The organism is Streptomyces sp. NPDC046909 (assembly GCF_040644695.1).
In the GTDB taxonomy this organism is placed as follows: Bacteria; Actinomycetota; Actinomycetes; order Streptomycetales; family Streptomycetaceae; genus Streptomyces.
In genome coordinates this window covers 377638-491642 of the sequence record NZ_JBEYXC010000007.1, presented here as the reverse complement: position 1 = coordinate 491642, position 114005 = coordinate 377638, and the positions used below count along the sequence as shown (strand labels likewise).

Genomic DNA, 114005 nt, shown 5'->3' with positions numbered 1-114005 from the left:
AAGATCACGATGGATGTGTACGGACACCTCTACCCCGAGTCCGAGCAGCGGACGCGCAACGTGATCGACCGCGCTTTCGACGGTGGCGAGTCCACCATTGGGTACGCGGATGAAGTCATGGACGCTGTTGCCGCATAAGCTCGTGCCCGGGCAACCCCGAGCTGTTGCCTCGTTGTTGCCTGGCAGACTGAGAGAGAAGAGGGACAGCGGTGTTTTGGCAGGTCAGCGGGATGACCAGGACTGCGGGGTCGAGCTAGGTGCACATCGTCGTCATGGGAACCTCGTTGCGGTGCCGGGGCATGGGCTCCCAGACCACGTAGGCGGTATAGGCGAAATCGGAGTGCTCGGCAGACGCGTCGATGGTTTCGACGGGGGCGCTCGCGGCGTCGCAGAGCGCGATGGTGCGTTCCGAGCCGGTGCGCCAGTGGATCAGACGGACTCGGAAGAGATGAGACTCCCCGTCGTGCTCGAAGCTCAGTTCCTCGGACTGTTCCTCGTCCTCGATCTGGGTGAGCGGGTCGATGAGCTGGCCGTCGTAGGTGACGCGGACGTCGGTCCAGGTGAGGAGATAGGGCGCAAGGGCCGCCGTGATCTGGGTCGCGGCCTTGGGCTCCAGCAGCCGATCGAGATGACGGGACTGCTTCCCCCACGACTCGACCGACGTGCCGGCACCGGCCGTTTCGGCTTCTGGCCGCGAGTCGATGCGCCACGTCGTACGGCGGCGGACCTCGGACTCGATCGTCGTGCGCATCAGCCTGCCGTCGGCTGCGCGGGCAGTGCTCGCCCAGAGCGTGTGGTCGCCGAGAGCGAAGGCCCGCAATCGCCCGCGACCGGCCTTCCCGTGGAGAGGCCGCCCCAACCGTGGAGTCGTGCCGCCTTCCCGCTTGTCGGAGTTGCCGACCTGCCTGAACGCGGTTCGGGCCTTCTCCGGGGTAATGCCGTCGCCGTTGTCGCTGACAACGACCTTCTCCACTGCCCCCATGACGGACCGTTCGATGGACACGTCGACCTTGGTCGCGTCAGCATCCAGGGCGTTCCACACGAGCTCAAGTACCGCTTTGACGGTCTCACGCTCGTGGGAGAGCTGCCGCACCAGGTCGTCGCCCGCTTCGAGAAGCACGTGATCCGCCATGACAGGGCATCCTTCAACAAGACAGGACAGATTGTCCATGACTCATCAGCAGGGAGTAGCACGATGCGGCCGACAGGCCCGCCGTCCGCGAGCTGCCCCAAGGACCCGCAGGCGAACAACTGCAGTAACACAAACTTCGCCGTCATGGGCTGTGCCGCCGATCGACGACAACGCCGTAGGGTGCAGCAACCGCACCTCACGGATCTCGCCACGACGGCGGCCCTCAAGAGCCACTGCGGCTGCCGTTCACGTCCACCCGATCCACAGGGCGCGGGATCCGGCTCTCCCGACGCCAGCGGGCCAGCACCGCCCGACCGTAGTTGTTCGTCCCTGCCACCCGGTCCAACTCCGCACCATTGGGCGTCCGTCCGGCGGAACTGCCGCTGGAAGTGCTCCCACATCACCTCCTCCGCCGTCGCCCCAGTCGACCGAGACCGGCCACCCGGCGGCTGCGCCCGCTCCTCTCGCCCACCATCCTCTGCCGACTCCCGGCCCCTCCCCCTCACCGGTCGCCGGCCGGACGCAGTCTCGCCTCGGGCCCCGGAGTCTTCCTCTCGCCCGGCACCTCCGGTTTCGTCTCGGTCCGGCTGCGAGCCACGGGCTCGTTCCCTTTGCCCAGATGGCGACGACCGACCGCGAACGCCCTCGTCCGATCCTCGGCGGCCGAGACGGTGTGCGAGCAGTTCCACGGCCAGCAGCAGAGCGACCGGTGGCCAGCCCGCCACCAACATCGGCTTCCACGCCACCACAGGCGCTGCAGCAATGTTCGCGGCGAGGGAGACGGCGATGCGCCCGACGCCCCACCCCACGACTCGTGTTGAGCAGCCCGACCGTCGCCAGCAACAAGAGCCCATCGACGGACAACGGCCACAGTGTCGCGCTCACCGCATCGGCCCCGCCCTGCAGGGCGAAATCCCGCTGATGCACATACGAGGCGTACGCAGCCACCGACGCCACCACCAACGCACAACCCCGCCGCACCCACCCCTCAAAGCCGACGCCCGTATCAGCGCCGCCCGGAGGAGCGTCATGGACACCCGGAGACTTACCGTGCGGTGTTTCGCTCGGGGCGGTCACCGGGAACCACCCCTACAAGGGCGCCGACGAGCCCGCGGCACCGTCACCGTGCCGGAAAGCACCAGCTCACGGCGGCTCTGGGCCCGTACAGATGCTGTCGCTGCCCCGCCCGGGGCTCCAACTTGCGGCCAAGCGACATCCGCCACTTCAACTGGACAGGTTGGCAGCGACCGAATGGCGAGCACCACGACCGCCGACCTCGACGGCCGTTCGCTCGCCATAGCCGGAACGCACCACGGCCACCAGCATCCTGGCCCTCGCCGCTCCTACCCGAAGACGCTTCCGCAGAGTCTCGGCAGAGATCGGTCGCCGGAACTCCTCCCAATGACGAGCGTCTTCCTGTCGGGCACGTTCGAGCAATTCATACTCGCGAGACTGCCTCCAGTTCCACTGCTCACCATTGGGCGAAGTGGCTGCTGACTCGCTGTCGAATGGACTGCGCCGAGCATCTGTTGAACCCAACGCGGGACGGCGGCACTCATCATCGCTTCCTCGGTCTTCCAAGGCGCCTGATGGTCCATCCGGCAGACTGCTGATGGCCTGCAGCAGGCCGGGGCCCACCTCAGCCCACCCGATCAGCAGCAACGGCCCCACCGCATCGAAGGCCGCCTTACCCAACTGTCCAGCGAGCAGCGGGTCAGTCACGTTCAAAGCCAAGGTCATGAGACTGGAGAACACCAGAAGCCGGCGAGCGGGACGCAGCTGCTCACGGCTCGCTCCCCGGAGCGCGAGGTACCGGGTGCCCAGCAACAGCCCCACCACCGACAGATCCACCGCCGGAGCCACCAGCGGTGCCACCCACGGCGGCACGCCCAAGCGCAGAGCCAAGGTCCACACATTCCCGAAGCCGAACAAGAACGTCAGCCCCACCACCGCAGCCATGATCGCCGTCACCAGACGCAGGGTGATCTTGCGCTCGAAGGAATCGGTCGCACAACTACCCGAAGACGTCGACTCGTTGGCAGCCATCAGACCACCCCGTCCTTCGCCGCAGGCACGTGCCTCGGAGGAATCCCCTCATCTCGAGCCACCATTGCCGCGGTTTCAGCTTCAGGATCAGCGGGTCCAATACTCAAACGATCGCCGACCGGCAGGGTGCGGGAACGCGAGGCCGCAGGCTCGACCCAGACCGCGAGCCCGTACTCACGAAGGAGCGCGCCACGCTCCTCATCGCTCTTTTCAGCCCACGCATCCGCCAACGTCCGGCCCGTCGGAGTCTGCTCCCAGTGCGGTGCAACATCCGGAACACCTGCGAGCGCTTTCCGGCGCTCTAGAAGCCTCCCCATACGCTCCCGGAAGTCGTCCTCGTCGTCCTCGAAGAGCCCAGCGTCACGGTCATCCCGAAGCCTCTTGATGGCCGCGCGGGCATCGCTCAACTCGCGCTGCGCATCGTTGCCGGAGACCCAGCGCCGGTCGACTTCATGGAGGTGTCCGAACTCCTGCGGAAAGACCTCCCGGACCCAGTCGGCCAACCCGTCGCGGCGGACGTACAGCGTGTGCTTTCCCTCGGTGCGTTCCGACCGCTCGCCGGCACAGGCGAACTTGGCCGTTCCCGTGGTCGGCGTGTGTTGCTTCATGGTCCGCGCGCATACAGAACAGCGCACCACTCCCGACAGCCAGTGGGACGCCCGGGGTTCGCGGCGTCGCGGCCCCGACCGCTGGGACTCCAGCATGCTGACGATCGCGTCCCACTCGTCCCGGGTCACGACCGGGTCCCAGACGACCACCGGCAAGCCTTCTTCATTGCACTGAACACCGCCGCCCGGCAGCGGACGGTAGCCCAGCATCAGGGGAGAGGCGACGACTTCGACGACCGCTTTGGCGCGCCACCGAGCCTCTCGCGCCCGCTCGGCCCCCTTGAGGACCGCGCCCCGCTGGCGGCTCGTCAGCTCCCCTCGGTCGTTCAGGCGCCGGGCCACCTGCGTGGGGTTGAGCTCCTCCACGATGATCCACGCAGCCATCTCGCGGAGCACGTCCATCCCGTGCTGATCCCGCACCAAGACGCGCCCCTTGCCCGAGGGATGATCAGCAACGGTCAGCCCGTACGGGACCCGGCCCCCGTGAAAGCGGTTCTCATCCCTCGCCCTGCGCATCGAGTCCGCGACTCGCGCTTTGATCATCTCGCGTTCGAGCTCGGCGAAAACTGCGATCATCTGCGCCATCGCACGGCCGGTCGGTCCACTCATGTCCACCGGCTCCGTAGCGGAGATCAGCGCCACGCCATGCGCATCCAACGCCGTGACGATCTCCGCGAACCCCAGAAACGACCGAGCGATCCGGTCGATCTTCCAGACCATCACGGCATCCATGCCCGACAAATGGTCGAGGAGTTCCTTCATCCCTGGACGCTCCAGGGGCGGTTTGGCCCCGGAGACCCCTTCGTCCGTCCAGACACCGGCGACCCTGCCGCCGCGCCTGCGGACCTCCGCCCGGCACGTCTCGTCCTGCCGCTCGATCGACGTGCTCGCCTCAGTGACCCGTGACAGCCGTTCGTAAATGCCGTACCTGTCCACCGGTACGTCCTTCCCCAACTAGTGGCCTTCAGGCCCCTACGTCAGGTCGTACGCGGGCTGGATGTCGTTGAGGAAACGCACGTGCTGCACATCCCAGTCGATCAGAGGTGGCCCCCGGACAGGTCAGCCAGGGGGAAGAGCACGTACTTCATTGTCCCATGTCCACCGGAATGCGATGCCCGGGCGGATCGTCCAGGCAGGTCAGAGGCCCGCCTGGACGATCCTACGAATCATGCCCGGGCCCGTCCGATCTCCCGCTTGAGGATCTTCCCGGTGGCGGTCAGCGGCAGCGCCTCGGCGAACTCGACGATGCGCGGGTACTTGTACGCCGCCAGCCGTTCCCTGGCCCAGGCGATCAGCTCGTCCTCGCCGGTCGGGTCACCGGCCTCCTTGACGACGACGGCCTTGATCTCCTCGCCGTGCGACGGGTGCGGGACGCCGATGACGGCCACGAGGGACACCGCCGGATGCTCCATGAGGAGCTCCTCGATCTCGCGCGGGTAGACGTTGAACCCACCGCGAATGATCATGTCCTTCGAGCGGTCGACGATGTAGTAGTACCCGTCGGCGTCCTTGCGGGCCAGGTCACCGGTGCGGAACCAGCCGTCCCGGAGCACCTCGGCCGTGGCCTCGGGCCGGTCGTGGTACCCCTTCATGACGTTGTGGCCCCGGATCGCGATCTCCCCGACGGCTTCGGCGTCGCCCTTCGTCCCGGACCAGTCGGCGTCGATCAGCTTCATCTCGACGCCCGGGATCGGCACCCCGATCGAGCCGACGCGCGGCTCCTGCCCGAACACCGAGAAGGAGGCGACCGGCGAGGTCTCCGACAGCCCGTAGCCCTCCAGGATCGTCACCCCGAACCGCTCCCGGAAGGCGCGATGCACCTCGCGGGGCAGCGCCGAACCGCCCGAGGCGGCGACCCGGAGATGCGCGGCGAGGGCGCCGACGTCGACGGAGTCGTCGAGGGCGCCGAGCAGGCCCCAGTACATCGTCGGGACCCCCGCGAAGAACGTCACCCGCTCCTTCAGCATCAGCCGAAGCGTGGCGGCGGCGTCGAAGCGCGGCAGCAGCACGAGCGTGCCACCGAACGCGAAGGCGCCGTTCTGCACGACGCTCTGCCCGAAGGAGTGGAACAGCGGCAGCACACACAGATAGGTGTCCGGACGGTCCTCCGACGCGTCGAACAGCGTCTCCCCGGCCAGCGCGTTGTCGCGCATGTTCCGGTGCCGCAGCTCGGCCCCCTTGGGCTGTCCCGTGGTCCCGGACGTGTAGAGGATGACCGCGGTGTCGTCCTCGTCCGTGCCCACGGTCTCGAACTCCGCCGCCTGTCCCGCCCAGGGCAACCCCGCCGCCGGGTCGACGACGAACAGCTCCGGCCCGCCCGCCTGTTCCGCGCCCGCGCGCGCCGCGTCACCGATCGGCAGCTCGGCCGTCCCCTCGAAGGCGAAGTAGACCTTCGCGCCGGAGTCCTGGAGGTGATACGCCACCTCCCGCCCCTTCAGCAGCACGTTCAGCGGCACCACGGCCGCGCCCGCCTTGAGGATGCCGAAGTAGACGATCGTGAAGTAGGGCAGGTTCGGCATCGACAGCGCGACCTTGTCGCCCGGCCCGATCCCCCGCGACACCAGCAGGTTCGCCACCTGGTTGGCCGCCGCGTCCACCTGCGCGTAGGTGAGGCGGGTGTCGCCCAGCACGACCGCGGTCCGCTCGGGATACCGGGCGGCCGAACGCTCCAGCAGCTGGGCGAGGTTGTAAGTGGTCACAGCTCGTTTCCTTTACCTACGTTCAGCGGGCGGACCCACCGAGGGCGAGCACCACGGACAGCGCCGGCGTCCGGTCCACCGCCTCCCCGAACACCTCCACGGCGGTCTCCCACTCCCCTGGCCGCCCCTTCGCGTACGGCCGCCAGTTCCGTACGACGACCAGCAGTCCCGTCTCCACGGCGCCCTCGGGCCAGACGGTGTGGTCGGAGAGGGAGTCGGTGAGGGCGTCCCAGTTGCGTCCGAACCAGTCGGGCAGCCGAAGCGCGTCGGCGCAGCGGTCCATCAGGCCCGCCTTGTCGGTGACGCCGTCGAGGTCGAGGTCGACCACGAGCTGTGTCATCTCAGCACCGCCCTGAAGGAGTTGTAGTGATCACCGGTGTAGTAGATCTCGCCGCCCTGCCCCGTGACAATGCGCCGGGCCCCGCGGTCGCGCGAGCCCGGCGTGGGGACGGTGTATTCGTGGTAGTAGCCACGCTTTTGCTGCGGCAGCAGTCCCTCGAAGTTCCCGAAGACGGCGCCGTCCTTGGCATACGGGTAGGGGCCGCCCTCGTCGATGAGGGCGAGGGTCTCCCGGGCCTCGGCGGGGAGCCGGTCCTCCTGGACGGTGGCCATGTCGCCGGCCCACGCGGGCGTGGAGGCACCGGCTCGCGCGTCGGCGTCGGTGGAGGAGCAGCCCGTCAGCAGGACGACGAGACAGACGAGGGCGCCCGCGAGTACGCGGGGGACGAACCGCAGCAGCATGCCCTCCACGCTGCCACGGCCGCCCTCTCACGACCTTCGGTCAGGGTCCGTCCGGGTCGGCCCTGTTCAGCGCGGGCTTCGGCGTCGGACCGGCGGCCATCAGCACATCGGCCGCGGAGGTGTCCGTCACCAGGCTGGTGACCAGCCCGGAGCGCAGCACCGCGTCGATCGCCATCGCCTTGCGCGCGCCGCCCGCGATCGCGACGACCTCGGGGATACGGCGGAGCTGGTCGGCCTTGACGGTGATGCACCGCTCGCCCAGGTCCCGGCCCACCCGGCGCCCCTCGGCGTCGAAGAGGTGCGCCGAGGTCTCGGCGGCGACACCGAGCGTCGAGTAGTGCGCCCGCTCCTCCTCGCTGAGCATGTCGTACACCGTGGAGACACCCGGTCCCCAGGAGCCGATGGAGACACAGGCGACCGTGACCTTGTCGAAGTACTCGAAGGCCCGCGCGATCCCGGTCTGGTTGCGCAGCGCCGCCGCGGTGGCCGCGTCCGGCAGCAGCATCGGCGCGTAGATGGGGTGGGCATCCCCGCCCGAGACCTGCGCGGCCCGCCGTACCGCCTCCACCGAGCCGCGCTCGGCGGTCCCGGCGTCGTACACGCCGGTCAGCTGCACGACCGTGCACGGCGGCAGCCGGTCGAGGGCGGCCGCCATGTGGATGGTGGACCGGCCCCAGGCCAGACCCAGCACATCGCCCTCGTTGACGAGCTCGCCGAGCAGGTCGGCGGCCGTCTCCCCGAGGTTCTCGGGGTCGGGCGAGTCCTCCGCCTCGGCCGGCGACTCCACCACGACGGCGTGCCTGAGGCCGTACCGGGCGCGCAGCGCGTCCGAGCGCTCGGCGTCCAGCTCGGCCGGCACCCGGATCTCGATCCGTACGAGATCCCGTTCGAGAGCCGTCTCCAGAACCCGGGCCACCTTGAAGCGGCTCACGCCGAACTCCTCGGCGATCTGGATCTTCGACTTGCCCTCGAGATAGAAGCGGCGGGCCATCGCCGCCGCCTGCACCAGCTCAGCGGGTCCCATCCGCATGGCTGACCGGCCCGCCGACATACCCGACACGGCCATCTCCTCACTGCTGTTCACACTCTGGATTCGCCGTTCATCCTTGCAGATCCGGCGGACTTGATCAGCCCTGATGGGAGCCGTTCACGTTCCTGTGGCTCAGTGGCCGCATGCCCAGCTCGCCTTGGCGGTCGCCTCCTCGGCTCGGTTGCGCAGTGCACGTACCGCCTCGGCCGGGTCCGACGCGTTGTACACGGCCGAGCCGGCGACGAAGACATCGGCGCCCGCGTCCGCGCACTGCTCGATGGTGGACGCCGAGACTCCGCCGTCGACCTGGAGCCACAGCTCAAGTCCGTGCTTGCTGATCAACTCGCGGGTGCGGCGAATCTTCGGGAGCATGATGTCGAGGAACGCCTGCCCGCCGAAGCCCGGCTCCACGGTCATGATCAGCAGCATGTCGAGCTCGGGGAGCAGATCCTCGTACGGCTCGATCGGCGTCGCGGGCTTCAGCGCCATGGAGGCTCGGGCGCCCTTGGCCCGGATCTCCCGGGCGAGCCGGACCGGGGCGGCGGCCGCCTCGACGTGGAAGGTGACGGAACCGGCCCCCGCCTCTACGTACTGGGGCGCCCACCGATCGGGGGCCTCGATCATCAGATGGCAGTCCAGCGGGGTGTCCGTCGCACGGGCCAGCGACTCTACGACCGGCACGCCGAGCGTGAGGTTCGGGACGAAATGGTTGTCCATCACGTCGACGTGGAGCCAGTCGGCTCCCTCCACCGCCTTCGCCTCGTCCGCGAGGCGGGCGAAGTCTGCGGACAGGATGCTGGGGTTGATCTGCGCGGCCATGCCCCAAGCCTGCCATGCCCTCCGGGGGTTGGCCGCATGGGTGCCGGGTGGGTACGGTCATTTGTCCGGTGCGGGCCGTATATGGCTGGTGACGCCCGCGCGGCGGAGCCGCAGGTGTCACGGTCCCGCGCCCCTTACGGGGCGTGGTTGCGGGGGTGGGTATGAACGGCAAGCGTGGGATCGGGCACCTCGTCTGCGGGCGGCGAGCGAAGTGGGTCGTAGTGGCCCTCTGGCTCGTGGGACTGGTCCTGCTGGCGCCCCTGGCCCAGAAGCTCACCGACGCGCAGGACAACGACGCCGCCTCGTGGCTTCCGGGCTCGGCGGAGTCCACTCAGGTCCTGGAGATCTCCAAGGACTTCAGGCCGGAGCAGATCCCCGCGGTCGTCGTCTACGCCCGTGATGGGGGCTTGACCGCCCAGGACCGGGCGCGGATCGACGAGGACGCTCAGCAGCTGAAGGCGCTGCGCGAGCACGGCATCCGGGGCGCCGAGACGACAGGCCCCGTCTACGACCGCAAGACGGACCCCCGCGCGGCCCAGATCTTCGTGCCGATCACCATGGACGAGAAGGGCTGGGAGGAGATCGCCCCCGCGGTCGACGCCATCCGTGACGACGTCGGCGAGGGCGGCAACGGACTCGCCGTGCACATCACCGGCCCGGGCGGCACGTCGGCGGACTTCTCCAAGGCCTTCGAGGGCATCGACTCGACACTCCTGCTCTCGGCGATGGGCGTGGTGATCGTGATGCTCCTGATCACCTATCGCAGCCCCTCCCTCCTCCTGGTCCCCCTCCTGTCGGTGGTCGCCGCCCTGTTCACCGCCCAGGCCCTGATCTACCTGCTGGCGGAACACGCGGGCCTGACGGTCAACGGCCAGAGCGCGGGCATCCTCACGGTCCTGGTGTTCGGCGCGGGAACGGACTACGCCCTGCTGCTGGTGGCCCGCTACCGAGAGGAACTGCACCACCACGAGGACCGCCATGAGGCGATGGCCCTCGCCCTGCACCGCGCGGGCCCGGCGGTGATCGCCTCGGGCGCCACGGTCGTCCTGAGCATGCTCGTCCTGCTGGCCGCGGAGATGAACTCGACCCGCGGTCTTGGCCCGGTAGCGGCGATCGGCGTGGCGGTGGCCCTCCTGGCGATGACGACCCTGTTCCCCGCCCTGCTGGTGATCTTCGGCCGCTGGATCTTCTGGCCGGTGATCCCGCACTTCGGCGACCCCGACCGCATCGAGACGGGCGTCTGGGCCCGCATGGGCCGCCGTATCGCCCGCCGCCCCCGCATGGTCTGGGGCGCCACCGCCCTCATCCTCGCGATCTGCTCCCTCGGCCTCATCCAGCTCCGCGCCGAGGGCATCAGCAACGCGGACGCTTTCACCGGCAAGCCGGACTCGATCGTCGGCCAGGAGGTCTCGGCGCGCTACTTCCCGGCGGGCGCCGGCGACCCCTTGGTCATCATCAGCAACCAGGCCCAGGCACAGCAGGTGGGCGAGACAGTGGCCGCCACGCGCGGGGTCGTCCCCACCTCACTGGGCCTCCCACCGGGCACCAAACAGTCGTACGAAGGCAAGGTCCTCTTCGAGGCCACGATGACCGACCCGGCCGACAGCGAGGCCGCGAAGCAGACCGTCGAACGGGTCCGGGACGCCGTCCACGCCATACCGGACGCCGACGCCCGGATCGGCGGCGGCACGGCCGCCCTGCTGGACATGGACAAGGCGACCACGCACGACAACATCCTGATCATCCCGCTGGTCCTGGCGGTGGTCCTGCTGATCCTGTGCGCCCTGCTCCGCGCCCTGATCGCCCCCCTGCTCCTGATCGGAACGGTGATCCTGTCCTTCGCGGCGGCCCTGGGCATCAGCGCGCTGGCGTTCCGCTACCTGTTCGACTACGCAGGGGAGACAACGGACTTCCCCCTCTTCGTCTTCGTCTTCCTGGTGGCCCTGGGCATCGACTACAACATCTTCCTGACCACCCGCATCCGCGAGGAGGCCACCCGCCAGGGCACCCGCCCGGGCGTGGTCACGGGCCTGGCGGCAACAGGCGCGGTCATCACCTCAGCGGGCCTGGTCCTTGCGGGCACCTTCGCCGCCCTCGGCACCCTCCCCATGGTGGCCTTCGCCGAAATCGGCTTCACGGTGGCCCTGGGCGTCCTCCTGGACACCTTCATCGTCCGCTCGATCCTGGTGACATCCCTGTTCCTGGACGTGGGCCCGAAGGTGTGGTGGCCCAACAAACTGGCGCAAGAGGACGGTACAAGGACTGAGGTCCCTGAGAAATCAGCGGTTGGGCAACGCCCTTAGGGGCGCGGGGAACTGCGCGACAAGCCACGACGGACCCGCACACGCACGACGATCCGCACCCCTACGGCGCGACGGCGAACCCTCACCCCGTCCGACGAATCAACGCCAGATACATCGCATCCGTCCCATGCACATGCGGCCACAACTGCACATCAGGCCCTTCCCCCAGCCCAGGCACCCCCGGCAGCAGAGCCCGCGCATCGATCAACTCAGCGTCGGGCCACTGCTTGAGCACGTCCTCGACAACCGCCCGGGTCTCAGCAAGATGCGGCGAACAGGTCGCATACCCCACAACCCCGCCCACCCGCACGGAGTCCAACGCGGTCTTCAAAAGGCTCCGCTGCAACGGCCCGAACCCCTCAAGGTCCTCCACCCGCCGCCGCCACCGCGCCTCAGGCCGCCGCCGAAGCGCCCCCAGTCCGGTACACGGCACATCCATCAGCACCCGGTCGAAACTCCCGCTCCGCCACGGCGGCTTGGTCCCGTCCGCGGCGATGACCTGATAAGGCCCCGGATTACCGTCGAGCGCCTTGGCGACCAGGCCGGCCCGATGAGGCTGCTTCTCGGAGGCGAGCAGGACAGCCCCCCGCTCAGCAGCCAGCGCGGCGAGCAGCGCAGCCTTCCCACCGGGCCCCGCACACCCGTCGAGCCACCGCTCGTCACGCCCCTCAAGCGGCGCGTCGGCCAGCGCGAGAGCGACCAGCTGACTGCCTTCGTCCTGCACCCCCGCACGCCCGTCCCGTACGGCCTCGATGGCCCCCGGCTCTCCGCCCTCGGCCAGCCGCACGGCATACGGCGACCAGCGCCCGGCGACGGCGGCCTCCTCCCGCAGCAGCTCCTCGGTCGTGGCCCGCCCGGGCCGCGCGACGAGGGTCACCTCGGGCCGCTCGTTGTCGGCGGCCAGCAGCTCCTCGATCCCGGCCCGGGGCCCGCCGAGCGAGTCCCAGAGCGCGGAGACGACCCAGCGGGGGTGGGAGTGCACGACGGCGAGATGGTCCTCGGGGTCGTCGTCGTACGGCGGCGCGACACGAGCGATCCACCCGTCCAGATCGTCCTGCGCGACCTTCCGCAGCACGGCGTTCACGAACTTGGCCCGCCCGTCACCGAGCACCACCCGCGCCAGCTCGACGGACGCGGACACGGCGGCATGCGTGGGGATCCGCGTCCCGAGCAGCTGATGCACCCCGAGGCTCAGCACATCGAGTACGGGCGGGTCGACCTCCCGCAGCGGCCGGTCGATGCACGCGGCGATGACCGCGTCGTACGTCCCCTGCCGCCGCAGCGTCCCGTACACGAGCTCGGTGGCCAGCGCGGCGTCCCGCCCGTCGAACTTGTCGGGTCCCTCCTTCTCCCGCGCCTTGCGCAGCAGCGGCGGCAGCACGAGGTTGGCGTACGCGTCCCGCTCGTCCACGGCCCGCAGGGCCTCGAAGGCGAGGACGCGGACGGGGTCCTTCTTGGGCCGACGGTAGGGCTTGCCGGACGGGCGGGGCCCACGGGACTGCTCGCTCACGAAAAAGGTGCTCCGGATGTGTCGATGGGATACGCCTCAAGCGTACGTCCCACCTGTACGCGCGTTACCCGCCGAGGGTCTCGCCGTCGCCGATCCGCACCCCGCGCGCCCAGTCGGCGGCCTTCATCGGCTTCTTCCCCTGGGCCTGCACCCACAGCAGCTCGACGCCGTAGGAGCCGGTGCCGACGTGGACGTTGTTCTTGCCGACGGCCAGCTGCCCGGGGGCGAGGTCCGTGCGGTCGGGCACCGGCTGGACCTGGATGAGCTTGAGCCGCTCTCCGCGGAAGACGGTCCAGGCGCCGGGGGCGGGGGTGCATCCGCGCACGACCCGGTCGACCCGCAGCGCGGGCGTAGCCCAGTCGACCTGGGCGTCCTCGACGGTGATCTTCGGGGCGAGGGTGATGCCGTCGGCAGGCTGCGGTACGGCCTTCAGGGTGCCGTCCTCGATGCCGTCCATGGTCGCCGCGAGCAGCCCGGAGCCGGCGAAGGCGAGCCGGGTGAGCAGGTCACCGCTGGTGTCGGTCGGCCGGATCTCCTCGGTCACCGTCCCGTACACGGGCCCGGAGTCGAGGCCCTCCTCGATGAGGAAGGTGGAGGCCCCGGTGATCTCGTCCCCCGCCATGATGGAGTGCTGCACGGGCGCGGCCCCGCGCCAGGCGGGCAGCAGCGAGAAGTGCAGGTTGACCCAGCCGTGGGCGGGCACGTCGAGGGCGACCCGGGGAAGCAGTGCCCCGTAGGCGACGACGGGACAGCAGTCCGGCGCGATCTCCCGCAGCCGCTCCAGGAACTCCGGGTCCCGCGGCTTGAGCGGCTTCAGCACCTCGATGCCCGCCTCCTCGGCCCGCTCGGCCACCGGACTCGCGACGAGCCTGCGCCCCCGCCCGGCCGGCGCGTCGGGCCGGGTGACGACGGCGGCCACCTCGTGCCGCCCGGAGGCGATCAGAGCGTCCAGAGCGGGAACGGCGACCTCGGGGGTACCGGCGAAGACGAGCTTCATGGGTGGGTTCGGGCCTCTCGGGCGGGGGTCGGTGCGGGCAACGCACAAGTCTATGACCACGGACGGAGATACGGCCGACGAGGAGAGACCGGGCGGGGCAGGACGAGCACCGCGCCGGAACCTGGGCGCGAACCCCCCTGCCGGGGCGCACGCATATGCCGCTACGCCCCCTCTGCGTGACCAGCGGAGCGCCCACGCGTTGGTCAAGAAAGAGTTGACCACAACGGGCCGCTTTGGCGGCCCGATCCTTTTCACGCCGGTTCGAGAGGCTTGTTCATGGCCGACCACGCAACCCACGACGCCCAGGCTCGGGCCAGCCTGCACTTGCTGGTGCGGGACATCGAGCGGGTCCGCCGGCAGGTGGACGCACTGCGCACGCTCACCGCCCAGTTGGGGAACGTCTACCGCCCGCGCCGCTCCGGCCCCTCCACGGGCTTCGTCGTCTACGGACGCGCTCCCGCCCCCACGGTCCGCCTCGCGCAGGAGCTGCGGGACAGCGTGGAGACGCTGGTGACGGCCGCGGTCGACTTCGACCGCTCGCTCGGCTTCTCGTGGGACGCGGTGGGCTCCGCGCTCGGCGTCACCAAGCAGGCGGTCCACCGCCGTTACGGCGCCCGCCGCGCCGCGACCCAGGCGGCCGCCGAGGCCGAACGCACCACGGACACGTCGGCCACCCGCACGGTCAACGTGAACACCGGCATGCCGACCATGCCGACGGTCCCCGCGGCCCGCTCCATGCCGACCCAGCCGACGGCGGGCAGCCCGTCCCTACGCGAGGACGTAAGACCCACAGCCTTCCCGGGCCCCCGCAACGGCTGACACACCCGCTCCCCTGCCCTCCTGGAACTCCCGGGAGGGCAGCCGCATGTCAGCGCTCGGGAGTTGCCTCGGACGGCTGGACGGACGGCCGCCGACGGCGCTGGGCCCCCACAGGGGCCACCCGCACCCGACAACGAAAGTGGTACGGCGGTGCGGGTGGGAACCCACATCCGGCCGAAGGCCGGATACCCACAACGCACCCGCACCCACCAAACCCAACGTCACCCAATATCAGGCGGATCGATCCGCACCCGCACCACCGCCTCCCCGCCCCCCCGAGCCATCCGAGCCGCCTGCGCCCCCTTCAACGCCGCGGCCAACGCCGCCCCCTTCCCAGGCGGCACCCGAATCAAGGCCCGCTCCCACCGCTCCCCCGGCGGAGCCGCCCCCACCCGCCGAGGCCCCCCGACCCCCGTGACCGCCATGGGCACCGGCCCCAACACCTCCGCCTCCCCCGGCAGTTCCACAGTCCCCAGAAACCCCGCGACCGCCTCCGCCTCCCCCGAGACGGCCGCCATCCGGGACACCGGCGGAAACCCCAACTCGGCCCGCTCGGAAAGCTCCCGCACCGCATGCCCGACGGGATCCCACCGCACAAGAGCCTGCACAGGCCGCAACGTAGGTTCAGCGACGACAACCACGGTCCCCCCACTCCCCTGCGGCCGCACCAACGCCGCGGCCGCGATCCACCGCCGCAACGCATCCTCCCCGGCCCGCAGATCGGGCCGCCCGAGCATCGCCCACCCGTCCAGCAGCAGAGCCGCCGCATACCCGCCCTCGGCCACCGGCTCGGCCCCCGGCGTACTCACGACGAGCGCGGGCGCCCCCGGCACCGTGTCCAGCACATGCTCCCGCCCGGACGTCCGCACCGGCACCGCCGGGAACGCCCGCCCCAACTCCTCCGCGGTCCGCCGGGCCCCCACCACCTGGGCACGCAGCCGGAACCCCCCGCACTCGGCACAGTGCCAGGCACCTTCCTCCCGCCCGCACCAACCACACGCCAAGGAGTCCACACCCTCCCGAGCCTCCAACGGCCCCGAACAGTGCCGACACCGCGCAGGCGCCCGACAGTCGGCACAGGCCATCCGCGGCACATACCCCCGCCGCGGAACCTGCACGAGCACCGGCCCCTGCTTCAGCCCCTCCCTGACGGCCTGCCAGGCAAGCGTGGGCAACCGTGCGGCCCGAGCGGCCTCGTCCCGGGCCAGATCCCCGTCCCCCACGGTCCGTACGAGCGGCGCGGCCCCCCGCACCTGCTCGCGCACGGCGACGAGCGGCCGAGCCCACCCGCTCTCGACCAGCTGCGCGGCCTCGACGGTGCAGCTCCAACTCCCCAACAGGAACGCGCACTTGTCGAGAGCGGCCCGCAGCAGCAGCACCTCACGCGCATGAGGCTGCGGAGCATGCGGCTCGCTATGACTGTCGTCCCCGTCATCCCAAATAGCCACGAGCCCAAGGTCCCGCACCGGCGCGAACATGGCGGCCCGAGTCCCCACCACCGCCCGCACGCTGCCCCGCCGCACGGCCAGCCACTCCCGATACCGCTTCTCGGGCCCGGCATCGGCGGTGAGCACGGCATGCCGCCCCTCCCCCAGCAAGGAGGTCAGCGCGGCATCGACACGCGCTACGGCCCGCCCGTCAGGCACGACGACAAGAGCCCCCCGCCCCGACGCAAGGGTGGCCGCGACAGCACGAGCCAGCTCCTCACTCCACTCGGGCCCGGGCAACGCGTTCCACACGGCACGCGGCGCCCCACCGGACGCCAACGCCTCAAGAAACCCGGCCCCCCGCTCGTACCGCCCCCAGGACCCCACCTCAGGCGCCCCGGGAGCCGGCAGCGCGGCAGCGGAAGCCCGCTGCTCGGCCCGAGCGCTACGCGGCGGCACGGCCAGTTGCAGCACATCGGCGAGACTCCCCGCGTACCGATCGGCCACGGCCCGGGCGAGCCCCAGCAACTCCGGCCCGAGCACCGGCTCAGGCGACACGACCTGAGCCAGCGCGGCGAGCGGCCCGGAGTAGTCCGACTCGGCCACCCGCTCGACAAGAAACCCGTCGATCAGCCCCCCACCCTCACGCCGCCCGTCCCGCACCCGCCCCCGCCCGGCCCCGAACCGCACCCGAACCCGCACCCCGGGCTGCGCCTCGGCATCAAGCTCCTCAGGCACGGCATAGTCAAAGTAGCGATCAAGGTGCAGCACACCCTTGTCCACGAGCACCCGCGCCACCGGCAGCTCCTTGGCCAGCGCGGCCCCCCGCCAGGTCCGCGGCTTCGCCCGCGGCACCTTCGCCTTCTTCACACTCTCCCGAATAAACGCAAGCTGCTCAGGCGCCGCCCCCTCGCCCCCACCACCAACCCGCTCATCCTCGCTGCTCACCCTTGCATTCTTACCAAACCCCACTGACAACCGACGCCGCCCGAACGCGCCGAGGCCCGGCACCCCCCAAGGGACACCGGGCCTCGCAGAGAAACCGTGGAACCGAGCCCTACAGCCCGGCCGCCTTGCGCAGCGCGTCCACGCGGTCCGTCTTCTCCCACGTGAAGTCGGGCAGCTCGCGGCCGAAGTGGCCGTACGCCGCGGTCTGGGCGTAGATCGGGCGGAGGAGGTCCAGGTCGCGGATGATCGCGGCCGGGCGGAGGTCGAAGACCTCGTCGATGGCCTTCTCGATCTTCTCGGCGTCGACCTTGGCGGTGCCGAAGGTCTCGACGAAGAGACCGACCGGCTCGGCCTTGCCGATCGCGTAAGCGACCTGCACCTCGCAGCGGGAGGCGAGGCCCGCGGCGACGACGTTCTTGGCGACCCAGCGCATCGCGTACGCGGCGGAACGGTCGACCTTGGACGGGTCCTTGCCGGAGAACGCGCCGCCACCGTGGCGGGCCATGCCGCCGTACGTGTCGATGATGATCTTGCGGCCGGTGAGGCCCGCATCGCCCATCGGGCCGCCGATCTCGAAGCGGCCGGTCGGGTTGACGAGGAGGCGGTAGCCCTCGGTCTCCAGCTTGATGCCCTCGTCCAGCAGCGCCTTCAGCTCCGGCTCGACCACGAACTCGCGGATGTCGGGGGCGAGCAGCGACTCCAGGTCGATGTCCGACGCGTGCTGCGAGGAGACCACGACCGTGTCGAGGCGGACGGCCTTGTCGCCGTCGTACTCGATGGTGACCTGCGTCTTGCCGTCGGGCCGCAGGTAGGGGATCGTGCCGTTCTTGCGGACCTCGGACAGACGGTTCGCCAGACGGTGCGCCAGGAAGATCGGGAGCGGCATCAGCGTGGGCGTCTCGTCCGACGCGTAGCCGAACATCAGGCCCTGGTCGCCGGCGCCCTGCTTGTCCAGCTCGTCCTCGTCGCCCTCGACCCGGGACTCGTACGCCGTGTCGACACCCTGGGCGATGTCCGGCGACTGCGCGCCGATGGACACCGAGACGCCGCAGGAGGCGCCGTCGAAGCCCTTCTTCGAGGAGTCGTAGCCGATCTCGAGGATCTTGTCCCGCACCAGCTGGGGGATCGGCGCGTACGCCTTGGTGGTGACCTCTCCGGCCACATGCACCAGGCCGGTCGTGATCAGGGTCTCGACCGCGACCCGGGAGGTCGGGTCCTCGCGCAGGAGCGCGTCGAGAATGGTGTCGCTGATCTGGTCAGCGATCTTGTCAGGGTGACCCTCGGTCACGGACTCCGAGGTGAACAGACGACGGGACACAACGCTCCCTGGGGTTGCAGCGGCTGCTGGCTGATCATGGGCGGACGGGCTCGGGGGCTGCGCCCGGCATCGTCCGAGAACAGTTTATCGGTCGCGCTCGGCCACGGACTCACCTGTCTCGCCAGTCGGGAGTCCCGTGACCTGCGGCACGGGCATTCTGCCCAATCCCGAGCGGGCTTGGCCAGGCCCGCCACGCCTCTATTACCGAGGTGTCAGAGCGCAGTGAAGCGAATGAAACATTCACTTCATGCGCCGGGCCACCAGGTCCCACACAATTTCGGCCAATGCTTCCTTCGGGCCGTGCGGGACCGGCGTCTCGGTGCCGTCGGCGCCCAGTACCACCGCCTCGTTCTCTTCCGCCCCGAAAGTCTTGCGCTCCCCCACCTCGTTGACGACGAGGAGGTCGCAGCCCTTGCGGGCGAGCTTCGTACGGCCGTTGGCCAGCACGTCGTCGGTCTCGGCGGCGAACCCGACGACCACCTGTCCGGGGCGGGCGCGGTCGGCCGAGATCTCCGCCAGGATGTCCGGATTCCGCACCAGGACGATGGGCTCCGGCTCCTGGCCGTCCTTCTTCTTGATCTTCCCGGCCGCATAGGTCTGCGGTCGGAAGTCCGCGACCGCGGCGGCCATGACGACCGCGTCGGCGTCCTCCGCCGCCTTCAGCACCGCTTCCCGCAGCTGTACGGCGGTACCGACCGGGACGACGTCCACGCCCGCCGGATCCGCCAGCCCGGTGTTCGCGGCGACGAGCGTGACCCGGGCCCCGCGCGCGGCGGCGGTCCGGGCGAGGGCGTACCCCTGCTTGCCGGAGGAGCGGTTGCCGAGGAAGCGGACGGGGTCGAGCGGCTCACGCGTGCCGCCGGCGCTGACGACGACATGGCGGCCGACGAGATCGGGCTCCCGCACGCCCCGCGCGAGGACGCGGCGGCACACCTCGAAGATCTCCGCCGGGTCGGGCAGCCGGCCCTTGCCGGTGTCGACGCCGGTCAGCCGCCCGACGGCCGGTTCGATGACGACGGCGCCCCGGCGGCGCAGGGTCGCCACGTTCTCCTGGGTGGCCGGGTGCTCCCACATCTCGGTGTGCATGGCGGGCGCGAAGACGACCGGACAGCGGGCGGTCAGGAGCGTGTTGGTGAGCAGGTCGTCCGCGAGCCCGTGGGCCGCCTTGGCGAGCATGTCGGCGGTGGCCGGCGCGACGACCACCAGGTCGGCGTGCTGCCCGATACGGACGTGCGGCACCTCGTGGACGTCGTCCCACACCTCGGTGGAGACGGGGTTGCCGGAGAGGGCGGACCAGGTCGCCGCGCCCACGAAGTGCAGCGCGGAGGCGGTGGGGACGACGCGCACGTCATGGCCCGACTCCGTCAGCCTCCGCAGCAGCTCACAGGCCTTGTACGCGGCGATGCCACCACTGACCCCCAGCACGACCCTCGGCTTGTCCACCAGGTCTCCCATCCCTAGAACCTCGGACTCCATGACACACCACAGGCCCGACAGTCGCGCTGCCGGGCCTGTGGAAAAGCCAGCTCAAAGCCGGAAATACTACTTACTGCGCCGGGCCCTCGACGGCCTCGGACGTCAGCAGACCCGCGTTGATCTCGCGGAGCGCGATCGAGAGCGGCTTCTCGTGCACGTGGGTGTCGACGAGCGGACCGACGTACTCGAGGAGACCCTCGCCGAGCTGCGAGTAGTACGCGTTGATCTGGCGCGCACGCTTGGCCGCGTAGATCACGAGGCTGTACTTCGAGTCGGTGGCCTCGAGGAGCTCGTCGATCGGAGGGTTGATGATGCCCTCGGGCGCGGTGATGGAAGAGGACACGCTCTGCCTTCCGATGGGTGGGAAAGAATCAGTCTGAGTGATCAACGCCGATCGAACAGCATCGATCACACAACGTCCATCAAGGCTAGCAGCTCGCGCGCCACGTCCTCGACGGAGGTGTTGACCAAGGTCTCGTCGAACTCCGGCTCGGCCGCCAGTTCGACCTTCGCCGCCTCCAGGCGACGTTCGATCACCTCGGGCGGCTCGGTGCCACGTCCCGTGAGCCTGCGCACGAGCTCCTCCCAGGAGGGCGGAGCCAGGAACACCAGCTGGGCCTCGGGCATGGACTCGCGGACCTGCCGGGCGCCCTGGAGGTCGATCTCCAGGAGGACCGGCTCACCCGCCTCCAGCCGCTGCAGCACCGCGTCGCGCGGGGTGCCGTAACGGTTGCCGGCAAACTCGGCCCACTCCAGCAGCTCACCGTTGGCGATCAGCTTGTCCATCTCCTCGTCGGTGACGAAGAAGTAGTGGACACCGTGCTTCTCGCCGGGGCGGGGCTTGCGGGTCGTCGCCGACACCGAGAGCCAGACCTCGGGGTGTTCCTTGCGCATATGGGCGACGACCGTGCTCTTGCCGACCCCTGAGGGGCCGGAGAGCACGGTCAGCCGCGGACGTTCACTCATGCAGCGATTATTCCAGCAATCCCGGAGTGCCCGGGACTCCCGGTCCGGAGCGGGCCGGACTCAGGAACCGGTGCTGCCGAACTCACGCTCCAGGGAAGCGATCTGGTTCGAGCCGAGACCACGCACACGGCGGCTCTCGGAGATGCCCAGACGCTCCATGATCTGCTTGGCGCGGACCTTGCCCACGCCCGGCAGGGACTCGAGCAGGGCGGAGACCTTCATCTTGCCGATGACGTCGTTCTCCTGGCCCTGCTTGATGACCTCGTGAAGAGAGGCGCCGGAGTGCTTGAGTCGATTCTTGACCTCGGCCCGCTCCCGGCGAGCCGCGGCGGCCTTTTCGAGCGCGGCTGCGCGCTGTTCAGGGGTAAGGGGCGGAAGAGCCACGCCTACGTCACCTCGGATGTTGAACTGTCGGATACGGACCGGTGAGGAACCTAGTCGCCCCACACCTGGCGAGCCACGAGCAACACGCTTGCCCGTTGACTCTGCTCGGAGACTAGCGGCCAAGTCCGCCAGAGTCAGCGAGAACAGCGGAAAAGTCCTGGTCAGCCTCCGTCAGGCCGGACATTTCAGACAAACTGCCCCGGATTTGAGGATGTATTCAGCCTCAAGTCGCCCTGGAAGCACTCATCGGAGGTCTCCCGAGCGCGTCTCGAACGCCCTGGACGACCGTCAGACGACTGTCATACGAGCGCCACGGCCGCCCTGGTCTCCTCCGCGAACCGCTCCGCGGCCGCCCGCAGCGCTCCGACGTCGGGACCGTGCCGCAGCACACCCCGGCTGACGTTGGGGACGACGTTGCGCACCACGGACCCGAACACCTGGGGAAGGTCCGCCGGAGTGGCCCCCTGGGCGCCGATGCCGGGCGCGAGGAGCGGTCCGTTGATGTCCAGGTCGTAGGACGACAGATCGCCGAGCGTGGCACCGACGACGGCACCGAAGGACCCGAGGGGCTCCTCCCCCGTGTTCTCGGCCGCCAGGTGCCCCAGCATCGTCGCGCCGACGTTCCGGCCGTCCGCGCGGACCGCGTGCTGCACCTCGCCGCCCTCGGGGTTGGAGGTGAGCGCCAGCACGAACAGGCCAGCGCCGCTCTCCCGCGCCAGCGCGACCGCCGGCGAGAGCGAGCCGTAGCCGAGATACGGCGAGACGGTCAGCGCGTCGGAGAACAGCGGCGAGTCCTTGTGCAGGAAGGACTCGGCGTACGCGGCCATGGTCGAGCCGATGTCGCCGCGCTTGGCGTCCATGACGACCAGCGCACCGGCCGCCCGCGCCTCCTCGACCGACTTCTCCAGTACGGCGACCCCGCGCGAGCCGAACCGCTCGAAGAACGCGCTCTGCGGCTTCAGGACGGCGACGCGGTCGGCCACGGCCTCGACGACCGTGCGGCTGAACCGCTCCAGACCGGCCACGTCGTCGTTGAGGCCCCACTCGGTCAGCAGGGAGGCGTGCGGGTCGATGCCGACGCACAGCGGGCCGCGCTCGTCCATGGCGTGGCGAAGGCGTGCGCCGAAGGGTTCGAGAGAGCTCATGCCGTCTTCCTCACGTCGGCGCCGACCGCGTCGGCGAGAGTGGCGTACGGGCTCGTGCGCAGGCGCGCGGCGAGCCCCTTGTGGATCGCGCGGCCCCAGAAGGGCCCCTCGTAGATGAACGCGCTGTAGCCCTGTACGAGCGTGGCACCGGCGAGGATGCGCTGCCAGGCGTCCTCGGCGTCCTCGATGCCGCCGACGCCCACGAGGGTGATGCGGTCGCCCACGCGCGCGTAGAGGCGCCTGAGCACCTCCAGGGAGCGCGCCTTCAGCGGCGCGCCGGACAGCCCGCCGGTCTCCTTCACGAGCGAGGGTTCGGATGTCAGACCGAGTCCCTCGCGCGCGATGGTGGTGTTCGTGGCGATGATCCCGTCCAGGCCGAGCTCGACGGCCAGGTCGGCGACCGCGTCGACGTCCTCATCCGCGAGGTCGGGCGCGATCTTCACCAGGAGCGGGACGCGCCGCGAGGTGACCGTACGGTCGGCGGCCTCGCGCACGGCGGTCAGGAGCGGCCGCAGCGCCTCGGTGGCCTGGAGGTTGCGCAGCCCGGGCGTGTTGGGCGACGACACGTTCACGACCAGGTAGTCGGCGTACGGCGCGAGCCGCTCGGTCGACTTCACGTAGTCGGCGGCGGCCTCGTCCTCCGGTACGACCTTGGTCTTGCCGATGTTGACGCCCACGACCGTCTTGAAGACGGGCGTACGGGACGCCAGGCGGGCCGCTACGGCCAGCGAACCCTCGTTGTTGAAGCCCATGCGGTTGATGAGCGCGCGGTCCTTTACGAGCCGGAACAACCGCTTCTTGGGGTTGCCGGGCTGGGCCTCCCCGGTGACCGTGCCGATCTCGACGTGGTCGAAGCCGAGCATCGACATGCCGTCGATGGCGACCGCGTTCTTGTCGAAGCCGGCGGCCAGCCCGAAGGGGCCGTGCATCCGGAGGCCGAAGGCCTCGGTGCGCAGTTCCTCGTAGCGGGGCGCGAGCGCGGCGGCGACGAAGGTGCGCAGCACGGGGACGCGGACGGCGAGGCGGATCCAGCGGAAGGCCGTGTAGTGCGCCCGCTCCGGGTCCATCCGTTTGAAGACGAGCTTGAAAAAGATCTTGTACATCGGTGTCCTCTTGAAGTCTCAGGTGACCTCATGCCTCATGAAGAGGGGGACACCGTTTCCGGTGTCCCCCTCAGGGCTGCTAGTCGCGGGCCGCGGTCAGGTGTTCCGCGTGTTCCTGGAGCGAACGGACGCCCACGTCACCGTGGTTGAGGGCGTCGATGCCCTGGACGGCCGCGGCGAGTGCCTGGACCGTCGTCAGACACGGAACCGACCGCGCCACGGCCGCCGTACGGATCTCGTAGCCGTCGAGGCGGCCACCCGTGCCGTACGGGGTGTTGACGATGAGGTCGACCTCGCCGTCGTGGATGAGCTGGACGATGGTCTTCTCGCCGCCCGGGCCGGTGCCCTCGGACTGCTTGCGCACGATGGTGGCGTTGATGCCGTTGCGCTTGAGGACCTCGGCGGTGCCGGAGGTGGCGAGAAGCTCGAAGCCGTGGGCGACCAGCTCGCGCGCCGGGAAGATCATCGAGCGCTTGTCGCGGTTGGCGACCGAGATGAACGCGCGGCCCTTGGTGGGCAGCGGGCCGTAGGCGCCGGCCTGCGACTTGGCGTACGCCGTGCCGAAGACGGAGTCGATGCCCATGACCTCGCCGGTGGAGCGCATCTCCGGGCCGAGGACGGTGTCGACGCCGCGGCCGTGGATGTCCCGGAAGCGGGACCACGGCATGACGGCCTCCTTGACGGAGATCGGCGCGTCGAACGGCAGCTCGCCGCCGTCGCTGTTCGCCGGGAGCAGCCCTTCGGCGCGCAGTTCGGCGATGGTCGCGCCCAGCGAGATACGGGCGGCGGCCTTGGCCAGCGGTACCGCGGTCGCCTTCGAGGTGAAGGGGACGGTGCGGGACGCGCGCGGGTTGGCCTCCAGGACGTAGAGGATGTCGCCGGCCATCGCGAACTGGATGTTGATCAGGCCGCGTACACCGACACCGCGAGCGATGGCTTCCGTCGAGGCCCGCAGGCGCTTGATGTCGAAGCCGCCCAGCGTGATCGGGGGCAGGGCGCACGCCGAGTCGCCGGAGTGGATGCCGGCCTCCTCGATGTGCTCCATGACGCCGCCGAGGTAGAGCTCGGTGCCGTCGTAGAGGGCGTCGACGTCGATCTCGATGGCGTCGTCGAGGAAGCGGTCGACGAGGACCGGCCGGGAGGGGCTGATCTCGGTCGACTCGGCGATGTAGGAGGCGAGGCGGGTCTCGTCGTAGACGATCTCCATGCCGCGTCCGCCGAGGACGTACGACGGCCGCACCAGGACCGGGTAGCCGATCTCGTCGGCGATGGCCTTGGCCTCGGCGAAGGTGGTGGCGGTGCCGTGCTTGGGGGCCGGGAGGCCCGCCTCGGCGAGCACGCGTCCGAAGGCGCCCCGGTCCTCGGCCGCGTGGATGGCCTCGGGCGAGGTGCCGACGATCGGCACGCCGTTGTCCTTGAGCGCCTGCGCCAGGCCCAGCGGGGTCTGGCCGCCCAGCTGGACGACGACACCGGCGATGGGGCCCGCGAGGGACTCCGCGTGGACGATCTCCAGTACGTCTTCGAGCGTCAGCGGCTCGAAGTACAGGCGGTCGGAGGTGTCGTAGTCCGTGGAGACGGTCTCGGGGTTGCAGTTGACCATCACGGTCTCGTACCCGGCGTCGCTCAGCGCGAAGGAGGCGTGGACGCAGGAGTAGTCGAACTCGATGCCCTGGCCGATGCGGTTGGGGCCGGAGCCGAGGATGATGACGGCCGGCTTCTCGCGGGGCGCGACCTCCGTCTCCTCGTCGTAGGAGGAGTAGAAGTACGGCGTCTGCGCGGCGAACTCGGCGGCGCAGGTGTCGACCGTCTTGTAGACCGGGCGGATGCCGAGCGCGTGCCGGACCTCGCGGACGACGTCCTCGCGCAGGCCGCGGATCTCGCCGATCTGCTGGTCGGAGAAGCCGTGCCGCTTGGCCTCGGCGATGAGGTCCTTCGTCAGCTCCGGCGCCTCGGCGAGCTCGTCGGCGATCTCCTTGATGAGGAAGAGCTGGTCGACGAACCAGGGGTCGATCTTCGTGTACTCGAAGATCTCCTCCTGCGTGGCGCCCGCGCGGATGGCCTGCATGACGGTGTTGATCCGGCCGTCGGTGGGCCGTACGGATTCCGTGAGCAGGGCCTGCTTGTCGCCGGGCTCGCCGACGAAGGTGAACTGGCTGCCCTTCTTCTCCAGCGAGCGCAGCGCCTTCTGGAAGGCCTCGGTGAAGTTGCGGCCGATGGCCATGGCTTCGCCGACCGACTTCATGGTCGTGGTCAGCGTGGAGTCGGCCTGCGGGAACTTCTCGAAGGCGAAACGCGGGGCCTTCACGACCACGTAGTCGAGCGTGGGCTCGAAGGAGGCCGGGGTCTCCTGCGTGATGTCGTTCGGGATCTCGTCCAGCGTGTAGCCCACGGCCAGCTTGGCGGCGATCTTGGCGATCGGGAAGCCGGTCGCCTTGGAGGCCAGGGCCGAGGAACGCGACACGCGCGGGTTCATCTCGATGACGATCACGCGACCGTCCTCGGGGTTGATCGCGAACTGGATGTTGCAGCCGCCGGTGTCGACGCCGACCTCGCGGATGATCGCGATGCCGATGTCGCGCAGCCGCTGGTACTCGCGGTCGGTGAGCGTCATGGCCGGGGCGACGGTGATCGAGTCGCCGGTGTGCACGCCCATGGGGTCGAAGTTCTCGATGGAGCAGACGACCACGACGTTGTCGTTGGTGTCGCGCATCAGCTCCAGCTCGTACTCCTTCCAGCCGAGGATGGACTCCTCCAGGAGCACCTCGGTGGTCGGGGAGAGCGTGAGGCCCTGACCCGCGATGCGGCGCAGCTCGTCCTCGTCGTGGGCGAAGCCGGAGCCGGCGCCGCCCATCGTGAAGGACGGGCGGACGACGACCGGGTAGCCGCCGAGCGTGTCGACGCCCTTGAGGACGTCGTCCATGGAGTGGCAGATGACCGAGCGGGCGGACTCGCCGTGGCCGATCTTCGCGTTGACGGCCTCGACGACGCCCTTGAAGAGGTCGCGGTCCTCGCCCTTGTTGATGGCCTCGACGTTGGCGCCGATCAGCTCGACGCCGTACTTCTCCAGCGTGCCCGCCTCGTGCAGCGAGATGGCCGTGTTGAGGGCCGTCTGGCCGCCCAGGGTGGGCAGCAGGGCGTCGGGGCGCTCCTTGGCGATGATCTTCTCGACGAACTCCGGGGTGATCGGTTCGACGTACGTGGCGTCGGCGATCTCCGGGTCGGTCATGATCGTCGCCGGGTTGGAGTTGACCAGGATGACCCGGAGGCCCTCAGCGCGCAGGATGCGGCAGGCCTGGGTCCCGGAGTAGTCGAACTCGGCGGCCTGGCCGATGACGATCGGGCCGGAGCCGATGACCAGGACGGACTGGATATCGGTGCGCTTAGGCACGCTGGCCCTCCAACGAAGCGGTGCTCATCAAAGACGTGAAGCGGTCAAACAGGTAGGCGGCGTCGTGCGGACCCGCTGCCGCTTCGGGGTGGTACTGGACGCTGAAGGCCGGTCGGTCGAGGAGCCGCAGCCCCTCCACCACGTTGTCGTTGAGGCAGACGTGGGAGACCTCGGCGCGGCCGTAGGGGGTGTCGGACACCTGGTCGAGCGGGGCGTCGACGGCGAAGCCGTGGTTGTGCGCGGTGACCTCGACCTTGCCGGTCGTACGGTCCTGCACCGGCTGGTTGATGCCGCGGTGGCCGTACTTCAGCTTGTAGGTGCCGAAGCCGAGCGCGCGGCCCAGGATCTGGTTGCCGAAGCAGATGCCGAAGAGCGGGGTGCCACGCTCCAGGACCGCCCGCATGACGGCGACCGGGTGGTCGGCGGAGGCCGGGTCGCCCGGCCCGTTGGAGAAGAAGACGCCGTCCGGGTTGACGGCGTAGACGTCTTCGACGGTCGCCGTGGCGGGCAGGACGTGCACCTCGATGCCGCGCTCGGCCATGCGGTGCGGGGTCATGCCCTTGATGCCGAGGTCGACGGCGGCGACGGTGAACTTCTTCTCGCCGATCGCGGGGACGACGTACGCCTCCTTAGTGGCGACCTCGGCGGACAGGTCGGCGCCCTTCATCTCGGGGGCGGCCTGGACCTTGGCGAGGAGGGCCGACTCGCGGACGCCGGTCCACGCCTCGCCGGAGAAGATGCCGACGCGCATGGCGCCGCGCTCGCGCAGATGCCGGGTCAGGGCGCGGGTGTCGATGCCGGAGATGCCGACGACGCCCTGTGCGGCGAGCTCCTCGTCGAGGGAGCGCTTGGCCCGCCAGTTCGAGGGCACGCGCGCGGGGTCGCGCACGACGTATCCGGCGACCCAGATCCGCTGCGACTCGGGGTCCTCGTCGTTGACGCCGGTGTTGCCGACGTGCGGGGCGGTCATCACGACGACCTGACGGTGGTACGACGGGTCGGTCAGGGTCTCCTGGTAGCCGGTCATGCCGGTGGAGAACACGGCCTCGCCGAAGGTCTCCCCCACGGCCCCGTAGGCACGGCCGCGGAAGATCCGGCCGTCCTCCAGGACGAGTACCGCGGGAACCTTCGAGGCTCCCCTTGTGGAGGTCGTCATCGTGCGCCTTCCGTTTCCGTCTTCTTGTTGATCATGGAGTTAATGACGTCGACCCACTCGTTGTGCTCGGCCGCGCGGTCGGAGCGGAACCCGGAGTCGATCAGCCGGTCGCCGTGCTCCCAGGTCACGATCAGCAGCCCGCCCTCGGTGAGGACCTTGCCGGCGATGCCCTTGCCGAGCACGGCCTCCCGCAGTGCGCCGACCGGGATGAAGAAGTCGGTCGCGCCGGGGCGTACGACGTCCAGTCCCGCGTCCGTCAGCGTGAGCTCGACCAGGCTGCGGGTGCCGAGGCCGTGCGCCACGATGCGGTCGAGCCACTGCCCGGCGGTGGTGGAGCCGTGGTAGCGGCCGCTCATCGTCAGTCTCGCCGCACCGAGGTCGTCCGGCGCGCTGGGCAGCTCGGGCAGATCGCCCTGGAGCGTGCCGCGCCACTTCCAGCCCTCGCGCATCAGCCAGTAGATGAGCGCGACGAACAGCGCGAGGCCGACGAGCCAGCCGATACGGGCGGCCCAGTCGGTGACCTCAGCCGATTTCTGCTCGGCGGCGAGATCGGCGGCCAGCAGGGTTACAGGTGCAGGTGTCACGTGAGCTTCCCGTCGACGAGCGTGGCCTTGCCCCGGAGCCACGTGTGCGTCACACGGCCCGGCAGCTCACGCCCCTCGTACGGGGTGTTCCGGCTGCGCGAGGCGAAGCCCGCGGGGTCCACATCCCCACGGTATTCCGTGTCGACGAGCGTGAGGTTGGCGGGCTCACCTGCCGAGACGGGACGCCCGTGGCCCTTGGCCTGCCCGATCCGGGCGGGCTTGAAGGACATGCGGTCGGCGACCCCGGCCCAGGTGAGGAGCCCGGTGTCCACCATGGTCTCCTGCACCACTGACAACGCGGTCTCCAGGCCCACCATCCCCATGGCGGCCGCGGCCCACTCGCAGTCCTTGTCCTCGTGCGGGTGCGGGGCGTGGTCGGTGGCGACGATGTCGATCGTGCCGTCGGCGAGCGCCTCGCGCAGGGCCAGCACGTCGCGCTCGGTGCGCAGCGGCGGGTTGACCTTGTAGACCGGGTTGTAGGTGCGCACCAGCTCGTCGGTGAGGAGCAGGTGGTGCGGGGTGACCTCGGCGGTGACGTCGATGCCGCGGGACTTGGCCCAGCGGACGATCTCGACGGACCCGGCGGTCGACAGGTGGCAGATGTGGACGCGGGAGCCGACGTGCTCGGCAAGCAGGACATCCCGGGCGATGATCGATTCTTCGGCCACCGCGGGCCAGCCCCCGAGCCCCAGCTCGGCGGAGACGATCCCCTCGTTCATCTGGGCGCCCTCGGTCAGCCGCGGCTCCTGCGCGTGCTGGGCGACGACCCCGCCGAAGGCCTTCACGTACTCCAGCGCCCGGCGCATGATCACCGCGTCGTCGACGCACTTGCCGTCGTCCGAGAAGACGGTGACCCCGGCGGCCGACTCGTGCATGGCACCGAGCTCGGCGAGCTTCTTGCCCTCCAGGCCGACCGTGACGGCGCCGATGGGCTGCACGTCGCAGTACCCGTGTTCCTGGCCGAGCCGGTAGACCTGCTCGACCACGCCGGCGGTGTCGGCGACCGGGAAGGTGTTGGCCATGGCGAACACGGCGGTGTAGCCACCGGAGGCCGCCGCGCGCGTGCCGGTCAGCACGGTCTCGGAGTCCTCACGGCCGGGCTCGCGCAGATGGGTGTGCAGGTCGACCAGTCCCGGCAGCAGGACCTTGCCGGCGGCCTCGACGACCTCGGCGCCCTCGTCCGAGAGCCCCTGGCCGACCGCTTCGATCAAGGAACCGCTGATCAAGACGTCCTGCGGCTCGCCGCCGAGCACCTTCGCACCACGGATCAGGATCTTGCTCATGGTCTTACTTCTCCTCGGTACGGGTGTGGCTGACGGCGGGCTCGTTGCCACCGAGCAGCAGGTACAGAACGGCCATCCGGATGGAGACTCCGTTTGCGACCTGCTCGACAACGGTGCAGCGGTCGGAGTCGGCGACCTCGGCGGTGATCTCCATACCGCGGACCATCGGCCCGGGGTGCATCACGATGGCGTGCTCGGGCATCTTCGCCATGCGCTCGCCGTCGAGGCCGTAGCGCCGCGAGTACTCGCGCTCGGTCGGGAAGAACGCGGCGTTCATCCGCTCGCGCTGCACGCGCAGCATCATCACCGCGTCGGACTTGGCGAGCGTGCGGTCCAGGTCGTACGACACCTCGCACGGCCAGGTCTCGACGCCGACCGGCACCAGGGTGGGCGGGGCGACGAGGGTGACCTCGGCGCCGAGGGTGTGCAGCAGGTCGACGTTGGAGCGGGCGACCCGGCTGTGCAGGACGTCGCCGACGATCGTGATGCGCCGCCCGGACAGGTCCTGGCCGATCCCGGCGTCCCGGCCGACGAGCCGGCGACGCATGGTGAAGGCGTCCAACAGGGCCTGTGTGGGGTGCTGGTGGGTGCCGTCACCGGCGTTGATGACGGCCGCGTCGATCCAGCCGGAGGTGGCGAGCCGGTACGGGGCTCCGGAGGCGCCGTGCCGGATGACGACGGCGTCGACGCCCATGGCTTCGAGGGTCTGGGCGGTGTCCTTGAGGGACTCGCCCTTGGACACGCTCGACCCCTTGGCCGTGAAGTTGATGACGTCCGCCGAGAGGCGCTTCTCGGCGGCTTCGAAGGAGATACGCGTGCGCGTGGAGTCCTCGAAGAAGAGGTTGACGATGGTGCGGCCGCGCAGGGTCGGCAGCTTCTTGATGGGCCGGTCGGCGACCCGGGCCATCTCCTCGGCGGTGTCGAGGATCAGGACGGCGTCGTCGCGGGTGAGGTCGGCGGCCGAGATGAGATGACGCTGCATCTGTCAGGCTCCGTAAGGAAGTTCGGGAGATTACGGGCAAGTGCGGGCATGCCGAGGAGAGGCGTCCCGGTCGGCTTGCTACGGGGTCGGCTTGGCACCGAGCAGCACGGTGTCGCGACCGTCCTCCTCGGCGAGCTGGACCTTGACCGTCTCCCGCAACGACGTGGGGAGGTTCTTGCCGACGTAGTCGGCGCGGATGGGCAGTTCACGGTGGCCGCGGTCGACGAGGACCGCGAGCTGCACCGCGCGCGGACGCCCGATGTCGTTCAGGGCGTCGAGGGCGGCGCGGATGGTGCGGCCGGAGAAGAGCACGTCGTCGACGAGGACGACGAGGCGGCCGTCGATGCCGTCACCGGGGATCTCGGTGCGGGCCAGCGCACGCGGCGGGTGCATCCGCAGATCGTCCCGGTACATGGTGATGTCGAGCGAACCGACCGGAATCTTGCGGTCGGTGATCTCCTCCAGCTTGGCGGCGAGCCGCTGGGCGAGGAAGACGCCCCGGGTCGGAATCCCGAGGAGCACCACGTCGTCGGCGCCCTTGGCGCGTTCGACGATCTCGTGGGCGATGCGGGTCAGTACCCGCGCGATGTCCGGGCCTTCGAGCACGGGCCGGGCATCGGACTGTGCGTCCTGCTGTGTGTCCTGCTTCTTGTCCATACGAAACGGACCCCCTTCTCCGCCTCACGGGACGGACCTTAAAGGACGTCGGAATTGCGCCATCCACGGTAGCAGGCCGGTCCGGCCGCCCCGATCACCCCCCTGGCCTAATCGGCCACCACGCTCACGGAAGAGTCGGTGTGGACCATTCGGCTTGACGCGCAAGAGTCACGCTGCGTAACCTCACAGTGAGTTACCAGACGCGCGGCATGGAAACCAACCCAGTCGCGTCGATCCAGTGTCCGGGGAGCTATATGTCCAGCGAATACGCCAAACAGCTCGGGGCCAAGCTCCGGGCCATCCGCACCCAGCAGGGCCTTTCCCTCCACGGTGTCGAGGAGAAGTCCCAGGGACGCTGGAAGGCGGTCGTGGTCGGTTCGTACGAGCGTGGCGACCGTGCCGTCACCGTGCAGCGTCTCGCCGAGCTGGCGGATTTCTACGGCGTACCCGTCCAGGAGCTGCTGCCGGGCACCACGCCGGGCGGCGCCGCCGAGCCGCCGCCGAAGCTGGTCCTCGACCTGGAGCGGCTGGCCCACGTACCGGCCGAGAAGGCGGGCCCCCTCCAGCGCTACGCGGCGACGATCCAGTCGCAGCGCGGTGACTACAACGGCAAGGTGCTCTCCATCCGCCAGGACGACCTGCGCACACTCGCCGTCATCTACGACCAGTCGCCCTCGGTCCTCACCGAGCAGCTGATCAGCTGGGGCGTCCTGGACGCGGACGCGCGTCGCGCGGTCTCCCACGAGGAGAGCTGAGCCGCCCCACGCCTCAGCAGAAACGTGCCGCCGGGGTGGCCGGAACTTCACGGTTCCGGCCACCCCGGCGGCGTTCTGCGGCCCTCCAGGGGCGCGGAGGTACGGGAATGCCAGAGGGCCCGCAGCAATCACGCTGCGGGCCCTCTGGCATGTCGTGCCTCTGGCGATGGCATGTCGTGCCTCTGGCGGCGGGGCCTCTCAGGCCTCGTCCCGACGGAGAGACGGCTTCAGGTCCTTGAGACGGCCCAGCAGGCCGTTCACGAACGCCGGCGACTCGTCCGTGGAGAACTCCTTCGCCAGCTGCACCGCCTCGTCGAGGACCACGGCGTCCGGGGTCCCGTCGACCCAGATCAGCTCGTAGGCACCGAGACGCAGGATGTTGCGGTCCACGACCGGCATCCGGTCCAGCGTCCAGCCGACGGAGTACTGCGCGAGCAGCTCGTCGATGCGCTTCGCCTGTACGGCGTAGCCCTCGACCAGCTGCATCGTGTACTCGCTGACCGGCGGCTGCCGGGTGTCGTCCCGGGACAGCCGGATCCAGTCCGCGAGGACCGTCAGGACGTCCGCGCCGCGCTGGTCGCCCTCGAAGAGGATCTGGAAGGCGCGCTTGCGGGCCGTGTTGCGGGCAGCCACGGTTAGCTGTTCACCCGGCCGAGGTAGTCGCTGGTGCGGGTGTCGACCTTGATCTTCTCACCGGTGGTGATGAAGAGCGGGACCTGGATCTGGTGACCGGTCTCCAGGGTGGCGGGCTTGGTGCCACCGGTGGAGCGGTCGCCCTGCAGGCCCGGCTCGGTCTCCTGGACGACGAGCTCGACGGCGGCCGGCAGCTCGACGAAGAGCACCTCGCCCTCGTGCTGCGCGACGACGGCCGTGAAGCCCTCGATCAGGAAGTTGGCGGCGTCGCCGACCGTCTTGCGGTCGATCATCAGCTGGTCGTAGGTGTCCATGTCCATGAACACGAAGTACTCGCCGTCCATGTACGAGAACTGCATGTCGCGCTTGTCGACAGTGGCCGTCTCGACCTTGACGCCGGCGTTGAACGTCTTGTCGACGACCTTGCCGGACAGCACGTTCTTGAGCTTGGTGCGCACGAAGGCCGGGCCCTTGCCGGGCTTGACGTGCTGGAACTCGACGACGGACCAGAGCTGGCCGCCTTCGAGCTTGAGCACCAGGCCGTTCTTGAGGTCGTTCGTGGAAGCCACGGTTGCGGAATCTCCTGGACTGACGTGGACGACCCCGGTGCACGCCTCTGCCTAGAGGGCGAGCAGCTCCTTGGTCGTGATGGTGAGTAGCTCGGGTCCGCCGTCCGCCTCGGGGCGGACGACGAGCGTGTCATCGATCCGGACACCGCCCCGGCCCGGGAGGTGGACCCCCGGTTCGACGGTGACCGGCACGCAAGCGTCCAGTTTACCCATGGCCGCGGGGGCCAGCTGCGGGTCCTCGTCGATTTCGAGTCCCACGCCATGTCCCGTCAAGGCCGGAAGGCCCTCTCCGTACCCCGCGGAGTCCAGCACCTGCCGTGCCGCGCGGTCCACATCACGGTAGGCGGCACCGGGTGCGAGGGACTCCCGTCCGGCGCGCTGGGCGGCGAAGACGAGGTCGTACAGCTCGATCTGCCAGTCGGCCGGCGACGTACCGATCACGAAAGTACGGCCGATCTCACAGCGGTAGCCGCGGTACGTCGCCCCGAGGCACACGGAGAGGAAGTCGCCCTCCTCGACGCGGCGGTCGGTGGGGCGGTGGGCGCGTCTGCCGGAGTTCGGGCCGGTCGCGACGGACGTCAGGAACGCCGGTCCGTCGGCGCCGTGGTCCACCAGACGGCGCTCCAGTTCCAGGGCGAGGTGTCTCTCGGTACGGCCGACGAGGATCGACTCCAGGAGCTCACCGAGGGCCTGGTCGGCGATCTCCGCGCCGATGCGCAGGCAGGAGATCTCCTCCTCGTCCTTGACGACCCTGAGCTGTTCGACGGCTCCGCCGAGGTCCGCGAGGCGCAGGCGGGGGGCGACCGAGCGGATGGCTCTGTGCCGGGTGACGGTGAGGTGGTGTTCCTCCACGGCGAGGGAGTCGCCGCCCTGCGCTGCCGCGAGGTCGGCCGCGGCAACGGCGGGGTCACCTGCGGCGCCGGGGAGCACATGGAGGCGCAGCGCCTCGTCCGGGCGGCTCTCGGGCTGACGGTCGTCCGGTGGGCCTACGCACACCAGGAGGTCCTCGGTCTTACCGAGGAGCAGTACGGCACCATGCGGGGCCGCACCCGCGAGGTAGCGCACGTTGGCGGGGCGGGTGACGACTGCTGCCGCGCTGCCGACGGCGTTGCAGCGTTCCCTCACTCTGGTGCGGCGGGCCGCGTAGACCTCTGACATGACAGCAGCGTAGGAGTCCCGCAGGTCGGGCGCCGGTTGGGAGAGGCCGAGTGGGTACGTCCCCTATCGGGGCGCTACCAGCTAGGCGGGCTTGCGATGGACCGGGCGAGTACGTCGTCCAGGACCCGTGCCGTCTGCGGTACGTCCAGCTGTGAGTTGTCGATGATCGGCAGACCCGAGCCGTACCAGCCCGCCATACGGCCATGGATGCGGGCCACCTCCTCGTCCGTGAGGCGGCGGTTTCCGGACCGTTCGGCGTTGCGCTCCAGGACGATCTCAAGTCCCGGGAGGAGGACCACCGGCAGCAGACCTGGCCCCACATGCCTCTTCCAGCCGCCGAGGCCGACGACCGGGCGGTCCGGGAAGACCGCGTCGTCGAGGATGCAGGAGATGCCGTTGGCGAGGAAGTTGCGGGCGGCGAAGCCGCAGGTGCGGCGGGCGAGACGGTACTGGGCCTCGGAGTGGTCGTTCCAGCCGGACTGGGGGTCGGCGAAGCCGGAGCGGACCCATTCGCGGACGTCGTCGAGGCTGATGTGGGCGGTGGGGACCCGGCGGTGGTCGGCCCAGTACTTGGCGACACTCGTCTTGCCGGCGCCCGCGGGGCCGATCAGCAGGACCGCGAGGGTCGTACCGGCGAGGTCGGGGGCGGCCATGGCGGGCGGGGCCGAGGGGACGCCGACCGGGCCACCGGGGGGCAGCGGTACATGACCGGTGGTGTCCGGGGCCGCGGGGGCCTGGGGTGGCGGCTGGGGGGCGAAGCCCGGGGCGGGGGGCGGTGGGGGCACCGGGGCCGAGCCCTGGTGCGCACCCGGGTGGTGGGGACCCGGGTGATGTGCGGCCGGCGACCAGCCGGCGGCCGGTCCGTGCCCCGGCTGGTGGGGCGGCGGCAGCGGAGAACCCACTGCGTGCTGCATCCGGTGCCACTCCGTCTCATACAGGCAATTGGCGCTGGCAGCAGGGCACGAACCCCACTCCTTACCGAACGGTACCGTCCCCGGCCGCCGTTTGGTGAACGGCCGGGGACGGCCCTAAGTGCCCGTGCCCATAAGGCAAATGGGGCGGATGGTTCCTCGGCGGACTACTCGCCCACTTCTCCGTACGCGGCGAGCAGCACCGCCGGGTCGGGGCCCTCCAGGACGGTGGGCTTGGCGAGACCGTCGAGGACGATGAACCGCAGCAGGTCGCCGCGGGACTTCTTGTCGACCTTCATGGTCTCCAGCAGCTTGGGCCACTGGTCGTAGCGGTAGCTCAGCGGCAGGCCGACCGATTCGAGGACCGTGCGGTGCCGGTCGGCCGTCGCGTCGTCCAACCGGCCCGCGACACGGCCGAGTTCGGCCGCGAAGTGCATGCCTACGGCGACGGCGGCGCCGTGCCGCCACTTGTACCGCTCGTTCTTCTCGATGGCGTGGGCCAGCGTGTGACCGTAGTTGAGGATCTCCCTGAGGCCCGACTCCTTCAGGTCCGCGGAGACGACCTCGGCCTTGACCCGGATGGCCCGCTCGATCAGCTCGGACGTGTGCGGGCCCGCCGGGGTGCGCGCGGCCTGCGGGTCGGACTCGATGAGGTCCAGGATCACCGGGTCGGCGATGAAACCGGCCTTGATGATCTCGGCGAGCCCGGAGACGTAGTCGTTGACCGGGAGGGAGTCCAGCGCGGCCAGGTCGCACAGGACGCCGGCCGGCGGGTGGAAGGCGCCGACGAGGTTCTTGCCCTCGGCGGTGTTGATGCCGGTCTTGCCGCCGACGGCCGCGTCCACCATCGCCAGGACGGTGGTGGGGATCGCGATCCAGCGCACTCCGCGCAGCCAGGTCGCGGCCACGAAACCGGCCAGGTCAGTGGTCGCGCCGCCGCCCACCCCGACGACCACGTCGGAGCGGGTGAAGTTGGACTGGCCCAGCGCCTTCCAGCAGTAGGCGGCGACCTCGGCGGTCTTCGCCTCCTCCGCGTTGGGCACCTGGATGGCGACCGCCTCGAAGCCCTGCTCGGCGAGGTCGGCCCGCAGCGCGTCCCCGGTCTCGGCGAGCGCCTCGGGGTGGATCACCGCGACCCGCTTGGCCTTGGGCCCCACCAACGAGCCCAGTTCACCCAGGAGTTGACGGCCCACCAGGACCTCGTACGGCTCGCTGCCAGCGGTGCCGCCGACCTGGATGCGAGTGACTGCCTCGCTCATGCTTCCTTCAACTCCAGTGCGTCCAGGGCGGCTTGGGTGACTTCTTCGGGGGTACGGCCGTCCGTGGGGACGACCGCCGTGGCGATCCCCTCGTACAGGTGCCGTCGGGCCTCCATCAGCTCGCGCCACTGCTTGCGCGGGTTGACCGCGAGCAGCGGGCGGGCGGCGTTGAGGCCGGTGCGCTGGACCGCTTCCTCGACGTCCATGGAGAGGTAGACGACCCGGTGTCCGGCGAGCAGCGCGCGCGTGTCCTCGTCGAGGATCGAGCCGCCGCCCAGCGCGAGGACGCCGTCGTGCTCGGCGAGCGCCTTGTGCACCGCCCGCTTCTCGATGGCCCGGAAGACCGGCTCGCCCTCGTCGACGAAGATCTCGGCGATGGTGCGGCCCTGCTCGGCGACGATGTCGTCGTCGGTGTCGCGGTAGCCGACGCCGAGGCGCTCGGCGAGCAGCTGCCCGACGGTGGACTTGCCCACGCCCATCGGGCCCACCAGTACCACCTGGGGAGCGGTCATCGGATGGCCAGGTTGTCGAGGTACGACTGGACGTTGCGACGCGTCTCGGGGACCGAGTCGCCGCCGAACTTCTCCGCGACGGCGTCCGCGAGGACCAGGGCGACCATGGCCTCGGCGACGATGCCGGCGGCCGGGACCGCGGAGACGTCGGAGCGCTGGTGGTGGGCCTGGGCGGCCTCGCCGGTGGTGACGTCCACGGTCTGGAGGGCGCGCGGGACGGTCGCGATCGGCTTCATCGCGGCACGTACGCGCAGCAGCTCGCCGGTGGTCAGACCGCCCTCGGTGCCGCCGGAGCGGCCGGAGACACGGCGGATGCCCTCGGGCGTGTTGACGATCTCGTCGTGCGCCTTGGAGCCGGGCACGCGGGCCAGCTCGAAGCCGTCGCCGAGCTCGACGCCCTTGATGGCCTGGATGCCCATGAGGGCACCGGCCAGGCGGGCGTCCAGCTTGCGGTCCCAGTGGACGTGCGAGCCGAGGCCGACGGGGACGCCGTACGCCAGGATCTCGACCACGCCGCCGAGGGTGTCGCCGTCCTTGTGTGCCTGGTCGACCTCGGCCACCATCGCCTTCGAGGTGTCCGCGTCCAGGCAGCGCAGCGGGTCGGCGTCCAGCTTCTCGACGTCGGCCGGGGTCGGGTACACACCCGCCGGGGCCTTGACCGAGCACAGCTCGACGACATGGCTGACGATCTCGATGCCGGCCGTCTCCTTGAGGTACGACCGGGCCACCGCGCCCAGCGCCACACGGGCCGCCGTCTCACGGGCGGAGGCGCGCTCCAGGATCGGCCGGGCCTCGTCGAAGCCGTACTTCTGCATGCCCGCGAGGTCGGCGTGGCCGGGGCGCGGGCGGGTCAGCGGGGCGTTGCGGGCGAGGCCGGCCAGGATCTCCGGGTCGATGGGGTCGGCCGCCATGACCTGCTCCCACTTCGGCCACTCGGTGTTGCCCACCATGATCGCGACCGGGGAACCGAGGGTGAGGCCGTGCCGGACGCCGCCGAGGAAGGTGACCTGGTCCTGCTCGAACTTCATCCGCGCGCCGCGTCCATAACCGAGGCGGCGCCGGGCCAGGTGGTCCGCCACCATCTCCGTGGTGATCGGCACGCCGGCGGGAAGGCCCTCCAGCGTCGCGACGAGTGCGGGGCCGTGGGACTCCCCCGCGGTCAGCCAGCGCAACCTGCTCAACGGTGCTCCTCAGTGCTCGCGCCCTCGTACTGCCCTGCGTACGCGCGTCCTCGCGTACGGCGATGGCGCGACCGGGTGCGCGGCGCCGGCCCGCCACCTTCGATCCTCCCATGTCCGGCAGACTGCGCCCGCCGCTGGTCCATCAGGCGGACGCGGGCGCACCGGAAAGGCTCAGGCGGAACCGTTCTGCTGCCGGTTCTGCGGCGCGTAGGTGCCCAGGAAGTCGGCACCGCTCGGCTGAGCGGGGGCGGGTGCCGCCGGCTGCGGCTGGGCCGGACCCTGCTGCTGGGGCGCGGCCTGCTGCTGGGGGGCGTAGGCACCGAGGTAGTCGGCGCCGCTCCGCTGTCCGTGCTGGGCCGCCGCGTGGATCGGCTGCCCGTTGCGCAGGGCCCGCCGGTAGTCGATCTTGCGCTTGAGCTTGATGACCCAGGACACGACCACCGCGAGCACGACCAGGCCGATCACCGTGATCTGCACCCAGTCGGGCATGAACTTGAGTACGGCCTCGAATATCTCGCTCTTGCCGGATGCCATCTGCATGCCTGCGGACACGCCTGTTCTCCCCTCCCGGTTCCGCCCCCTGCGGAACCCGGACAGACCCTAGCGGTCCGCCAGTGCCTGCTCGCCCGCTTTTCGCATGGCCGCCAGCGGGGCCTTGGCGCACCCCGTCATCTGCTCGACCTGGAGCACCGCCTGGTGCACCAGCAGATCGAGTCCGCTGACGACGGCCCCGCCGAACATGGACCAGCGGGCGGCGAGCTCGGTCGGCCAGGGCTCGTAGAGCACATCGAAGAGGGTGGCGGGCCGTTCGGGTACGGCGCCGGCGAGGGCGTCCGTCGTACCGGCGGGGGTGGTGGCGATGACGAGCGGCCGCTCCAGCGCGTCCGCCGCATGCGCCCAGTCCTCCGTACGCACCTCGACTTCGAGCCGCTCGCCCCACTGCCGCATCTCGGCGGCCCGGGCCGCGCTGCGCACATAGACGACGACCTCGCCGGTGCAGACGCGGGCCAGTGCCGCGAGGGCGGACGACGCGGTGGCGCCCGCGCCGAGGATCGCGGCGGAGTCCACCTGCTCGATGCCGTGCTCGCGCAGGGCGGCGACCATCCCGGGGATGTCGGTGTTGTCGCCGACCTTGCGGCCGTCCCCGGTGAACACGACGGTGTTCACGGCTTCGACCGACGCGGCCGTCTCGCTGATCTCGTCCACCAGCGGTATGACGGCCCGCTTCAACGGCATCGTCAGCGACAGCCCGGCCCACTCCGGCCCGAGCTCCGCGAAGAACCCGGGCAGCGCGACCTCGTCGACCTCGAACCGGTCGTACGACCAGCCGGTCAGCCCCAACTCCTCGTACGCGGCGCGGTGCAGCACCGGTGAGAGGGAATGAGCGATGGGCGAACCGAGCACGGCGGCCCGGCGGGCGTCAGTTGCCCCTGCTTTCATCGAACTTGTCCTTGAGTTTCTGGAATTCTTCGTGCGTCTTGGCGAACTCGGTCTTGCTCACGCCGTCGGTCGCCACGAAGTAGTACCAACCGTCGTCGGTCGGGTTCAGCGTCGACTTGATCGCCTCGTCACCCGGGTTCCCGATCGGGCCGGGCGGCAGACCCTTGTTGGTGTACGTGTTGTACGGGTCCTTGTCCTTGTTGATCTCCGACTCGCTGATGTCGATGTTGCTCTCGTTCTTCGCGTAGTTGAAGGTCGAGTCGAATTGCAGGAAGCCGTAGGTCTGCGGGTTCGCGTAGTCGAGGCGGTTGTAGACCACTTCCGCCATCTTGCGGTAGTCGTCGGTGGTCTTGCCCTCGGCCTGGACGAGGCTGGCGATCGTGATGATGTCCATGGGGCTGTCGAGCTTGAGCGCCTTGGCCTTGGCTTCCAAGTTGAGCGCGTCGTACTTCTTCGTGGCCTCGGACACCATCTCCTTCAGCACGGCCTCGGGCTTCATGCCCTCGGCGGCGGGATAGGTGCCCGGGGACAGGAAGCCCTCCAGCGGATCCTTCATCTCGCTGTTGTCTTCCGCCCAGTCCGGAAGTCCGAGGCTCTTGTACTCCGCCTTGGCGGCCTTTCTGGTGGTGCCCGACTTCAGGCCGAGTTTGTCGTCGATGATCTTGTAGACGGCGATGTTGCGCTGCCCCGGCGTCACCATCACGGCATTCTGGCTCTTCGGGTCGAGCATCATCTCCACGGCACTCTTGGCGGACATCTGCGTGTTCAGCAGATAGGCGCCGGCCTGGATCTTGTCTCCGTCGTTCTGGGTGAACGCCGATACGAACGCGTCGACGCTCTTGACGACGTCCTTCGCCTTCAGCAGCCGTCCGATCTCGGCGCCTCCCGCGCCCTTCGGGACCACGATCGACACCGTCGTGTCGGTGCCGTCGCCCGCATAGTCCGGCGACGAGGCGAAACGATCCTGGTAGAACTGGTATCCGAAATATCCGACCCCGCCGATCCCGCCGCCGAACACCAGCACGACCACCAGGCAGGCGCAGCCGCTGCGCCGCTTCTTCGGTTTCTTGCCGCCGCGGCCTCTCCGGTCGCCGCGTCCGCCCTCGTCATCGTCGAGGTCGTCGCCGTCATCGTCCCCGCCGCCCGCGAAGAAGGCGTGTTCGCCCTGGTCAGGGCCGGGATCCCAGTCCGTAGGCTGCGGTTCTGGCTCGGTGCGCCGGCGGCTCGGCGGCTCCGGCGGCGGGTACGCGTCGGGGGTGCCGTAGTAGTCGGGCTGGTCACCGGCGCCGTACGCCGCGGCCTGCTGGCCGTACGGGTCCTGCGGGTCGGTGTACTGGACATGCGTGTGCGTGCCCGTGCCCCAGCCGTTGTTGTCGTAGCTCTGCTGCTGGTAGCCCTGGGTTCCGTACTGCTGCTGGTCGTAGCCGCCCTGATACGGATCGTACTGCTGCTGCGCCTGACCGTAATCGGCCTGTTGGCCGGTGCCCCAGTCGCCGTACTCCGCCTGCTGCGGCTGCTGCGGATAGTGCTGCTGCTGGCCGCCGTAGGCAGCTTGATGGCCGACGTGGCCCTGCTGCCCTTCCCATCCGCCGTCCCCGTAGTACGGGTCCTGCGGATGCCACGGTTCGGAGCCTTCCTGGCCCCCGCCATACTCAGTCATCGATCCCCTAGAGCCGCGAAGCGGCGGTCGCGCGGCTTGTGGCCCGGCATCCGTTCCGCCTCTCTCTGTGCGGCACCTGTTCGAACAGCGCCGCAATCGCGCGGAACGTTACCGTATCGCGATCAGATGACCACTTCGACGCTCTCGCCGGGTGCTTTACCTGACACCCGTTCGGATTCGAGCGCCTGCTGAAGGATGATCACAGCGGCTGCCTGGTCGATGACGGAGCGGCCCTTCTTGGATTTCACGCCCGAGGCGCGCAGTCCCTGGCTGGCCGTCACGGTCGTCATCCGCTCGTCCACCAGGCGGACCGGGATCGGCGCGATGCCCTTGGCCAGCTCCTGGGCGAAGGCCCTGACCTTCACCGCGGCCGGGCCCTCGCCCCCCTTGAGGGAGCGAGGGAGTCCGACGACGACCTCGATCGGTTCGTACTCCTCCACCAGCTGCCGCAGCCGGCGGTGGGCGGCCGGGACGTCCCGGCCCGGGACCGTCTCCACCGGAGTGGCGAGGATCCCGTCGGGGTCGCACGAGGCGACCCCGATCCGGGCGTCCCCGACGTCGATCGCGAGTCGACGGCCTCTGCGCATCGTCACTTCGCGGTGTCCGTGACCAGCCGCTCGACGGCCTCGACGGCCTCGCCGATCGCCGCCGGGTTCTGGCCGCCGCCCTGCGCGACGTCCGGCTTGCCGCCACCGCCGCCGCCGAGGGTCTTCGCGGCCGTACGGACCAGGTCGCCGGCCTTGAGGCCGCGCTCGCGGGCGGCCTCGTTGGTGGCGATGACCGTCAGCGGCTTGCCGTTGGCCACCGTGAAGAGCGCGACCACGGCAGCGCGTCCGCCCTGGATGCGGCCGCGCACGTCGAGGACCAGCTTGCGCAGGTCGTCGGCGGTGGTGCCGTCCGGGACCTGACCGGTCACCACGGCGATTCCGCGTACGTCCTTGGCGGACTCGGCGAGACCGGCCGCGGCCTGGAGGACCTTCTCCGCGCGGAACTTCTCGATCTCCTTCTCGGCGTCCTTCAGCTTGCCGAGCATCGCGGAGACCTTCTCCGGCAGCTCCTCCGGGCGGCCCTTGATCAGCTCCTGGAGCTGGGCGACGACCGTGTGCTCACGGGCGAGGAAGTTGTAGGCGTCCACGCCGACGAGGGCCTCGATACGGCGGACACCCGAGCCGATCGACGACTCGCCCAGCAGCTTGACCAGGCCGAGCTGCGAGGTGTTGTGGACGTGGGTGCCGCCGCACAGCTCCTTGGAGAAGTCGCCGATGGTGACGACACGGACCCGCTCGCCGTACTTCTCGCCGAACTCGGCGATGGCGCCCTGCTTCTTGGCCTCGTCGAGGCTCAGGATCTCGGCGTGCACGTCGAGGTCGCGGGCGAGGACCTCGTTGATCTTCTGCTCGACGTCGGTCATCACGGCCGTCGGAACGGCGGACGGCGAGCCGAAGTCGAAGCGGAAGCGGCCGGGCTGGTTCTCGGAACCGGCCTGGGCGGCCGTCGGGCCGAGCGCGTCGCGCAGGGCCTGGTGGGTGAGGTGGGTGGCCGAGTGGGCGCGGGCGATGGCCGTACGGCGGCGGGCGTCGATCGAGGCGTGCGCCTTGGCACCCACGGTGACCTCGCCGAACTGGACGACACCCTTGTGGACGTAGACGCCCGGGACCGGCTTCTGGCAGTCGCGGATCTCGATGACGGCACCGGAGTCGACCTTGATCTTGCCGGTGTCGCCGATCTGGCCGCCGCCCTCGGCGTAGAACGGGGTGCGGTCGAGGACGATCTCGACCTCGTCGCCCTCGGTCGCGGCCGGGGAGGAGGCGCCGTCGACGAGGATGCCGACGATCGTGGACTCGCCCTCGGTGTCCGCGTAGCCGATGAACTCGGTCTCGCCGGTCTTGTCCGCGATCTCGCGGTAGGCGCCGGCACCGGCGTGGCCGGTCTTCTTGGCCTGGGCGTCGGCCTTGGCGCGCTCCCGCTGCTCCTTCATCAGGCGCCGGAAGCCGTCCTCATCCACGGAGAGGCCCTGCTCGGCGGCCATCTCCAGGGTGAGGTCGATCGGGAAGCCCCAGGTGTCGTGGAGCAGGAACGCCTTGTCGCCGGCGAGGACCGTGCCACCGGAGGCCTTGGTCTCGGTGACGGCGGTGTCGAGGATGTTGGTGCCGGCCTTGAGCGTCTTGAGGAAGGCGTTCTCCTCGGCGAGGGCGACCTTCTCGATGCGCTCGCGGTCGGTGACGAGCTCGGGGTACTGCTGGCCCATCATCTCCAGGACGGTGTCGATGAGTTCCTTGACGACCGGTCCGGTGGCACCGAGGAGGCGCATGTTGCGGATGGCGCGGCGCATGATGCGGCGCAGGACGTAGCCGCGGCCCTCGTTGCCGGGGGTGACGCCGTCGCCGATGAGCATCACCGACGTACGCATGTGGTCGGTGACCACGCGCAGGGAGACGTCCGAGTCGTGGGCGTCGCCGTACTCGACACCGGTGAGCTCGGTGGCCTTCTTGATGACGGCCATGGAGGTGTCGATCTCGTACATGTTCTGCACGCCTTGCAGAATCATGGCGAGCCGCTCCAGGCCGAGGCCCGTGTCGATGTTCTTGCTCGGCAGGTCCCCGAGGATCTCGAAGTTGTCCTTGCCGGTGCCCTCGCCGCGCTCGTACTGCATGAAGACGAGGTTCCAGAACTCCACGTACCGCTCGTCGTTGACGGCGGGGCCGCCCTCGACGCCGAACTCGGGGCCGCGGTCGTAGTTGATCTCGGAGCAGGGGCCGCAGGGTCCGGGGACGCCCATGGACCAGAAGTTGTCCTTCATGCCGAGGCGCTGGATGCGCTCCTTGGGCACGCCGACGACGTCGTGCCAGATGCGCTCTGCCTCGTCGTCGTCCTGGTAGACGGTGATCCACAGGCGCTCGGGGTCGAGGCCGTAACCGCCCTTGTCCTGGGAGCTGGTGAGCAGCTCCCAGGCCATCGTGATGGCGCCTTCCTTGAAGTAGTCGCCGAAGGAGAAGTTGCCGCACATCTGGAAGAACGTGCCGTGGCGCGTGGTCTTGCCGACCTCTTCGATGTCGGGCGTGCGCACGCACTTCTGGACGCTGGTGGCGCGCGCGTACGGCGGCTTGACCTCACCCAGGAAGTAGGGCTTGAAGGGCACCATGCCCGCGGGGACGAGGAGCAGAGTCGGGTCGTCCGCGATGAGCGACGCCGAAGGGACGACGGTGTGACCGCGCTCCTCGAAGAAGCTCAGCCAGCGGCGGCGGATCTCGGCCGACTCCATCAGTGGTCCTCGTTTCGGTTGTACGGGTACGTCTGGTACGTCGATCCCTCGACGTACTTGGGGTTGTTGCGGTTCTCGATGGCGGCGTACCGCCGGGGCGCGGGGAGTTCGGGGTCGACCGGGGCGTTCAGCCCCAGCGCGTCGCCGAGTTCGGCCTCCCGCTGGGCCATGTTGTCGCGGACGTCGAGCGCGAAGCCCACCGCGCGGTCCTTGATGCGGTGACCGGCCTCGAGAGCCTTGTTCGCCGCGGAGGCGGCGAGGCTCTCGGGGGTCAGCTGCCTCAGCTTGCGGTTGACTTTGGTGGTGGCCCACACACCGGCGGCGACGCCCGTGCTGAACCAGAACGTACGGCGGAACATCGCTGGTCTCAGTCCTTCTTCCGCTTGCTCCGTCGTGACGCCGGAACGGTGCGGCCCACGATCACGGTACGCCGGGGCGCCTTCTCGGGCACGTCGTCCTTGCGGCCGCTGATCGCCCGGCGCACGCCGTACCCGAAGGCCGCGACCTTGACGAGGGGGCCGCCGAAGGTGGAGGCGACGGTGGTGGACAGCGCGGAGGCGTTGGAGGTGACCTCCTGGACGTCCGAGGCGATCGCGTCCACCCGGTCGATCTGGGTCTGCGCGGAGCGCACCGCGGAGGAGGCGTCCGCCAGGAGCGGGACGGCCTGGTCGGTCACGTCCGCCACCAGCTTGGTGGTCGCCCTGAGCGTCTGGGCCAGCCTCGCCAGCGCGACGGCGAGGAAGGAGACCAGGATCGCCCAGAAGACGGCCACCAGGATCCCGGCCACCTCGCCACCGGACACTGCGCACCCGCTCCCGTATACGTGCCTGAACATCGAAAAAGTCGTGAGCCGAGCCTATCGCGCCGCGGCCGGGGCTCCGCACCGGATTACCGTCCGCGCGCGGGCCGCGTCGCGCGAAGCAATTGTTCCGAGTTGCGCGGAGCGATTGTACGGACTGAACACGGTTCAGTACGCTCCGTGTTCTATGCGTGACGATCGGCTCTGCGACGGCAATCTCCCCCTCGAACCGGACGCGTTCGTGGGCCGCTCGACCGAACTCGCCGAACTGTCCCGGTTGCTGGAGCACTCCCGGCTGGTGACCGTGACCGGCCCCGGCGGCATCGGAAAGTCCCGCCTCGCGGCGCGGGCGGCGCTCGGCACGGGGGCGTGGCGGGTGGAGCTGGCGCCGGTGCGTGATCCGGAGTTCGTCGACTACGCGGTCGTCGAGGCGTTCGGGCTGACGGACCACACCACGCGGCTGCCGCGCGAGACGCTCCTCGCGCACCTGACCGAGCCGGGGCGTGAACTCCTGCTGATTCTCGACGGGTTCGAGCATCTGGTGGACGCGTGCGCGGAGCTGGTCACCGATCTGCTGAGCCGGGTGCCGGGCCTCAGAGTGCTGGCCGTGGGCCGCAGACCGCTGTCCGTCGCGGGCGAGCGGGTGTTCGCGCTGGAGCCGCTCGCGCCGGACGAGGCCGTGGAGCTGTTCGTGGACCGGGCCGTCCGGCAGGGCGTGTCCGCGGCGGCCGATCCCGACGTACGGGAGCTGTGCCGACGCCTGGACGGGATCCCGCTCGCCGTCGAGCTGGCGGCCGGGCGGCTGCGGGCGCTGTCGCCGGGTCAGTTGCTGGAGCGGCTCGACGACCGGTTCCGGCTGCTGACCGGCGGCGGGCGGGACGCGCTGCCGCGGCATCGGACGCTGCGCACGGCGATCGGCTGGAGCCATGAGCTGTGCACGCCTCAGGAACGGCTGCTGTGGTCGCGGCTCTCGGTGTTCGCCGGGCCCTTCGACCTGGAGGCCGTGGAGTACGTGTGCGTCGGCAACGGACTGGCCGAGCAGGACGTCCTCGACGTACTGACGGAACTGCTCGCGCAGTCCGTGGTCGGGCGGGAGGAGACCGCGACGGGGGTGCGCTACCGGATGCTGGACACGGTCCGGGCGTACGGCGCCGACTGGCTGGAGGCGACCGGGGACGCGGCCCGGCTGCGGCGGCGGCACCGCGACTGGTATCTGGGCCTGGCGACCTGGTGCGAGCTGGACTGGTTCTCGCCGCGGCAGGCCGAGGTGGCCGCCCGGGTCGAGGCGGAGCTGCCGAATCTGCGGGACGCCCTGGACCACTGTCTGGCCGACCCGGACGAGGCGCACCTGGGCCAGTACCTCGCGGGTTCGCTGTGGTTCTACTGGGCCGGGTGCGGGCGCCTCTCGGAGGGCCGGCACTGGCTGGAGCAGGCCGTGCGGCTGGAGTCCGACAACGAGCTGTCGCGGCTGAAGGCCCTGTGGGTGCTCGGCTATGTGGCCATCCTCCAGGGCGATCACGTGCCCGCGCTGGCCGCGCTCCACGAGTGCCGTGAGGAGGCGGAGCTGTCCGCGAACCCCACGGCGGTGGCGTACGCCGAGCACCGCACCGGCTGTCTGGCCCTGGTCACCGACGACATGCCGCGCGCGGAGACCCTGCTGCGTTCGGCGCTGGAGCGCTACCGGGACATCGGCGAGCTCAACAGCAACGTCCTGATGGGCCAGGTCGAGCTGGCGATGACCCGGGCCTTCCAGGGCGATCTCCCGGAGGCGGTACGGCTGTGCCAGGACGTGCGCCGGGTCTGCGAGGACCACGGGGAGCGCTGGACCAGGTCGTACGCGCTGTACGTCCTGGCGTACGCGGCCTGGAGCAAGGGCGAGCTCAGGGCGGCGCGCGAGCTGCTGACCGACTGCCTGGGCGCCGCCCACGCCTTCCACGATCTGCTCGGCTCGGTGCTGTCGATCGAACTGCTGGCCCTGATCACGGCGGCCGAGGGCGACCCCGCCGAGGCCGCGGTGCTGCAGGGCGCGGCGGCCGCGATGTGGCCCTCGGTCGGTCTGCCGCTGTTCGGCTCCGCCTACTACAACGCCCCGCACGAGCTGTGCGAGGCGATGGCCCGGGAGGGCCTGGGCGACGAGCGGTACGAGGAGTGCGTACGGGCCGGGGGCCGGCTCGGCCGGGAGGCGGCCGTGGCTCGGGCGCTGGGGCGGCCGCTGGAGGCGCTGCCCTCGCCGCGCGGTCCGGCACGGCACACGCAGGGTGCCGTCGCCATGCAGGAACCCGCCGCCTCGCCCACCCGGAAGGGCGGGGAGACGGCGGGCTGAGGTGGTGCGTGTACTACCGCCTGCTGGTGATCAGCGGGCGTAGTACTCGACGACGAGCTGCTCGTCGCAGATCACCGGGATCTCCTTGCGGTTCGGCTCACGGTCCAGGCGGAACGCCAGGGCCTTGAGGTTCACCTGGAGGTAGCGCGGGGTCTCACCCTCGGGGGCGAAGCCGCCCTCACGGGCGATGGAGAAGAGGGTCTTCTCACGGCTGCGCTCGCGGACCATCACGACGTCGTCGGGACGGACGCGGAACGACGGCTTGTCGACCTTGCCGCCGTTGACCTCGATGTGGCCGTGGACGACCATCTGGCGGGCCTGGTAGATCGTGCGGGCGATGCCCGAACGCAGGACCAGCGCGTCGAGACGGCGCTCGAGCTCGATGATCAGGGCCTCACCGGTCTTGCCCTGAACCTTGGAGGCACGCTCGTAGGCGCGGACGAGCTGACGCTCGGACACGTCGTACTGCGCACGCAGACGCTGCTTCTCCAGCAGACGGACCTTGTAGTCCGAGTTCTGCTTGCGGCCGCGGCCGTGCTCACCCGGCGGGTAGGGACGGGCCTCGAAGTACTTGACGGCCTTCGGGGTCAGCGCGATGCCGAGGGCACGCGACTTCTTGACCTTGGGGCGGGACTGGTTCGCCACAATCTCTCATTTCTCAGTGTTCGGCTTGTCAGGGTTGTGGGAGGTCGCATCCGCAGCCGGGGAAACCCGCCTGGTCCGTTGCCGGGCCCGGTGGGCAGCCGCTCCCTGGTCTGGGCACATACGTGCAGCACGCGAGTGACCCACCGACCGTTCTCCCCAGATGGCGAGTGGTGGTGGGTTGCCCGCGACACCAATCGAACGGTGCGCGACGCTCCTGGAGCCGGTTTGAGGACGGGGTCCTTTGACTGGCTCCGGCTGACCGTCCCGTTCTGACAGCACGGGACACAGCACTTCGAGGGATTCTACAGGGCGCTCAGGACCGCTTGCGACCGAGGTGGTTCCTGGTCCACTCCACGGCGTCCGCGTACCGCGCCTCGGCGCCGTGCCTGGTCGGCGCGTAGTACTCGCGGTCCTTGAGGGCGTCCGGGGCGTACTGCTGCTCGGCGATGCCCTCGGGCAGGTCGTGCGGGTAGACATACCCCTGCGCGTGGCCGAGCTTGGCGGCGCCCTTGTAGTGCCCGTCGCGCAGATGCGGCGGCACGGACCCGGCCAGTCCCTTGCGTACGTCCTCCATGGCGGCGCCGATCGCCATCGTCGCGGCGTTGGACTTGGGGGCGAGCGCGAGGGCGATGGTGGCGTGGCTGAGGGTGAGGGCGGCCTCGGGAAAGCCGATCATGGCGACGGCCTGGGCGGCGGCGACCGCTATCGGGAGGGCGTTGGGGTCGGCGAGGCCGATGTCCTCGCTCGCGGAGATCATCAGGCGGCGGGCGATGAAGCGGGGGTCCTCGCCGGCCTCGATCATGCGGGCCAGGTAGTGCAGGGCGGCGTCGACGTCGGAGCCCCTGATCGACTTGATGAGGGCGCTGGCGACGTCGTAGTGCTGGTCGCCGTCGCGGTCGTACTTCACCGCCGCGCGGTCGACCGTCTCCTCCAGCGTGGTGAGGGAGATCTCCGCCTCGCCCTTGTCGAGCGCGGCCCCGGCGGCGGCCTCCAGGGCGGTCAGGGCGCGGCGGGCGTCGCCGCCGGCGATCCGCAGGAAGTGGTCCTCGGTGTCCTCGGGGAGGGTGACGGCGTCCTTGAGGCCGCGCTCGTCGCTCAGCGCACGCTTCAGCAGCCCTCGGACGTCGTCGTCGGTGAGGGGTTCGAGGGTGAGCAGCAGGGACCGGGAGAGCAGCGGGGAGATCACCGAGAAGTACGGGTTCTCGGTGGTCGCCGCGATCAGGGTCACCCAGCGGTTCTCGACGGCTGGGAGAAGGGAGTCCTGCTGGGCCTTGCTGAAGCGGTGGATCTCGTCGAGGAAGAGGACGGTCTCCTTGCCGTACCCGCCGGTGGCGCGGCGGGCGCCGTCGATGACCGCGCGGACCTCCTTGACGCCCGCGGTGATCGCCGACAGTTCGACGAAGCGCTTGTTGGTGGCTTTGGACACGACATAGGCGAGGGTCGTCTTGCCGGTGCCGGGCGGGCCCCACAGGATCACCGAGGACGGTCCGGCGGGGCCGCCCGCGCCCTCGCCGACCAGGCGGCGCAGGGGCGAGCCGGGCTTCAGCAGATGCTGCTGGCCCACCACCTCGTCGAGGGTGCGCGGGCGCATCCGCACCGCCAGGGGACTCCCCGCGGGGTCTTTCTCCTGGCGTTCTTCTGCGGCTGCGGTGAACAGGTCGGGCTCCACGTCCAAAACCCTAGTTCACGGCACTGACAATCCGGCCGGGCCCTTGGCAGGCCCGGGGATCAGCTGGTCCAGAAGTCCCACCAGCGGGTCAGGATCAGCATGCCGATGATCCCGATGTGCAGGACCGGCAGGACCCAGGTGAACTCGCCGAAGAAGCTCTTCAGCCAGCGCGGGGCGGGGAGGAAGCCGTTGCGCACGTTGAACGACGTCACATACCAGAACATGATGATCGTCGCGACCCAGGCCAGGGAGCACCACAGGCACAGCGCGTTGATGCGGTACAGCGACTGGAACATCAGCCAGGCGCAGAAGGAGACGCCGAAGAGGGTGCCGGCGTTGAAGGTCAGCCAGTACCAGCGCGGGAAGCGGGCGCGGGCCAGCAGGCTCATGCCGACGCAGATGACGATGCCGTAGGCGACGAGACCGAGCATCGGGTTGGGGAACCCGAAGGCGGCGGCCTGCTTGGACTCCATGACGCTGCCGCAGGAGACGACGGGGTTCAGGCTGCACCCGGGGGTGAAGGACTTGCCCTCGACCTTGGCCTCGAGGAGCTTGAACTTGTCGATCGTGATGACCCACGCGGCGAGCAGCCCCGCCGCGCCGGTGAGCAGCAGCATGATGGCGAAGGCGCGGCTGCCGCCCACCGACCGCGGCTCGGGGGCCGCGCGATCCGGCTCGGGCTCGGTGGAGACGTCTTTGACTGTGGTCTTGCTCATCACGCCGATTCCGTCTGCTTGAGAGTTGGACCTTCTTCGGGCAGGGGCCATTGTGCCGTACACGCGGCCGTGTCCACCGTTCGGTGGACATAAGGAAGTACGGCTGGTCGTCCCTGAGCGTTCGGTTCCGGCCGAGTCTCGAAGGCATGACAACACACGCGAACGAACTCGCGGTGGACGTACGGGGGCTGCGCAAGCAGTACGGCGACGTGACCGCGGTCGACGGTATCGATCTCGGCATCGGCCGGGGCGAGGTGTTCGGCCTGCTGGGGCCCAATGGCGCGGGCAAGAGCACGACGGTGGAGATCCTCCAGGGCAACCGGAGCCGGGACGCGGGCGAGGTCCGGGTGCTCGGTTCGGATCCGGCGAGCGGCACGCGTGCGTGGCGTTCACGGGTCGGAATCGTCTGGCAGGACGAATCGGCGCCCGCCGAGTTGACGGTCCGCGAGACCGTACGGCACTTCGCCCGCTACTACCCGAGGCCGCGCGACCCGGAGGAGGTCATCGGTCTGGTGGGTCTTGAGGCGAAGGCGGGCAGCCGGATCAAGGCCCTGTCGGGCGGCCAGCGGCGCCGCCTCGACGTGGCGCTGGGCGTGATCGGCGACCCCGAACTCCTGCTCCTGGACGAACCGACGACGGGCTTCGACCCGGCGGCCCGCCGCCAGTTCTGGGACCTCATCCGCACCCTCTCCGACGAGGGCACCACCATCCTCCTCACCACGCACTACCTGGAGGAGGCCGAGGCGCTGGCCGACCGGCTCGCCGTGGTGACGGCGGGCAAGATCGTCGCCGAGGGCCGCCCGGCCGCCCTCAGGGAGCGGTACGGCACCGAGGCCACCGTCGAGTGGACCGAACCGGACGGCGTCCCGCGCACCGAACGGACGGCCACCCCGACCCGCACGGTCGCCGAGCTCACGCACCGCTTCGACGGCGAGATCCCGGGCCTGCGGGTGAGCCGCCCCACGCTGGAGGACGTCTACCTCCGGCTGACCGGACAGGAGGACGCCCGATGACCACGACCACGACCGCCGTACGACCGCGCGCGGACGCGGCCGCCGAGCGCCTGCCCGGCGCCTTCGGCATCGGCCTCCAGCAAGGGGCGCTGGAACTCAAGCAGTTCTTCCGCCAGCGCGACCAGGTCGTCTTCACCTTCGCCTTCCCGGTCGTCTTCCTGTTCCTCTTCGCCTCGATCTTCAGCGACGACGTCGAGGGCGCCGGCATCACCGCCTCGCAGCTCTACGTCCCCGCGATGATGGCCGCCGGCATCATGTCGACGAGCTTCCAGTCCCTCGGCATCTCGATCGCCATCGAACGCGACGAGAAGGTGCTGCGCAGGCTGCGGGGCACACCGATGCCACCGGCCTCGTACTTCCTCGGGAAGATCTGGCTGGTTCTGGTCACCGGCCTGATGGAGACGGCGATCCTGCTGCTCGTCGGCACGACGCTGTACGACGTCGATCTCCCCTCGGACGCCACGCACTGGTTCCACTTCGCCTGGATCTTCGTCCTCGGCCTCACCGCGTGCGCCCTGCTCGGCATCGCGATCAGCTCGATCCCGAAGTCCGGCAAGAGCGCGACCTCGGTCGTCGTACTCCCCTTCCTGGTCCTCCAGTTCATCTCCGGGGTGTACATCGCGATCGACACCATCCCCGGCTGGATGCTGAACATCGGCGCCCTGTTCCCGCTGAAGTGGATGTGCCAGGGGCTGCGCGGGGTGTTCCTGCCGGACTCTGCGCGGGTGCTGGAACAGGCCGGTGACTGGGAGTTCGGGCGCATCGCCCTGGTCCTGGCGGCCTGGTGCGTCGGAGGATTGGCGCTGTGTCTGCTGACCTTCCGGTGGAAGAACCGGCGCGACGGATGAGGATCCCCGCGGGGCTCGTCGGCGCGTACACCTGGGACCGCTCGTTCCGGCTCTGGGACACGTACTTCGCGCTGATCTGGCTGGCCACCCTGGTGTTCGTGCTCGGCGCGAACTTCCCGGGGTGGCCGGTCCGGCTCTCGACCGCGGCACTGCTGGTGCCGCTGATCCCGCTGTACGTCCTGGTCGGCCGCCCCATCCTGTGCGGTGACCCGCCGGACGAGCGGCGGGCGCTCGGCTATCTGACGGGGGCGCTGGCGCTGTTCCTGCCGTCGGCGGTGCTGGTCGGCGAGACGAGGCTGATGACGTTCGCACTGGTCCCGCAGTGCTTCATGACGCTGCGGCTGCGGTGGGCGTTCGTGGCGGTGGCCGTGATCAACCTCGCGCCGGTGCTCGGCTGGGCGCTGCTGTGGCGGCCCGGGGACGAGGCCGTGTTCTTCAACTCGGTGTTCGCGGTGGTCACCTTCGTCTTCTCCGTCGCCATCGGCAGCTGGATCATCCGGATCATCGAGCAGAGCCAGGAGCGGGCCGAGCTGATCGCGGAGCTGGACGCGAGCCGGCACGAGGTGTCGCGGCTGTCGACGGCACACGGGGCGCTGGCGGAACGGGAGCGGATGGCGAGGGAGATCCACGACACCCTCGCCCAGGGCTTCACGAGCCTGCTGATGCTGATCCAGGCGGTGGAGGCCGAACTGGAGACCGATGTCGCGCAGGCCCGCCGGCACCTGTGCCTGATGGACGAGACGGCCCGCCAGAACCTCGCCGAGGCCCGTGCCCTGGTCGCCGGCGGAGCGCCCGCCGACCTGGACGGCGCCTCGCTGCCCGACGCACTGCGCAGGCTCGCCGCCCGCCACGACGCCGCCCTGGAGGTGACCGGCCCCGTACGCGCGCTGCCCGCAGGGCCCGAGGTCGTGGCCCTGCGCGCCTGCCAGGAGGCACTGTCCAACGCCCGCAAGCACGCCGGGAGTTCGACGACCGTGGGCATCGCGGTGACGTACGCCGACGAGTCGCTCACCGTGTCCGTGCGGGACGACGGCGACGGCTTCGATCCGGCGTCCCTGACCGACGGCTACGGTCTGGCGGGACTGCGTGCGCGGGCCGCCGAGGTGGGCGGCACGACCGAGATACGCAGCGCGCCGGGCGCGGGCACCACGGTGACCGTCCGGCTGCCGGTACCTGGGAGCACTTCATGATCCGGATCATTCTGGCCGACGACCATCCCGTCGTACGGGAAGGCCTGCGCGCGATGCTGAGCGCCGAGCCGGACCTGGACGTGGTCGCCGACGCGGCCAACGGCCCCCAGGCCGAGGCACTGGCCGCGGAACTCCGCCCCGACATCGTGCTGATGGACCTGCGGATGCCGGGCGGCGGAGGCGTGGACTCCATCGAGCGGATGGCCGCGGCCGGTCTGCGCTGCCGGGTGATCGTCCTGACGACGTACGAGACGGACCGGGACATCCTGCGCGCCGTGGAGGCCGGCGCCGCCGGCTACCTGCTCAAAGACCTGCCCCGCGCGGAACTGGCCGAGGCGGTACGGGCCGCCGCACGCGGCGAGACGGTACTGGCACCCTCGGTGGCGGCAAGGCTGGTGGACCAGCTGCGGACCAAACCGGAGCGACCGCGGCTGTCGGACCGGGAGACGGCGGTACTGCGGCTGGTGGCCGAGGGCTGCACGAACGCGGAGATCGGACGCCGGCTCTACATCGGGGAGTCGACCGTGAAGACCCATCTGCTGCGCGTCTTCGGCAAGTTGGGAGTGGACGACCGGACGGCGGCAGTGACGAGCGCGATGCGGTACGGGCTGCTGGACCAGTGACCGGGGCGCCAGGAGTCGGTTCCTGGCGCCCCGGTCCCGTCAGCCGAGCCGGGCCTCCAGCTCCGCCACGATCTCGTTGACGCCGATCGCCGTCTGCTCGCCGGACTCCATGTCCTTGAGCTGGACGACGCCCTCCGTCAAGTCACGCTCGCCCAGGACGAGGGCGTAGCGCGCGCCGGATCGGTTGGCCGCCTTCATCGCCGCCTTCAGCCCCTTCGCGCCGTACGAGAAGTCCGCCGCGATACCCACCTTGCGCAGCTCGGTCACCTTGGCGAACAGGAGCCGGCGGGCCTCCTCGCCGAGCGGGACCGCGAAGACGCTGGTCGTGGAGGGGAGTTCGAGCTCGACGCCCTCCGCCTCCAGGGCGAGGACCGTGCGGTCGACGCCGAGGGCCCAGCCGACGGACGGCAGCGCGGGGCCGCCGATCATCTCGGACAGGCCGTCGTAGCGGCCGCCGCCGCCCACCGCGGACTGGGAGCCCAGACCGTCGTGGACGAACTCGAAGGTCGTACGGGTGTAGTAGTCCAGGCCGCGGACCAGCTTGGCGTCGTCCTCGAAGGCCACGCCCGCCGCGGTGATCAGCTCACGGACCTCCTCGTGGTACGCCTTGCAGGCGTCGCAGAGGTAGTCGCGCAGGAGCGGGGCACCCCCGAGCTGCTTCTGGACCGCCTCGCGCTTGTCGTCCAGGACGCGCAGCGGGTTGATCTCCGCGCGGCGCAGCGTCTCCTCGTCGAGGTCGAGCCCGCGGAGGAAGTTCTGCAGCGCCTCCCGGTACACCGGACGGCACTCCTTGTCGCCCAGGCTGTTGAGCAGGATGCGGAAGTTCCGCAGGCCCAGCGAGCGGTACGCCTGGTCGGCCAGGATGATCAGCTCGGCGTCCAGCGCCGGGTCCTCGGCACCGATCGCCTCGGCGCCGACCTGGGAGAAGTGGCGGTAACGGCCCTTCTGGGGGCGCTCGTAGCGGTAGTACGAGCCGGAGTACCAGAGCTTGACGGGGAGGTTGCCCGCCTTGTGCAGGTTGGCCTCCAGCGCCGCGCGCAGCACGGACGCCGTGCCCTCGGGGCGCAGGGCGAGCCGGTCGCCGCCCTTGGTCTCGAAGGCGTACATCTCCTTGGTCACGATGTCGGTGGACTCACCGACACCGCGCGCGAAGAGCTCCACGCTCTCGAAGCCGGGCGTCTCGATGTAGCCGTAGCCGGAATTACGCAGCGGAGCCGCGATCGCCTCGCGGACCGCCAGGAACTTGGCGCTGTCCGGCGGGATCAGGTCGTACGTGCCCTTGGGGGCCTTGAAGGTGCTCACGGAAGGTCTCGTCACATTCCTCGTCGGGGAGCCTCAGCGGCTCCCTGGCCGGCCGCCACCTGTCGCAGATATGCGTTGGTGGCGCGCTCCTGGCCGATGGTCGTCTGGGGGCCGTGGCCGGACAGCACCACGGTCGAGTCGTCGAGCGGCAGGCACACGCGGGCCAGCGAGTCGAGCATCTCGGCCATGTCACCGCCGGGCAGGTCGGTGCGTCCGATGGAGCCGGCGAAGAGCAGATCCCCGGAGAAGAAGACCGACGGGATCTCGGTCGTCTCGGGCATCTGGAAGGTCACCGACCCCTTGGTATGGCCCGGCGCGTGCGCGACGGAGAACTCCAGCCCGGCGAGCGCGAGCCGCGCGCCGTCGGTGAGTTCCTTCACGTCGTCCGGCTCCCCCACGGTCAGCTCGCCCATGAGCGGCATCCCGATCGAGCGGCCGAGCGCCTTCTCCGGGTCGGCCAGCATGTACCGGTCCTCGGGGTGGATCCACGCCGGTACGTCGTGCGCGCCGCACACCGGGACGACCGAGGCCACATGGTCGATGTGGCCGTGGGTGAGGACGACGGCGACGGGCTTGAGCCGATGCTTCTTCAGCGCCTCTTCGACTCCCTGGGCGGCCTGGTGGCCCGGGTCGATGATCACGCACTCCTCACCGGCGGCGGGGGCGACGAGATAACAGTTCGTCCCCCAGGCCCCGGCGGGGAACCCGGCAATGAGCACGATCGTCCTTCGTTGTGTCGATAAGGGTGGGCTTAAAAAACGGCTGCGCCTGTGGTCAGAGCCTACCGGCGCTGCCGTTTCCTCAGCGAACCCATATACGGTACGGGGCACACGCACGCGGTCGGCTCATAGGACGCAGGCGTCCCAGCAGTCGTACGAGACGCATGAGGAGAGAACCCGGTGGTCACCCAGGAACAGCGGAAGCGGCAGCTCGCCCGGGAGAAGTTCTTGCGGCAGCAGCAGCGGCGCACGGCCGCGCGGCGCAAGGCCCGCATGCGCAACTCCGTGATCGCGTCGGTGCTCGGCGTGATCCTGGTGGGCAGCGTGGCGCTCTACACGACGGGCGTCATGAAGGGCGACGGCGACGACAAGGCCGACGCGAGCACGTCGGCGCAGCCCACCCCGAGTGCGGTCGCCGACCCGTGCAAGAAGGCCGAGTCGGGCAAGGTCAAGACGGCGACCTGGAAGAAGGAGCCGTCCCTCACGATCGACAAGTCGGCCAAGTACACGATGAAGCTGGCGACGACGTGCGGTGACATCGACATAGCGCTCAAGACGGCCGCGGCCCCGCACACCGTGAACTCGTTCAACTTCCTTGCCGCGAAGGGCTACTTCGACCACACGAAGTGCCACCGGCTCACCACCAACGGCATCTACGTGCTCCAGTGCGGTGACCCGACGGGCTCCGGCAGCGGCGGGCCGGGCTACACCATCCCGGACGAGAACCTCAAGGACAAGAGCCTCAAGGGCGACACCTACCCGGCGGGCACGGTCGCGATGGCGAACCAGTTCAACTCCTCCACGGGCGAGGGCAAGAACACCGGCGGCAGCCAGTTCTTCCTCGTCTACCAGGACAGTCCGCTGCCGGCCAACTACACACCGTTCGGTACTGTTTCCGAGTCCGGTATGACGGTCCTGAAGAAGATCGCCGCCGCGGGTGAGAGCACCGGAGCCGGTGATGGTGCGCCGAACGCGACGGTCGTGATCAACAAGGCGACTGTCACCAAATCCTGACCGCCAACTGCGAAATTTCGGTCGCGCGGGATGCGGACAGGCAACCCGCCGGTCGCCTATGTTGGCCGTGACGAAACTGTGGACGATGCCCGGGGGCACTGAGGCCCCTTGCAGGCATCATGTGGAGGAGGCGCTGTGAGCAGCGACCCGTGGGGCCGCGTCGACGAGACGGGGACCGTGTACGTGCGTACGGCCGATGGCGAGCAGGTCGTCGGTTCCTGGCAGGCCGGCTCCCCTGAGGAGGCGCTGGCCTACTTCGAGCGCAAGTACGAGGGCCTGGTTGTCGAGATCGGCCTCCTCGAGAAGCGAGTCAAGACCACCGATCTGTCGGCGAAGGACGCGCAGGTCGCCATCGATCACATCCGCGAGCAGGTGGACGCCCACCACGCGGTCGGCGACCTGGACGCCCTGAAGGTGCGTCTCGACAAGCTCGTGGAGACCGTCGACAAGCGGCGCGAGGAGCGCAAGCAGCAGCGCGCGAAGCAGTCCGACGAGGCGCGGCACGCCAAGGAGGCGCTGGTCGTCGAGGCGGAGGAGCTGGCGCAGTCCGACCAGTGGCGGGCGGCCGGTGAGCGGCTGCGGGCCCTGGTGGACACCTGGAAGGGTCTGCCGCGGCTCGACCGCAAGTCCGACGACGAGCTGTGGCACCGCTTCTCGCACGCGCGGTCGGCGTTCTCCAAGCGTCGCAAGGCGCACTTCGCGTCCCTGGACGCGCAGCGCGAGGAGGCCCGTAAGACCAAGGAGCGACTGGTCTCCGAGGCCGAGGCGCTGTCCGACTCCACCGACTGGGGTCCGACGGCCGCCCGCTACCGCGAGCTGATGGCGGAGTGGAAGGCCGCGGGCCGCGCCCAGCGCGAGCACGAGGACGATCTGTGGAACCGCTTCCGCGGCGCCCAGGACGTCTTCTTCGCGGCCCGCAGCTCGGTCTTCGCCGAGCGCGACGCCGAGCAGACGGAGAACCTGAAGCTCAAGGAGGAGCTGGCCGAGGAGGCCGAGAAGATCCTCCCGGTCACCGACCTGAAGGCGGCGCGTTCCGCGTTCCGGCAGATCAACGAGCGCTGGGAGGCCATCGGCCACGTCCCGCGCGACGCGCGTCCCAAGGTCGAGGGCCGGATGCACGCCGTCGAGCGGGCCATCCAGGAGGCCGAGGAGGCCGAGTGGCGCCGGACCAACCCGGAGGCACGCGCGCGTGCCGCGGGCCTCACCGGTCAGCTCCAGGACGCCGTGGCCAAGCTCCAGGGCCAGATCGAGCAGGCGCGCGCCCAGGGCAACAACGCCCGCGCCGACAAGCTGGAGCGTGAGCTGGAGGGCCGCCAGGCGCTGCTGGACCAGGCTCTGAAGGGTCTGGAGGAGTTCGGCGGCTGACAGCCGTATGAGCTGATACGACGAGAGGGGCCCCGTACTTCGTGTACGGGGCCCCTCTCGTCGTATGCCTGCTTCTTCGGTCGCCCTTACGACCGGCTGCGCGCCGACGTCACGCGGTACACGTCGTAGACGCCCTCCACGCCGCGTACCGCCTTCAGGACGTGCCCGAGGTGCTTCGGGTCGCCCATCTCGAAGGTGAAGCGGGAGGTGGCGACGCGGTCGCGGGAAGTCTGGACGGCCGCGGAGAGGATGTTGACGTGCTGGTCGGACAGGACGCGGGTGACGTCGGAGAGGAGCCGGGAGCGGTCCAGGGCCTCGACCTGGATGGCGACCAGGAAGACCGAGGACTGGGTGGGCGCCCACTCGACGTCGAGGATGCGCTCGGGCTCGCGGGACAGTGACTCCACGTTCACACAGTCGCTGCGGTGAACCGATACGCCGCTACCGCGCGTGACGAAACCGATGATGGGGTCGCCGGGTACGGGTGTGCAGCAGCGGGCGAGTTTGACCCACACGTCGTCGACGCCCTTGACCACGACGCCGGGGTCGGCGCTGGAGCGGCGCTTGCGGCCACGGCCGCGGGACGGCGGGACCGACTCGTCGATCTCCTCGGTGGCGGCCTCCTCGCCGCCGAGCGCGGAGACCAGCTTCTGCACGACGTTCTGCGCGGAGACATGGCCCTCGCCGATCGCCGCGTACAGGGCGGAGATGTCGGGGTAGCGCATCTCGTGGGCGAGGGTGACGAGGGAGTCGCCGGTGAGGATGCGCTGGATCGGCAGGTTCTGCTTGCGCATCGCGCGGACGATGGCGTCCTTGCCCTGCTCGATCGCCTCGTCGCGGCGCTCCTTGGAGAACCAGGCGCGGATCTTGTTGCGGGCGCGCGGGGACTTGACGAAGCCGAGCCAGTCGCGGGACGGTCCGGCGCCGGCCGCCTTGGAGGTGAAGACCTCCACCAAGTCGCCGTTGTCCAGGGTGGATTCGAGCGGTACGAGGCGGCCGTTGACCCGCGCTCCTATGGTGCGGTGGCCGACCTCGGTGTGGACCGCGTACGAGAAGTCCACGGGGGTGGCACCGGCGGGCAGCGCTATGACGTCGCCCTTGGGGGTGAAGACGAAGACCTCGTTGCGCGACAGGTCGAAGCGCAGGGACTCCAGGAACTCGCCCGGGTCCTCGGTCTCCTTCTGCCAGTCGAGCAACTGGCGCAGCCATGCCATGTCGTTGAGGTGGTCGTCCTTGCCGGTGGTCTTCGGCGCGTCCGAGCGCACCTTGGAGGCGCCGGCGACGGCCTCCTGCTTGTACTTCCAGTGCGCGGCAATGCCGTACTCGGCGCGGCGGTGCATGTCGAAGGTGCGGATCTGGAGTTCGACGGGCTTGCCGTTGGGGCCGATGACCGTGGTGTGCAGCGACTGGTACATGTTGAACTTGGGCATCGCGATGTAGTCCTTGAACCGGCCGGGGACCGGGTTCCATCGCGCGTGCACGGTGCCGAGGGCGGCGTAGCAGTCACGGACGGTGTCGACGAGGACTCGGATGCCGACCAGGTCGTAGATCTCCGCGAAGTCGCGACCACGGACGATCATCTTCTGGTAGACGCTGTAGTAGTGCTTCGGGCGGCCGGTGACGGTCGCCTTGATGCGGGCCGCGCGCAGGTCCTGCTGCACCTCGTCGGTCACTATGGCGAGGTACTCGTCACGCTTGGGGGCACGCTCGGCCACCAGCCGTACGATCTCGTCGTACATCTTGGGGTAGAGGATCGCGAAGGCGAGGTCCTCCAGTTCCCACTTGATGGTGTTCATGCCCAGGCGGTGGGCGAGCGGCGCGTAGATCTCGAGGGTCTCGCGCGCCTTCTTCTCCTGCTTCTCGCGCTTGAGGTAGCGCATGGTGCGCATGTTGTGCAGGCGGTCGGCGAGCTTGATGACCAGGACGCGGGGGTCCTTGGCCATGGCGACGACCATCTTGCGGACGGTCTCCGCCTGGGCCGCCTCGCCGAACTTGACCTTGTCGAGCTTGGTGACGCCGTCGACGAGGAGGGCGACCGAGTCGCCGAAGTCGCGGCGGAGCTGGTCGAGGCCGTACTCGGTGTCCTCGACGGTGTCGTGCAGCAGGCCCGCCATGAGGGTGGCGGGGTCCATGCCGAGCTCGGCGAGGATGGTCGTGACGGCGAGCGGGTGCGTGATGTACGGGTCGCCGCTCTTGCGCTTCTGCCCGCGGTGCCAGCGCTCGGCGACCTGGTAGGCCGTCTCGATCTTGCGGAGGGTCGCGGTCTCGATCTTCGGGTCGTTGCTGCGCACTATCCGCAGCAGCGGCTCCAGGACCGGGTTGTACGGGTTGGAGCGCTGCACGCCTAGGCGGGCGAGGCGGGCGCGGACGCGGTTGGAGGAGCCGGAGCGGGCGGGCTGCCCCGCGGGCGGGCGGACCGCGGCAGGGGTGGACGCGGGAGGCGTGGAGGCCGGTGCGGGGCGCTCGGGCGGGGCCGGCTTGGGGCGCGGCTGCTCTGCCGACTTGTCGACGGGCGCGGACTGGGCGTGCTCGACCGAGCCCTTCGCGCTGGGCGCGGGGGTGGGCGCGGCGCCGGCCGAAGGCTCGGGCTTGGCGGCGGTCAGTGGCTGGGCCTCGTCTGGCAAGAGGACTCCTCGTGCGCGATCCGGGTCCCCCGATCAGGCTCCGGAGACCCCATGGTAGCGATCCTGCGGCTCGGGATCGCCTTCAGGCCGGTGTGAGGGACGTCTACCGGAGAAACACAAGAGGCTCGGGCGGGATTCCTGGAGGAGGCCTGGGGGTGCCCTTCGGGTGCTCTGTGGGTGGCTGGGGGCTTGCGTGGGGTGGGGATGGGTGAAGTGGCCCGGCAGGGGGCTCGCGGAGGGCCGACCGGGTCTCGGGCGGGGGCAGACGGTGCCTGGGGGCGCCCTCCGCAGGGGTCGGCTCGGTGGGCTGGGGTCGGGCGACGTGCGCGCCGCGCTCGACGATCGGTCAGGACAGGCGTGGGTGGGCGCTTGCGCGGAGCGCGGGTCCTTTCGCTCCGCCTCGCCCTCGAACCCGTCCCGATCCGATCCCATCCGCCCCGACCCCGGCCATACCTCGTGGCCGTGCCCACTCCCGCTCCGGCTGACCGTCGCGCCCCAGCCCCAGCGACGGTCGTCGGCCCACAACGCCGGGCGGGGTCGACACGCGAACGGCCGTCCCTGGGTGGCGGGACGGCCGTTCGTTGTGTGCTGGTGTTGCGTGGGTCAGACCTGGAGGAGGGCCTCCAGCGGTGCCCCCTCCAGGGCCGGTTCCAGGCGGGGGCGGCCGGCCAGGAAGCCGAGTTCCATGAGGACCGCGAGGCCTGACACCTGGGCGCCTGCCCTGCGGATCAGCTGGATCGCGGCCTCGGCGGTGCCGCCGGTGGCCAGGACGTCGTCGACGATCAGGACGCGGTCCTCGGCGGTCAGGTCCTCGGCGTGGACCTCGATCTCCGCCGAGCCGTACTCCAGGTCGTACGTCTGGGACAGGGTCGCTCCGGGGAGCTTGCCCGCCTTGCGTACGGGGATGAAGCCGAGGCCCGCGCGGACGGCGACCGGGGCGCCGAGGATGAAGCCGCGGGCCTCCAGGCCGACGACCTTCGTGGCGCCGGTGCGCTCGGCGATCTCCGCGAGGGCGTCCGTCAGCGCGGTGAACGCCGCCGGGTCCGCCAGGAGCGGGGTGATGTCCTTGAACATCACGCCCGGCTCCGGGTAGTCGGCCACGTCACGGATGCGGCTGAGCAGCAGCTCCTTGATGTCGGTCATCGGCGCTTCCCCGAGGGTCGGCCGCGGCCCCGGTTGCGGGCGGGCTGGGAGCGCGGGCCGACGACCGCGTGGGCGTCCTCCGGCTCGTCGCCGCGCGGGGTCTCGCCCCGGGCCTCCGCCTGCTCCTCCTCCGCGCTGGCCTGGGCACGCTTGGCCAGGACCCGCTTCCGGAGGGCCTTCATCTGCGGCTCGAGTTCCTTGAGGTCCGCGACGAGCGGCGTGGCGATGAAGATCGAGGAGTACGCGCCGGCCGCGAGGCCGACGAACAGCGACAGCGAGATGTCGTTGAGCGTGCCCGCGCCGAGGAAGCCGCCACCGATGAACAGCAGGCCCGCCACCGGCAGCAGCGCGACCACCGTGGTGTTGATGGAACGGACCAGGGTGCCGTTGATCGAACGGTTGGCGACATCGCTGTAGGTCCAGCGGGTCTGCTTGGTGATGTCCTTCGTCTGCTCCTTGAGGGAGTCGAAGACGACCACCGTGTCGTAGAGCGAGTAACCGAGGATCGTGAGCAGACCGATCACCGTGCCCGGCGTGACCTCGAAGCCGACGAGGGCGTAGATGCCGACGGTGATGGTGATGTCGTGGATCAGGGCGACGAGCGCCGCCATGGCCATGCGCCACTCGAAGGCGATCGCCAGATAGATCACCACGAGGATCATGAAGATCGCCAGACCCTGCCAGGCCTTGTTGGCGATCTGGTCACCCCAGCTGGGGCCGACCGACTCACCCGTGATGTCGTCCTGCGACACCTTCATGTCCTTGGCCAGCTCCGCCGAGACCTTGTCGGCCTGGTCGGTGTCGATGCCCGCGATCTGGATGCGCAGGCTGCCGTTGCCCAGCTTCTGCACGACCGCGTCGTGGCCGGAGGCGCTTTCCGCGTACTCCTGGGCCTGGGAGACGGAGACGCTGGTCTTCGGGGTGGTGAAGACCGCGCCGCCCTGGAAGTCGATGCCCATGTTCAGGCCGCGGACCGCCAGGCCGACGATCGCCGTGATGGTGATCAGGATCGAGATGCCGTACCAGAGCTTGCGGTGGCCGATGAAGTCGTAGCTGACCTCGCCACGGTGCAGTCGGGCGCCGAGGTTGCCGAGTTTCGACATGCTCACGCCTCCTTCGTCTCAACGGGGGCGGGACGGCGGGTGCGGCGCAGCGGCGGCTTGGCACCCAGGCTCTTCGGGTCGAGGCCGGACCACTTGTTGCCGCTGGCGAAGAACGTCCGGCGGGCCAGCAGCGTCATCAGCGGCTTGGTGAAGAAGAACACCACGACGACGTCGAGGACGGTGGTCAGACCCAGCGTGAACGCGAAGCCCTGGACCTTGCCGACGGTGACGATGAAGAGCACCGCGGCGGCGAGGAACGACACGAAGTCGGAGACCAGGATGGTGCGCCGGGCGCGCGGCCAGGCCCGCTCGACGGCGGGACGCAGGGAGCGGCCCTCACGGATCTCGTCCCGGATGCGTTCGAAGTACACGATGAACGAGTCCGCGGTGATACCGATCGCGACGATCGCGCCGCAGACGGCCGGCAGGTTCAGCGCGAAGCCGATGGCCGGGCCGAGCAGCGCCATGATCACGTAGGTGAGGATGCCGGAGACCAGCAGCGAGGCCATCGCGACGAGCGACAGACCGCGGTAGTAGAACACCAGGTAGAGCACGACCAGACCGAGGCCGATCGCACCGGCGAGCAGACCGGCGTGCAGCTGGTCACCGCCGAGCGCGGCGGTCACCGTGGTGACGCTCTGCTCCTGGAAGGAGAGCGGGAGCGCGCCGTACGACAGCATGTTGGCGAGGCTCTGGGCCTCCTCCTGCGTGAAGCTGCCGGAGATCTGGGCCTGGCCGCCGGTGATGGACTGGCTCACGTACGGGCTGGAGACGACCTCGCCGTCGAGGACGATGCCGAACTCGTTCTGCGGCTGGGTGTTCTGGGCCAGCTCGCCGGTGATCTTGGCGAACTTGCTGGCGCCGCTCTTGTTGAAGTCCATCGTGACCTGCCAGCCGGCGGCGGTCTGCGTGTCGTACACGGCCTTGGCCGTCTTGACCTCGGTGCCGGCGACGGCGGCCGGGCCGAGCACGTACTTGTACCAGACGCCGTCGACCTCACCGCACGCCACGGTCGAGTCCTCGGGCTTGGCGCCCTCGCCGGCCTTGCTGCGCTGCGACTCCTTGGAGCAGTCGAGCGCGGCGTACTCGGCCTGCAGCTTGGCGTCGGCGGAGGTGCCGGCGCTGCTGCTCGCGGAGGCCGACGGGGAGGCGGAGGCGCTCGCGGACGCGGAGGGCGACGCGGTGGAGTCGGCCTTCAGCGCGTCGGTGACGGCGCGGCCCTGCGAGGTGGCGGAGGACGACGGGCTCGCGGACGAGGAGGAGGTCGCCTTCTCACCGGTGGCGCTCGCGGACGGGCTCGGCGAGGCGCTGGAGGAGGCGCTCGACGACGCGCTCGCGCTCGGCGAGGCCGACGCGGCGGGGCCGGTGGCCTCCTGGGCCAGGACCGGGCGGAAGTACAGCTTGGCGGTGGTGCCGACCTGGTCCCGGGCTTCCTTGGAGTTGGTGCCCTTGGGGATGTTGACGATGATGTTGCGATCGCCCTGGGTCTGCACCTCCGCCTCGGAGACGCCCAGACCATTGACACGGCGGTTCATGATGTCGACCGCGGTGTCCATGTTGGCCTTGTTGATCGCGGAGCCTTGGTCGGCCTTCGCCTCGAGCGTGATGCTCGTACCGCCGGCCAGGTCGATGCCCAGGCGCGGAGTCGTGTGCCCGGAGAGGAACATTCCCCCGGTGAGCGCCACGATGGCGATCAGGATCAGGGCCAGCGAGCGCCCTGGCTTGCTCTGGGCGCTCGCGCTCCGGCCCCTCTTAGGTGCTGCCACCTTCTCGTACTCCCTCTCGGGCCGCTGCGCGCCGGGTCTGCGGGCGGGCGGCCATGACATGGTGTCGATCCCGTGCGAGCTGCGTACGTCCGAGGGCGCGCAGGCCTGGCCCGCGCGCCCCGGGTACGACTACTTCGCGTCGGAGTCGCCGTCGGTCTTCTTCGGCTCGTCGTCCGTCTTCGCCTCGGCGGCCTCGTCGGCCTTCTCGGCCTCGTCGGCGGGCTCGTCCTTCTTGCCGAGGTCGACGGACTTCTCGTCGGAGGCGGCGGCAGCTTCGTCGTCGGACTCGTCGGTCTCGGTGAGGGAAGAGGCGTCATCGGGGACGACGTCGGTCTTCAGGTCGTGCTCGATGCCGTGGACGATGCGGTTGTACTCGTCGTCGGTCAGGACGGCACCGATCGCGTTCTTGGCGAAGAGAAGTTCGACGCCCGGACCCGCGTCGACGAGAACCGTGTCCTCACCGACCTCCTTGACCGTGGCGTACATCCCCCCGATGGTGCGGACGCCACTGCCGGGCTGCATCTCATTCCGCATGTTGGCGGCCTGCTGCTGCTTCTTCTTCGCCGACCGGGTCATCAGGAACATGGCCCCGATGAGCACGATGAACGGGAGGAGGGTCACGAGACTCACGGGTCGGTACTTCCTTCACGTGACCGCGTCGGTGAGCGGCCTGATGGTTGGGGGTATGTGCGCCGCCGACAAAGGCGGCATCGGCGGAGTCTAAGCGAGTCCGCGCGCAGGGAACAACGCTCAGCATGGCACCCGGGTTCCTGACCCGGCCAATCCCGCGCCGTCACGATGGCATCACGTCCCGAACAGGTCCTGTTGTCCGTTTCCTGTGGCCGCCGGGCGGGGCGGGGTGAGGCCGAGATGCGCCCATGCCGCGGGCGTGGCGACGCGGCCGCGCGGGGTGCGGGCGAGCAGTCCCTCGCGTACGAGGAAGGGCTCGGCCACTTCTTCGACGGTTTCGCGCTCCTCCCCCACCGCGACGGCGAGCGTGGACAGGCCGACCGGGCCGCCGCCGAACAGCTTGAGGAGGGCTTCCAGGACGCCGCGGTCGAGGCGGTCGAGGCCGCGGCCGTCGACCTCGTAGACCTTGAGGGCGGCCGCCGAGATCTCGCGCGTGATGACTCCGTCGGCCTTGACCTGCGCGTAGTCGCGCACCCGGCGCAGCAGCCGGTTGGCGATCCGGGGCGTGCCGCGGGAGCGCCCGGCGATCTCGGCGGCGCCGTCGGTGTCGATCTCGACGTCGAGGAGGTTCGCGGAGCGGTGGATGACCCGCTCCAGTTCGGCGGGCTCGTAGAACTCCATGTGCGCGGTGAAGCCGAAGCGGTCGCGCAGCGGGGGCGGCAGCAGGCCCGCGCGCGTGGTGGCGCCGACCAGGGTGAACGGGGGCAGTTCGAGGGGGATGGCGGTGGCGCCGGGGCCCTTGCCGACGATGACGTCGACGCGGAAGTCCTCCATCGCCATGTACAGCATCTCCTCGGCGGGCCGGGACATGCGGTGGATCTCGTCGAGGAAGAGGACCTCGCCCTCCTGGAGGGAGGAGAGGATCGCGGCGAGGTCGCCGGCGTGCTGGATGGCGGGGCCGCTGGTGATGCGGATGGGGGCGCCCATCTCGGCGGCGATGATCATCGAGAGGGTGGTCTTGCCGAGGCCGGGGGCGCCGGAGAGCAGCACGTGGTCGGCGGTGGCGCCACGCGCGCGTGCGGCGCGCAGGACGAGGTCGAGCTGTTCGCGGACCTTCTCCTGGCCGATGAACTCGTCCAGGTCCTTGGGGCGCAGGGCGGCCTCTACAGCCTGGTCCTCACGGTCGGCGACAGAGCCCACCAGCCGCTCGGGGGCGGTTTCGTCGGTGGTGTCGTCCCAGTTCACTGACGTTCTCCTAGCGGGCGCGGTTCAGGGTCTGCAGGGCGGCCTTCAGCAGCTGGCCCACCTGTGGCGTGCCCCCGGCCGCCTCGGCCTGGGGTGCCACGGCGGACACGGCCTCGTCGGCCTCGCGGGTCGCGTAGCCGAGGCCGATCAGCGCCGCGTGCAGCTGGTCGCGCCAGCCCTGGGTGACCGGGGCGCCGATCGCCGGGGCGCCGATGGGCTCGCCGAGACGGTCCTTCAGCTCCAGAAGCAGCTTCTGGGCGCCCTTCTTGCCGATGCCGGGGACGGCGATCAGCGCCTTCTCGTCGCCGGTGGCCACCGCCCTGCGCAGAGCGTCCGGGGTGTGCACGGCGAGCATCGACTGGGCCAGGCGGGGGCCGACGCCGCTCGCGGTCTGGAGCAGCTCGAAGACCTGGCGTTCGTCGTCGTCCACGAAGCCGTACAGGGTCAGCGAGTCCTCCCGTACGACGAGGGAGGTGGCGAGCTTGGCCGGCTTGCCCAGGCGGAGCGTGGACAGCGTGTTCGGCGTGCACTGCACGGCCATGCCGACCCCGCCGACCTCGACGACGGCGGCGTCGGGGGCGAGGGCGGCGATCGTGCCGCTCACGAAGGCGATCATGCCGTACGGCCTTTCGTTGCGTTGGCTGTGTGCAGGGCGACCGCCTGCTGGAGCCGGTTCTGTGCGGGGGCGCGCCAGATGTGGCAGATGGCGAGCGCGAGGGCGTCGGCGGCGTCGGCGGGCTTGGGCGGGGCGTCGAGCCGGAGCAGACGCGTGACCATGGCACCGACCTGGGCCTTGTCGGCGCGGCCGCTGCCGGTGACGGCGGCCTTGACCTCGCTGGGGGTGTGCAGGGCGACGGGGATGCCGCGGCGGGCGGCACAGAGCATGGCGACGGCGCTGGCCTGGGCGGTGCCCATGACCGTCCGGACGTTGTGCTGGCTGAACACCCGCTCCACGGCGACGCATTCGGGCCGGTGTTCGTCCAGCCACTGCTCGATGCCCTGCTCGATGGCGACGAGCCGGTGCCCCAACTCGGCGTCGGCGGGCGTCCGGACGACCCCGACGCCGAGCATGGTGAGCGGCCGTCCCGCGACCCCTTCGACCACACCCACACCGCACCGCGTCAGTCCGGGGTCCACCCCGAGTACGCGCACCGCTCCCCCTCCCCTTTTTGCGGCTGAACCGCCGCCGCTCTCGCGGACCTGGCTGAGCGCCGTCGGGGTTCCTCAATTGATGGTTGCGGCCCGTGGACGGCGATCTTTGACTCTCGTCAGGCTATCCGCTGGCACCGACAACAGCGGCGGGCCGGTGGGACGTGTCCCAACCGGCCCGCCAAAACGGCTCAACTCGCGGCAGCCTTACGCGTCGACCTTCTCCATGACCTCGTCGCTCACGTCGAAGTTGGCGAAGACGTTCTGGACGTCGTCGCTGTCCTCCAGCGCGTCGATCAGCTTGAAGATCTTCCGCGCGCCTTCCTCGTCGAGTTCGACCTGCATGGTCGGGACGAAGTTGGCGTCGGCGGAGTCGTAGTCGATGCCGGCGTCCTGGAGGGCGGTGCGGACCGCGACCAGGTCGGTGGCCTCGGAGAGGATCTCGAAGGATTCACCGAGGTCATTGACTTCCTCGGCACCCGCGTCCAGGACCGCTCCCAGGACGTCGTCCTCGGTCAGCTCGCCCTTGGGGACGATCACGACGCCCTTGCGGTTGAAGAGGTACGAGACGGAGCCCGGGTCGGCCATCGAACCGCCGTTGCGGGTCATGGCGACCCGCACGTCCGAGGCGGCGCGGTTGCGGTTGTCGGTGAGGCACTCGATGAGCACCGCGACACCGTTGGGGCCGTAGCCCTCGTACATGATCGTCTCGTAGTCGGCGCCACCGGCCTCGAGGCCGGCACCGCGCTTGACCGCGGAGTCGATGTTCTTGTTCGGGACCGAGCTCTTCTTGGCCTTCTGGATGGCGTCGAACAGCGTCGGGTTGCCGGACACATCGGCGCCGCCGGTACGGGCCGCGACCTCGATGTTCTTGATCATCTTCGCGAAGAGCTTGCCGCGCTTGGCGTCGATCACGGCCTTCTTGTGCTTCGTCGTAGCCCATTTAGAGTGGCCGGACATCTGCCTGTCTCCTTCGCGTAACCCATCCAAACAACGAACGCCAGAGATCCTACAAGGACTCCGCCGCCCGCTTCGCGCGCACCATGTCGACGAACAGGGAGTGCACGCGGTGGTCGCCGGTCAGTTCCGGGTGGAACGACGTGGCGAGCGCGTTGCCCTGGCGGACCGCGACGATGTGGCCGTCGTGCTCGGCCAGCACCTCGGTCTCGGCGCCGACGGACTCCACCCAGGGGGCGCGGATGAACACGCCCTCTACAGGATCGCCCTCGACGCCCGTCACGTCGACCGCCGCTTCGAAGGACTCGTTCTGGCGTCCGAAGGCGTTGCGGCGCACGATCATGTCGATGCCGCCGATCGTCTCCTGGCCCGAGCGCGGGTCGAGGATCTTGTCGGCGAGCATGATCATGCCCGCGCAGGTGCCGTAGACGGGCATACCTGCCCGCACGCGCGCGCGGAGGGGCTCCATCACGCCGAAGAGGACGGCCAGCTTGGAGATGGTGGTGGACTCGCCGCCGGGGATGACCAGGCCGTCGACCTCGGCGAGCTCCTCGGGGCGCCTGACCGGCCTGGCCACGGCGTCGGCCGCGGCCAGGGCGATGAGGTGCTCCCGTACGTCACCCTGGAGTGCGAGCACTCCGATCACGGGGTCGGTCATTACCAGCCTCGGTTGGCGTAGCGCTCGGCCTCGGGGAGGGTGTCGCAGTTGATGCCGACCATGGCCTCGCCCAGGTTGCGGGAGGCGTCGGCGATGATCTTCGGGTCGTCGTAGAAGGTGGTGGCCTTCACGATGGCGGCGGCGCGCTTGGCCGGGTCGCCGGACTTGAAGATGCCGGAGCCGACGAAGACGCCCTCGGCGCCGAGCTGGCGCATGAGCGCGGCGTCGGCGGGGGTGGCGACGCCACCGGCGGAGAAGAGGACCACCGGGAGCTTGCCGAGCTCGGAGACTTCCTTGACCAGCTCGTACGGGGCGCGCAGCTCCTTGGCGGCGGCGTACAGCTCGTTGTTGTCGAAGCCGCGCAGCTTGGCGATCTCGTTCTTGATCTGGCGCAGGTGGCGGACGGCCTCGACGACGTTGCCGGTGCCGGCCTCGCCCTTGGAGCGGATCATGGCCGCGCCCTCGGCGATGCGGCGCAGGGCCTCACCGAGGTTGGTGGCACCGCAGACGAAGGGGGTCGTGAAGGCCCACTTGTCGCTGTGGTTGACCTCGTCGGCCGGGGTGAGGACCTCGGACTCGTCGATGTAGTCGACGCCGAGGGACTGCAGGACCTGGGCCTCGACGAAGTGGCCGATGCGGGACTTGGCCATCACGGGGATGGAGACCGCCTCGATGATCTCCTCGATCATGTTGGGGTCCGACATCCGGGCGACGCCGCCGTCCTTGCGGATGTCGGCGGGGACCCGCTCCAGGGCCATGACGGCCACGGCGCCGGCGTCCTCGGCGATCTTCGCCTGCTCGGCGTTGACCACGTCCATGATCACGCCGCCCTTGAGCTGCTCCGCCATGCCGCGCTTCACGCGTGCGGTGCCGGTCTCGGGAGCCTGGTTCTCGGTGCTGGACACGGGTTGACCTCGCTGGTGTGAAAAGAGGATTTCTACGGCACCGAGGAAACGTGAACGGACCAGTCCACAGCAAGGGCCAATGAGGAGACGGTGGATCGTTTTCCGGCCAAGGCCGGTCCAGGACGGCTATGCGGCCCGGTCCACCAGGGCCACCGGAGGCTCGTCGTCCATCTCGAACGCCATCGGGAACGGCGCGTGCCCGGCCAGCCGGAACCAGCGCACCTTGCGGTGCCGGCGCAGGGCGCGGGCGGCCCGTACGGCGTCGTTGTGGAAGCGGCGGGCCATCGGTACGCGGCGCACCGACTCGGTGAGTTCGCGGATGGCGGCCTCTCCGCCAGGGGCCTCCCGGACCGTCTCCACCTGCGGTGTCTCCGCGAAGACGGCCCGCAGGGCCTGGCTCAGATCGCTCTCGGCGACCTCCCGCTGCTCCTCCTCGGCCTGCCGGGCGGCATGCGCGGCCTCGTACAGGACGATCGAGGCGGCCGGGTCGAGGACCCCGGCGGTGGCGAGTTCCTGGGTCACCGAGGCGCGGCGCAGCAGCTGAGCGTCGAGGGCGGCCCGGGCGGCGTCGATCCGGGAGTGCAGCCGGTCCAGTCGTCCCGCGGTCCAGCTGAGATAGAGGCCGATCGCGATCAGGACGACGAGGATCCAGATGAGGGTTGGGGTCACGGACGCACAGGTTACCGACGTACGGGCCGGACGCTACGAGCCCCTCGGCCCCCGGCCCGCCTCCGTACCGCGCCCCGCGTGGATCTCAGTCCCGCGCCAGCCCGAACCGCGACAGCAGCCCCGGGGTCCGGTCGTCCTCGGCCGCGGCCACCGCCGCCGCTCCCGCCGTGACCGTCTCGTACACCGACAGGATGTCCGCGCCGACCGTCGACCAGTCGAACCGCCGTACGTGCGCGCTCCCGCGCTCCCGCAGTTCCTTCCGCCGCTCGGGGTCGGCGAGCAGCCGCAGCGCGGCTTCCGCGAGCGCGTCGGCGTCCTCGTTGGCGAAGAGTTCGCCGGCCGCGCCCTGGTCGAGCACCTGGGCGAAGGCGTCCAGGTCCGAGGCGAGTACCGGGGCGCCCGCCGACATGGCCTCGACGAGGATGATCCCGAAGCTCTCGCCGCCGGTGTTGGGGGCGACGTACACGTCGACACTGCGCAGGAAGCGCGCCTTGTCCTCGTCGCTGATCATGCCGAGGAACTCCACGCGTGAGCGCAGTTCGGCGGGCAGCGACTCCACCGCCTCCTCCTCGTCCCCGCGACCGGCCACCAGGAGCCGGGTCTGCGGGCGCTCGGCGAGGATCTTCGGGAGGGCCTTCATGAGCACCGGCAGGCCCTTGCGGGGCTCGTCGATGCGGCCCATGAAGCCGAGGGTGTCGCCCTGCCACTCGGGGTTGGGCTCGGCCTCGGCGAAGAAGCCGACGTCGACGCCGTTGGGGATGACGACCGCGTCCCCGCCGAGGTGTTCCACCAGCGTGCGCCGGGCGTACTCGCTCACCGCGATGCGCGCGCTGATCTTCTCCAGGGCGGCCTGGAGGATCGAGTACGCGGCGATCATGGCCTTGGAGCGCGGGTTCGAGGTGTGGAAGGTCGCCACCAGCGGGCCCTGCGCCGCCCAGCAGGCCAGCAGGCCGAGGGAGGGCGAGGACGGCTCGTGGATGTGGACGACGTCGAACTCGCCGTCGTGCAGCCAGCGACGCACGCGTGCGGCGCTCAGGAAGCCGAAGTTCAGCCGGGCCACCGAGCCGTTGTAGGGCACCGGCACCGCGCGGCCCGCCGAGACGACGTACGGCGGCAGCGGGGTGTCGTCGTCGGCCGGGGCGAGGACGGAGACGTCGTGGCCGAGCCGGATGAAGTACTCGGCGAGGTCGCGGATGTGGAACTGGACGCCGCCCGGCACGTCCCAGGAGTACGGGCAGACGATGCCGATCCTCACGCGGTCCCCCCGGAGGGCGTGCGCGCGGGGTCGAGATCCTTGAGCCACAAGCGCTGCAGCATGTGCCAGTCCTCCGGATGGTCGGCGATGCCCGAGGCGAAGGCATCGGCCAGCGCCTGTGCCATGACAGACGTCTTTTCGGCCCGGGTGCCTGTCTCGGGTACCTCGACCGGGGGATGCACTCTGCCCTGCATCACGGGCGAGTCGTCGTACCAGAGTGTCACCGGCAGCAGGAGTGCGCCGGTCTGCTGGGCGAGGAGCGCGGGTCCGGCCGGGATGCGGGTGGCCTCGCCGAAGAACTGGACCTCGACGCCGGAGGCGGACAGGTCGCGCTCGGCGACCAGGCAGACCAGGCCGCCGTCGCGCAGCCGCCGGGCCAGGGTGCCGAAGGCGGTGCCGCCGCTGTGCGGGAGGACCTCCATGCCGAGGCCCTCGCGGTAGGCGACGAAACGGTCGTACAGCGTCTCGGGCTTGAGCCGTTCCGCGACCGTCGTGAAGGGGGTTTCGAGCTTGGTGGTGACCCAGGCGCCCGCGAGGTCCCAGTTGGCCATGTGCGGCAGCGCGAGGATGACGCCCCGGCCGGAGGCGAGGCCCTCGGTCAGGTGGTGCACATCCTTGGGGTCGAAGCCGCCCTTGACGCGCTCCTTGCTCCAGGCGGGGAGCCGGAAGGACTCCATCCAGTAGCGCAGATACGAACGCATGCCCGCGCGGGACAGCTCCTTGAGCCGCTCGGGGCTCGCGTCGGGCAGCACGCGCGCGTAGTTGCTCTCCAGGCGCTGCACGCCCTTGCCGCGCTGCTTCCAGGCGAGGTCGGCGACGGTCCGGCCCAGGCGTACGGCGACGGGCTCCGGGAGCTTCTTCACCGCTCCCCAGCCGAGGCCGTACAGCGCGTCGGTGAGCCGCTCCTGGGCACTCACTTGGCCGCCTCGCTCCCCTGGGTCTCCTGGGTCCCCTGCTGAGCCGCCGCGTCCGCCTCGGCCGACTCCCGGCGGACCGTGACGACACGCTGGATCAGCGTGACCAGGCTGCCGACGGCGACGAGCCACAGGGCGACCGGCAGCAGGTACTGGATGCCGGGTACCCCGAACTTGTGCAGGCCCGCGAGACCGGCCGCGACCAGCGAGACCACCAGGCGCTCGGCCCGCTCGACGAGTCCGTTGACCGCGACCGGCAGCCCGATCGACTCACCGCGGGCCTTGGTGTACGACACCACCTGGCCGCTCGCCAGACAGAAGATCGAGACGGCGCACAGGACGTTGTCGTCGCCGTTGCCCGCGTACCAGAGGGCGAATCCGCCGAAGATCGCGCCGTCGGCGACCCGGTCCAGCGTGGAGTCCAGGAAGGCGCCCCAGCGGCTGGAGCGGCCGAGCTGGCGGGCCATGTTGCCGTCGACCAGATCGGAGAACACGAACAGCGTGATCACGATCGTGCCCCAGAAGAACTCGCCCCGGGGGAAGAAGACCAGCGCGCCCGCGACCACTCCGGCGGTGCCGAGGAGCGTGACCGTGTCGGGGCTGACGCCCCTTCTGATCAGAAATGAGGCGAACGGTGTGAGGACACGCGTGAAGAATGCACGCGCGTACTTGTTCAGCATGGCCTTCCCGAGGGTCGGTGTGGCCGCGCGGCCCCTGCTGGCCACCGGCTGGCCCATCGTAGCCACGCGCGCGCATGTGCGAACGCCGGGCACTCGCGCCCCGTGTCACGGCCGTATGGCATACGGGTAACGGCGCGATCGCGTCCGCTGTATGGACGCACCGTGACCGGAGTGGAAAGCTCGAAGAACCGCGGGCGTCACCGGAGCCGCCATCGCACGCGGACCGGCATGTCCGCGCCCACAGTGACCTCACCGTGCACGGGAGGCAAGGCCATGGGCGACAAGGCGAACGCACACCCCGGAGCCGCCGGAAGGGCAACAGCGGCCGACCACCCCGCGTCCGTACGGAATGTGGTGCTGGTCGGCCACTCCGGATCGGGCAAGACGACATTGGTGGAAGCTCTCGCGCTCACCGCGGGGGCAGTGAACCGGGCGGGCCGCGTGGAGGACGGCGGCACCGTCTCCGACTACGACGAGATCGAACACCGGCAGAACCGTTCGGTACAGCTCTCCCTGGTGCCCGTCGAATGGGACGGCATCAAGATCAATCTTCTCGACACCCCCGGATACGCCGACTTCGTCGGGGAACTGAGGGCCGGTCTGCGAGCGGCGGACGCGGCCCTTTTCGTTGTCTCCGCCGCGGACGGCGTGGACGGCTCGACCCGCATGGTGTGGGAGGAGTGCGCGGCCGTCGGCATGCCGCGCGCGCTCGTCATCACGCACCTGGAGGCCGCGCGGGCGGACTTCGAGGAGATGACACGGACCTGCGCGGAGGCGTTCGGCGGGGACGACCCCGACGCCGTGCTCCCGCTGTATCTGCCGCTGCACGGGCCGCAGGGCCCCGACGGGCACGCGCCCGTGACGGGTCTGACCGGTCTGCTCTCGCAGAAGCTGTTCGACTACTCCTCCGGTGAGCGCAAGGAGTCCGAGCCGGGCGAGGACCAGCTGCCGGAGATCGAGGACGCCCGCAACCGGCTCATCGAGGGGATCATCGCCGAGAGCGAGGACGAGACCCTCATGGACCGCTACCTCGGCGGAGAGCAGGTCGACGTCAAGACACTGATCGAGGACCTGGAGCGGGCCGTCGCGCGCGGCGTCTTCTTCCCGGTCCTGGCCGCCGCCCCCGCGGCGGAGGGCGCCAGGCAGGGGCTCGGCACGGTCGAGGTCCTCGAACTCATCACGCGGGGCTTCCCGACCCCGTTCGAGCACCCCACGCCGGGCGTCACCACCCTCGACGGCGAGCCGCGCGAGATCAAGGCCTGCGACACGGACGGCCCGCTGGTCGCGGAGGTCGTGAAGACGTCCTCCGACCCCTACGTCGGCCGGGTCTCCCTCGTCCGCATCTTCTCCGGGACCCTGCGCCCCGACGAGACGGTGCACGTCTCCGGCCACGGCCTGGCCGACCGGGGGCACGAGGACCACGACGTCGACGAACGGGTCGGCGCGCTGTCCACGCCGTTCGGCAAACAGCAGCGCCCGGTGACGCACGCCATCGCCGGCGATCTGGTGTGCGTGGCGAAACTCAGCCGCGCGGAGACCGGCGACACCCTCTCCGCCAAGGACGACCCGCTCCTCATGGAGCCCTGGGAGATGCCCGACCCGCTGCTGCCGCTCGCCATCCAGGCGCACAGCAAGGCGGACGAGGACAAGCTCTCGCAGGGCCTGTCCCGGCTGGTCGCCGAGGACCCGACGATGCGGCTCGAACAGAACCAGGACACCCACCAGGTGGTCCTGTGGTGCCTGGGCGAGGCCCACGCCGACGTGGCGCTGGAACGGCTGCGCAGCCGGTACGGCGTCCAGGTCGACGTCGTCCCGCACAAGGTCTCCCTCCGGGAGACGTTCGCCGGGAAGTCGGGCGGCCGCGGCCGGCATGTGAAGCAGTCCGGCGGGCACGGGCAGTACGCCATCTGCGAGATCGAGGTGGAGCCGCTGCCGGGCGGCTCGGGCATCGAGTTCGTGGACAAGGTCGTCGGCGGCGCGGTGCCCCGGCAGTTCATCCCGTCCGTCGAGAAGGGCGTACGGGCTCAGGCGGCCAAGGGAGTCGCCGCCGGGTACGCGCTCATCGACGTACGGATCACGCTGCTCGACGGCAAGGCGCACTCGGTGGACTCCTCCGACGCCGCGTTCCAGACGGCCGGCGCGCTGGCGCTGCGGGAGGCGGCGGCCGACGCGAAGATCCATCTCCTGGAGCCGGTGGCCGAGGTGAGCATCCTGGTCGGCGACGACTACGTGGGCGCCGTCATGAGCGACCTGTCCGGGCGGCGCGGCCGGGTCCTCGGCACCGAGCAGACCAGCGGGAACCGCACCCTCGTCAAGGCCGAGGTGCCGGAGATCGAGATCGGCCGGTACGCCGTCGACCTGCGCTCCCTGTCGCACGGCACGGCCCGCTTCAACCGCTCCTACGCACGGCACGAACCGATGCCGCCGCAGATCGCGGAGCGGATCCGGGAGGAGGCGCGGGACTCCTAGCGCGGGAACGCGCCGCCTGGCGCGTGAAAGGGCGCGCGACTGGCGACAGTTGACGCCGGGAACACTACAAGTGGCTTGTGTGGAACGCTCCCCTCCGAGTCGGCGGGCGGCTTCGGCCGTCCGCCGACGAATGTCGGTGGGGGCCGATACGCTGATGTCATTGATCAAGTCGGGCCCCGGCGCGCCGGGTGACCTGATCAACAGGTGTGCGGGGCAGGCAAGTCGGGAAGGCCGCAGAAGCGACAGTGGCGGCGATCGGGGGCGGGAATGTCCGTGGGGACCGGTTACGAGGATGCCTTCGGGCCTCAGGTGCCGCGCAACGGCGACGAGAGCCAGACGGCCACATTCGCCCTGGCCTCCGCGGCCTACCGGGACAACCCGGTCGAGGAGATGACCAAGGCCAACAACGAGTGGCATGAGACCACCGTCAAGGAAGGCAAGGTCAAGCTCTTCAAGCCGAATCTCGGCGAGGCCTTCTCCCGGGCCGTCATCGAGCGCATGATCGGCACCGGCCGCAAGCCGCTCATCCAGTCCTTCGGCACCGAACCCCAGGTCGTCGTCGACCACTGCCTCGCCGCCTACCGGCTGCGCCGCGAACGCGACAAGAAACTGTCCGCCGTCATGGTGCTGTGCGGTCTGCTGTTCCTGCCCGGACTCCTCGTGGGACTCCTGGTGTTCCAGATCCGCGCCACCATCGACAAGAACCCCAACAAGAGGGCCTCCGCCCTCGCCACGGCCCTCCTCGTCGGCGTCGGCGCACTCGCCGTGATCTTCCTCATCAAGATCCCGTTCACGGGATTCTGGGGCTTGTACGCGCGCGCGTGCGTGGTCGCGCCCATCCTCGGCTGGTTCTGGGCCAAGCAGATCTGCGACAAGGCGGCGAAGGACCTGCGGGCGCGCTGGGACGGCCTCATCGCCGGCAGCAGCGTCGGCGCCCAGGTCCCCGAAGCGGTACCGACCAGCCCCGGCGAGACCCAGGCCGAGCAGATGCGCCAGTCGCTGGCCAAGCTGGGCGCCGAGCAGCAGTCCAACCACGTCTTCTACGCCGGCCCCAAGGGCATCCTGGGCATGGGCACCCGCTGGGGCGGCTGGCAGCTCGCCGAGGACCTCACCCCGGCCGACTCGGACCGCGAGATCCACCCCTTCCGCAGCTGGGACGTCATCCGCGCCATCCACGACCGCCTGCGCATGCTGGAGCGGAACACGATCAACACCGGCGGCTTCCCGAAGGCGTCCATACGCCACTGGATCGTCACCCCGATCGCGGAGGGCGCCAAGGCCGTCGCCCGGACCGAGCAGTCCGCGGACATCGAGGCGTTCCAGCACCGGTCCCACTCGATACAGGACATCTGCAACAAGCAGCAGTTCGGCAGCGGCGACCGGCACTACCTCGGCGTGCAGTGGACGCTGTGGGACGGCCAGTTGATCCTCACCATGATGATCACCGTCACCGTGCTGCACGAGACGCTGCGCATCGAGGTGACCGGCCACGCGCTGGGCCCCGTGAACTCCCTGTTCATGGGCAAGCCCGAGGCGCCGACCAAGGACGTCCCGAAGTCCTTCAAGCCGTGGGAGACCCGCAAGGTGAACCTGCCCCTGGTCCCCACGGGCGAGGTCGTACGTCTCGCCGTCCGCGCACCCCTGTCCTGGTACCCGCCCCTGCTGAACTGGCTCGGCGGGACGATATCCCTCCCCGAGCCGTTCGGTCTGCGGCACGTCTGGGCTGACCAGCCGTGGCGCCACCGCTTCATGGCCGACGACGCGATGCGCGCCGCGACACCGGTGCTGCGCGTGGTCCACGCGGCGGCGATCAAGGTCCTGGCCGACAACGGCGTGGACACCGAGAAGTTCGGCACGAGGTCGGCGTTCCTCAGCACGGCGGTCCAGGACCCCGCACCCAGGAAGGCCGACCTGTACGACGCGTAGCCGCTACGCGGGCCAGGCGTCCGCCAGCATCTTGCGGGTGTCGGCGAGCAGCTGCGGCAGCACCTTCGTGTGCCCCACGACCGGCATGAAGTTCGTGTCCCCGCCCCAGCGCGGGACGATGTGCTGATGCAGATGGGCGGCGATCCCGGCACCCGCCACCGTGCCCTGGTTCATGCCGATGTTGAACCCGTGGGCACCGGACGCGGTGCGCAACGCGGTCATCGCCTGCTTGGTCAGCGCGGCGAGCTCCGCCGTCTCCGCGTCGGTGAGATCCGTGTAGTCGGCGACATGACGGTAGGGGACGACCATCAGATGGCCGCCGTTGTACGGGTACAGGTTGAGCACCGCGTACACCTGCTCACCGCGCCGCACGATCAGACCGTCCTCGTCGGACTTGGCCGGAATGGAGCAGAAGGGACAGCCGTCGTCGGCACCCGGGCCGGTCGGCTTGTTCTCGCCCTGGATGTAGGCCATCCGGTGGGGCGTCCACAGACGCTGGAACGCGTCCTGGGTCCCCACTCCCCACTGCTGCTCCGGCTCACTCGTCATGCAGGGAAGCATATGGCTTCGCCCGTTCGCGGCGTGTCGCCGGGGTTGCGTCACCCGCGCCCCGGGCCAAGCTGAACCGGTGGACGACGACACCCCGAAGGCCCGCTGGGAACGGCGCACCGAGCTCCCCCTCGCCGTGGCGTCCCTGGTGTTCCTCGCCGCGTACGCGCTCCGCGTCCTGGCACACGGCATGCCCGACGTCTGGACCGACCTGTGCCTCGCGGTCGCCCTGGGCGCCTGGCTGCTGTTCGCGGTCGACTACGCGGTGCGCTGGCGACTCAGCGGCCGGCGGCTGAGCTTCGTACGGACGCACTGGCTGGACACCCTCGTGCTGCTCCTGCCGCTCCTGCGCCCCCTGCGGGTCGTGAAGTTCTACGAGGCCGTCCAGCGCCGGCACGGCAGGCCCCGGCTCGCGCTGCACGCACGCGTGATGGTCTACGCCGGGCTGGCGACACTCCTGCTCGGGTTCGCGGGCTCCCTCGCCGTCTACCAGGAGGAACGCGGCGCCGACGGAGCGACCATCCACACCTTCGGCGACGCCGTCTGGTGGACCTGCGCCACCCTGGCGACCGTCGGCTACGGCGACGTCTCCCCCGTCACACCGACCGGACGCCTGATCGCGGTCGGCATCATGGCCATCGGCCTCGCCCTGCTCGGCGCGGTCACCGGCACCTTCGCCTCCTGGCTGCTCCAGGTGTTCGCCCGGGAGGACGACGAGAGGCCCCCGGGAAGCTGAGCCTCCCGAGGGCCTCTCCGCTACTGAGCGATCAGACCTGCACCCGCTCCTCGACGACCTTCGCGATCTTCGCGATGGCCTCGTCGAACGGGATGCCGTTCTCCTGGGAGCCGTCGCGGTAGCGGAAGGACACCGAGCCGGCCGACATGTCCTCGTCGCCCGCGATGACCATGAAGGGCACCTTCTGCTTCTGGGCGTTGCGGATCTTCTTCTGCATGCGGTCGGAGGAGGCGTCCACCTCGACCCGCAGCCCCTGCTTCTTCGCCGCGGCGGCGAACTTCTCCAGGTACTCGACGTGCGCGTCCCCGATCGGGATGCCCACCGCCTGCACCGGGGCCAGCCACGCCGGGAACGCGCCCGCGTAGTGCTCAAGGAGCACCGCGAAGAACCGCTCGATGGAGCCGAACAGGGCGCGGTGGATCATGACCGGGCGCTGCTTGGAGCCGTCGGGGCCCGTGTACTCCAGGTCGAAGCGCTCGGGCAGGTTGAAGTCGAGCTGGATGGTCGACATCTGCCAGGTGCGGCCGATGGCGTCCTTGGTCTGCACGGAGATCTTCGGGCCGTAGAACGCGGCGCCGCCCGGGTCCGGGACCAGCGGCAGCCCCTGCTTCTCGGCAACCTGGCGCAGCGTCTCGGTCGCCTCTTCCCAGACCTCGTCCGAGCCGACGAACTTCTCCGGGTCCTTGGTGGACAGCTCCAGGTAGAAGTCGGTCAGACCGTAGTCGCGCAGCAGGCCGAGGACGAAGGTGAGCGTCTTGTCGAGCTCCTCCGACATCTGCTCGCGGGTGCAGTAGATGTGCGCGTCGTCCTGCGTGAAGCCACGCGCGCGCGTGAGGCCGTGTACGACGCCCGACTTCTCGTACCGGTACACGGTCCCGAACTCGAAGAGGCGCAGCGGTAGTTCGCGGTAGGAACGGCCGCGCGCGTCGAAGATCAGGTTGTGCATCGGGCAGTTCATGGGCTTGAGGTAGTAGTCCACGCCCTCGTCGAGCTGCATGGGCGGGTACATGCCGTCGGCGTACCAGTCCAGGTGCCCGGACGTCTCGAAGAGCTTCCCCTTCGTCGCGTGCGGGGTGTAGACGAACTCGTAGCCCTCCTCCTCGTGGCGGCGGCGCGAGTAGTCCTCCATGACCCGGCGGATGATGCCGCCCTTGGGGTGGAAGACGGCGAGGCCGGAGCCGATCTGCTCGGGGATCGAGAAGAGGTCCAGCTCGGAGCCCAGCTTGCGGTGGTCGCGCTTCTCGGCCTCGGCGAGGAAGTCGAGGTAGCCCTTGAGCTCGTCCTTGGTCGGCCACGCGGTGCCGTAGATGCGCTGGAGCATGGGGTTCTTCTCGCTGCCGCGCCAGTAGGCGGCCGCGTTGCGCATCAGCTTGAACGCCGGGATGTTCCGGGTGGAGGGCAGGTGGGGACCGCGGCAGAGGTCCTTCCAGCACAGGTCGCCGGTCTTGGCGTCGAGGTTGTCGTAGATCGTCAGCTCACCGGCGCCGACCTCGACGTCCGCGCCGTCGTCGGAGGAGGCCGAGCCCTTGAGGCCGATCAGCTCCAGCTTGTACGGCTCGTCCGCCAGTTCCTCACGGGCCGCCTCGTCGGTCACCGCACGGCGGGCGAACTTCTGCCCCCGCTTCTGGATCTCCTGCATCTTCTTCTCGATGGCCTTGAGATCCTCGGGCGTGAACGGCCGCTCGACGTCGAAGTCGTAGTAGAAGCCGTCCTTGACCGGCGGGCCGATGCCCAGCTTGGCCTCGGGGAAGAGCTCCTGCACGGCCTGCGCCATGACGTGGGCGGTGGAGTGGCGGAGGATGTTGAGGCCGTCCTCGGAGGAGATCTCGACGCCCTCCACCTCATCGCCCTCGGCAACGACGTACGCCAGGTCCTTCAGCTCACCGGCCACGCGCGCGGCGATGATCGAGCGCTCGCCGGCGAAGAGCTCGGCGGCCGTGGTGCCCGTCGTCACCGTGCGCTCTTCCCGCTCGGAATCGCGTTGGATGATCACACGGACGTCTGACACCGGTCTCTCCTGACTGAAGGTGGATGCGGGCGCCGTACCGTGAGCGCGCGCAATAGGGGATCGTACCGACCCCGGACCCACCTCCGCGAAATCAGTCCCCTTCAGGGGCCTCTCCGCAGGCTTCCTCGAAGAAGTCGAGATTCTCCTGGAGGGACTTCATCAGCCGGTCCCGCTCCGCCTCGTCCACCTGCACCGGTACGACGCCGGAGGCGCCGGTGAGCCTGCGGAACCCGCCCCGGCTCTCCAGCCGGCCGTGCACCCGCACCGGCAGCCCCACGAGGTGCGCGTGCCCGGCGATCCGGTACGACTCCTCGTCGAGGGTGAGCCGGACGTGCGGCACCTCGGCGCCCGCGATCACCCGCAGCCGTACGCTGCCCTCGCCTCGCGGCCCCGACCTGCGCATCCGCACGACCGTGCCGGTGATCCGCACCGGCACGGACGGCTCCTCACGCAGATAGCGGGCCCCGGCCTCGCGCAGCACGGGCAGGTCGCCGGGCGAGAACTCGACGGGCTCGACCCCGGCGGCGCAGTCCGCGGGCACTCCGGCGGCGGGCGCCCACTCGACGGCGATGCGCGCCCCCTCCGTACCGCGTACGAGGGCGATCAGCGCCTCGGTGAGCTCACGGCTGACGCCCGCCTCGACGGCCCCGTCGAAGGCGTCCATGCCGCCGGTGGCCCGCTGGTAGTCGATGGCCTCGCGGGCGGCGTACAGGGCCTGGTGGAGGCGTACGGCGAGGGGGCGTCCGGTGCCGACGGGCGCGAAGGCGGTCAGGACGTCCCCGGTGGCCGTGCCGACGAGGACGCTCTCCAGGAGGCCGGCGGCGGCGCGGCGGTGGCGGGCGCCGTAGTAGCCGGCACGCGCGCGTGTGGCGAGCGCGCCCGCGAGCAGGGTCTGGCGGGCGGCGGCGCGCAGCTGTTCCTCGACCAGCCAGGGGGCGGCCCCCGCAGGTCCGGGCGGCACATCGCGCCACCAGCGGATCTCGTCGCTGGGCACGGCGAGGCCGACGAGCACTTCACGCGCGGAGGGCGTGCCGCTGCGGGCGAGGGCGACGAGCGCCTCGCCGAGCAGGTCGTCGCTGTCGGGGAAGGAGCGGTTCTCGGGGACGAGGAGACTCGTGCCGCCGCCACCGGGCCCGGGCGGGGTCCAGCGGCCGTAGCGTCCGGGGGCGCCGCCGCGGCGCTGCCAGCCGTGCCGGTGCAGCAGGGCGCCGAGGACGGCGGGGTCGACCTCGTCGGGTTCGGGGGCGCGGTCCCAGGCGGCGTGGGCGGGGTGCGGGCGGACGGGCCGCAGCACCTCCTCCAGCGGGCGGTGGGTCATGGTCTGCCTCCCGTCCCGACCCGCGTCATGATCTCGCACAGCGCCCGGTCGTCGAAGATGCGTGAGGTCGGTATCCGCACGGTGGTCCGGGTCCGGCCGGTGATCGGGTGGCCGGCCAGGTTGACCCAGTAGCAGCAGTGCCTGAGGTCCAGGCGGTCGTGGCTGGCGCGCAGCCAGTCGTCCTGGGATCTCGGCACGAGCATGACGACGAGGATCTTGTGCACCGAGACCGGGGTGCGCGCGAGTTTGCGCAGATGGTCGTTGTCGAGCGTGAAGGAGAAGAACCGCCCCGGCGGGTTCGGCGGTATCTGGTAGGTGCACTTGAGCTGCACCTTGATGGTGACCTCGTCGTCCACCGTGTGCCCGGGTGAGCCGTGACTGACGTGCCAGTCGATGCCGTTGTCCGGAAAGGGCTGCGACAGCGAGCAGCCGGCCGCCGCGGCGACGGCGTGCAGATAGCCCACCTGCAAGGTCTCCATGCAGGCGGTGGTGGCGAGTGTGCCGCGAAGGGGGCCCGTACGTTCGGGCAGCAGCCCGCCCCGCTCGGGCTGCGCTATCGCCATGACCAACAGCCTTCCACGTTCGGTGAATCCGCACCCCGGGTCGCTGAACTGCAAAGACCCGTATTCCTGTTGTGTCCTTCCGGCGTACGGCGCAAACAGCCCGGGTATCACCAAACAGGCAGAAGACGGTGCGTCAGCTGCCGTGGGTGAACGAGGGGTTGTGTAGGTATGACGTGCTGGTACGAGGGGCCCCTGGCCGCCTTCGACACGGAGACCACGGGCGTCGATGTCGAGACCGACCGGATCGTGTCGGCCGCCGTCGTCGTCCAGGACGCCCCGGGCACCCGGCCGCGGGTGACCCGATGGCTGGTGAACCCGGGTGTGCCGGTGCCGGAGGCGGCGACGGCGGTGCACGGGCTGACGGACGACCATCTCCAGCGCAACGGCCGCTGGCCGGCGCCGGTGATGTACGAGATAGCGGAACACCTGGCCGAACAGGCCACCGCGGGACGCCCGTTGGTGGTCATGAACGCGCCGTTCGATCTGACCATCCTGGACCGGGAGCTGCGCCGCCATCGCGCCTCGTCCCTGGACCACTGGTTCCGGTCGTCACCGCTGCTGGTCCTGGACCCGAGGGTCCTGGACAAGCATCTGGACCGCTACCGAAAGGGCCGCCGCACCTTGACGGACCTGTGCGAGCACTACGAGGTCACGCTGGACGGCGCGCACGACGCGGGCGCGGACGCGGTCGCGGCACTGGATGTCGTACGAGCGGTGGGGCGCCGTTTCTCGGCGCGGCTGGAGCGGCTGTCGCCGAACGAGCTGCACCACCTCCAGGCGGGATGGCACGCGGCGCAGGCGCGCGGGCTCCAGGCGTGGTTCGCGCGCAGCGGTACGCCCGAGGTGGTGGACCAGGCGTGGCCGCTGCGTCCTGAACTGCCCGCAGCGGCCTGACCGTTGGGACGCGGGGCGCCGGTCTCACCAGGAGCCGCCGCCTCCGCCTCCTTCACCACCGCCGACTCCGCCGCTGTCGGAGCCGCCACCGCCTGAACTGCCGCCCCCGCCACCGGAGGAGGCGCCGGCGGCGGAGGCCACGGCGGCGACGAGCAGGACGTCGGTGATGTCGAGGGAGAAGCGGCGCGACGAGGTCGTTGCCGGGGCCGCTGTCGAGGCGCTGACGGCCTGTTCCCAGGCGGAGTCGACGCCCAGGGCGACGGCCCAGGCCGCGTACCGGTCCGCCTGTTCGCCGACGGGGAGTTCGTCGGGGCAGGTGGCCGGGTCGGCCAGGTAGCGCCGGAACGCCTCGACCTGGAGCCAGAGTTGGGTGCCGCGCGGGGTGCGCCGGTCCAGTTCCCAGGCGCGGGCCACGACGGCGACAGCGACGCCCGACAGGACGGCCGCCGCCAGCAGGACGGGCGGTCCGGCCGGGCTCCGGTGGCCGTTCAGGACGCCGCCGGTGATCACGAGGGCGAAACCGAGCAGTGCGGCCCACAGCTCGACCGCCTTCCACCCGAGGAGGCGCTGTCTGACGGACATGTCCCACAGGCCGCTGTCCTGACGCCACTGCGACAGCTTCGACGTGAGCTCGTCCCAGCCCTGCCTGAACCAGATGTCACTGGTGCCGAGGGTCAGGCTGCTCCGGCCGGAGAACATCTTGCGCAGGACGGCCGCGGTCGCCGGCTGCCGCCGCTGCCCGGGGTCGCGCCGTCGCAGCACCGGATGCCGCTCGTCGCCCTCGATGGCGAGATATCCGTCGGCCGCGGCGGTGAGCAGCCACGCCACCTTGTGGTGGTTCTCCACGGACTCGACGCGCAGGATCCCGCCCTGCGCCGGGGTCAGTTCCCCGGGAGGTGCGGCGGACGGTGTGACCGTACGCGCCAGCCGCTCGATCGCGACCCTCCGCACGCGCCCGTCCTCCCCCTCGACACGGTCCCGCCCGGTGAACCGCAGCGCCCAGGCGGTGAGCGCGGCGCAGGCCATGGCGAGGGCGAGGAAGATCACGCCGTTGCGCACGGGGTGGGCGAGGGTCGTGCCGACGGCCTTGCCCGAGGGCGCCGCGGGCAGTGTCACGGCACCCGCGGCCTTGGTCTTCGCGAGGTCCGCGTACAACGTGAGGCCTTCATGACCGCTGAGCCGATCCAGTTTCACGACCAGGTGTCCCGGCTCGCTCTGCCGGGCCGTACAGGGCTTCCCGTCGTCCCAAGTGCCGCGCGCACAGCGGATACCGCTGAGCCCGGACCCGCCCACGACATGGATCTCGACGTCCGCCCGGTCGACCTTCCAGCCGGTACCGACCGCGTCCCAGGCGAGCTTGCCGTCCTTGACCACCTCGGGGAGCAGGTACTGGATCCGGTACCGGTGCACCCCGCTGATCGTGCGCTGCGGATCGCCGATCCTGAGCCGGTCGGCGTAGCTCCGCTCGCCCTTCTCGTCCTGGTACACGTCGCCGTAGGTGTCCTCGTAGGGCACCTTGTGCCCGTCCAGGCTGACGTGCACGTTCTCGCTGTCCTCGAACGGGTCGCCCGGCACGTCACGGTAGATGCCGTGCGACTGTCCCGAGTGTCCGAAGTCGTAGTCGATGACCTCGGTGATCAAGGCGCTCCCGTCGGCGCGCAGTTCGGCACCGACCCACATCGAGGTGACCCGTTCCTTGTTCGCCAGGGTCTGGGCGCCGGCGGCGATCCCCCCGAACGCCGCCAGTACGAGGAAGACGATGATCAGCGACCGCACCCTGCGCCGCCGTATCGACGTTACCCGTCTTCTTCTCTTTCCCGCTCCACCAATCATGAGGCCCCCCTCAAGTCGCACCCTTCAGGCACAAAAAAACCGGCCTGCGTCAGCAGACCGGTTCTTCCGGGTGGGCGATACTGGGTTCGAACCAGTGACCTCTTCGGTGTGAACGAAGCGCTCTCCCACTGAGCTAATCGCCCGGGAACGCACTGAACAATACAGGTCTCCGCGCCCTTCCTTCAAACCGCTTCCAAGTACGCGGTCAGGCCCCGCCGTCCGGCCCGCATCATCAGCCAGTGGTTGGCCCGGAACACCGGCCGCCCGGGTACCGCGAGCCGCCTCAGCAGCGGCTTGTTCACGTCGACGACCTGGTCGTACGAGGCGAGGCTGCCGCCCCCGTCCCCGGTGATCGTCCAGCGCGCCCACCCCTCCAGATCCCCGGTCATGGCGATCTCCAGCACCCCGCCCGCCCGGTCCCGCCGCACCTCGCGCGCGGTGAAGACGAGGTCGTACGGCAGGGTGGCCCGGATCCTGATCAGGCCGGTGGTGTCGTCGAGGCGGTTCACCTCGCGGACCTGGGGCCACCAGCGGGGGTAGTCCTCGGCCTGTTCCAGCACGTCGTAGACGGTGGTCGGCGGCGCGGGCAGGGCCCACTGCGTGCGGAAGCGGTAATGGCTCCAGTCCATGCACAGAGTGTGCCCGTGGGGATCTGAGTACGTTCTGAGTACGCGCACTCATGTCGTACGACGTGACCCGGACCACACTCCAAGGCATGACGCAGACCCCGCCCCCGGCCGAGGAGTTGCGGCTCCTCGATGCCGAGTTGTGGCAACTCGACCGCCGCCGGGCCCAGTTGCTGGCCCGACGTGCGTGGCTGATCGCCGCGCTCCAGCCGCGGCCGGCCCAGCCGACGCAGCCGAACCCCGTGATCTCCCCGCGCCCGGAGACCAGCGCGCCCGGGGTGCAGAACGCCCTTCTGCTGCTCGGCGGGGTCCTGCTCACCATCGCCGCGATGGTGTTCACGCTGGTCAGCTGGGGTCACATGGGGATCGCCGGGCGGGGCCTGGTGCTCGGCGCGGTCACGCTGGCCACGCTCGCCGCCCCGCTGCCCCTGATGAAGCGCGGGCTGCGCTCGACGGCCGAGTCGGTGGTGGGCCTGGGTCTGGCACTGACGGTGCTCGACGCGTACGCGCTGTACGCCGTGGCCCTCCCGGGCACGAACGGCGCGGGCTACACAGCGGCCGCGTCGGCGGTACTGGCGGCGCTCTGGACGGCGTACGGCCGGCTGCCGCGGACGTCCGAGCTGCGCCTGCCCCTCCCGGCCGCGCTGACCGCGGCCCAACTCCCGCTGTTCCTCTGGGCGACCGCGTCCTCCGCGGGCGCCCACGGAGTCGCGGCCGCGCTTCTGCTGACGGCCGCGTTCGACACCGCTGTCGCGCTCCGGGTGAGCCTCGCCTCCGTACGCTTCGTCGCCACCGTTGGCGCGTACGGCTCGGGCACCTCGGGCGTACTGACGGCCGGTGCGCTGTCCTGGGCGGCCACCGGTCCGAGCGCCGCCGCCCGTGCGGCGGCGCTCGTCCTCCTCGCGGCGGCGATCGCCCTGGGCGCGGCGTGGCGCGGCGGCCTGGGCAAGGGCCACGCCACCGGCCTCGCCGTGGCCGCGGGCCTCCTCGCGGTCGCCGCCGCGGCCGGTACGGTCCGGCCGTCGCTGCCGGACGCGTGGACGGTTCCGGTCCATCTCGCGTGCGGAATCGCCCTGTTGGCGGCCGTACGACTCGACCGGCTGCCGGTGACGGTACGGAACGGTCTGGCCTGGGCCTCCGCCGCCGTACAGGCGCTAGCGGTGCTGTGGGCGCTGCCGCTCGTGGCGATCACGCTGCTGGGCCCGGTCGCCTGGACGTCCCGGGCCTGGTCCGGAGCACCGGCGGACTTCCGCGAGGCGGTCACCCTGGACGCGCCCTGGCCGCCGGACACGGCGACGGCCCCGCTCGTCCTGCTGACCGTGGCGGCGCTGCTCGCCCTGGCCGTCAGGCACACGACCTGGCGCCCCCGGGCCCTGACCGGCGCACTCGTGCTCACCTGGGCCGCGGCCGTGACCCTCCCGGCGGTCCTCGAACTCCCCTACACCACAGGCCTGTTGACCCTGGGCGCCCTGACCGCGGTGACCCTCGCCTCCCCGTACGCCCAGCCGACCACCTCGATCCTCGCCCTCGCCACCTCCACCGACCTCTCCTTCACCGCCCTGGCCTCCCAGACGGCGACCCTCACCGCGCTCACCGCCCTCACCGCGTTCTTCGCGGCGGTCTCCTGGCGCCTCACCTCGGTCACGGCCCCGGCCGCCCTCACCTACGCCACCGCGCTGGCCTGCGCGACGGGCGCCGCCGCGGACTGGCCGCCGCAGCACACCGCCCTGCTGGTCCTGGCGGTCCCGGTGACCGCGGCCCTGCTCGCCCCGCGCGTCACCGACCGGATCCCCATAGAACTGACGGGAGCGGCGGCGGCACTGCTTGCCATCGCCCTGGCGACGCCCGATCTCCCCCTGCTCGCCCTGGTCCTGGCCCTGTGCGCGGTGATCGCCGCGGGCACGGCCCTCCGCCCGGACCGCCGCCCCGTCGGCTACGCGGCCGCCGTCCTGTTCGTCCTGGCGGCTTGGGCACGCCTGGCGGCCTGGGACGTCGGCATGCCGGAGGCGTACACGATCCCGGTGACCGTCCCGGCGCTGCTCATCGGCCACCTCCGCAGGCGTCGCGCCCCGGAGACCTCGTCCTGGACGGCGTACGCCCCAGGCCTGACCGCCACCCTCCTCCCGAGCCTGGCCACGGCCTGGAGCGACTCGGACTGGACCCGCCCGTTCCTCCTGGGCCTGGCCGCCCTTTCCCTCACCCTGCTGGGCGCCGGCCACAACCTCCAGGCCCCCCTGATCCTGGGCGGCTCGGTCCTGACCCTGGACGCCCTTCACGAACTGGCTCCCTACATAGCCCAGGTGACGGACGCCCTCCCCCGCTGGGTCCCCCCGGCCCTGGCAGGCCTCCTCCTACTCGCCCTGGGAGCGACATACGAGCAGCGCATCAGGGACGTACAAAGGATGCGGAACATCTTGGGAAGGATGCGCTGACCCCCTAGGGGCGCGGGGAACTGCGCGACCAGCCACCACCGGCCCGCAGTCCCCCACAACCCCAACACGCCCTCTACGAAGGCATCTTGTCCCCGAGCAACGCCAGATTCTCAATCGCGGCAAGCCCATACAGCGCGGTGTCGTTCGTGGACACCCAAGCCGCCTCACTACCCGCCACCAACGCCACAGGCCCGCTCAACGCCTCCGTCTTCCAGGGCGCGGACTCCTTGTACCCATCGGAGTTGTAGAACTTCTCCCACGCCCGCGTGGCCAACTTCGCATCCCCGGTCTGCACAGCCGCATACGCATCGAGCCGCGAATGCCCCTGGAACAGCAGCAGCGTCCCGAAGTTGGACCCGTACCGAGCCGCCTGCTCGGCCTTGGTGGCGTTGAAGTAGCGGCAGTAGTCGAAGTACGCCTCGTTGAACTTCGGGATGTCGACGAGGTCGATGAGCTCGGCGCACAGCTCGTTGAGCCCGAACACGGCGGACAGATGCGAGACCCCGACCACCGGCGCCGAGGCGATGGCGAACTTGCCGGTGTCGAGGTCGTACAGCCCACTCCCCTGCACGAACCCGTTCGGCTGGGCGCCGATCGTCTCCATGGTCGACAGCACGCGCGCCTTGGCCTTCTCCCACTTCGGCCCCTTGCGCTCCCACTCCGTCAGCCAGGCCGACACGAGCCCGCTCCAGTCCGTGCCGAAGCCGATCGACAGGGCGTGCCGGTCGGGCGTGTACGGCTCGGTGCGGATCTTGCGGATCGGGTCGAGGACGAGGAACGTCTCGTCGGAGTCGACGTTGGCGTGCATGAGGTCGCCGACTCGTTCGTCCGCGGTGAGGAAGTAGTAGTAGCGGCGGTACGTCGTGTTGGCGATGCGCTGCTGCTTCGCGCTGTCGGCGTAGTGCTGCACACCGTGCCGCGTACCGAGCCCGGCCCACTTGCCGAGGTGGTAGACGTCGACCTCACCGGTGTGCCGGGTCATGGCCTCGGCGAACCGGAAGATGTCCGCGCGGCCACTGCGGAGGTACGCGAACCAGAGCCAGAGGTCGGGCGAGAGCTCGGAGTTGTCCCACGCGTAGCCGCCGATGTCGTACCGCCACTGGTGCCTGACGGTGTCATAGGTGTGCATGATGTCGCCGTAGTCCCAGAAGCCGTACCAACGGCGTTGCTCCACCTGGTCCTTGTAGTAGGTGAAGAGGAAGTCGAGATGGTCCTCGATCTTCGCCTTGGCCGGGGTCGACCGGTCGGGCTCGGAGTACAGCCCCGGCCCGAACACCTTCGCCTTGATGAGCTGCTTCGGCGGCGCGGCGAGCTGCGGCAACACCCGTACGGCCTCGACCTGTTCGGCGAGCTTCGCCGGGGTCGGGGTCGACTCGTTGGCCCAGAACAGCAGTTCCGACGTACGGGCGATGCCGTACGGCGTTCCGAACTCCGGCTCGTAGTCCTCGTAGGTGATGTTGAGGCCTTCGAGCTGCTCGGCGAAGGTGTCCTGGCCCATGCCGTCGTGGTAGAAGCGCAGGTCCATGGGCTGCGCCTCGGGCGACCAGAGCCAGAGGGTGACCTCGGCCTGGTCGGTGTGGGCGTCGCGGATGTCGAGCTGGGCGGGGAACTTCTCCCAGAAGTCCCGCAGCCCGAAGGAGAGTCCGCCGCTGACGCCGCCGACGTAGCCGAACCCGGAGGCCCGCCTGCCGCCGCCGGCGCCGATCCAGCCGTGCCCCTTCTTCGTCCGCTTCCGCAGCGTGAAGCCGTCGGCGGAGAGCTGGGAGAGGGTGTAGTCGCCCCACTCGGGGATGTACTGGAGCCGGGTCGTGACCCGCTGGTCCCAGGTCGAGGGATCCGGCAGCTTCTCGCCCGCGTACTGGGCGGCCTGTACGGCGGCCCCCGGGTCGCGGCGCAGCCCCGTGATGCCCTTGACCGCCTCCCGCAGCAGACCGGTCCCCTCGCCGCCGATCCGGATGTGGCGGTCGTACGACTGGTCGCGCATCGGCACGGTGAAGCGGACGCCGATGCCGCGGATGAAGTCACCGCTGGCCTTGCCCGGTTCCTGCGTGCCGTCGAAGGTGATGGTGTGCACCATGCGGAAGGAGTCGGCGCCCGCGTAGAAGTAGAGCCGGATGGAGAACGGCAGCCAACTCCGGTCGCCCTTGCGGTGCTTGCCGTCGATGCGGACGACCGCGCGGACCGGGCCGTCCTGTTCGACGGTCACGTCCGAGATGGCCCCGTCGAAGCGCTCGGTCTTCACCGCGCCCTGGTCCTCGTCCTCGATCTCGGGCTGGCGGATCAGGACGAGCTTGCCGTTCTTGGCGATCTCGGTGGAGCCTCGGGTGACCGACTTGATGAGCGTGGCGCCGGACTTGCCGATCTTCGCGGTGATGACACCGGTGGAGACGGTGATGGTGCCGCCGCCCTGGTCGACGGTGACCTTCTTTTCGGGTACGGCGGCCTCACCGGCGGTCAGGGTGAGCTTGCCGTTGCCCGAACTGACCGCGTGGGCGGTCCACTTGAGGGATCCGTCGGGCCAGTAGGCGATCGGCCAGGACTGCACGGGCACGGACTTGCCGTCCGCGTCCGTCAGCGCGAAGGTCTGGTCCTCCTGGTGGACGCCCTTCGGCCAGGGCACCCCGAGCGTGGAGCCGGGCGCGGCACCCAGCCCGCCGTCCTCCAGCCAGTCCAGGGTCACCGGTGCGTCGTCGGCCTCGGCGGCTCTGGGCGCGGCCTGCGCGTCCTTGGCTCCTAGGGCCCAGCTGAACTGTGCGGCGGCGCCGGCGACGGCGGCCGCCTTGAGGAGGGACCTGCGGGGGATGGGGGACATGGCCATTCCTTTCCAGGTGCGGCTGTGCGGATGGTCAGGGGCATGACAGAGAGAGGTACGGCGCCCGCGGCGCCGACCTTGGTGTGCGGGGCACCGCCCGTCAGCGGTGCCGGTACCGCTCTTCCACGGCGACGGCCGCCGCCGCGACGGCCCCCAGCACGGGGACCGCCAGCGGGGCGACGAACAGGGCGGACAGGGCGACCACGCCAAGACCGCAGACGATCAGGAAGGAGCCGGCGGGGTCGAGCGCGGTCCGCCGCCCGGCATCGGCGAGCAGCGCCCGCCAGCTGTCACCAGGCGCCCAGACGGCGGCCGCCCGCAGCAGGGCCACGACGGCTCCGATCAGCGCGAAGACACCGACGGCCCCGACGAGCGGCCCACCGGGCAGCCCGGCCCGCGCGGCCAGGACGTCCACCCAGACCACACCGGCGACCGCCCAACCGGCGAGCCCGACGGCCCACCCGCCGCGCAGGGCCGTACGGAAGTCCGCGGCGAACTCCCCCCAGCCGCCGCCCTCGTGGCCGGTACGACGCCGAAGGTGCCGGGCACCGGCGGCGAAGGCGGCGGGGTAGGTGACGACGCCGAGCGAGGCCACCGCGATCCACACCCCGGTGAGCAGAGACTCGGCGAACACGGCGAACCGCTCGCCCCCGAGGAAGGACGGCCTGCGGGCCTTCACACGCGCTTGGGCCATGGGTGCAACCGCCTCACTTCAGTCCGGACGTCGCCATGCCGTCGATGAGATACCGCTGGAAGGCCATGAAGAAGGCGATGACCGGCACGAGCGCCACCAGCGACATCGCGATCATGCTGCCGTAGTTGGAGATGCCCTCCTGGTCGCGGAACATCATCAGGCCGAGCGAGACGGTGTACTTGTCCGGGGTGTTGAGGTAGATCAACGGCCCCATGAAGTCGTTCCAGGCGTTGATGAAGGTGAAGATGGCGCTGGTGATGAGGGCCGGACGGGTGAGCGGCAGCACGATGGACCAGTAGGTCCTGAAGTGCCCGCAACCGTCGAGCTTGGCGGCCTCGTCCAGCTCACGCGGCAGCCCGCGCATGAACTGCACCATCAGGAACACGAAGAACGCTTCCGTGGCCAGGAACTTGCCCGCGACGAGCGGCACCAGCGTGTCGGTGAGCTCCAGGTTGCGGAACAGCACGTACTGCGGGATCAGCAGCACGTGGTACGGCAGCAGCAGCGTGCCGATCATCAACGTGAAGAGCAGGTTCCGCCCGGCGAACCGGATCTTGGCGAAGGCGTACGCGGTGAGCGAGCTGGACAGCACCACCCCGACCACGGCGAGGCCCGCGTACATCAGCGAGTTGGTGAAGAAGCTGGTGATGGAGATGCCCGAGATGCCGTCGGCGAGCCCGGAGAAGTTCGCCCAGACCGGCTTGGTGGGCAGCAGGTCGAGGCTGGCGATGATGTCCTTGCTCGGCTTGAACGAGGCGCCGAGCACCCAGATCACCGGGTACAGGACGACCGCGAGGACAACGAGCGCACCCACGTGCCAGACGATCGATCCGACCCGCCTGCGTTCACCGGCGGTGCGCACGACGGGCGTGGTGGCACTGGTCACTTGGCGGCCTCCTCGTAGTGCACCCACTTCTTCTGCGACCAGAACAGGACCGCCGTGACCAGCGCCACCGCGACCACCAGCGTCCAGGCCATCGCGGAGGCGAAGCCCATCTGGGCCTCCTTGAAGCCCTTCTGGTAGAGGTAGCAGGTGTAGACGAGCGTGGCGTCGGCGGGCCCGCACCGGGTGTCGGAGACGACGTAGGCGGAGCCGAACACCTGGAACGCGTGGATGGACTCCAGCAGCACGTTGAAGAACAGCACCGGGGAGATCATCGGCAGCGTGATGTTCCAGAACCGCCGCAGCGGTCCGGCGCCGTCCACCTCGGCGGCCTCGTACAGCTCCCGCGGGACCTGCTTGAGACCGGCGAGGAAGATGACCATCGGCGCGCCGAACTGCCAGATGCTCAGCGCGACCAGGGAGTAGAGGACGTAGTCGGGGTTGCCGATCCAGCCGCCCACGTCGACACCGAAGATCTTCTGCGTACGGTCCACGATCGCGTCGTCGGAGAACAGCGCCCGCCACACGAAGCCGACGGAGACGCTGGCCCCGATGAGCGACGGCATGTAGAACGCGGCCCGGTACAGCCCCTGCCCGCGCCGCTTCTGCGCGAGCAGCAGCGCGACACCGAGCGCGAGCAGCAGCTTGAGCGGGGTGGCGATGACGACGTACTTCAGGGTGACCTCGACCGACTTCTGCCAGCGCGGGTCCTGGAACATGGTCGTGAAGTTGTCGAACCCCACCCACTCCGGCGGAGTGAAGAGGTTGTAGCGGGTGAACGCGTAGTACAGCGACGCGATCATCGGCCCCGCCGTGAGCACCAGGAACCCGGCGATCCACGGCGACATGAAGAGATAGCCGGCGATGTTCTCGCGGCGCCGCCCGCGCCGCCCGGCGGCAGGAGCGGCGGACCGCTTCTTCGCCGGGCGCGCGGGCGCTTCCTTGACGAGCGTCATGGTGGTACGTCCCCTCAGCCCGCGAACGCGGCCTTGGCCTCGCTGAACAGCGCCTTGGCGGCGTCGGCCGGCTTGGTCTTGCCCTGGGCGACCTCACCGCCGATGCGCAGGAACGCCGCCTCGACGACATCGGCGCCGGACGGGTGCGGGGTGATCTTCCCGAGCACTCCGGCCTTGGCGACCTCGTCCTCGTACGCCTTGACGCCCTTGTTGTTGGCGTCGGTCGGCACGAAGGCGTCGTACTGCTCCGTGGTGGAGAGGATGCCGCGGTCGTAGCCCATGATCTTGCCGACCTCGGGGTCGTGGACCATGAAGGAGATGAACTGGGCGACCTCCTTGGGGTGCTTGGTCCCGGAGAAGGCGCTGAGCATCAGCGAGCCGAGGTACTGGCCGGTGTCCTTGCCGTCCGTGGTGGGGATGGGCGCGAGCCCGTAGTCCGACTCGCCCTCACCCTCGTAACGGATGGAGAAGTTGTCCCAGGTGAACTCGGAGGCGGCGAGCCCCGCCGAGAGACCGGACTTCGGCTTCACCTGCTCGATCTTCTTCGGGTCGGCGACGAGTCCGGACTTCACGCGCTTGTAGCCGTCCGACCACCACTCCGTCAGATCGTCCTCGGTGAAACCGAGATCGGAGTCGGTGAAGAAGGCCTTGCCGTTCTGACGGAGGTACAGGTCGTACAGGTACATGATGGTGAAGTAGCCGGTGTCACCGGCGATCTTCAGCTTGTCCTGGATCGTCTGGAGCGCCTCGAAGTAGTCGTCCCAGGTCCAGCCGAACTTCGCCTCGACGCCCGCCTTCTCGAAGGCCTTGAGGTCGATGACGAGGGCCATCGTGTTGGCGCCGACGGGGATGCCGATCTGCTTGCCGTCGACCTGACCGTTCGCCAGAACGCCGTTGCGGAAGTGCTCCAGGTCCAGATTCCCGGAGTCCGCCTGGGTCTTGAGATCCATCAACACGCCGCGCTTGTCGTACTTGCGGAGAAAGCCGACCGCATTCTGGAAAACATCCGGCGGATTTCCACCGGAGGCCTGAGTCTGGAACTTCTCCCAGAACGCCTCGTAGTCGGTGAATTCGGGCTTGATCTTGATCTTCGGATACTTCTTCTCGAAGACCGCGATCGCCTTCTTCATCGCGATGGTGCGCGGCTCGCCACCCCACCACGCATAACGGAGCGTCACATTCCCGTCTCCGGAGCCACTGTCGCCACCGCACGCGGTGGTCGCGCCCAGTCCGAGCGTGGCCGCGGAGGCCCCGGCCACCTTCAGGATCGTACGCCTCTCAACATTCCTGCTGGTTCCCATGGTTGGGGCCCCTCCCCGCAGCGTCGTTGCCGCCTGCATGAATCGTTTCAAGTAAGCGCTTGCTGGCACAAGCTACGAGGGGCCTCGGGGTGCGTCAATGATTCGGACAGGAATTTCTTGTGGGGCGGCTCGGCGAGTTGACGGCACAGTGGAGAACTGTGCCGCGGCACAGACTGCGAAGTCGCTGGTGAGGCAGTCGGGTTCGGCCGACCGAACGCGAACTGGCCTGTCGCACCCGGAGGTTGTCCGGCCGAAACTCGTCGGCGGACCCGGAGCCGGAAACGACGACGGCCCGTCTGCTGCTCGCAGACGGGCCGTCGGTCCGGGTGGGCGATACTGGGTTCGAACCAGTGACCTCTTCGGTGTGAACGAAGCGCTCTCCCACTGAGCTAATCGCCCGGACGCAGGAAGAACATTACCCCATGTCAGGGGGTGCCTGAGCACCCCCGCACGGCCCGTGGTCACTGGTCCTTGATGTTCCAGGGCATCTCGAAGCCGAACTTGTAGAGGTAGACACCGACGAGCGCGGCCACGATCACCAGGCCGATCGACGTCAGGATGATGTTCCGTCGGCGCACCTTGGGATCGAGCGCCTTCTGGGCCGCCTCGGTCACCTTGCGCTTGGTCCAGCGCAGCACGAGCTGGGCCCAGACGAACTCGGTCGCCCAGATCGCCATGCCGCCGAAGATCACGACCCAGCCGGGTCCCGGCAGCGGAAGCATGATGATGCCCACGACCACGACCGCGAGCCCGATGATGAAGATCCCGACCTGCCAGCTCAGGTGGAGCATGCGGCGCGCCTTGATGAACTCCGGCGCCCTGGAGCCGAGCGGCTGCTCGCTCTTCGCCCCGTCCGTACCGCTCTCGTCCGCGCTCACGGCGGCCTCACCCTGCTGGTCACTCCCCGTATTCATAGGGCCAAACTTTACCCGAGGGAAACCAGTCACCGGAATGGAGGTAGCTCGCGAACAGGGTCTCGGCCGGAAGAGTTACGTAAAGGCACGCAAAACACTCAGAGGGGTTTACAACGGCACCGTAGGTGGCATGTCGATTTCGCCGACGTGCGAATCCCCGAGCGCACACTGAGCGAAAGGCCCTGGCGCTTATGAACACCACGGTCAGCTGCGAGCTGCACCTGCGCCTCGTTGTGTCGAGCGAGTCATCCCTGCCTGTCCCCGCAGGCCTGCGGTACGACACGGCCGACCCCTACGCCGTGCACGCCACCTTCCACACCGGAGCCGAGGAGACCGTCGAGTGGGTGTTCGCCCGCGACCTCCTCGCGGAGGGCCTCCACCGGCCCACCGGCACCGGCGACGTCCGAGTCTGGCCGTCGCGCAGTCACGGTCAGGGCGTCGTGTGCATCGCCCTGAGCTCCCCGGAGGGCGAAGCACTGCTCGAGGCCCCGGCCCGGGCCCTGGAGTCGTTCCTGAAGCGGACGGACGCCGCCGTGCCCCCCGGCACGGAGCACCGCCACTTCGACCTCGATCAGGAGCTCTCGCACATCCTGGCGGAAAGCTAGGGCGAGGCCCCACCAAGCCGCCCGGCGCCGTCGACTCGGGGTGACGGCTCGGGCCAGGACAACCGCATAACAACCGCATATGGGTACGCACACCGGCGCCGTCGCCGCGGATTTCCGCGGGGCGGCGCCGGCTGCGTGTGGGGTTCACGACAGTCGGGGCCGGTACGCGCGCACGGGAAGCCACTACCATCGGCCAGCATCGGCGGGCGCCCGCCCGACCCCCCAGGCCAGGGAGCGAAACGTGCTGATCACCCATGACACCCGGTGTGCCCTAGATGCCGTGGTGGATCTGGTGAACACCGCCCCGGAGGACACCACGACCCCGGACGCGCTGCCCGACCTCGCCACGCTCGAGGAATTCGTACGAAAGCACGAAATCAGTGATGTCGGGGTGCTCTCGGAGTTCGACCTCTCGGCGGTGCGCAAGGTCCGCGGGCGGTTCGCGGCGATCTTCTCGGCGCCGGACGCCAGGGCCGCGGCCGCGCTGATCAACGAACTGGTGGCGGCCGCCGGCACCACGCCCCGGCTCACCGACCACGACGGCTACGACTGGCATGTGCACTACTTCGCGCCCGGTGCCTCCGTCGCCGACCACCTGGCGGCGGACTGCGGGATGGCGCTGGCCTTCTTCGTGGTCGCCGGGGAGCAGGAGCGGCTGCGGCGCTGCGAGGCCCCCGACTGCCGGCGCGCCTTCGTCGACCTCTCCCGCAACCGGTCGCGGCGCTACTGCGACAGCCGTACCTGCGGGAACCGGCTGCATGTGGCCGCGTACCGGGCACGCCGCAAGGAGGCGGCGGGCTGAGCGGCCTCGTAGGGGTGTCGACGCGGTACCCGGCGGGTGGCGCCGGGTACCGCGGGTACGGCTCAGAGCAGCAGCAGATCGTGCAGCGCAGCCATGAGCAGCAGACACCCGATCACCGCAAGGAAGATCATCAGCGGTGGCTGGGAAAGGGCGAAAAGGCACCCGCGCGGCTCGTCCTGCGGCGGCGCGGTGTCGCTCTGTGTCGTGTCCAGCATCTCGCGGGCGATGATGACGCAGACTGGACCCCTCCGGGGACCAACACGCCAGGAAAGTACGGGTAGTTCGCCGGATCCCGTGACAGCCGGTGCGGAGCGTGGACGACCTTGGGGCGCTACGCGGGCCGACTGTGTCGTTTCAGTCCGCCTGCACCCGTCATATGCCGTGCTTCTTCAGGATGGCCTCGATGTCGCTGAAATCCTCACCCGAACCGGCTCCGGCGCCGGAGCGGGGTGCCGCCGCCGGGCGGTTCGCCGGTCGGGCGGCCGGGCCCAGGGAGGGTGCCGAGGCCGCCGGTGCGACCGCCTCGGTCTGAGCGGCCCGGGCCACCTTGCGCTCCTTGCGGGTGCCACCGCGCCGGCGCTCCACCGCGCGCGTGCTCGCGAACAGCAGCCAGGAGGCGCCGAGCACGATGAAGCCGGCCCAGGCCGTCGGGCTGAACGCGGTGTCCGCCACCCAGTCGACGACGCCGGTCATCACCAGACCGAGCGGGACAAGGGAGTACGCGGCGAGGCGGGCGGCCGCGAGGAAGCGTTTGCGGTACGCCGTGACCGCCGCGATGCCCAGGCCGGCCGCGGCGACGGCGGAACAGACGGTCTCGGCAATCATCCGGTCCTCCAGGGCAGGGCTCGCTCGGGCAGTTCGTCCCTTCCATCCTGCACCGCCCGAACCCCGTGGGGCCATGCCCCGGCGGGACATCAGGGACATCTCCGGGTCGGCTCCTCCGGAAGTGCCGGTCCGGGGGTGCGTCCCTGAGGCGTACCGGGGCGGATTGGGTCGTCCGGGGCCGGGCTGGGAGACTGGGGGCATGAGCGACTCCTCCCCCGTGCGCCCCGCTGTCCCCGTGCTCGACGTCTGGTGCGATCTCCAGTGCCCGGACTGCCGGACCGCCCTGGAGGACGTCCGGGCCCTGCGCGCGCGGTACGGCGACCGGCTGGAGCTGCGGCTGCGGCACTTCCCGCTGGAGAAGAACAAGCACGCCTTCGCCGCCGCGCAGGCCGCCGAGGAGGCCGCGGAGCAGGGCCGGGGCTGGGACTACGTCGAGGCCCTGCTGGCGCGGGTCGAGGACCTGAGCCGTAAGGGCGAACCCTTCCTGGTCGAGGTGGCCGGCGAACTGGGGCTCGACGCCGAGGAGTTCGACACCGCGCTGATCGACGGCCGGCACATCCTGATCGTGGACGCCGACCAGGCCGAGGGCAAGGCGATCGGTGTCACCGGCACCCCGACGTATGTCGTCGACGGTGAACGCCTCGACGGCGGCAAGAGCCAGGCAGGGCTGCGCGAGCGTATCGAGACGATCGTGGACCGGCTGCTCGGCGAGCAGGGCGCCTGAGCCGTCGTACCACCGGGGTGGTCGGCCTCGGCGGCTACAGCAGCGGCTTGTAGAAGGCGTACCGCGTCGTCTCGTAGCCGAGTGACTCGTAGAGCCGTTCGGCCGGGGTGTTGCCCGCGAACACGTTGAGGCCCAGGGTGCGCTTGCCCAGGGCGTGCGCCTGGGTCTCCGCCAGGAGCATGAGGGTGCGGCCGTGGCCCCGGCCGCGGTGGGCCTCGTCGGCCTCGACGTCGTAGACGAAGGGGGTGCCGTCGCGCAGGGCGAGCCACAGGACGCCCACGCGCGTGCCGTCGTGCTCAAGGACGCTGAACCGCATGTCCTCGGTGGCGAGGCCGTGCTCCACGAGCTGTTCGTGATCGCGCTGCGACTTGGCGCGCGCCTCGGGCTCCGGCACGCCCCGTGCCATCCAGGTACGCGCGTAGTCCTCCGTCCCGCGCGCCAGCCACACGTCGAACTCGGCCTGCGTCATGGGGCGGGCCGCACTGCCGGCGGGCAGCTCGGGCGGGGTGTCGCCGAGCCGCTTCTCCATGCCGCGGTTGCGCAGGACGTACCCCAGGACCTTGACGAGCCCCAGGGCCGCCTCGGCGTTCGCCGGTACGCCGGCCTCGATCTCCCGGCAGCGCCAGCTCCGCGCAACCTCCTCGGCGGCGAGCGCGGCCACCGTGGCCCGGCCGCGGCGCCGGTCGGGTTCCTCGATGCGCAGGTCGTGGATGCGGGCCACCGAGTCACCGAAGGCGGGTGACGTGCCGAGGTGTATCGCGCCGACGGGACGGCTGTTGACGCACACCTGGTAGTGGCGAGAGCGCGTCCCGTCGGCGTTGTGCTGAAGCGGCTCGGTCGGCCGCAGGGTCGTGGTCATCAGGGGTGTTCTACCCGTCGTGGACCTTCGAGTCAGCCCAATTTATTCGGCCCCTCACGGGTCCAGGTCGTCGCCCGAGCGCTCGTCGAAGATCCGCATGGCCTTCGCCGTGACCGGGCCGGGGGCGCCGGGCAGTTCGCGTTCGTCGACGCGGTGGACGGCCTGGACGTCACGCAGGGTGGAGGTGAGGAAGATCTCGTCGGCCCGCTCCAGGACGTCCAGCGGCAGATCGGTCTCCTTGGCGCCGGTCCATTCGACGGTCAACGCGCGCGTGATGCCCGCGAGACAGCCGGAGGCGACCGGCGGGGTGTGGATCTCGCCGTCGAGGACGACGAAGACGTTCGACCCGGTGCCCTCGCAGAGCTGCCCGACCGTGTTGGCGAACAGCGCCTCGGACGCGCCGTGCTCACGCGCGCGTGCGAGCGCCACGACGTTCTCGGCGTACGAGGTGGTCTTGAGGCCGGTGATCGCGCCGCGTTCGTTGCGGGTCCAGGGGACCGTGATCACGGCCGTGGAGTCGGGGCGGCGGGTGGTCCCGCCGAGGGCGACGACCAGGGTCGGGCCGTGCTCGCCGCGGTCGGAGCCGAGGGGGCCGTGACCGCCGGTGTAGGTGATGCGCAGCCGCCCGAGCGGCATGGGGTTGGCCTCCAGTACGGCGGCGCAGCCCCGGCGCACCTCGTCGAGGTCCGGGTCGGGCAGGCCGAGACCGCGCGCGGAGCGGGTCAGCCGGTCGAGGTGCCGGGTGAGCGCGAACGGCTCGCCGTCCACCGCCTTCACGGTCTCGAAGATGCCGTCGCCCACGGTCAGCCCGTGGTCGAAGACGGAGACACGGGCGGACTCGATGTCCTGGAGCCCGCCGTCGAGCCAGATCTTCACGTCAAGTCCCTCTCGTTCACCTCGTACGTTCCCGACGCTACCGCGAGCAGCCGGGCCGCCTTCAGCTCGGTCTCCCGCCACTCCCCCTCGGGGTCGGAACCCCAGGTGATGCCCGCGCCGGTGCCGAATCTCAGGACCCCCTCGGCGCGGTCGATCCAGAAGGTGCGGATGCCGACGGCCAGCTCGCCGGTGCCCCGGTCGGCGTCGACCCAGCCGATGCCCCCGCAGTACGGGCCGCGGGGTGCCGTCTCCAGGGCGTCGATGATCCGCAGGGCGCTGGACTTGGGGGCGCCGGTGACGGAGCCGGGCGGGAAGGCGGCGTCGAGCAGCTCGGTCCAGCCGGCGCCGTCGCGCAGTTCGCCGCGGACCGTCGAGACGAGGTGCACGAGCCCGGGGTGCTTCTCCACGGCGCACAGGTCGGGGACGCTCACGCTGCCGGTCGCGCAGACCTGGCCGATGTCGTTGCGGACGAGGTCCACGATCATCACGTTCTCGGCGTAGTCCTTCTCCAGGAGGTCCGCCTCGGTGCGCCCGGTGCCCTTGATCGGCCCGGACTCGACGACCCGTCCGTCGCGGCGCAGGAACAGCTCGGGCGAGGCGGTGGCTATCTCCACGCCGTGCCCCGGCAGCCGGATCGTTCCTGCGTACGGCGCCGGGTTGCCGAGGGCCAGCAGGGCGGTCAGGGCGTCCACGTCGGCGTCGGGGGCGACGGGCGCGGTCAGCACCCGGCAGAGGTTGGCCTGGTAGACCTCGCCGGCCGCGATGTGCTCGCGGATGCGGCGGACGCCCGCCGTGTACCCGGCGCGGTCGAGGGAGGACGTCCAGTCGCCGGCCGCCGGGCCGTGCCAGGCCCCCGGCACCGGGGCGGGCACCGGCTGCTGTCGTACGTCCCGGAAGCGGGCGCAGGTCAGACGGCCCTCGAAGTCGGCGCAGACCGCCCAGAAGCCGTGGGAGTCCAGGGCGGCCGGGTCGCTGGTGACGTCGAGGAGACCGGTGGCGACACGGTCACCGAAGCGAGCGAGAGGAGCGAGGTCGAGCACGCGTCGAGTCTATGGCGGGTGTCCCGCGGGTGACCTGGCCGTGTCCCTGAGGAGCCCCTGACCAGGTGCGTGCGCGGGTGCACCGCAGCACGCTGCACAAACGCGTTTTTGTACTGGCCCCGGAATCCGCTAGAGTTCAACACGTCGCCGGGACGCGCAAGCCGAACGGAAAGACAGGCGAACGTAGCTCAGTTGGTAGAGCGCAACCTTGCCAAGGTTGAGGTCGCGAGTTCGAACCTCGTCGTTCGCTCGAAAGAGCAAGGGGATCTTCCCGAACCCCTACACTCCTGGTGGAGTGGCCGAGAGGCGAGGCAACGGCCTGCAAAGCCGTCTACACGGGTTCAAATCCCGTCTCCACCTCCAAGGACGATTAGCTCAGCGGGAGAGCGCTTCCCTGACACGGAAGAGGTCACTGGTTCAATCCCAGTATCGTCCACTGGATCTTCCAGCTCGTACGGCGAGATCCGAACCCGCGCGATTAGCTCAGCGGGAGAGCGCTTCCCTGACACGGAAGAGGTCACTGGTTCAATCCCAGTATCGCGCACACAGCCTCTCTCACGAGGTGGCTGACCTGGACGATTAGCTCAGCGGGAGAGCGCTTCCCTGACACGGAAGAGGTCACTGGTTCAATCCCAGTATCGTCCACACACCGAAGCCCCCGGCCTTGTGCCGGGGGCTTCTTCGTGTCCCGTCAGCGGTCAGCTGGAGAACAGCATGTGGCCGAAGCTCTTGTGCCGCTTGTGGCCGTAGTGGCCGCCGTGGTGACCGCCGTGCTGCGGGGCGCCCCAGGCGGGGGCCGCGGGCGCGGGGTAGGCCTGCGGGGCGGGCGGGGGCGGCGGGGCGGGCTGGGACCACTGGGACTCCACCCGGGTCAGCGCCTCCAGCTCGCCGTAGTCGAGGAAGATCCCCCGGCAGCCACTGCACTGCTCGATCTGAACACCGTTGCGGTTGTACGTATGCATTTGTGCGTGACACTTCGGACACTGCATCGTCGGCTCAACTCCTCGCCGGTTGGTCCTGCTTCGCGTTACGCCAGGACAGACACTGTCCGGCTCCGGTCGGTTGCACCCTACTTCGCGTCGGTGCGGGTCAACTCGGGTGGGGCGGAACCCATTCGGGCACAGGCGTCGACGACGAGCCGCTCGATCTCGTCCAGCGGGCGGTCCGCCGCGGCGGCCTTGGCGAGGGCGCGGGCGGCGGTCTGCACGGTGAGGGCGCGGGCCGGGACGTCCAGGGCGGGCCAGGGGTCTCCGTCCGCCGGGACGGCCGGGCCGCCCGCGGCTCGGTAGGCGGTGAGGAAGCGGGCCCATTCGTCGGGCGGGAGGAGGCCGCAGGCGTACCAGGCGGCGGGGCGGGCCAGGTCCCAGGCGGGGACGCCGGTGCCGAGGTCGTCGACGTCGATGAGCCGCCAGGGACCGTCCGGGCCGGGGTGGCGGACGAGCTGGCCGAGGTGGAGGTCGCCGTGGCACAGCGTGGCGGTGTCCGGCATGGGGGTCTCGGCGCGGGCCCAGGCCGGCAGGGCGGACCAGGCGGCGAGGACGGGGCGTACGAGGGTCTCGTCGGCGGTGGTGGCGCGGAGGCGGGCGATGGCCTGGGCGGACTTGGCGGGGCCGCGCATCGGGGGCGTGCCGGGCGGGGCCGGAGTGCGGTGGAGGCGGGCGAGCAGGGTCGCCGCCGCCTCCCACGGGGCCGCGTCCGGGTCGTCGGGGTCCACCGGGGTGCCGTACGGCCAGAAGGTGACGAGGCGGCCGTGCAGGTCGACCGGCGCCGGGCTGAGCGGGGCGAGGAGGACGCCGGGGAGGCCGGAGGCCGTGGTGAGGCGGGAGATCAGCTCGGCGGGGGCCGTGTCCGGGGCATGGGCCTTGGCGACGGTGTCGGCGTGCCGGACGACCGTGGCGTCGGGGCGGTCGGCGAGGACACGCGCGCTGCACGGGCAGGCGGCGGTGTGGGAGTGGGCCCTGGCCTTGACTCGGGCGGTGAGCTCGGAGAGCAAGGGGGTGGCGGTCACGGGGCTGGCTCCCTGGGCGGCGGTGCGGGTCTGGTCGTGAGGGTACGGCCAGGAGGATCGAGACAGACCCCCGTACCGGTACCGGGCACAGCCCCGCCGGTCCGGGCACGGCAACCGGGTTCCGGGCACAGCAATGCCGGCGCAGCTCCCCAGCTGCGCCGGCATTTGTGCCGTCCGCCGCACCCCCGTCCCCACGGGGTTTCATGGGTGGATGTCCCCGCCCGGACCGCTCTTCCGGGCCTGGGGTCGCCGCTCAGCGCCCCAGCATCACGCCCACGGACGACGCCTGTGTGGCCACTGTCTCCCAGCCGTCGAAGACGAAGAAGAGCAGGGCCGCCAGAGGAAGGGCCATGAGTGTCGCCACCAAGGGGTGGCGACGGCCTGTGCGGCGGGGGCGGAGCGCGGTGCGCTCCTGGGTGCGGATCAGTGTCCGCGGTGCCGTCAGTGCCATGGTCCCTCTCCTGACCGTCTGCGTTGTCTTTGGCAGCGGCGGGTGTCTGACCTCGGGGGACGAGTGCTGCACCCGCCGCTTGACCTCAAATCTAGGCGTCCGGCCCGCGCCGCACGTCATGCCCTCGTACCGATTGGCGGGCCTCCCGGAGGATGAGCCATGACCTGCGGAGTACTCCCCTGGGTGGAGACGAGGACCTAGGTCTCCGGGTCATCCCGGAGGGGCTGCCCGGACTGTCCTGCTTTCTCCGAGCCGTCCTCGCGGGGCACCGGCTGCTCGACCAGCGCCAGGACCCTGGTCGCCATGAAACGGGCCGTGCGGACCACCGAGCCGCTGCGGGTGACTTCGCTCACTTCCACGACACCTCGGCGTACCGCTGTCTCCACCCGGCGGCCCGCCCTGCTCGCCACCACCTCGTATGTGCGCGTCGTGTCCCCTGCGTCCACGACTATCTCCACGCGATCACCCTTCACGGGTTCAATCCCCCTTCTGCGACGGGTGGTTGGGATCACGGACAGAGCAAGGGCGCCCTGTTCCCAAGCTCCCTGACCACCCCTCAATTCTCCCACCCGGCACTGACAATCCATCGGGACGAGAGGGCGCGGCCTCTGCGCGCGGACGGCCGTGGAAACGTAAGCTGTCGCTCGTCACACGGACCGGGCAGCGGGGATGAACATGGCGATGATGCGCCTGAGGCGCGAGGACCCGCGCGTCGTCGGCTCGTTCAGGCTTCACAGACGGCTCGGCGCGGGCGGGATGGGCGTCGTCTACCTGGGCTCCGACAAGAAGGGGCAGCGGGTCGCGCTGAAGGTGATCCGGCCCGATCTGGCGGAGGATCAGGAGTTCCGTTCGCGGTTCGCGCGTGAGGTCTCGGCGGCCCGGCGGATCAGGGGTGGCTGTACGGCTCGGCTCGTCGCCGCCGATCTCGACGCGGAGCGGCCGTGGTTCGCCACGCAGTACGTGCCCGGGCCCTCGCTGCACGACAAGGTCGCCGACGAGGGGTCGTTGGTCGCGGCCGAGGTCGCCGCCATCGGGGCCGCCCTGTCGGAGGGGCTGGTCGCCGTGCACGAGGCGGGGGTCGTGCACCGGGATCTCAAGCCGTCCAACATCCTGCTGTCCCCGAAGGGGCCGAGGATCATCGACTTCGGCATCGCCTGGGCGACGGGGGCCTCCACCCTCACGCACGTGGGTACGGCCGTGGGCTCGCCCGGTTTCCTCGCGCCCGAGCAGGTGCGGGGGGCCGCCGTCACTCCTGCCACCGATGTGTTCTCCCTCGGCGCCACCCTGGCGTACGCCTCCATGGGCGACTCGCCCTTCGGGCACGGCAGTTCCGAGGTGATGCTGTACCGCGTGGTGCACGAGGAGGCGCAGCTGCACGGGGTGCCGGACGCGCTGGCTCCGCTCGTGCGGGCCTGTCTCGCCAAGGATCCCGAGGAACGGCCGAGCACGCTCCAACTGTCGTTGCGGCTCAAGGAGATCGCCGCGCGGGAGGCGCAGGGGCTGGCGGACGTACGGCCGCCCTCGCCGCGTACGGGTGACGGTGACCGGCCCACGGGACGGCTCGCCGAGCCGAGTTATCCGGAGCAGCAGCGGGTGCAGCGGCGTCCGCAGGGGCCGCCGCCCGGGCCCACCCAGCGCACTCCCCCGCCCCGTGGGACGGCCCCGCGCGGGACCGCGCCGTCGCGGAACGGGACTCCGTCCCGGGGCGGCGGCACGCCCCCCTCACGGAACGGGGCCCGGCCCACGCCCGCCTCGCGGAACACCACACGTTCCGGCAACCGTCCGGCGCCGCGCAGCGGTACGGGGCGTCCGGGGCCGCGGACCACGGGGACGGGCCGGCGGCCCGCCAATCCGCGGCTGCTGCGGCAGCGGCTGTTCGTGTTCGTGGTGGTGACGCTGCTGGTGGCGCTCGGTATCGCGGCGGCTCAGGGATGCCAGGGTCCGGCCCGGGGGCTCGACGGCGACCGTGATGTCGTACGCCATGAGCGGGTTCATCTGCCGGCCTCGGATGGAGCGAACGACTAGAGGTCGTACGGCTGGATCGTCGGCAGGATGCTGTCGAAGAACTCCAGGTCGCCCTCGAAGATCGGGGTGAGGGTGGGGAACTCCTGCGGGGTGATCCAGCGGGCCTCGGCGACCTCCACCGGGTCCGGAACCACCTCGCCGTCGTCGGCGCGGGCGGTCCACCAGTGGAGGCGGAAGCGGCCGTCGTCGGTCTCCGACTCCCAGACCTTCGCCAGGGGTACGACGGTGAGGCCGACCTCCTCCTGGACCTCGCGGAGGAGTGCGTCGCGCTGGGTCTCCCCCGGTTCGATGCGGCCGCTGAGGGGCTGCCAGTAGCCGGGGCGGGAGATGGTGGGGCCGCGGCGGACGACCAGGAGTCGGTCGGCTCGCAGGAGGACCGCGACGATCGCCTCGCCCTGGGGCATCGGGTTCCTAGAGTTCGGGGCGGCCCGTGGCCACCGCGTAGAAGGCGACCGCGGCGGCCGCGCCGACGTTCAGGGAGTCGACGCCGTGGGCCATGGGGATGCGGACCCATTCGTCGGCGGCGACCAGGGCCTGGGTGGAGAGGCCGTCGCCCTCCGCGCCGAGCATCAGGGCGACCCGGTCCATCTTGTGCGGGGCGGCCTCGTCGAGGGTCTTGGCCTTCTCGTCCGGGGTGAGGGCGAGGAGGGAGAAGCCCGCCTCGCGGACCGACTCCAGGCTCTTGGGCCAGCTGTCGAGTCGGGCGTAGGGGACGGAGAAGACCGCGCCCATCGAGACCTTCACGCTGCGGCGGTAGAGCGGGTCCGCGCAGTCGGGCGACAGCAGCACGGCGTCCATCCCGAGGGCCGCCGCCGAGCGGAAGATCGCGCCGATGTTGGTGTGGTCGTTGACCGACTCCATGACCACCACGCGGCGGGCGGTATGGAGGAGGTCGGTGGCCGTGGGGAGCGGTTTGCGCTGCATCGACGCGAGCGCGCCGCGGTGCACGTGGTAGCCGGTGACGCGCTCGGCGAGCTCCGGGCTGACGGCGTAGACCGGGGCCGGGAGCTCGTCGATGACGTCGCGCATGACGTCGACCCACTTGGCGGAGAGCAGCATCGAACGCATCTCGTACCCGGCGTCCTTGGCCCTTCTGATGACCTTCTCGCCCTCGGCGATGAACAGGCCCTCGGCCGGTTCTCGCTTGCGGCGCAGCTCTACGTCGGTCAGGCCTGTGTAGTCGCGCAGGCGCGGGTCGTCGGGGTCCTCGACGGTGATGAGATCGGCCACAGGGTGATACTGCCTTGCTCTGGGTGCGGTGCCAACGGCTGGGTACGAGTTGGGTTACCCGGGGTTACGCGGACCCCTGCGGGCCTACGGTGACGACCTCGCCGATGACGATCACCGCCGGGGGCTTCACGTCCTCGCGTACGACCGTCTCGCCGACCGTCGCGAGGGTGGCGTCGACGCGGCGCTGGGCGGCCGTGGTGCCCTCCTGGACGAGGGCGACCGGGGTGTCCGCCGGCTTGCCGTGGGCGACCAGCGTCTCGGCGATCTTGCCGATCTTGTCGACGCCCATGAGGATCACCAGGGTGCCGGTGAGCTTGGCGAGCGAGGGCCAGTCGACCAGGGAGCGCTCGTCGTCAGGGGCGACATGGCCGCTGACCACCGTGAACTCGTGTGCGACTCCGCGGTGGGTGACCGGGATGCCGGCCGCGCCCGGGACCGAGATCGAGCTGGAGATGCCGGGGACGACGGTGCAGGGGATGCCGGCCTCGGCGAGGGCGTGGAGTTCCTCCATGCCGCGGCCGAAGACGTAGGGGTCGCCGCCCTTGAGTCGTACGACGGACTTGCCCTGCTTGGCGTGTTCGATCAGGGCGTTGTTGATGGCTTCCTGGGCCATGAAACGGCCGTACGGGATCTTCGCCGCGTCGATCACCTCGACGTGCGGCGGGAGTTCGGCGAGGAGGTCGCGCGGGCCGAGGCGGTCGGCGATGACGACGTCGGCCTCGGCGAGGAGGCGGCGGCCGCGGACCGTGATCAGGTCGGGGTCGCCCGGGCCGCCGCCGACGAGGGCTACGCCGGGGGTGCGGGTGCGGTGGTGGGGGGCGACGAGGGTGCCGTCGCGGAGGCCTTCGACGACCGCGTCTCGGATGGCCGCGGTGTGGCGGGGGTCGCGACCCTTCGCGTTCGTGGTGAGTACGGCGACGGTGACGCCCTCGCTGTGGCCGGTGGCCGGGGTCCAGGCCGTCGCCTGGTCCGCGTCGTCGGAGCGGACGCACCAAACGCGGTGCTGCTCGGCCTCGGCGGAGGCCCGGGTGTTCGCCTCCTTGTCGCCGGTGGCGATCAGGGCGTACCAGGCGTCTGCCAGGTCGCCCTCCGCGTACGGCCGCTTCTGCCAGGTGAGTTCGCCCGCGTCCGCCATCGCCTCCACCGAGGGGGTTGCCTCCGGGGAGACGAGGAGGATGTCCGCGCCCGCTGCGATCAGGGCCGGGAGGCGGCGCTGGGCGACCTGGCCGCCGCCGAGGACGACGACCTTGCGGCCGGTGAGGCGGAGGCCTACGGGGTAGGCGGGGTTTTCGGCCATGAGGGTGCGGCTCCTCTGGGGGCTTGGCGGGGGCCCTGACGTGCAGATTTTACTGGGCGGCGAGGTGTGGCGGCTTCGGTGTCCGGTGGCTGGGCAGGGTGGCCGGGTGCGGGTGCGTGGGTCCGTGCCCACCCGTTCCGCCCTGCGGAACGACTGCCCACAGACCCACGGACGGAGCTCAGGCGCGGCACGTCGACAAGTGCCCGTCGGCCTCTGCGCCGTGCGCACAGAAACGCCCGGAGCGGCAGGGTCGCCGTTCCGGGCACCTCTCTGTGCCCTACTTCTCGGTTACCCCCGCCGAGTCGAACGTCGCCACCTCGTGCATAGCTCGTGCCGTGCTCTGGACGAGAGGGAGGGCCAGGAGGGCGCCTGTGCCCTCGCCGAGGCGGAGGTCGAGGTCCACCAGGGGGCGCAGGCCGAGCTTGTTGAGGGCGGCCACGTGGCCCGGCTCGGCGCTGCGGTGGCCCGCGATGCAGGCGGCCAGGACCTCGGGGGCGATGGCGCGGGCGACCAGGGCTGCCGCGCCCGCGCTGACGCCGTCCAGGATGACCGGGGTGCGCAAGGACGCGCCGCCGAGGAGGAGGCCGACCATCGCCGCGTGTTCGAAGCCGCCGATCGCGGCGAGTACGCCGATGGGGTCGGCCGGGTCGGGCTGGTGGACCTCGATGGCGCGGCGGACGACCTCGGTCTTGCGGGCGAGGGTCTCGTCGTTGATGCCGGTGCCCCGGCCCGTCACCTCGGCCGGGTCGGTGTCCGTGAAGACCGAGATCAGGGCCGCCGACGCCGTGGTGTTGGCGATGCCCATCTCGCCCGTGAGCAGGGCCTTGTTGCCTGCCGCCACCAGGTCGCGGGCCGTCTCGATGCCGACCTCGATGGCCTGCTTGGCCTCCTCGCGGGTCATCGCGGGGCCGGTGGTCATGTCGGACGTGCCCGCCCGGATCTTGCGGGGCAGGAGGCCGGGGGTGGCGGGGAGGTCCGCCGCGACGCCTACGTCGACCACGCAGACCTCCGCGCCCACCTGGCCCGCGAACGCGTTGCAGACCGCGCCGCCGCCGAGGAAGTTGGCGACCATCTGGGCCGTCACCTCCTGGGGCCAGGGGGTGACGCCCTGGGCATGGACGCCGTGGTCGCCCGCGAAGATGGCGACCGCCGCGGGCTCCGGGATCGGGGGCGGGCACTGGCGGGACAGGCCGGACAGCTGGGCGGAGATGATCTCCAGCATGCCGAGCGCGCCGGCCGGCTTGGTCATGCGCTTCTGGCGTTCCCAGGCCTCGCCGAGCGCCTTGGCGTCCAGCGGGCGGATCTGGGCGACGGTCTCGGCGAGCAGGTCGTGCGGCTCCTCGCCGGGCAGCGCGCGACGGCCGTACGTCTCCTCGTGCACGACCCACGACAGCGGGCGGCGCTTGGACCAGCCCGCCTGCATCAGCTCGGGCTCGTCCGGGAACTCGTCGACGTAGCCGACGCAGAGGTAGGCGACGACCTCCAGGTGCTCGGGCAGGCCGAGCGAGCGGACCATCTCGCGCTCGTCGAAGAAGCTGACCCAGCCGACGCCGAGGCCTTCGGCGCGGGCGGCGAGCCAGAGGTTCTCGACGGCGAGCGCGGAGGAGTACGGGGCCATCTGCGGCTGGGTGTGCCGGCCGAGGGTGTGGCGGCCGCCGCGGGTCGGGTCGGCGGTGACGACGATGTTCACCGGGGTGTCGAGGATCGCCTCGATCTTCAGTTCCTTGAACTGCTTCGCCCGGCCCTTGGGGAGGGACTTCGCGTACGCGTCGCGCTGGCGCATCGCCAGTTCGTGCATCGTGCGGCGGGTCTCGGCGGAGCGGATGACCACGAAGTCCCAGGGCTGGGAGTGGCCGACGGAGGGGGCCGTGTGGGCCGCCTCCAGGACGCGGAGCAGCACCTCGTGCGGGATGGGGTCGCTGCGGAAGCCGTTGCGGATGTCTCGGCGTTCGCGCATGACCTTGAGGACGGCCTCGCGCTCGGCGTCGTCGTAGGCGGGCGCGGCCGGGCCGGTGGACTGACGTACTTCTTCCACGGGGGCCGTGCTTTCTTCCTGATCCGCGCCCCGGGTGTCCAGGTCGTCGGCGTGCTGTACGAGTTCGGGGTCGCCGTCGCGCGGTGCGGGGACCGCGGGGTGCTCCTCCGGAGGGAGGACGAGTGGCTGCGGCGGGGTCGGGGCGAGATGGGGGGTGGTCGGGACCGAGCCCTCCACCGGGACGAACTGGCCCACGGGGGGCTCGGCGGCCGGGGGTGCGTGGTCCACGAACAGGACTTGGGGGCCTGCGGGTTCGGAGATCAGTGACGGGGTGGGGGCCGGGGCGGCTTGGTCCACCTGGTCGGCCTGGTCCACTTGGCCTGCCTGTGCGGTGGCGGGAGCGGGGGCGGCTGCCGGGGTGGCGTGGAGGTGCTCGCCGGGGGCGGTGGCCGGGGCGGTCAGCGGAACGGGCGCCGGGTGAGGTGCGTCGGGGGCCACGGGGAGTTGCGCGGCGTCGACGAGGGGCGGCTGCTCGGTCGGCTGCTCCTGCGGGGCGGCCGCGAGGGGGAGGTCGGCCGGGGCGATCTCCGGCTGCGCGGCGGCCTCGGTGTCCGTGAGGTGCGGCGGCTGCTCCGCGTCGGCGGACTCGGGGAACGGCACGGCTTCGGGGATCTCCGGGGCGGGAGTGGGGGTGGTGGCTTCGGTGGCCGGCAGGGCTTCCGGTACGACGGTTTCGTCGGGCTGCGCGGGCAGCGGGACTGCGGCCTCGGCTACGGCCATTCCGGGGTCGGCGATCTGGGCGGGCTCGGGGTCCGGGGAGACCGGTGCCGGTACGGGCTCGGGCTCGGCGACAGCGGCTGCGATGGCGGCGGGTTCTACGACCTGGTCCGCTTCAGCAGAGGGCGCGTCGGACACCGGTACCGGCTGAAGCTCGGGTGCCTCAGCCGTCTGGTCAGCCTCCGGTGCGGGCACCGGCACGGCACCCGGGATCTGCTCGGCGTCAAAGGGCGTCACGGCCTCCGGGGCTTGGGCGCCATCCGCCACGTCGACGGCACCCGGAACCTGGTCAGCGCCCGTGACGTCCACGGCACCCGGAATCAGTCCGACCGCATGGTCCGTCCCGTCGGCAGGCGCGACACCCACCGCCGATTCCTCTCCGCCGGGAACGAGGCCTGCCGTCTGCTCGGCTCCAACGGGCACGCCGACCGGACCGGCCGAGGGAACTGCCCCCTCTTCCGGGCCGGGCACCACCACCGCCGCCGCCGCCGCCGAACCGTCTCCGGCCTGCGCCACATCCACGTACGGCGTGTGCGCGGCGACCTGGCCGCCGTCGCCCTCGGGCACGCTCGCGTCCACGGCCTCCGGGAGCGCCCCGGAACCCGGGACACTCGCGTCGCCCGGCACAGCCACGGCGTCGGACATCTGCGCCACACCGACGACACCCTCGGGCCCGGGGACTACCCCGGCATCCGGCACCTGCGCGGCAACCGGCCCAGCCACGGCGCCCGGCAACGGCCCAGCGTCCACAGCACCCTCGGTCCCAGGGACTCCCCCGGCATCCGGCACCTGCCCGGCAACCGGCGCAACCG

General features: G+C 70.4%; 104 protein-coding genes and 7 tRNA genes (1 of these 111 running past the window's edge). 25 read left to right on the top strand and 86 right to left on the bottom strand.

Annotated features, from left to right (window positions below):
* Positions 1–138, top strand: partial view of a site-specific integrase gene (locus ABZ928_RS25860; protein ID WP_361523380.1) — the 3' portion only. The gene continues 1059 nt to the left of window position 1, outside the view; 138 of the gene's 1197 nt are visible here — the last part of the coding sequence; its start codon lies beyond the left edge, outside the window; it ends in the stop codon at positions 136–138.
* A 115-nt stretch (positions 139–253) separates the two neighbouring features.
* On the opposite strand, the gene ABZ928_RS25855 is transcribed toward ABZ928_RS25860, so the two are convergent.
* The 9 genes from ABZ928_RS25855 to rpe all read right to left on the bottom strand — a co-directional run bounded on the left by ABZ928_RS25855 (position 254) and on the right by rpe (position 9075).
* On the bottom strand, positions 254–1132 hold the full coding sequence (locus ABZ928_RS25855; RefSeq protein WP_361523377.1) for an ATP-binding protein: 879 nt from the start codon (positions 1130–1132) through the stop codon (positions 254–256).
* A 246-nt stretch (positions 1133–1378) separates the two neighbouring features.
* Positions 1379–2059, bottom strand: coding sequence for a hypothetical protein (locus tag ABZ928_RS25850; RefSeq protein ID WP_361523437.1), 681 nt, complete (start codon positions 2057–2059; stop codon positions 1379–1381).
* 297 nt (positions 2060–2356) lie between these two features.
* Positions 2357–3178: a SpdA protein gene (locus tag ABZ928_RS25845; RefSeq protein ID WP_361523374.1), complete on the bottom strand. Its 822-nt coding sequence runs from the start codon at positions 3176–3178 to the stop codon at positions 2357–2359.
* Positions 3178–4722, bottom strand: coding sequence for a recombinase family protein (locus tag ABZ928_RS25840; protein ID WP_361523371.1), 1545 nt, complete (start codon positions 4720–4722; stop codon positions 3178–3180). The genes ABZ928_RS25845 and ABZ928_RS25840 overlap by 1 nt, the downstream gene beginning before the upstream one ends.
* Positions 4723–4952: 230 nt before the next feature.
* Complete coding sequence (locus tag ABZ928_RS25835) at positions 4953–6485, bottom strand: long-chain fatty acid--CoA ligase (protein ID WP_361523368.1); 1533 nt, start codon at positions 6483–6485, stop codon at positions 4953–4955.
* A gap of 22 nt (positions 6486–6507) precedes the next feature.
* On the bottom strand, positions 6508–6825 hold the full coding sequence (locus ABZ928_RS25830; RefSeq protein ID WP_361523365.1) for a barstar family protein: 318 nt from the start codon (positions 6823–6825) through the stop codon (positions 6508–6510).
* Positions 6822–7226: a ribonuclease domain-containing protein gene (locus ABZ928_RS25825; RefSeq protein WP_361523363.1), complete on the bottom strand. Its 405-nt coding sequence runs from the start codon at positions 7224–7226 to the stop codon at positions 6822–6824. The genes ABZ928_RS25830 and ABZ928_RS25825 overlap by 4 nt, the downstream gene beginning before the upstream one ends.
* 40 nt (positions 7227–7266) lie before the next feature.
* Positions 7267–8310, bottom strand: a complete 1044-nt coding sequence (locus ABZ928_RS25820) for a sugar-binding domain-containing protein (protein WP_361523360.1) — start codon at positions 8308–8310, stop codon at positions 7267–7269.
* Positions 8311–8388: 78 nt separating this feature from the next.
* Positions 8389–9075 carry a ribulose-phosphate 3-epimerase gene (rpe, locus tag ABZ928_RS25815; RefSeq protein WP_361523357.1) on the bottom strand — a complete coding sequence of 229 codons (687 nt, stop codon included), beginning with the start codon at positions 9073–9075 and terminating at the stop codon, positions 8389–8391.
* Positions 9076–9236: 161 nt separating this feature from the next.
* Here rpe and ABZ928_RS25810 point away from each other — a divergent pair, with 161 nt between their 5' ends.
* Positions 9237–11378: an MMPL family transporter gene (locus ABZ928_RS25810; RefSeq protein WP_361523355.1), complete on the top strand. Its 2142-nt coding sequence runs from the start codon at positions 9237–9239 to the stop codon at positions 11376–11378.
* Between the two features lie 82 nt (positions 11379–11460).
* On the opposite strand, the gene ABZ928_RS25805 is transcribed toward ABZ928_RS25810, so the two are convergent.
* Positions 11461–12888, bottom strand: a complete 1428-nt coding sequence (locus ABZ928_RS25805; protein WP_361523353.1) for a transcription antitermination factor NusB — start codon at positions 12886–12888, stop codon at positions 11461–11463.
* A 64-nt stretch (positions 12889–12952) separates the two neighbouring features.
* Entirely contained in the window at positions 12953–13885 is a 933-nt protein-coding gene (gene fmt, locus ABZ928_RS25800; protein ID WP_361523350.1) for a methionyl-tRNA formyltransferase, read from the bottom strand.
* A gap of 276 nt (positions 13886–14161) precedes the next feature.
* Here fmt and ABZ928_RS25795 point away from each other — a divergent pair, with 276 nt between their 5' ends.
* Entirely contained in the window at positions 14162–14704 is a 543-nt protein-coding gene (locus ABZ928_RS25795; RefSeq protein ID WP_361523347.1) for a hypothetical protein, read from the top strand.
* A 221-nt stretch (positions 14705–14925) separates the two neighbouring features.
* Here ABZ928_RS25795 and ABZ928_RS25790 read toward each other — a convergent pair whose 3' ends face one another.
* The 14 genes from ABZ928_RS25790 to pyrR form a co-directional block, all read right to left on the bottom strand.
* Positions 14926–17079, bottom strand: a complete 2154-nt coding sequence (locus ABZ928_RS25790) for a primosomal protein N' (protein WP_361523344.1) — start codon at positions 17077–17079, stop codon at positions 14926–14928.
* A 109-nt stretch (positions 17080–17188) separates the two neighbouring features.
* Positions 17189–18397 (bottom strand): methionine adenosyltransferase, encoded by a 1209-nt coding sequence (metK, locus tag ABZ928_RS25785; RefSeq protein ID WP_361523342.1) that lies wholly within the window; start codon positions 18395–18397, stop codon positions 17189–17191.
* Between the two features lie 240 nt (positions 18398–18637).
* Entirely contained in the window at positions 18638–19840 is a 1203-nt protein-coding gene (gene coaBC / locus ABZ928_RS25780) for a bifunctional phosphopantothenoylcysteine decarboxylase/phosphopantothenate--cysteine ligase CoaBC (protein ID WP_361523434.1), read from the bottom strand.
* 103 nt (positions 19841–19943) lie between these two features.
* Positions 19944–20216: a DNA-directed RNA polymerase subunit omega gene (gene rpoZ / locus ABZ928_RS25775; RefSeq protein WP_003982715.1), complete on the bottom strand. Its 273-nt coding sequence runs from the start codon at positions 20214–20216 to the stop codon at positions 19944–19946.
* A gap of 65 nt (positions 20217–20281) precedes the next feature.
* Positions 20282–20839, bottom strand: a complete 558-nt coding sequence (gene gmk, locus ABZ928_RS25770; RefSeq protein WP_361523340.1) for a guanylate kinase — start codon at positions 20837–20839, stop codon at positions 20282–20284.
* Between the two features lie 60 nt (positions 20840–20899).
* Positions 20900–21223, bottom strand: a complete 324-nt coding sequence (locus tag ABZ928_RS25765) for an integration host factor (RefSeq protein ID WP_003977346.1) — start codon at positions 21221–21223, stop codon at positions 20900–20902.
* Between the two features lie 299 nt (positions 21224–21522).
* A complete protein-coding gene (pyrF, locus tag ABZ928_RS25760) occupies positions 21523–22368 on the bottom strand; it encodes an orotidine-5'-phosphate decarboxylase (RefSeq protein ID WP_361523337.1) in 846 nt (281 codons plus the stop codon).
* On the bottom strand, positions 22365–23471 hold the full coding sequence (locus ABZ928_RS25755; RefSeq protein ID WP_361523334.1) for a quinone-dependent dihydroorotate dehydrogenase: 1107 nt from the start codon (positions 23469–23471) through the stop codon (positions 22365–22367). The genes pyrF and ABZ928_RS25755 overlap by 4 nt, the downstream gene beginning before the upstream one ends.
* 79 nt (positions 23472–23550) lie before the next feature.
* On the bottom strand, positions 23551–26859 hold the full coding sequence (gene carB, locus ABZ928_RS25750; RefSeq protein ID WP_361523331.1) for a carbamoyl-phosphate synthase large subunit: 3309 nt from the start codon (positions 26857–26859) through the stop codon (positions 23551–23553).
* On the bottom strand, positions 26852–28015 hold the full coding sequence (gene carA / locus ABZ928_RS25745; RefSeq protein WP_361523328.1) for a glutamine-hydrolyzing carbamoyl-phosphate synthase small subunit: 1164 nt from the start codon (positions 28013–28015) through the stop codon (positions 26852–26854). Before carA ends, carB begins: the two co-directional genes overlap by 8 nt.
* Positions 28012–28599: a hypothetical protein gene (locus tag ABZ928_RS25740; protein WP_361523325.1), complete on the bottom strand. Its 588-nt coding sequence runs from the start codon at positions 28597–28599 to the stop codon at positions 28012–28014. Before ABZ928_RS25740 ends, carA begins: the two co-directional genes overlap by 4 nt.
* Complete coding sequence (locus ABZ928_RS25735; protein ID WP_361523322.1) at positions 28596–29882, bottom strand: dihydroorotase; 1287 nt, start codon at positions 29880–29882, stop codon at positions 28596–28598. Before ABZ928_RS25735 ends, ABZ928_RS25740 begins: the two co-directional genes overlap by 4 nt.
* Before the next feature lie 4 nt (positions 29883–29886).
* Positions 29887–30864 carry an aspartate carbamoyltransferase catalytic subunit gene (locus ABZ928_RS25730; RefSeq protein ID WP_361523319.1) on the bottom strand — a complete coding sequence of 326 codons (978 nt, stop codon included), beginning with the start codon at positions 30862–30864 and terminating at the stop codon, positions 29887–29889.
* 78 nt (positions 30865–30942) lie between these two features.
* On the bottom strand, positions 30943–31521 hold the full coding sequence (gene pyrR / locus ABZ928_RS25725) for a bifunctional pyr operon transcriptional regulator/uracil phosphoribosyltransferase PyrR (protein WP_361523317.1): 579 nt from the start codon (positions 31519–31521) through the stop codon (positions 30943–30945).
* Between the two features lie 254 nt (positions 31522–31775).
* Between pyrR and bldD the strand changes: the two genes are divergently transcribed.
* Entirely contained in the window at positions 31776–32276 is a 501-nt protein-coding gene (gene bldD / locus ABZ928_RS25720) for a transcriptional regulator BldD (RefSeq protein WP_003956405.1), read from the top strand.
* A 198-nt stretch (positions 32277–32474) separates the two neighbouring features.
* On the opposite strand, the gene nusB is transcribed toward bldD, so the two are convergent.
* From nusB to ABZ928_RS25650, 14 genes are all read right to left on the bottom strand, one after another.
* Positions 32475–32909, bottom strand: coding sequence for a transcription antitermination factor NusB (gene nusB / locus ABZ928_RS25715; protein ID WP_361523314.1), 435 nt, complete (start codon positions 32907–32909; stop codon positions 32475–32477).
* 2 nt (positions 32910–32911) lie between these two features.
* Complete coding sequence (efp, locus tag ABZ928_RS25710; RefSeq protein WP_351143765.1) at positions 32912–33478, bottom strand: elongation factor P; 567 nt, start codon at positions 33476–33478, stop codon at positions 32912–32914.
* Positions 33479–33529: 51 nt separating this feature from the next.
* On the bottom strand, positions 33530–34636 hold the full coding sequence (locus tag ABZ928_RS25705) for an aminopeptidase P family protein (protein ID WP_361523311.1): 1107 nt from the start codon (positions 34634–34636) through the stop codon (positions 33530–33532).
* Between the two features lie 74 nt (positions 34637–34710).
* Positions 34711–35550, bottom strand: coding sequence for a Pro-rich N-terminal domain-containing protein (locus ABZ928_RS25700; protein ID WP_361523308.1), 840 nt, complete (start codon positions 35548–35550; stop codon positions 34711–34713).
* Positions 35551–35714: 164 nt separating this feature from the next.
* Positions 35715–36806, bottom strand: coding sequence for a 3-dehydroquinate synthase (gene aroB / locus ABZ928_RS25695; RefSeq protein WP_361523305.1), 1092 nt, complete (start codon positions 36804–36806; stop codon positions 35715–35717).
* The gene (locus ABZ928_RS25690) at positions 36803–37318 is read right to left on the bottom strand and encodes a shikimate kinase (RefSeq protein ID WP_361523303.1); all 516 of its coding nucleotides are present in this window, start codon (positions 37316–37318) and stop codon (positions 36803–36805) included. The genes aroB and ABZ928_RS25690 overlap by 4 nt, the downstream gene beginning before the upstream one ends.
* Positions 37315–38499 (bottom strand): chorismate synthase, encoded by a 1185-nt coding sequence (gene aroC, locus ABZ928_RS25685; protein WP_361523300.1) that lies wholly within the window; start codon positions 38497–38499, stop codon positions 37315–37317. The genes ABZ928_RS25690 and aroC overlap by 4 nt, the downstream gene beginning before the upstream one ends.
* 171 nt (positions 38500–38670) lie before the next feature.
* Positions 38671–39051, bottom strand: coding sequence for a hypothetical protein (locus ABZ928_RS25680; RefSeq protein WP_361523297.1), 381 nt, complete (start codon positions 39049–39051; stop codon positions 38671–38673).
* A 48-nt stretch (positions 39052–39099) separates the two neighbouring features.
* On the bottom strand, positions 39100–39939 hold the full coding sequence (locus ABZ928_RS25675; protein WP_361523295.1) for a shikimate dehydrogenase: 840 nt from the start codon (positions 39937–39939) through the stop codon (positions 39100–39102).
* Positions 39920–41599, bottom strand: coding sequence for an endolytic transglycosylase MltG (mltG, locus tag ABZ928_RS25670; RefSeq protein ID WP_361523292.1), 1680 nt, complete (start codon positions 41597–41599; stop codon positions 39920–39922). Before mltG ends, ABZ928_RS25675 begins: the two co-directional genes overlap by 20 nt.
* Before the next feature lie 122 nt (positions 41600–41721).
* Positions 41722–42186, bottom strand: coding sequence for a Holliday junction resolvase RuvX (ruvX, locus tag ABZ928_RS25665; protein ID WP_059196728.1), 465 nt, complete (start codon positions 42184–42186; stop codon positions 41722–41724).
* A gap of 2 nt (positions 42187–42188) precedes the next feature.
* The gene (alaS, locus tag ABZ928_RS25660) at positions 42189–44861 is read right to left on the bottom strand and encodes an alanine--tRNA ligase (RefSeq protein WP_361523289.1); all 2673 of its coding nucleotides are present in this window, start codon (positions 44859–44861) and stop codon (positions 42189–42191) included.
* A complete protein-coding gene (locus ABZ928_RS25655; RefSeq protein WP_361523286.1) occupies positions 44861–45220 on the bottom strand; it encodes a hypothetical protein in 360 nt (119 codons plus the stop codon). The genes alaS and ABZ928_RS25655 overlap by 1 nt, the downstream gene beginning before the upstream one ends.
* 8 nt (positions 45221–45228) lie before the next feature.
* On the bottom strand, positions 45229–45663 hold the full coding sequence (locus ABZ928_RS25650; RefSeq protein WP_361523283.1) for a DUF948 domain-containing protein: 435 nt from the start codon (positions 45661–45663) through the stop codon (positions 45229–45231).
* A gap of 184 nt (positions 45664–45847) precedes the next feature.
* Here ABZ928_RS25650 and ABZ928_RS25645 point away from each other — a divergent pair, with 184 nt between their 5' ends.
* Positions 45848–47983, top strand: a complete 2136-nt coding sequence (locus tag ABZ928_RS25645; protein ID WP_361523280.1) for a regulator — start codon at positions 45848–45850, stop codon at positions 47981–47983.
* A gap of 30 nt (positions 47984–48013) precedes the next feature.
* Here ABZ928_RS25645 and rpsD read toward each other — a convergent pair whose 3' ends face one another.
* From rpsD to ABZ928_RS25630, 3 genes are all read right to left on the bottom strand, one after another.
* Positions 48014–48628: a 30S ribosomal protein S4 gene (gene rpsD / locus ABZ928_RS25640; protein WP_030053239.1), complete on the bottom strand. Its 615-nt coding sequence runs from the start codon at positions 48626–48628 to the stop codon at positions 48014–48016.
* A gap of 313 nt (positions 48629–48941) precedes the next feature.
* Positions 48942–50297 carry a replication-associated recombination protein A gene (locus ABZ928_RS25635; protein ID WP_361523277.1) on the bottom strand — a complete coding sequence of 452 codons (1356 nt, stop codon included), beginning with the start codon at positions 50295–50297 and terminating at the stop codon, positions 48942–48944.
* A gap of 59 nt (positions 50298–50356) precedes the next feature.
* Complete coding sequence (locus ABZ928_RS25630; protein ID WP_361523274.1) at positions 50357–51013, bottom strand: vitamin K epoxide reductase family protein; 657 nt, start codon at positions 51011–51013, stop codon at positions 50357–50359.
* Between the two features lie 146 nt (positions 51014–51159).
* On the opposite strand from ABZ928_RS25630, the gene ABZ928_RS25625 reads away from it, so the two are divergent.
* The 4 genes from ABZ928_RS25625 to ABZ928_RS25610 are packed head-to-tail and all read left to right on the top strand — an operon-like array spanning position 51160 to position 54687.
* Entirely contained in the window at positions 51160–52026 is an 867-nt protein-coding gene (locus ABZ928_RS25625) for an ABC transporter ATP-binding protein (protein ID WP_361523272.1), read from the top strand.
* Entirely contained in the window at positions 52023–52874 is an 852-nt protein-coding gene (locus ABZ928_RS25620; RefSeq protein WP_361523269.1) for an ABC transporter permease, read from the top strand. The genes ABZ928_RS25625 and ABZ928_RS25620 overlap by 4 nt, the downstream gene beginning before the upstream one ends.
* Complete coding sequence (locus ABZ928_RS25615) at positions 52871–54064, top strand: sensor histidine kinase (RefSeq protein ID WP_361523266.1); 1194 nt, start codon at positions 52871–52873, stop codon at positions 54062–54064. Before ABZ928_RS25620 ends, ABZ928_RS25615 begins: the two co-directional genes overlap by 4 nt.
* The gene (locus ABZ928_RS25610) at positions 54061–54687 is read left to right on the top strand and encodes a response regulator transcription factor (protein WP_361523263.1); all 627 of its coding nucleotides are present in this window, start codon (positions 54061–54063) and stop codon (positions 54685–54687) included. Before ABZ928_RS25615 ends, ABZ928_RS25610 begins: the two co-directional genes overlap by 4 nt.
* Positions 54688–54726: 39 nt before the next feature.
* Here ABZ928_RS25610 and hisS read toward each other — a convergent pair whose 3' ends face one another.
* Complete coding sequence (gene hisS / locus ABZ928_RS25605; protein ID WP_361523260.1) at positions 54727–55989, bottom strand: histidine--tRNA ligase; 1263 nt, start codon at positions 55987–55989, stop codon at positions 54727–54729.
* An 11-nt stretch (positions 55990–56000) separates the two neighbouring features.
* Positions 56001–56708 carry an MBL fold metallo-hydrolase gene (locus ABZ928_RS25600; protein WP_361523257.1) on the bottom strand — a complete coding sequence of 236 codons (708 nt, stop codon included), beginning with the start codon at positions 56706–56708 and terminating at the stop codon, positions 56001–56003.
* Positions 56709–56888: 180 nt separating this feature from the next.
* Between ABZ928_RS25600 and ABZ928_RS25595 the strand changes: the two genes are divergently transcribed.
* Entirely contained in the window at positions 56889–57722 is an 834-nt protein-coding gene (locus ABZ928_RS25595; protein WP_361523254.1) for a peptidylprolyl isomerase, read from the top strand.
* A gap of 135 nt (positions 57723–57857) precedes the next feature.
* Positions 57858–59087, top strand: a complete 1230-nt coding sequence (locus ABZ928_RS25590; protein ID WP_361523251.1) for a DUF349 domain-containing protein — start codon at positions 57858–57860, stop codon at positions 59085–59087.
* An 86-nt stretch (positions 59088–59173) separates the two neighbouring features.
* Here ABZ928_RS25590 and ABZ928_RS25585 read toward each other — a convergent pair whose 3' ends face one another.
* The 15 genes from ABZ928_RS25585 to pgsA all read right to left on the bottom strand — a co-directional run bounded on the left by ABZ928_RS25585 (position 59174) and on the right by pgsA (position 74842).
* The gene (locus ABZ928_RS25585; RefSeq protein ID WP_361523249.1) at positions 59174–61711 is read right to left on the bottom strand and encodes a RelA/SpoT family protein; all 2538 of its coding nucleotides are present in this window, start codon (positions 61709–61711) and stop codon (positions 59174–59176) included.
* A 603-nt stretch (positions 61712–62314) separates the two neighbouring features.
* The gene (locus tag ABZ928_RS25580) at positions 62315–62854 is read right to left on the bottom strand and encodes an adenine phosphoribosyltransferase (RefSeq protein ID WP_361523247.1); all 540 of its coding nucleotides are present in this window, start codon (positions 62852–62854) and stop codon (positions 62315–62317) included.
* Entirely contained in the window at positions 62851–63957 is a 1107-nt protein-coding gene (gene secF / locus ABZ928_RS25575; protein WP_361523245.1) for a protein translocase subunit SecF, read from the bottom strand. Before secF ends, ABZ928_RS25580 begins: the two co-directional genes overlap by 4 nt.
* A gap of 2 nt (positions 63958–63959) precedes the next feature.
* Positions 63960–65723: a protein translocase subunit SecD gene (gene secD, locus ABZ928_RS25570; RefSeq protein WP_361523242.1), complete on the bottom strand. Its 1764-nt coding sequence runs from the start codon at positions 65721–65723 to the stop codon at positions 63960–63962.
* A 129-nt stretch (positions 65724–65852) separates the two neighbouring features.
* Positions 65853–66353, bottom strand: a complete 501-nt coding sequence (gene yajC / locus ABZ928_RS25565; RefSeq protein ID WP_361523239.1) for a preprotein translocase subunit YajC — start codon at positions 66351–66353, stop codon at positions 65853–65855.
* A gap of 174 nt (positions 66354–66527) precedes the next feature.
* Positions 66528–67598: a Holliday junction branch migration DNA helicase RuvB gene (gene ruvB, locus ABZ928_RS25560; protein WP_361523237.1), complete on the bottom strand. Its 1071-nt coding sequence runs from the start codon at positions 67596–67598 to the stop codon at positions 66528–66530.
* Positions 67599–67608: 10 nt separating this feature from the next.
* A complete protein-coding gene (gene ruvA, locus ABZ928_RS25555) occupies positions 67609–68214 on the bottom strand; it encodes a Holliday junction branch migration protein RuvA (protein ID WP_361523235.1) in 606 nt (201 codons plus the stop codon).
* The gene (gene ruvC, locus ABZ928_RS25550; protein WP_361523232.1) at positions 68211–68750 is read right to left on the bottom strand and encodes a crossover junction endodeoxyribonuclease RuvC; all 540 of its coding nucleotides are present in this window, start codon (positions 68748–68750) and stop codon (positions 68211–68213) included. The genes ruvA and ruvC overlap by 4 nt, the downstream gene beginning before the upstream one ends.
* A 204-nt stretch (positions 68751–68954) precedes the next feature.
* On the bottom strand, positions 68955–69707 hold the full coding sequence (locus ABZ928_RS25545) for a YebC/PmpR family DNA-binding transcriptional regulator (protein WP_266833215.1): 753 nt from the start codon (positions 69705–69707) through the stop codon (positions 68955–68957).
* 49 nt (positions 69708–69756) lie between these two features.
* Positions 69757–70362 carry a pyridoxal 5'-phosphate synthase glutaminase subunit PdxT gene (pdxT, locus tag ABZ928_RS25540; protein WP_361523229.1) on the bottom strand — a complete coding sequence of 202 codons (606 nt, stop codon included), beginning with the start codon at positions 70360–70362 and terminating at the stop codon, positions 69757–69759.
* Complete coding sequence (gene pdxS, locus ABZ928_RS25535) at positions 70362–71267, bottom strand: pyridoxal 5'-phosphate synthase lyase subunit PdxS (protein WP_361523226.1); 906 nt, start codon at positions 71265–71267, stop codon at positions 70362–70364. The genes pdxT and pdxS overlap by 1 nt, the downstream gene beginning before the upstream one ends.
* Before the next feature lie 126 nt (positions 71268–71393).
* A complete protein-coding gene (locus ABZ928_RS25530) occupies positions 71394–71936 on the bottom strand; it encodes a hypothetical protein (RefSeq protein ID WP_361523223.1) in 543 nt (180 codons plus the stop codon).
* 85 nt (positions 71937–72021) lie between these two features.
* Positions 72022–73191, bottom strand: coding sequence for a glycosyltransferase family 4 protein (locus ABZ928_RS25525; RefSeq protein ID WP_361523220.1), 1170 nt, complete (start codon positions 73189–73191; stop codon positions 72022–72024).
* Positions 73188–74108, bottom strand: coding sequence for a phosphatidylinositol mannoside acyltransferase (locus tag ABZ928_RS25520; protein ID WP_361523217.1), 921 nt, complete (start codon positions 74106–74108; stop codon positions 73188–73190). Before ABZ928_RS25520 ends, ABZ928_RS25525 begins: the two co-directional genes overlap by 4 nt.
* Positions 74105–74842 (bottom strand): phosphatidylinositol phosphate synthase, encoded by a 738-nt coding sequence (gene pgsA, locus ABZ928_RS25515; RefSeq protein WP_361523431.1) that lies wholly within the window; start codon positions 74840–74842, stop codon positions 74105–74107. The genes ABZ928_RS25520 and pgsA overlap by 4 nt, the downstream gene beginning before the upstream one ends.
* Positions 74843–75058: 216 nt before the next feature.
* On the opposite strand from pgsA, the gene ABZ928_RS25510 reads away from it, so the two are divergent.
* The gene (locus ABZ928_RS25510; protein ID WP_361523215.1) at positions 75059–77254 is read left to right on the top strand and encodes an elongation factor G-like protein EF-G2; all 2196 of its coding nucleotides are present in this window, start codon (positions 75059–75061) and stop codon (positions 77252–77254) included.
* A 267-nt stretch (positions 77255–77521) separates the two neighbouring features.
* On the top strand, positions 77522–79180 hold the full coding sequence (locus ABZ928_RS25505; protein WP_361523212.1) for a hypothetical protein: 1659 nt from the start codon (positions 77522–77524) through the stop codon (positions 79178–79180).
* Between the two features lie 3 nt (positions 79181–79183).
* On the opposite strand, the gene ABZ928_RS25500 is transcribed toward ABZ928_RS25505, so the two are convergent.
* The gene (locus tag ABZ928_RS25500) at positions 79184–79741 is read right to left on the bottom strand and encodes an HIT domain-containing protein (protein ID WP_361523209.1); all 558 of its coding nucleotides are present in this window, start codon (positions 79739–79741) and stop codon (positions 79184–79186) included.
* 67 nt (positions 79742–79808) lie between these two features.
* Here ABZ928_RS25500 and ABZ928_RS25495 point away from each other — a divergent pair, with 67 nt between their 5' ends.
* On the top strand, positions 79809–80465 hold the full coding sequence (locus tag ABZ928_RS25495) for a potassium channel family protein (protein ID WP_361523206.1): 657 nt from the start codon (positions 79809–79811) through the stop codon (positions 80463–80465).
* Positions 80466–80496: 31 nt separating this feature from the next.
* Here the strand turns inward: ABZ928_RS25495 and thrS are convergent, their stop codons facing one another.
* The 3 genes from thrS to ABZ928_RS25480 form a co-directional block, all read right to left on the bottom strand.
* Positions 80497–82473 (bottom strand): threonine--tRNA ligase, encoded by a 1977-nt coding sequence (gene thrS, locus ABZ928_RS25490; RefSeq protein ID WP_361523203.1) that lies wholly within the window; start codon positions 82471–82473, stop codon positions 80497–80499.
* Positions 82474–82564: 91 nt separating this feature from the next.
* Positions 82565–83791: a hypothetical protein gene (locus ABZ928_RS25485; protein WP_361523200.1), complete on the bottom strand. Its 1227-nt coding sequence runs from the start codon at positions 83789–83791 to the stop codon at positions 82565–82567.
* Positions 83788–84354 (bottom strand): DUF4365 domain-containing protein, encoded by a 567-nt coding sequence (locus tag ABZ928_RS25480; protein ID WP_361523197.1) that lies wholly within the window; start codon positions 84352–84354, stop codon positions 83788–83790. The genes ABZ928_RS25485 and ABZ928_RS25480 overlap by 4 nt, the downstream gene beginning before the upstream one ends.
* Positions 84355–84522: 168 nt before the next feature.
* Here ABZ928_RS25480 and ABZ928_RS25475 point away from each other — a divergent pair, with 168 nt between their 5' ends.
* On the top strand, positions 84523–85248 hold the full coding sequence (locus ABZ928_RS25475) for a 3'-5' exonuclease (RefSeq protein WP_361523194.1): 726 nt from the start codon (positions 84523–84525) through the stop codon (positions 85246–85248).
* A gap of 24 nt (positions 85249–85272) precedes the next feature.
* Here ABZ928_RS25475 and ABZ928_RS25470 read toward each other — a convergent pair whose 3' ends face one another.
* The 3 genes from ABZ928_RS25470 to ABZ928_RS25460 form a co-directional block, all read right to left on the bottom strand.
* On the bottom strand, positions 85273–87024 hold the full coding sequence (locus tag ABZ928_RS25470; RefSeq protein ID WP_361523191.1) for a DUF2207 domain-containing protein: 1752 nt from the start codon (positions 87022–87024) through the stop codon (positions 85273–85275).
* 128 nt (positions 87025–87152) lie between these two features.
* Positions 87153–87224 (bottom strand) — tRNA-Val (locus ABZ928_RS25465).
* A 39-nt stretch (positions 87225–87263) separates the two neighbouring features.
* Positions 87264–87710 (bottom strand): SRPBCC family protein, encoded by a 447-nt coding sequence (locus tag ABZ928_RS25460; RefSeq protein WP_361523188.1) that lies wholly within the window; start codon positions 87708–87710, stop codon positions 87264–87266.
* Between the two features lie 86 nt (positions 87711–87796).
* Here ABZ928_RS25460 and ABZ928_RS25455 point away from each other — a divergent pair, with 86 nt between their 5' ends.
* A complete protein-coding gene (locus ABZ928_RS25455; protein WP_361523185.1) occupies positions 87797–90139 on the top strand; it encodes a hypothetical protein in 2343 nt (780 codons plus the stop codon).
* Positions 90140–90212: 73 nt separating this feature from the next.
* Here ABZ928_RS25455 and ABZ928_RS25450 read toward each other — a convergent pair whose 3' ends face one another.
* From ABZ928_RS25450 to ABZ928_RS25420, 7 genes are all read right to left on the bottom strand, one after another.
* Positions 90213–92951: a Tat pathway signal sequence domain protein gene (locus ABZ928_RS25450; protein ID WP_361523182.1), complete on the bottom strand. Its 2739-nt coding sequence runs from the start codon at positions 92949–92951 to the stop codon at positions 90213–90215.
* Positions 92952–93051: 100 nt separating this feature from the next.
* Positions 93052–93645, bottom strand: coding sequence for a hypothetical protein (locus tag ABZ928_RS25445; RefSeq protein WP_361523179.1), 594 nt, complete (start codon positions 93643–93645; stop codon positions 93052–93054).
* Positions 93646–93658: 13 nt separating this feature from the next.
* Positions 93659–94531, bottom strand: coding sequence for a carbohydrate ABC transporter permease (locus ABZ928_RS25440; protein WP_361523176.1), 873 nt, complete (start codon positions 94529–94531; stop codon positions 93659–93661).
* Entirely contained in the window at positions 94528–95484 is a 957-nt protein-coding gene (locus tag ABZ928_RS25435) for a sugar ABC transporter permease (RefSeq protein WP_361523173.1), read from the bottom strand. Before ABZ928_RS25435 ends, ABZ928_RS25440 begins: the two co-directional genes overlap by 4 nt.
* Positions 95485–95498: 14 nt before the next feature.
* Entirely contained in the window at positions 95499–96785 is a 1287-nt protein-coding gene (locus ABZ928_RS25430; RefSeq protein WP_361523170.1) for an extracellular solute-binding protein, read from the bottom strand.
* A 327-nt stretch (positions 96786–97112) separates the two neighbouring features.
* Positions 97113–97184 (bottom strand) — tRNA-Val (locus ABZ928_RS25425).
* A gap of 62 nt (positions 97185–97246) precedes the next feature.
* The gene (locus ABZ928_RS25420; RefSeq protein WP_361523167.1) at positions 97247–97699 is read right to left on the bottom strand and encodes a TIGR02611 family protein; all 453 of its coding nucleotides are present in this window, start codon (positions 97697–97699) and stop codon (positions 97247–97249) included.
* A gap of 191 nt (positions 97700–97890) precedes the next feature.
* Between ABZ928_RS25420 and ABZ928_RS25415 the strand changes: the two genes are divergently transcribed.
* The gene (locus ABZ928_RS25415; protein WP_004002642.1) at positions 97891–98304 is read left to right on the top strand and encodes an SsgA family sporulation/cell division regulator; all 414 of its coding nucleotides are present in this window, start codon (positions 97891–97893) and stop codon (positions 98302–98304) included.
* A gap of 241 nt (positions 98305–98545) precedes the next feature.
* Positions 98546–99106 carry a CGNR zinc finger domain-containing protein gene (locus tag ABZ928_RS25410; RefSeq protein ID WP_361523164.1) on the top strand — a complete coding sequence of 187 codons (561 nt, stop codon included), beginning with the start codon at positions 98546–98548 and terminating at the stop codon, positions 99104–99106.
* A 62-nt stretch (positions 99107–99168) separates the two neighbouring features.
* Here the strand turns inward: ABZ928_RS25410 and ABZ928_RS25405 are convergent, their stop codons facing one another.
* Together ABZ928_RS25405 and ABZ928_RS25400 are read right to left on the bottom strand one after the other, a co-directional pair.
* Positions 99169–99321: a hypothetical protein gene (locus ABZ928_RS25405; protein WP_170068264.1), complete on the bottom strand. Its 153-nt coding sequence runs from the start codon at positions 99319–99321 to the stop codon at positions 99169–99171.
* Positions 99322–99478: 157 nt separating this feature from the next.
* Positions 99479–99931, bottom strand: coding sequence for a hypothetical protein (locus ABZ928_RS25400; RefSeq protein ID WP_361523161.1), 453 nt, complete (start codon positions 99929–99931; stop codon positions 99479–99481).
* 199 nt (positions 99932–100130) lie between these two features.
* Between ABZ928_RS25400 and ABZ928_RS25395 the strand changes: the two genes are divergently transcribed.
* Positions 100131–100655: a DsbA family protein gene (locus ABZ928_RS25395; protein WP_361523158.1), complete on the top strand. Its 525-nt coding sequence runs from the start codon at positions 100131–100133 to the stop codon at positions 100653–100655.
* 34 nt (positions 100656–100689) lie between these two features.
* Here the strand turns inward: ABZ928_RS25395 and ABZ928_RS25390 are convergent, their stop codons facing one another.
* From ABZ928_RS25390 to ABZ928_RS25380, 3 genes are read right to left on the bottom strand one after another with little or no spacing between them, the layout of a single operon-like run.
* Positions 100690–101514 (bottom strand): GNAT family N-acetyltransferase, encoded by an 825-nt coding sequence (locus ABZ928_RS25390; RefSeq protein WP_361523155.1) that lies wholly within the window; start codon positions 101512–101514, stop codon positions 100690–100692.
* Positions 101515–101568: 54 nt separating this feature from the next.
* A complete protein-coding gene (locus ABZ928_RS25385) occupies positions 101569–102390 on the bottom strand; it encodes an aminodeoxychorismate lyase (protein ID WP_361523152.1) in 822 nt (273 codons plus the stop codon).
* The gene (locus tag ABZ928_RS25380; RefSeq protein ID WP_361523150.1) at positions 102387–103430 is read right to left on the bottom strand and encodes a chorismate-binding protein; all 1044 of its coding nucleotides are present in this window, start codon (positions 103428–103430) and stop codon (positions 102387–102389) included. Before ABZ928_RS25380 ends, ABZ928_RS25385 begins: the two co-directional genes overlap by 4 nt.
* Before the next feature lie 177 nt (positions 103431–103607).
* Here ABZ928_RS25380 and ABZ928_RS25375 point away from each other — a divergent pair.
* The 5 genes from ABZ928_RS25375 (at position 103608) to ABZ928_RS25355 (ending at position 104075) form a co-directional block, all read left to right on the top strand.
* Positions 103608–103680: transfer RNA gene (locus ABZ928_RS25375), tRNA-Gly, on the top strand.
* Between the two features lie 39 nt (positions 103681–103719).
* Positions 103720–103793: transfer RNA gene (locus tag ABZ928_RS25370), tRNA-Cys, on the top strand.
* A 1-nt stretch (position 103794) separates the two neighbouring features.
* Positions 103795–103866: transfer RNA gene (locus tag ABZ928_RS25365), tRNA-Val, on the top strand.
* Positions 103867–103902: 36 nt separating this feature from the next.
* Positions 103903–103974 (top strand) — tRNA-Val (locus ABZ928_RS25360).
* Positions 103975–104003: 29 nt separating this feature from the next.
* Positions 104004–104075 (top strand) — tRNA-Val (locus tag ABZ928_RS25355).
* A gap of 53 nt (positions 104076–104128) precedes the next feature.
* Here ABZ928_RS25355 and ABZ928_RS25350 read toward each other — a convergent pair.
* The 4 genes from ABZ928_RS25350 to ABZ928_RS25335 all read right to left on the bottom strand — a co-directional run bounded on the left by ABZ928_RS25350 (position 104129) and on the right by ABZ928_RS25335 (position 106362).
* On the bottom strand, positions 104129–104419 hold the full coding sequence (locus ABZ928_RS25350; RefSeq protein WP_361523147.1) for a zf-TFIIB domain-containing protein: 291 nt from the start codon (positions 104417–104419) through the stop codon (positions 104129–104131).
* 80 nt (positions 104420–104499) lie between these two features.
* Positions 104500–105438 (bottom strand): aminoglycoside phosphotransferase family protein, encoded by a 939-nt coding sequence (locus ABZ928_RS25345; protein ID WP_361523144.1) that lies wholly within the window; start codon positions 105436–105438, stop codon positions 104500–104502.
* A gap of 253 nt (positions 105439–105691) precedes the next feature.
* Positions 105692–105889 (bottom strand): hypothetical protein, encoded by a 198-nt coding sequence (locus ABZ928_RS25340; RefSeq protein WP_361523141.1) that lies wholly within the window; start codon positions 105887–105889, stop codon positions 105692–105694.
* Between the two features lie 197 nt (positions 105890–106086).
* A complete protein-coding gene (locus ABZ928_RS25335; protein WP_361523138.1) occupies positions 106087–106362 on the bottom strand; it encodes a hypothetical protein in 276 nt (91 codons plus the stop codon).
* 196 nt (positions 106363–106558) lie between these two features.
* Here ABZ928_RS25335 and ABZ928_RS25330 point away from each other — a divergent pair, with 196 nt between their 5' ends.
* Positions 106559–107914 carry a protein kinase gene (locus ABZ928_RS25330; RefSeq protein WP_361523135.1) on the top strand — a complete coding sequence of 452 codons (1356 nt, stop codon included), beginning with the start codon at positions 106559–106561 and terminating at the stop codon, positions 107912–107914.
* Here the strand turns inward: ABZ928_RS25330 and ABZ928_RS25325 are convergent.
* The 4 genes from ABZ928_RS25325 to cobT all read right to left on the bottom strand — a co-directional run bounded on the left by ABZ928_RS25325 (position 107911) and on the right by cobT (position 113982).
* Positions 107911–108318 (bottom strand): NUDIX domain-containing protein, encoded by a 408-nt coding sequence (locus ABZ928_RS25325; protein ID WP_361523132.1) that lies wholly within the window; start codon positions 108316–108318, stop codon positions 107911–107913. The two genes, ABZ928_RS25330 and ABZ928_RS25325, sit on opposite strands and share 4 nt — an antisense overlap.
* Positions 108319–108325: 7 nt before the next feature.
* Positions 108326–109144: an RNA methyltransferase gene (locus ABZ928_RS25320; protein WP_361523129.1), complete on the bottom strand. Its 819-nt coding sequence runs from the start codon at positions 109142–109144 to the stop codon at positions 108326–108328.
* 64 nt (positions 109145–109208) lie between these two features.
* The gene (gene cobA / locus ABZ928_RS25315; RefSeq protein ID WP_361523126.1) at positions 109209–110441 is read right to left on the bottom strand and encodes a uroporphyrinogen-III C-methyltransferase; all 1233 of its coding nucleotides are present in this window, start codon (positions 110439–110441) and stop codon (positions 109209–109211) included.
* A 277-nt stretch (positions 110442–110718) separates the two neighbouring features.
* Positions 110719–113982: a nicotinate-nucleotide--dimethylbenzimidazole phosphoribosyltransferase gene (gene cobT / locus ABZ928_RS25310; protein ID WP_361523428.1), complete on the bottom strand. Its 3264-nt coding sequence runs from the start codon at positions 113980–113982 to the stop codon at positions 110719–110721.
* Positions 113983–114005: the final 23 nt, after the last annotated feature.

Excerpts from the sequence above, each read along its gene's own strand:
- gmk (WP_361523340.1), bottom strand. The coding sequence starts at position 20,839 with ATGAGTGAACGTCCGCGGCTGACCGTGCTCTCCGGCCCCTCAGGGGTC.
- ABZ928_RS25400 (WP_361523161.1), bottom strand. The coding sequence starts at position 99,931 with ATGATTGCCGAGACCGTCTGTTCCGCCGTCGCCGCGGCCGGCCTGGGC.
- ABZ928_RS25845 (WP_361523374.1), bottom strand. The coding sequence starts at position 3,178 with ATGGCTGCCAACGAGTCGACGTCTTCGGGTAGTTGTGCGACCGATTCC.
- ABZ928_RS25480 (WP_361523197.1), bottom strand. The coding sequence starts at position 84,354 with ATGGCGATAGCGCAGCCCGAGCGGGGCGGGCTGCTGCCCGAACGTACG.
- bldD (WP_003956405.1), top strand. The coding sequence starts at position 31,776 with ATGTCCAGCGAATACGCCAAACAGCTCGGGGCCAAGCTCCGGGCCATC.
- ABZ928_RS25610 (WP_361523263.1), top strand. The coding sequence starts at position 54,061 with ATGATCCGGATCATTCTGGCCGACGACCATCCCGTCGTACGGGAAGGC.
- ABZ928_RS25755 (WP_361523334.1), bottom strand. The coding sequence starts at position 23,471 with ATGTACAAGATCTTTTTCAAGCTCGTCTTCAAACGGATGGACCCGGAG.
- ABZ928_RS25825 (WP_361523363.1), bottom strand. The coding sequence starts at position 7,226 with ATGCTGCTGCGGTTCGTCCCCCGCGTACTCGCGGGCGCCCTCGTCTGT.
- pgsA (WP_361523431.1), bottom strand. The coding sequence starts at position 74,842 with ATGGGCCAGCCGGTGGCCAGCAGGGGCCGCGCGGCCACACCGACCCTC.
- ABZ928_RS25460 (WP_361523188.1), bottom strand. The coding sequence starts at position 87,710 with ATGGACTGGAGCCATTACCGCTTCCGCACGCAGTGGGCCCTGCCCGCG.
- ABZ928_RS25350 (WP_361523147.1), bottom strand. The coding sequence starts at position 104,419 with ATGCAGTGTCCGAAGTGTCACGCACAAATGCATACGTACAACCGCAAC.
- ABZ928_RS25655 (WP_361523286.1), bottom strand. The coding sequence starts at position 45,220 with ATGTTCCGCCGTACGTTCTGGTTCAGCACGGGCGTCGCCGCCGGTGTG.
- ABZ928_RS25445 (WP_361523179.1), bottom strand. The coding sequence starts at position 93,645 with ATGGCCCAAGCGCGTGTGAAGGCCCGCAGGCCGTCCTTCCTCGGGGGC.
- ABZ928_RS25625 (WP_361523272.1), top strand. The coding sequence starts at position 51,160 with ATGACAACACACGCGAACGAACTCGCGGTGGACGTACGGGGGCTGCGC.
- ABZ928_RS25830 (WP_361523365.1), bottom strand. The coding sequence starts at position 6,825 with ATGACACAGCTCGTGGTCGACCTCGACCTCGACGGCGTCACCGACAAG.
- ABZ928_RS25700 (WP_361523308.1), bottom strand. The coding sequence starts at position 35,550 with ATGCAGCACGCAGTGGGTTCTCCGCTGCCGCCGCCCCACCAGCCGGGG.
- ABZ928_RS25430 (WP_361523170.1), bottom strand. The coding sequence starts at position 96,785 with ATGGGAACCAGCAGGAATGTTGAGAGGCGTACGATCCTGAAGGTGGCC.
- ABZ928_RS25450 (WP_361523182.1), bottom strand. The coding sequence starts at position 92,951 with ATGTCCCCCATCCCCCGCAGGTCCCTCCTCAAGGCGGCCGCCGTCGCC.
- ABZ928_RS25340 (WP_361523141.1), bottom strand. The coding sequence starts at position 105,889 with ATGGCACTGACGGCACCGCGGACACTGATCCGCACCCAGGAGCGCACC.
- ABZ928_RS25645 (WP_361523280.1), top strand. The coding sequence starts at position 45,848 with ATGCGTGACGATCGGCTCTGCGACGGCAATCTCCCCCTCGAACCGGAC.
- pyrR (WP_361523317.1), bottom strand. The coding sequence starts at position 31,521 with ATGGACAAGAAGCAGGACACACAGCAGGACGCACAGTCCGATGCCCGG.
- ABZ928_RS25855 (WP_361523377.1), bottom strand. The coding sequence starts at position 1,132 with ATGGCGGATCACGTGCTTCTCGAAGCGGGCGACGACCTGGTGCGGCAG.
- ABZ928_RS25795 (WP_361523347.1), top strand. The coding sequence starts at position 14,162 with ATGGCCGACCACGCAACCCACGACGCCCAGGCTCGGGCCAGCCTGCAC.
- ABZ928_RS25705 (WP_361523311.1), bottom strand. The coding sequence starts at position 34,636 with ATGTCAGAGGTCTACGCGGCCCGCCGCACCAGAGTGAGGGAACGCTGC.
- ABZ928_RS25330 (WP_361523135.1), top strand. The coding sequence starts at position 106,559 with ATGAACATGGCGATGATGCGCCTGAGGCGCGAGGACCCGCGCGTCGTC.
- ABZ928_RS25735 (WP_361523322.1), bottom strand. The coding sequence starts at position 29,882 with ATGAGCAAGATCCTGATCCGTGGTGCGAAGGTGCTCGGCGGCGAGCCG.
- secF (WP_361523245.1), bottom strand. The coding sequence starts at position 63,957 with ATGTCGAAACTCGGCAACCTCGGCGCCCGACTGCACCGTGGCGAGGTC.
- ABZ928_RS25630 (WP_361523274.1), bottom strand. The coding sequence starts at position 51,013 with ATGAGCAAGACCACAGTCAAAGACGTCTCCACCGAGCCCGAGCCGGAT.
- ABZ928_RS25510 (WP_361523215.1), top strand. The coding sequence starts at position 75,059 with ATGGGCGACAAGGCGAACGCACACCCCGGAGCCGCCGGAAGGGCAACA.
- ABZ928_RS25810 (WP_361523355.1), top strand. The coding sequence starts at position 9,237 with ATGAACGGCAAGCGTGGGATCGGGCACCTCGTCTGCGGGCGGCGAGCG.
- ABZ928_RS25405 (WP_170068264.1), bottom strand. The coding sequence starts at position 99,321 with ATGCTGGACACGACACAGAGCGACACCGCGCCGCCGCAGGACGAGCCG.
- ABZ928_RS25500 (WP_361523209.1), bottom strand. The coding sequence starts at position 79,741 with ATGCTTCCCTGCATGACGAGTGAGCCGGAGCAGCAGTGGGGAGTGGGG.
- rpe (WP_361523357.1), bottom strand. The coding sequence starts at position 9,075 with ATGGCCGCGCAGATCAACCCCAGCATCCTGTCCGCAGACTTCGCCCGC.
- ABZ928_RS25620 (WP_361523269.1), top strand. The coding sequence starts at position 52,023 with ATGACCACGACCACGACCGCCGTACGACCGCGCGCGGACGCGGCCGCC.
- ABZ928_RS25390 (WP_361523155.1), bottom strand. The coding sequence starts at position 101,514 with ATGACCACGACCCTGCGGCCGACCGAGCCGCTTCAGCACAACGCCGAC.
- ABZ928_RS25435 (WP_361523173.1), bottom strand. The coding sequence starts at position 95,484 with ATGACGCTCGTCAAGGAAGCGCCCGCGCGCCCGGCGAAGAAGCGGTCC.
- ABZ928_RS25455 (WP_361523185.1), top strand. The coding sequence starts at position 87,797 with ATGACGCAGACCCCGCCCCCGGCCGAGGAGTTGCGGCTCCTCGATGCC.
- ruvX (WP_059196728.1), bottom strand. The coding sequence starts at position 42,186 with ATGCGCAGAGGCCGTCGACTCGCGATCGACGTCGGGGACGCCCGGATC.
- cobA (WP_361523126.1), bottom strand. The coding sequence starts at position 110,441 with ATGGCCGAAAACCCCGCCTACCCCGTAGGCCTCCGCCTCACCGGCCGC.
- aroB (WP_361523305.1), bottom strand. The coding sequence starts at position 36,806 with ATGAGCGAGGCAGTCACTCGCATCCAGGTCGGCGGCACCGCTGGCAGC.
- alaS (WP_361523289.1), bottom strand. The coding sequence starts at position 44,861 with ATGGAGTCGGCCGAGATCCGCCGCCGCTGGCTGAGCTTCTTCGAGGAG.
- ABZ928_RS25395 (WP_361523158.1), top strand. The coding sequence starts at position 100,131 with ATGAGCGACTCCTCCCCCGTGCGCCCCGCTGTCCCCGTGCTCGACGTC.
- ABZ928_RS25545 (WP_266833215.1), bottom strand. The coding sequence starts at position 69,707 with ATGTCCGGCCACTCTAAATGGGCTACGACGAAGCACAAGAAGGCCGTG.
- carA (WP_361523328.1), bottom strand. The coding sequence starts at position 28,015 with ATGACGACCTCCACAAGGGGAGCCTCGAAGGTTCCCGCGGTACTCGTC.
- ABZ928_RS25690 (WP_361523303.1), bottom strand. The coding sequence starts at position 37,318 with ATGACCGCTCCCCAGGTGGTACTGGTGGGCCCGATGGGCGTGGGCAAG.
- ABZ928_RS25415 (WP_004002642.1), top strand. The coding sequence starts at position 97,891 with ATGAACACCACGGTCAGCTGCGAGCTGCACCTGCGCCTCGTTGTGTCG.
- ABZ928_RS25675 (WP_361523295.1), bottom strand. The coding sequence starts at position 39,939 with ATGAAAGCAGGGGCAACTGACGCCCGCCGGGCCGCCGTGCTCGGTTCG.
- ruvA (WP_361523235.1), bottom strand. The coding sequence starts at position 68,214 with ATGATCGCCTTCGTGAGCGGCACGATCGCCGCCCTCGCCCCCGACGCC.
- pdxT (WP_361523229.1), bottom strand. The coding sequence starts at position 70,362 with ATGACCGACCCCGTGATCGGAGTGCTCGCACTCCAGGGTGACGTACGG.
- ABZ928_RS25420 (WP_361523167.1), bottom strand. The coding sequence starts at position 97,699 with ATGAATACGGGGAGTGACCAGCAGGGTGAGGCCGCCGTGAGCGCGGAC.
- ABZ928_RS25730 (WP_361523319.1), bottom strand. The coding sequence starts at position 30,864 with ATGCAGCGTCATCTCATCTCGGCCGCCGACCTCACCCGCGACGACGCC.
- ABZ928_RS25325 (WP_361523132.1), bottom strand. The coding sequence starts at position 108,318 with ATGCCCCAGGGCGAGGCGATCGTCGCGGTCCTCCTGCGAGCCGACCGA.
- ABZ928_RS25475 (WP_361523194.1), top strand. The coding sequence starts at position 84,523 with ATGACGTGCTGGTACGAGGGGCCCCTGGCCGCCTTCGACACGGAGACC.
- ABZ928_RS25580 (WP_361523247.1), bottom strand. The coding sequence starts at position 62,854 with ATGACCGACATCAAGGAGCTGCTGCTCAGCCGCATCCGTGACGTGGCC.
- ABZ928_RS25485 (WP_361523200.1), bottom strand. The coding sequence starts at position 83,791 with ATGACCCACCGCCCGCTGGAGGAGGTGCTGCGGCCCGTCCGCCCGCAC.
- mltG (WP_361523292.1), bottom strand. The coding sequence starts at position 41,599 with ATGACTGAGTATGGCGGGGGCCAGGAAGGCTCCGAACCGTGGCATCCG.
- ABZ928_RS25505 (WP_361523212.1), top strand. The coding sequence starts at position 77,522 with ATGTCCGTGGGGACCGGTTACGAGGATGCCTTCGGGCCTCAGGTGCCG.
- ABZ928_RS25615 (WP_361523266.1), top strand. The coding sequence starts at position 52,871 with ATGAGGATCCCCGCGGGGCTCGTCGGCGCGTACACCTGGGACCGCTCG.
- fmt (WP_361523350.1), bottom strand. The coding sequence starts at position 13,885 with ATGAAGCTCGTCTTCGCCGGTACCCCCGAGGTCGCCGTTCCCGCTCTG.
- pyrF (WP_361523337.1), bottom strand. The coding sequence starts at position 22,368 with ATGAGCTCTCTCGAACCCTTCGGCGCACGCCTTCGCCACGCCATGGAC.